The organism is Clostridium sp. CTA-17 (genome assembly GCF_054767895.1).
The window spans coordinates 230,687-342,744 of record NZ_BAAABF010000003.1; the positions used below are offsets into that span (position 1 = coordinate 230,687).

Annotated in this window: 92 protein-coding genes, 5 tRNA genes and 3 other annotated features (1 of these 100 cut by a window edge); of the genes, 20 read left to right on the forward strand and 77 right to left on the reverse strand. The window is 28.9% G+C overall.

Translation table 11 applies throughout. The features are described from left to right. From mraY to rsmH, 6 genes are all read right to left on the reverse strand, one after another. Positions 1 to 76: the start of a phospho-N-acetylmuramoyl-pentapeptide-transferase gene (gene mraY / locus ACYUCG_RS07665; RefSeq protein WP_240298593.1), read on the reverse strand. Its footprint begins 896 nt before the window's first position; 76 of the gene's 972 nt are visible here — the first part of the coding sequence; its start codon is at positions 74 to 76; its stop codon lies beyond the left edge, outside the window. 49 nt (positions 77 to 125) lie between these two features. Further along, a complete protein-coding gene (locus tag ACYUCG_RS07670; protein WP_060795166.1) occupies positions 126 to 1,487 on the reverse strand; it encodes a UDP-N-acetylmuramoyl-tripeptide--D-alanyl-D-alanine ligase in 1,362 nt (453 codons plus the stop codon). Positions 1,488 to 1,499: 12 nt separating this feature from the next. Then, positions 1,500 to 2,954, reverse strand: a complete 1,455-nt coding sequence (locus ACYUCG_RS07675; RefSeq protein WP_240298595.1) for a UDP-N-acetylmuramoyl-L-alanyl-D-glutamate--2,6-diaminopimelate ligase — start codon at positions 2,952 to 2,954, stop codon at positions 1,500 to 1,502. Positions 2,955 to 3,048: 94 nt separating this feature from the next. Beyond that, positions 3,049 to 5,268 carry a stage V sporulation protein D gene (locus ACYUCG_RS07680; RefSeq protein WP_081092148.1) on the reverse strand — a complete coding sequence of 740 codons (2,220 nt, stop codon included), beginning with the start codon at positions 5,266 to 5,268 and terminating at the stop codon, positions 3,049 to 3,051. A 187-nt stretch (positions 5,269 to 5,455) separates the two neighbouring features. Beyond that, positions 5,456 to 5,884, reverse strand: a complete 429-nt coding sequence (ftsL, locus tag ACYUCG_RS07685; RefSeq protein ID WP_060795171.1) for a cell division protein FtsL — start codon at positions 5,882 to 5,884, stop codon at positions 5,456 to 5,458. Between the two features lie 72 nt (positions 5,885 to 5,956). After that, the gene (gene rsmH / locus ACYUCG_RS07690) at positions 5,957 to 6,889 is read right to left on the reverse strand and encodes a 16S rRNA (cytosine(1402)-N(4))-methyltransferase RsmH (protein ID WP_003451137.1); all 933 of its coding nucleotides are present in this window, start codon (positions 6,887 to 6,889) and stop codon (positions 5,957 to 5,959) included. Between the two features lie 357 nt (positions 6,890 to 7,246). Between rsmH and ACYUCG_RS07695 the strand changes: the two genes are divergently transcribed. Continuing rightward, a tRNA-Sec gene (locus ACYUCG_RS07695) sits at positions 7,247 to 7,343 on the forward strand. A 92-nt stretch (positions 7,344 to 7,435) separates the two neighbouring features. On the opposite strand, the gene ychF is transcribed toward ACYUCG_RS07695, so the two are convergent. Further along, complete coding sequence (gene ychF, locus ACYUCG_RS07700; protein WP_003451384.1) at positions 7,436 to 8,533, reverse strand: redox-regulated ATPase YchF; 1,098 nt, start codon at positions 8,531 to 8,533, stop codon at positions 7,436 to 7,438. A gap of 158 nt (positions 8,534 to 8,691) precedes the next feature. Here ychF and pdaA point away from each other — a divergent pair, with 158 nt between their 5' ends. Continuing rightward, positions 8,692 to 9,489 carry a delta-lactam-biosynthetic de-N-acetylase gene (gene pdaA / locus ACYUCG_RS07705; protein WP_460268386.1) on the forward strand — a complete coding sequence of 266 codons (798 nt, stop codon included), beginning with the start codon at positions 8,692 to 8,694 and terminating at the stop codon, positions 9,487 to 9,489. Positions 9,490 to 9,589: 100 nt separating this feature from the next. On the opposite strand, the gene ACYUCG_RS07710 is transcribed toward pdaA, so the two are convergent. The 14 genes from ACYUCG_RS07710 to ACYUCG_RS07775 all read right to left on the reverse strand — a co-directional run bounded on the left by ACYUCG_RS07710 (position 9,590) and on the right by ACYUCG_RS07775 (position 33,260). Then, positions 9,590 to 10,225 (reverse strand): cyclodeaminase/cyclohydrolase family protein, encoded by a 636-nt coding sequence (locus ACYUCG_RS07710; protein ID WP_060795175.1) that lies wholly within the window; start codon positions 10,223 to 10,225, stop codon positions 9,590 to 9,592. A gap of 28 nt (positions 10,226 to 10,253) precedes the next feature. Further along, positions 10,254 to 11,540 carry a glycosyltransferase gene (locus ACYUCG_RS07715; RefSeq protein ID WP_460268387.1) on the reverse strand — a complete coding sequence of 429 codons (1,287 nt, stop codon included), beginning with the start codon at positions 11,538 to 11,540 and terminating at the stop codon, positions 10,254 to 10,256. Beyond that, positions 11,540 to 12,256: a WecB/TagA/CpsF family glycosyltransferase gene (locus ACYUCG_RS07720; RefSeq protein WP_060795179.1), complete on the reverse strand. Its 717-nt coding sequence runs from the start codon at positions 12,254 to 12,256 to the stop codon at positions 11,540 to 11,542. Before ACYUCG_RS07720 ends, ACYUCG_RS07715 begins: the two co-directional genes overlap by 1 nt. A 15-nt stretch (positions 12,257 to 12,271) precedes the next feature. Then, positions 12,272 to 13,369, reverse strand: a complete 1,098-nt coding sequence (locus ACYUCG_RS07725; RefSeq protein WP_003460180.1) for a tetratricopeptide repeat protein — start codon at positions 13,367 to 13,369, stop codon at positions 12,272 to 12,274. Between the two features lie 291 nt (positions 13,370 to 13,660). Continuing rightward, positions 13,661 to 15,388 (reverse strand): phospho-sugar mutase, encoded by a 1,728-nt coding sequence (locus tag ACYUCG_RS07730; RefSeq protein WP_004456713.1) that lies wholly within the window; start codon positions 15,386 to 15,388, stop codon positions 13,661 to 13,663. 155 nt (positions 15,389 to 15,543) lie between these two features. Further along, complete coding sequence (locus ACYUCG_RS07735; RefSeq protein ID WP_060795184.1) at positions 15,544 to 16,155, reverse strand: 50S ribosomal protein L25; 612 nt, start codon at positions 16,153 to 16,155, stop codon at positions 15,544 to 15,546. A 402-nt stretch (positions 16,156 to 16,557) separates the two neighbouring features. Beyond that, a complete protein-coding gene (locus ACYUCG_RS07740; protein ID WP_460268388.1) occupies positions 16,558 to 20,997 on the reverse strand; it encodes a glycosyl hydrolase family 95 catalytic domain-containing protein in 4,440 nt (1,479 codons plus the stop codon). Positions 20,998 to 21,172: 175 nt separating this feature from the next. Further along, positions 21,173 to 23,425, reverse strand: coding sequence for an alpha-L-fucosidase (locus ACYUCG_RS07745; RefSeq protein WP_460268389.1), 2,253 nt, complete (start codon positions 23,423 to 23,425; stop codon positions 21,173 to 21,175). A gap of 222 nt (positions 23,426 to 23,647) precedes the next feature. Beyond that, entirely contained in the window at positions 23,648 to 24,364 is a 717-nt protein-coding gene (locus ACYUCG_RS07750; protein ID WP_460268390.1) for a glycerophosphodiester phosphodiesterase, read from the reverse strand. A 3-nt stretch (positions 24,365 to 24,367) separates the two neighbouring features. After that, a complete protein-coding gene (locus ACYUCG_RS07755; RefSeq protein WP_460268391.1) occupies positions 24,368 to 25,390 on the reverse strand; it encodes an alpha-hydroxy-acid oxidizing protein in 1,023 nt (340 codons plus the stop codon). 13 nt (positions 25,391 to 25,403) lie between these two features. Further along, the gene (locus ACYUCG_RS07760; protein WP_283677914.1) at positions 25,404 to 25,847 is read right to left on the reverse strand and encodes a 2-thiouracil desulfurase family protein; all 444 of its coding nucleotides are present in this window, start codon (positions 25,845 to 25,847) and stop codon (positions 25,404 to 25,406) included. Between the two features lie 238 nt (positions 25,848 to 26,085). Then, a complete protein-coding gene (locus ACYUCG_RS07765; protein ID WP_460268392.1) occupies positions 26,086 to 28,269 on the reverse strand; it encodes a stage V sporulation protein D in 2,184 nt (727 codons plus the stop codon). Between the two features lie 265 nt (positions 28,270 to 28,534). Beyond that, positions 28,535 to 30,895 (reverse strand): endonuclease MutS2, encoded by a 2,361-nt coding sequence (locus ACYUCG_RS07770; protein WP_164803931.1) that lies wholly within the window; start codon positions 30,893 to 30,895, stop codon positions 28,535 to 28,537. Positions 30,896 to 30,908: 13 nt separating this feature from the next. After that, entirely contained in the window at positions 30,909 to 33,260 is a 2,352-nt protein-coding gene (locus tag ACYUCG_RS07775; RefSeq protein WP_460268393.1) for a U32 family peptidase, read from the reverse strand. Between the two features lie 256 nt (positions 33,261 to 33,516). Here ACYUCG_RS07775 and ACYUCG_RS07780 point away from each other — a divergent pair, with 256 nt between their 5' ends. Further along, entirely contained in the window at positions 33,517 to 34,296 is a 780-nt protein-coding gene (locus tag ACYUCG_RS07780; protein WP_460268394.1) for a histidinol phosphate phosphatase, read from the forward strand. 249 nt (positions 34,297 to 34,545) lie between these two features. On the opposite strand, the gene zapA is transcribed toward ACYUCG_RS07780, so the two are convergent. The 10 genes from zapA to ytxC form a co-directional block, all read right to left on the reverse strand. Further along, positions 34,546 to 35,901 carry a cell division protein ZapA gene (gene zapA / locus ACYUCG_RS07785; RefSeq protein ID WP_460268395.1) on the reverse strand — a complete coding sequence of 452 codons (1,356 nt, stop codon included), beginning with the start codon at positions 35,899 to 35,901 and terminating at the stop codon, positions 34,546 to 34,548. Between the two features lie 80 nt (positions 35,902 to 35,981). Further along, positions 35,982 to 38,363, reverse strand: a complete 2,382-nt coding sequence (pheT, locus tag ACYUCG_RS07790; RefSeq protein ID WP_460268396.1) for a phenylalanine--tRNA ligase subunit beta — start codon at positions 38,361 to 38,363, stop codon at positions 35,982 to 35,984. A 23-nt stretch (positions 38,364 to 38,386) separates the two neighbouring features. After that, entirely contained in the window at positions 38,387 to 39,406 is a 1,020-nt protein-coding gene (gene pheS, locus ACYUCG_RS07795) for a phenylalanine--tRNA ligase subunit alpha (RefSeq protein ID WP_003478405.1), read from the reverse strand. A gap of 170 nt (positions 39,407 to 39,576) precedes the next feature. Next, positions 39,577 to 39,804: a binding site (T-box leader), on the reverse strand. Positions 39,805 to 40,018: 214 nt separating this feature from the next. Beyond that, positions 40,019 to 40,792, reverse strand: coding sequence for a TrmH family RNA methyltransferase (locus tag ACYUCG_RS07800; protein WP_003475472.1), 774 nt, complete (start codon positions 40,790 to 40,792; stop codon positions 40,019 to 40,021). A 25-nt stretch (positions 40,793 to 40,817) separates the two neighbouring features. Next, complete coding sequence (locus ACYUCG_RS07805) at positions 40,818 to 41,483, reverse strand: potassium channel family protein (RefSeq protein WP_003451483.1); 666 nt, start codon at positions 41,481 to 41,483, stop codon at positions 40,818 to 40,820. 22 nt (positions 41,484 to 41,505) lie between these two features. Continuing rightward, complete coding sequence (locus tag ACYUCG_RS07810) at positions 41,506 to 42,846, reverse strand: TrkH family potassium uptake protein (protein ID WP_060795205.1); 1,341 nt, start codon at positions 42,844 to 42,846, stop codon at positions 41,506 to 41,508. A 228-nt stretch (positions 42,847 to 43,074) separates the two neighbouring features. Further along, the gene (rplT, locus tag ACYUCG_RS07815) at positions 43,075 to 43,434 is read right to left on the reverse strand and encodes a 50S ribosomal protein L20 (protein WP_003451332.1); all 360 of its coding nucleotides are present in this window, start codon (positions 43,432 to 43,434) and stop codon (positions 43,075 to 43,077) included. A 29-nt stretch (positions 43,435 to 43,463) separates the two neighbouring features. Beyond that, on the reverse strand, positions 43,464 to 43,661 hold the full coding sequence (gene rpmI / locus ACYUCG_RS07820; RefSeq protein WP_003451643.1) for a 50S ribosomal protein L35: 198 nt from the start codon (positions 43,659 to 43,661) through the stop codon (positions 43,464 to 43,466). Between the two features lie 21 nt (positions 43,662 to 43,682). Further along, a complete protein-coding gene (gene infC, locus ACYUCG_RS07825; RefSeq protein ID WP_003451478.1) occupies positions 43,683 to 44,204 on the reverse strand; it encodes a translation initiation factor IF-3 in 522 nt (173 codons plus the stop codon). 29 nt (positions 44,205 to 44,233) lie between these two features. Next, positions 44,234 to 44,353, reverse strand: a sequence feature (ribosomal protein L20 leader region). A 117-nt stretch (positions 44,354 to 44,470) separates the two neighbouring features. After that, a complete protein-coding gene (ytxC, locus tag ACYUCG_RS07830; protein ID WP_333961779.1) occupies positions 44,471 to 45,349 on the reverse strand; it encodes a putative sporulation protein YtxC in 879 nt (292 codons plus the stop codon). Positions 45,350 to 45,483: 134 nt separating this feature from the next. Between ytxC and ACYUCG_RS07835 the strand changes: the two genes are divergently transcribed. Both ACYUCG_RS07835 and ACYUCG_RS07840 read left to right on the forward strand, forming a co-directional pair. Further along, positions 45,484 to 46,179: a DUF6873 family GME fold protein gene (locus ACYUCG_RS07835; protein ID WP_283677921.1), complete on the forward strand. Its 696-nt coding sequence runs from the start codon at positions 45,484 to 45,486 to the stop codon at positions 46,177 to 46,179. A 254-nt stretch (positions 46,180 to 46,433) separates the two neighbouring features. Next, a complete protein-coding gene (locus ACYUCG_RS07840; protein WP_060795211.1) occupies positions 46,434 to 47,414 on the forward strand; it encodes an N-acetylglucosamine kinase in 981 nt (326 codons plus the stop codon). Positions 47,415 to 47,546: 132 nt separating this feature from the next. Here the strand turns inward: ACYUCG_RS07840 and ACYUCG_RS07845 are convergent, their stop codons facing one another. Further along, positions 47,547 to 48,101, reverse strand: coding sequence for an NUDIX hydrolase (locus tag ACYUCG_RS07845; RefSeq protein ID WP_060795213.1), 555 nt, complete (start codon positions 48,099 to 48,101; stop codon positions 47,547 to 47,549). Between the two features lie 163 nt (positions 48,102 to 48,264). Further along, complete coding sequence (locus ACYUCG_RS07850; RefSeq protein WP_283677923.1) at positions 48,265 to 48,819, reverse strand: hypothetical protein; 555 nt, start codon at positions 48,817 to 48,819, stop codon at positions 48,265 to 48,267. Positions 48,820 to 49,121: 302 nt separating this feature from the next. Here ACYUCG_RS07850 and ACYUCG_RS07855 point away from each other — a divergent pair, with 302 nt between their 5' ends. Continuing rightward, positions 49,122 to 49,499 carry a hypothetical protein gene (locus ACYUCG_RS07855; RefSeq protein ID WP_240298618.1) on the forward strand — a complete coding sequence of 126 codons (378 nt, stop codon included), beginning with the start codon at positions 49,122 to 49,124 and terminating at the stop codon, positions 49,497 to 49,499. Between the two features lie 110 nt (positions 49,500 to 49,609). On the opposite strand, the gene ACYUCG_RS07860 is transcribed toward ACYUCG_RS07855, so the two are convergent. The 7 genes from ACYUCG_RS07860 to ACYUCG_RS07890 all read right to left on the reverse strand — a co-directional run bounded on the left by ACYUCG_RS07860 (position 49,610) and on the right by ACYUCG_RS07890 (position 52,019). Then, a tRNA-Cys gene (locus tag ACYUCG_RS07860) sits at positions 49,610 to 49,684 on the reverse strand. Positions 49,685 to 49,689: 5 nt separating this feature from the next. Next, positions 49,690 to 49,763 (reverse strand) — tRNA-Gly (locus ACYUCG_RS07865). Positions 49,764 to 49,766: 3 nt separating this feature from the next. After that, positions 49,767 to 49,841: transfer RNA gene (locus tag ACYUCG_RS07870), tRNA-Gly, on the reverse strand. A 5-nt stretch (positions 49,842 to 49,846) separates the two neighbouring features. Beyond that, positions 49,847 to 49,922, reverse strand: a tRNA-Phe gene (locus ACYUCG_RS07875). A gap of 60 nt (positions 49,923 to 49,982) precedes the next feature. Further along, positions 49,983 to 50,942, reverse strand: a complete 960-nt coding sequence (gene hslO / locus ACYUCG_RS07880) for an Hsp33 family molecular chaperone HslO (RefSeq protein WP_003451067.1) — start codon at positions 50,940 to 50,942, stop codon at positions 49,983 to 49,985. Between the two features lie 15 nt (positions 50,943 to 50,957). Continuing rightward, positions 50,958 to 51,695 carry a class I SAM-dependent DNA methyltransferase gene (locus ACYUCG_RS07885; RefSeq protein ID WP_003481926.1) on the reverse strand — a complete coding sequence of 246 codons (738 nt, stop codon included), beginning with the start codon at positions 51,693 to 51,695 and terminating at the stop codon, positions 50,958 to 50,960. 51 nt (positions 51,696 to 51,746) lie between these two features. Beyond that, the gene (locus tag ACYUCG_RS07890) at positions 51,747 to 52,019 is read right to left on the reverse strand and encodes an alpha/beta-type small acid-soluble spore protein (RefSeq protein WP_003451493.1); all 273 of its coding nucleotides are present in this window, start codon (positions 52,017 to 52,019) and stop codon (positions 51,747 to 51,749) included. Between the two features lie 201 nt (positions 52,020 to 52,220). Between ACYUCG_RS07890 and ACYUCG_RS07895 the strand changes: the two genes are divergently transcribed. The 3 genes from ACYUCG_RS07895 (at position 52,221) to dapB (ending at position 54,935) form a co-directional block, all read left to right on the forward strand. Beyond that, positions 52,221 to 53,198, forward strand: a complete 978-nt coding sequence (locus ACYUCG_RS07895) for an aspartate-semialdehyde dehydrogenase (protein WP_003481927.1) — start codon at positions 52,221 to 52,223, stop codon at positions 53,196 to 53,198. A 24-nt stretch (positions 53,199 to 53,222) separates the two neighbouring features. Further along, on the forward strand, positions 53,223 to 54,098 hold the full coding sequence (dapA, locus tag ACYUCG_RS07900; protein WP_240298619.1) for a 4-hydroxy-tetrahydrodipicolinate synthase: 876 nt from the start codon (positions 53,223 to 53,225) through the stop codon (positions 54,096 to 54,098). A 72-nt stretch (positions 54,099 to 54,170) separates the two neighbouring features. Beyond that, positions 54,171 to 54,935 (forward strand): 4-hydroxy-tetrahydrodipicolinate reductase, encoded by a 765-nt coding sequence (gene dapB / locus ACYUCG_RS07905; RefSeq protein WP_460268398.1) that lies wholly within the window; start codon positions 54,171 to 54,173, stop codon positions 54,933 to 54,935. A gap of 292 nt (positions 54,936 to 55,227) precedes the next feature. Here dapB and ACYUCG_RS07910 read toward each other — a convergent pair whose 3' ends face one another. Together ACYUCG_RS07910 and ACYUCG_RS07915 are read right to left on the reverse strand one after the other, a co-directional pair. Beyond that, on the reverse strand, positions 55,228 to 56,370 hold the full coding sequence (locus ACYUCG_RS07910; protein ID WP_060795987.1) for a pyridoxal phosphate-dependent aminotransferase: 1,143 nt from the start codon (positions 56,368 to 56,370) through the stop codon (positions 55,228 to 55,230). Continuing rightward, complete coding sequence (locus tag ACYUCG_RS07915) at positions 56,370 to 56,906, reverse strand: cob(I)yrinic acid a,c-diamide adenosyltransferase (RefSeq protein ID WP_003481933.1); 537 nt, start codon at positions 56,904 to 56,906, stop codon at positions 56,370 to 56,372. The genes ACYUCG_RS07910 and ACYUCG_RS07915 overlap by 1 nt, the downstream gene beginning before the upstream one ends. Positions 56,907 to 57,099: 193 nt before the next feature. Between ACYUCG_RS07915 and dapD the strand changes: the two genes are divergently transcribed. Then, positions 57,100 to 57,810 (forward strand): 2,3,4,5-tetrahydropyridine-2,6-dicarboxylate N-acetyltransferase, encoded by a 711-nt coding sequence (dapD, locus tag ACYUCG_RS07920; protein WP_011592758.1) that lies wholly within the window; start codon positions 57,100 to 57,102, stop codon positions 57,808 to 57,810. A gap of 50 nt (positions 57,811 to 57,860) precedes the next feature. Here the strand turns inward: dapD and ACYUCG_RS07925 are convergent, their stop codons facing one another. Continuing rightward, complete coding sequence (locus tag ACYUCG_RS07925) at positions 57,861 to 58,517, reverse strand: single-stranded DNA-binding protein (RefSeq protein ID WP_060795985.1); 657 nt, start codon at positions 58,515 to 58,517, stop codon at positions 57,861 to 57,863. A 115-nt stretch (positions 58,518 to 58,632) separates the two neighbouring features. Next, the gene (gene pdaB, locus ACYUCG_RS07930; RefSeq protein ID WP_460268399.1) at positions 58,633 to 59,409 is read right to left on the reverse strand and encodes a polysaccharide deacetylase family sporulation protein PdaB; all 777 of its coding nucleotides are present in this window, start codon (positions 59,407 to 59,409) and stop codon (positions 58,633 to 58,635) included. 107 nt (positions 59,410 to 59,516) lie between these two features. Here pdaB and ACYUCG_RS07935 point away from each other — a divergent pair, with 107 nt between their 5' ends. The 3 genes from ACYUCG_RS07935 to ACYUCG_RS07945 all read left to right on the forward strand — a co-directional run bounded on the left by ACYUCG_RS07935 (position 59,517) and on the right by ACYUCG_RS07945 (position 62,812). Next, the gene (locus ACYUCG_RS07935) at positions 59,517 to 60,047 is read left to right on the forward strand and encodes a DUF4364 family protein (RefSeq protein ID WP_003455102.1); all 531 of its coding nucleotides are present in this window, start codon (positions 59,517 to 59,519) and stop codon (positions 60,045 to 60,047) included. Between the two features lie 65 nt (positions 60,048 to 60,112). Next, positions 60,113 to 61,219, forward strand: a complete 1,107-nt coding sequence (locus ACYUCG_RS07940; RefSeq protein WP_460268400.1) for an AI-2E family transporter — start codon at positions 60,113 to 60,115, stop codon at positions 61,217 to 61,219. Between the two features lie 171 nt (positions 61,220 to 61,390). After that, entirely contained in the window at positions 61,391 to 62,812 is a 1,422-nt protein-coding gene (locus tag ACYUCG_RS07945; protein WP_460268401.1) for an LCP family protein, read from the forward strand. Between the two features lie 56 nt (positions 62,813 to 62,868). On the opposite strand, the gene trhA is transcribed toward ACYUCG_RS07945, so the two are convergent. Next, complete coding sequence (gene trhA, locus ACYUCG_RS07950; protein WP_460268402.1) at positions 62,869 to 63,510, reverse strand: PAQR family membrane homeostasis protein TrhA; 642 nt, start codon at positions 63,508 to 63,510, stop codon at positions 62,869 to 62,871. A gap of 121 nt (positions 63,511 to 63,631) precedes the next feature. On the opposite strand from trhA, the gene ACYUCG_RS07955 reads away from it, so the two are divergent. Beyond that, positions 63,632 to 64,126 carry a cupin domain-containing protein gene (locus ACYUCG_RS07955; protein WP_049039622.1) on the forward strand — a complete coding sequence of 165 codons (495 nt, stop codon included), beginning with the start codon at positions 63,632 to 63,634 and terminating at the stop codon, positions 64,124 to 64,126. 114 nt (positions 64,127 to 64,240) lie between these two features. Here the strand turns inward: ACYUCG_RS07955 and ACYUCG_RS07960 are convergent, their stop codons facing one another. The 3 genes from ACYUCG_RS07960 to ACYUCG_RS07970 form a co-directional block, all read right to left on the reverse strand. Then, on the reverse strand, positions 64,241 to 65,800 hold the full coding sequence (locus tag ACYUCG_RS07960) for a ClC family H(+)/Cl(-) exchange transporter (RefSeq protein ID WP_060795980.1): 1,560 nt from the start codon (positions 65,798 to 65,800) through the stop codon (positions 64,241 to 64,243). Positions 65,801 to 65,910: 110 nt separating this feature from the next. Further along, the gene (locus ACYUCG_RS07965) at positions 65,911 to 67,233 is read right to left on the reverse strand and encodes a bifunctional folylpolyglutamate synthase/dihydrofolate synthase (RefSeq protein ID WP_460268412.1); all 1,323 of its coding nucleotides are present in this window, start codon (positions 67,231 to 67,233) and stop codon (positions 65,911 to 65,913) included. A 218-nt stretch (positions 67,234 to 67,451) separates the two neighbouring features. After that, positions 67,452 to 70,094: a valine--tRNA ligase gene (locus tag ACYUCG_RS07970; RefSeq protein WP_283683483.1), complete on the reverse strand. Its 2,643-nt coding sequence runs from the start codon at positions 70,092 to 70,094 to the stop codon at positions 67,452 to 67,454. Positions 70,095 to 70,322: 228 nt separating this feature from the next. Beyond that, positions 70,323 to 70,536: a binding site (T-box leader), on the reverse strand. A gap of 211 nt (positions 70,537 to 70,747) precedes the next feature. On the opposite strand from ACYUCG_RS07970, the gene ACYUCG_RS07975 reads away from it, so the two are divergent. After that, the gene (locus ACYUCG_RS07975; RefSeq protein ID WP_139933796.1) at positions 70,748 to 71,098 is read left to right on the forward strand and encodes a tetratricopeptide repeat protein; all 351 of its coding nucleotides are present in this window, start codon (positions 70,748 to 70,750) and stop codon (positions 71,096 to 71,098) included. Positions 71,099 to 71,303: 205 nt separating this feature from the next. Here ACYUCG_RS07975 and ACYUCG_RS07980 read toward each other — a convergent pair whose 3' ends face one another. The 3 genes from ACYUCG_RS07980 to ACYUCG_RS07990 are packed head-to-tail and all read right to left on the reverse strand — an operon-like array spanning position 71,304 to position 74,373. After that, positions 71,304 to 72,479 (reverse strand): transglutaminase-like domain-containing protein, encoded by a 1,176-nt coding sequence (locus tag ACYUCG_RS07980; protein WP_283677930.1) that lies wholly within the window; start codon positions 72,477 to 72,479, stop codon positions 71,304 to 71,306. Between the two features lie 5 nt (positions 72,480 to 72,484). Continuing rightward, positions 72,485 to 73,123 carry a recombination regulator RecX gene (recX, locus tag ACYUCG_RS07985; protein ID WP_283677931.1) on the reverse strand — a complete coding sequence of 213 codons (639 nt, stop codon included), beginning with the start codon at positions 73,121 to 73,123 and terminating at the stop codon, positions 72,485 to 72,487. A gap of 5 nt (positions 73,124 to 73,128) precedes the next feature. Further along, complete coding sequence (locus ACYUCG_RS07990; protein WP_283677932.1) at positions 73,129 to 74,373, reverse strand: M16 family metallopeptidase; 1,245 nt, start codon at positions 74,371 to 74,373, stop codon at positions 73,129 to 73,131. Between the two features lie 94 nt (positions 74,374 to 74,467). On the opposite strand from ACYUCG_RS07990, the gene ACYUCG_RS07995 reads away from it, so the two are divergent. After that, complete coding sequence (locus ACYUCG_RS07995) at positions 74,468 to 75,139, forward strand: response regulator transcription factor (RefSeq protein ID WP_139933804.1); 672 nt, start codon at positions 74,468 to 74,470, stop codon at positions 75,137 to 75,139. Continuing rightward, complete coding sequence (locus ACYUCG_RS08000; RefSeq protein WP_283677933.1) at positions 75,139 to 76,662, forward strand: HAMP domain-containing sensor histidine kinase; 1,524 nt, start codon at positions 75,139 to 75,141, stop codon at positions 76,660 to 76,662. Before ACYUCG_RS07995 ends, ACYUCG_RS08000 begins: the two co-directional genes overlap by 1 nt. 123 nt (positions 76,663 to 76,785) lie before the next feature. On the opposite strand, the gene ymfI is transcribed toward ACYUCG_RS08000, so the two are convergent. From ymfI to glyA, 3 genes are all read right to left on the reverse strand, one after another. After that, positions 76,786 to 77,532 carry an elongation factor P 5-aminopentanone reductase gene (gene ymfI / locus ACYUCG_RS08005; protein ID WP_283677934.1) on the reverse strand — a complete coding sequence of 249 codons (747 nt, stop codon included), beginning with the start codon at positions 77,530 to 77,532 and terminating at the stop codon, positions 76,786 to 76,788. Between the two features lie 298 nt (positions 77,533 to 77,830). Beyond that, a complete protein-coding gene (locus ACYUCG_RS08010) occupies positions 77,831 to 78,793 on the reverse strand; it encodes a dipeptidase (RefSeq protein ID WP_283677935.1) in 963 nt (320 codons plus the stop codon). 250 nt (positions 78,794 to 79,043) lie between these two features. Continuing rightward, positions 79,044 to 80,276, reverse strand: coding sequence for a serine hydroxymethyltransferase (gene glyA / locus ACYUCG_RS08015; protein ID WP_240298631.1), 1,233 nt, complete (start codon positions 80,274 to 80,276; stop codon positions 79,044 to 79,046). A gap of 179 nt (positions 80,277 to 80,455) precedes the next feature. Here glyA and ACYUCG_RS08020 point away from each other — a divergent pair, with 179 nt between their 5' ends. Together ACYUCG_RS08020 and ACYUCG_RS08025 are read left to right on the forward strand one after the other, a co-directional pair. After that, a complete protein-coding gene (locus ACYUCG_RS08020; RefSeq protein ID WP_060795969.1) occupies positions 80,456 to 81,226 on the forward strand; it encodes a threonine/serine exporter family protein in 771 nt (256 codons plus the stop codon). Next, entirely contained in the window at positions 81,227 to 81,748 is a 522-nt protein-coding gene (locus tag ACYUCG_RS08025; protein WP_060795968.1) for a threonine/serine exporter family protein, read from the forward strand. Between the two features lie 17 nt (positions 81,749 to 81,765). On the opposite strand, the gene ACYUCG_RS08030 is transcribed toward ACYUCG_RS08025, so the two are convergent. From ACYUCG_RS08030 to ACYUCG_RS08135, 22 genes are all read right to left on the reverse strand, one after another. Then, entirely contained in the window at positions 81,766 to 82,038 is a 273-nt protein-coding gene (locus tag ACYUCG_RS08030; RefSeq protein ID WP_060795967.1) for a metal-sensitive transcriptional regulator, read from the reverse strand. A gap of 286 nt (positions 82,039 to 82,324) precedes the next feature. Continuing rightward, positions 82,325 to 84,118: an aspartate--tRNA ligase gene (aspS, locus tag ACYUCG_RS08035; RefSeq protein WP_003473707.1), complete on the reverse strand. Its 1,794-nt coding sequence runs from the start codon at positions 84,116 to 84,118 to the stop codon at positions 82,325 to 82,327. Between the two features lie 20 nt (positions 84,119 to 84,138). Beyond that, positions 84,139 to 85,386: a histidine--tRNA ligase gene (hisS, locus tag ACYUCG_RS08040; protein WP_131369849.1), complete on the reverse strand. Its 1,248-nt coding sequence runs from the start codon at positions 85,384 to 85,386 to the stop codon at positions 84,139 to 84,141. A 31-nt stretch (positions 85,387 to 85,417) separates the two neighbouring features. Further along, positions 85,418 to 86,860 carry a coproporphyrinogen III oxidase gene (locus ACYUCG_RS08045; protein WP_240298632.1) on the reverse strand — a complete coding sequence of 481 codons (1,443 nt, stop codon included), beginning with the start codon at positions 86,858 to 86,860 and terminating at the stop codon, positions 85,418 to 85,420. Beyond that, entirely contained in the window at positions 86,850 to 87,470 is a 621-nt protein-coding gene (locus tag ACYUCG_RS08050) for an MBL fold metallo-hydrolase (RefSeq protein ID WP_460268404.1), read from the reverse strand. The genes ACYUCG_RS08045 and ACYUCG_RS08050 overlap by 11 nt, the downstream gene beginning before the upstream one ends. Before the next feature lie 159 nt (positions 87,471 to 87,629). Then, positions 87,630 to 88,079 (reverse strand): D-aminoacyl-tRNA deacylase, encoded by a 450-nt coding sequence (dtd, locus tag ACYUCG_RS08055; RefSeq protein ID WP_003451157.1) that lies wholly within the window; start codon positions 88,077 to 88,079, stop codon positions 87,630 to 87,632. A gap of 14 nt (positions 88,080 to 88,093) precedes the next feature. Next, positions 88,094 to 90,274: a RelA/SpoT family protein gene (locus tag ACYUCG_RS08060; protein ID WP_198630703.1), complete on the reverse strand. Its 2,181-nt coding sequence runs from the start codon at positions 90,272 to 90,274 to the stop codon at positions 88,094 to 88,096. A 151-nt stretch (positions 90,275 to 90,425) separates the two neighbouring features. Next, positions 90,426 to 90,944 (reverse strand): adenine phosphoribosyltransferase, encoded by a 519-nt coding sequence (locus ACYUCG_RS08065; protein ID WP_003451591.1) that lies wholly within the window; start codon positions 90,942 to 90,944, stop codon positions 90,426 to 90,428. A 43-nt stretch (positions 90,945 to 90,987) separates the two neighbouring features. After that, complete coding sequence (locus ACYUCG_RS08070) at positions 90,988 to 91,842, reverse strand: DHH family phosphoesterase (RefSeq protein ID WP_003451668.1); 855 nt, start codon at positions 91,840 to 91,842, stop codon at positions 90,988 to 90,990. 200 nt (positions 91,843 to 92,042) lie between these two features. Beyond that, a complete protein-coding gene (gene secF, locus ACYUCG_RS08075; protein ID WP_111744278.1) occupies positions 92,043 to 92,912 on the reverse strand; it encodes a protein translocase subunit SecF in 870 nt (289 codons plus the stop codon). After that, on the reverse strand, positions 92,905 to 94,164 hold the full coding sequence (gene secD / locus ACYUCG_RS08080; protein ID WP_060795963.1) for a protein translocase subunit SecD: 1,260 nt from the start codon (positions 94,162 to 94,164) through the stop codon (positions 92,905 to 92,907). The genes secF and secD overlap by 8 nt, the downstream gene beginning before the upstream one ends. 97 nt (positions 94,165 to 94,261) lie before the next feature. Then, the gene (gene scfB / locus ACYUCG_RS08085) at positions 94,262 to 95,635 is read right to left on the reverse strand and encodes a thioether cross-link-forming SCIFF peptide maturase (protein ID WP_060795962.1); all 1,374 of its coding nucleotides are present in this window, start codon (positions 95,633 to 95,635) and stop codon (positions 94,262 to 94,264) included. A gap of 69 nt (positions 95,636 to 95,704) precedes the next feature. Continuing rightward, the gene (gene scfA, locus ACYUCG_RS08090) at positions 95,705 to 95,845 is read right to left on the reverse strand and encodes a six-cysteine ranthipeptide SCIFF (RefSeq protein WP_003451489.1); all 141 of its coding nucleotides are present in this window, start codon (positions 95,843 to 95,845) and stop codon (positions 95,705 to 95,707) included. A gap of 195 nt (positions 95,846 to 96,040) precedes the next feature. Continuing rightward, positions 96,041 to 96,310, reverse strand: coding sequence for a preprotein translocase subunit YajC (yajC, locus tag ACYUCG_RS08095; RefSeq protein WP_003468785.1), 270 nt, complete (start codon positions 96,308 to 96,310; stop codon positions 96,041 to 96,043). 38 nt (positions 96,311 to 96,348) lie between these two features. Next, entirely contained in the window at positions 96,349 to 97,491 is a 1,143-nt protein-coding gene (gene tgt / locus ACYUCG_RS08100; protein ID WP_003468762.1) for a tRNA guanosine(34) transglycosylase Tgt, read from the reverse strand. 23 nt (positions 97,492 to 97,514) lie between these two features. Beyond that, positions 97,515 to 98,540 carry a tRNA preQ1(34) S-adenosylmethionine ribosyltransferase-isomerase QueA gene (gene queA / locus ACYUCG_RS08105; RefSeq protein ID WP_460268405.1) on the reverse strand — a complete coding sequence of 342 codons (1,026 nt, stop codon included), beginning with the start codon at positions 98,538 to 98,540 and terminating at the stop codon, positions 97,515 to 97,517. 21 nt (positions 98,541 to 98,561) lie between these two features. Next, positions 98,562 to 99,602, reverse strand: coding sequence for a Holliday junction branch migration DNA helicase RuvB (ruvB, locus tag ACYUCG_RS08110; RefSeq protein ID WP_003451099.1), 1,041 nt, complete (start codon positions 99,600 to 99,602; stop codon positions 98,562 to 98,564). Between the two features lie 13 nt (positions 99,603 to 99,615). Next, positions 99,616 to 100,221, reverse strand: a complete 606-nt coding sequence (gene ruvA / locus ACYUCG_RS08115; protein WP_003473697.1) for a Holliday junction branch migration protein RuvA — start codon at positions 100,219 to 100,221, stop codon at positions 99,616 to 99,618. A gap of 227 nt (positions 100,222 to 100,448) precedes the next feature. Beyond that, positions 100,449 to 101,042, reverse strand: coding sequence for a hypothetical protein (locus ACYUCG_RS08120; RefSeq protein ID WP_240298633.1), 594 nt, complete (start codon positions 101,040 to 101,042; stop codon positions 100,449 to 100,451). A 295-nt stretch (positions 101,043 to 101,337) separates the two neighbouring features. After that, complete coding sequence (locus tag ACYUCG_RS08125) at positions 101,338 to 104,847, reverse strand: multifunctional 2',3'-cyclic-nucleotide 2'-phosphodiesterase/3'-nucleotidase/5'-nucleotidase (RefSeq protein ID WP_460268406.1); 3,510 nt, start codon at positions 104,845 to 104,847, stop codon at positions 101,338 to 101,340. A 248-nt stretch (positions 104,848 to 105,095) separates the two neighbouring features. After that, positions 105,096 to 108,782, reverse strand: a complete 3,687-nt coding sequence (locus tag ACYUCG_RS08130) for a multifunctional 2',3'-cyclic-nucleotide 2'-phosphodiesterase/3'-nucleotidase/5'-nucleotidase (protein ID WP_460268407.1) — start codon at positions 108,780 to 108,782, stop codon at positions 105,096 to 105,098. 248 nt (positions 108,783 to 109,030) lie between these two features. After that, entirely contained in the window at positions 109,031 to 110,029 is a 999-nt protein-coding gene (locus tag ACYUCG_RS08135; RefSeq protein ID WP_460268408.1) for a tyrosine-protein phosphatase, read from the reverse strand. Positions 110,030 to 110,943: 914 nt separating this feature from the next. Between ACYUCG_RS08135 and ACYUCG_RS08140 the strand changes: the two genes are divergently transcribed. Continuing rightward, positions 110,944 to 111,462, forward strand: coding sequence for a hypothetical protein (locus tag ACYUCG_RS08140; RefSeq protein WP_460268409.1), 519 nt, complete (start codon positions 110,944 to 110,946; stop codon positions 111,460 to 111,462). Positions 111,463 to 111,905: 443 nt separating this feature from the next. Here the strand turns inward: ACYUCG_RS08140 and ACYUCG_RS08145 are convergent. Then, the coding region (locus ACYUCG_RS08145; protein ID WP_460268413.1) for a YebC/PmpR family DNA-binding transcriptional regulator at positions 111,906 to 112,058 on the reverse strand (153 nt) is incomplete at its 5' end.

Sequence of the window (112,058 nt, forward strand, 5' to 3'; positions counted from 1 at the left end):
ATATTGATGCTACTATAAAACTTATTACTATTGCCATTACTATCTTTGGATCTATCATTGACTTTAAAATTTCCATAAAATTCTGCTACTTAAACTATTAAGCAGCTTCACCTCCTTAGTTCCATTTACTTTTCTAATAATGCTTTAGTTATTTCTTCAAATTTTAAACTTCTAGATGCCTTAACTAATATAATATCGCCCTCACATATAATGTTAAGTAAATCATTTATTAGTTCTTCTTTATTTTTATATACAGTGCATCCTTCTCCATATCCTTCTTTAATATTTTCTGAGAAGTCACCAAAACAAAGTACTTTTTCTATTCCATTTTCCTTTGCATATTTACCTATTTCCTCATGAGCTTCCTCTGATTTATGTCCTAGTTCTCTCATTGTTCCTAAAACTGCTATTCTTCTCTTTCCTTCTATGTTTTTCATAACATCTATAGCTGATTTAACAGCTACTGGACTTGAATTATAGCAATCATTTAAAATTGAAAATCCATCTTTTTTTATAAGCTCTAATCTCATTGAAGTAGCTTCAATATTTTTTAAGCCCCTTTTCATTTCTTCAAAGGAAACACCTAACTCTTTTGCTATGGCAATTCCTAACATAAGATTACTTATATTATGTTCTCCTGGCATATCTAAAGAAAACTCTTCTTCTTTTTCTCCATCATAAACTGTAAATTTAGATGAAAGTTCTTCTAAAGCTATATTTTTAGCTCCTATTTCAAAATTTTCTCCAACTCCAGTTTTAACTATTTTATATTCAGCCTCAGGTAAAGCTCCTAAAAAGTCATCATTTCCACAAACAACAAGGGTATTGTTTTTATCAAAGAAAGTTGCTATTTCCATCTTAGCTTTTAATATGTTTTCTCTAGTTTTTAATATTTCTATGTGAGAAATACCTATATTAGTTATAATACCTAAATCAGGTGATGCTATTTCTGCAAGCTCTCTAATTTGTCCAAGGCCTCTCATTCCCATTTCTAAAATAGCAACATCATATGTGCTATCTAATTCTAATATCATTAGAGGTAATCCTATTTCATTATTAAAATTTCCCTTTGTTTTAAAAACTTTATATTTATCACTTAAAACAGCAGCCACTAAATCCTTAGTAGAAGTCTTTCCAGCTGAACCAGTAATACCAACAACCTTTAATCCTAATTTTTCTCTATAAAATTTAGCTAAATCCATTAAGGCTCTTCCAGTATTCTCAACCTTAATTAAAGCTACATCTTCTTTTAATTCATTTAAGTCACATTTAACTTCATCAACTATAGCAATTTTAGCCCCTTTATTAAAGGCATCTAAAACATAGTTATTTCCATTAAAATTTTCACCTTTTAAGGCAATAAACATAGTTCCTTCTTCTATTTTTCTTGTATCTGTTGATACAGCCTTTATTTCTTTCACATCAGCTTCTTTTAATAAAGCTCCCTTAGTAGCTTTTACAATCTCTTGTAAATTTAACTCTAGCATTTTTTAACACCTCTACTTGCCTTCTAAAATATCATATACAACTTCTCTTTCATCAAAGTGTATTGTTTCATCTTTTAGTATTTGATATGTTTCATGTCCTTTACCAGCTATAACAATAACATCTCCCTCTAAAGCCATATTCATTGCTTTTCTTATAGCTTCTTTTCTATTAACTTCAATAACAAAATTATCATAATTAAGTGGTTTTACTATGTCATTAATTATATCCATTGGCTCTTCACTTCTTGGATTATCTGAAGTAATTATTGCAATATCTGATAATTCACATCCTATTTTACCCATTTGAGGACGCTTAACCTTATCTCTATCTCCTCCACAACCAAATACAGAAATCATTCTATTTTTAGTAAAGGCTTTTACTGTAGTTAAAACATTTTCTAATCCATCTGGTGTGTGTGCATAATCTATTATTATGCTATAAGGTAAATTTTTCTCCTTTGCTACTAACTCACATCTTCCTGGTATAACAACATCACTTAATCCCTCTTTAATTTTATCCATTGGAATATTTAAGTTATGTGCACATATTATACAACCTAATGAGTTATATATATTATATTCTCCAGGAATATTTATATAAAACTCTTCTACACTCTCTAAATTCACCTTAAATTCTGAACCATTTGAGTGACTTTTAATCTCAAAAGCCTTAAAGTCTGACTCTTTTTCAATTGAAAAAGTAGAAACCTTAGTCTTTACTTCTCTTTCTTCTATATCCTTAACTATATTAGCTCCATATGGATCATCTAAGTTTATGATACTATGATTACTTCTTTCAAAAAGCTTAAATTTCGCATTATAATAGTTTTCAAAGGTTTTATGAAAATCTAAATGATCTCTAGTTAAATTAGTGAAAATTCCTTCTTCAAATTGAATTCCATATACTCTATCTAACTCTAGAGAGTGTGATGAAACTTCCATAACGCAATATTCTACTCCAGCATCAACCATATTTTTAAATAGCTCATGAAGCTCGTAAGATTCTGGTGTAGTTCTTACTGCGTCTACTTTTTTATTTCCTATATAATTTGCTATGGTTCCTATTAAACCTGTCATTAATCCAGCTTTTTCTAAGATAGATTTAATAATAAAAGCAGAGGTAGTCTTACCATTAGTTCCTGTTATCCCTATTATTTTAAGCTTATCCTTTGGATTTCCAAAATAATTTGAAGACATTATTGCTAAAGCTTTTCTAGTGTCTCTAACCTTTATTATTGTTATGTCTTCTTGAACACTTACGTCATCTTGAACTATTAATACCTTAGCTCCTTTTTTAACAGCATCAATAACGAAGGAATGTCCATCTACCTTAAATCCCTTTATACAAACAAAGGCATCTCCTTGTTCTATTTTTCTGTTATCATATCTTATATTTTTTACTTTTGACTCTTCATTACCTTTTATAACTTCATAATCTAAGCCCTTTAATAAACTTTTAAGAATCATTTTTCTCACTCCTTAAATACTATGCACTAAACAAGCGTTAAATTCACAAAATACTAGCATGTGAAATTACTCACATGCTAGTTTTTAACTATCATTATTTCTTATCTAACTTAAATTCTATTGTTGTACCACTTTTAACTACATCACCTTGAGATATACTTTGTTCCTTAATAACTCCCTCTCCTGTAAATGTACCTTTCAAACCAATTTTATTTAAAATTTCCTTTGCTTTGTCCGTTGAAAGTCCATTAAAATCTGGTACTACAACATCTTTATTATAATTTGAAGTAGTTTTAGTGTAAAGTTTAATTTCATTTCCTTCTTTGATTGTATATCCTGGTTTAGGATTCATATCAACTACAGAATTTCCGCCATCTTCTACAGAATATTTTATATTATTTTGATCTAAAATAGATTTAGCTTTATCTAAGCTCATGCCCCTAACTTCTGGTACAATCTCTTCTTTCACTTTATTTTTATCTATTTTTGAATTATCTAATTCCATATAGTTAAATATATCACTGAATAAATCATGAGCTAATGGTGCTGCTACTAATCCACCAAAGTATTCTCCCTTTGGATTGTCTACAGATATTAAAACTGAAATTTGTGGATTATTATATGGAGCAAATCCCGCAAAAGATGCCACATATCCTGCACCATATCCCCCACTAGCCTTAACCTTTTCAGCTGTACCAGTTTTACCTGCTATTCCATAGCCTTCTATATAAGCTCTCTTAGGAGATCCAAAGTGAACAGTTCTTTCTAGTGCTTCTGAAACCCTCATAGCTGTTTTCTGATCTATTATATTATCAATCTTTTTAGGCTCAAAAGTTTTATCTACTACCCTTGCCCCACTCTTATCTTCGTGGCTTATTTCCTTCATTATATGAGGTTGTATCCATGTTCCTCCATTGGCAATTGTATTCATAGCTGCCATCATTTGAACTGAACTAGCACTATCAGTTTGACCAAATGATATGGTTGCAAGCTCTACTGGCCCTATTCTATCATTTGGCATTACTATCCCTGTTGTTTCTCCTGGCAAATCTATTCCTGTCTGCTTACCAAATCCAAACTTTTCTATATATTTATTTAATTTTTCTTTTCCAAGTTTTTGACCTATATCCATAAATCCAACGTTGCAAGAGTTTTCTAATATTTGGTCAAAAGTTTCAGTTCCATGACCTTCTGGCTTCCAACATTTTATATAAGTTCCAGATACATTTTTTCCACCTGGACAAAAATAAGTTTCATTTCCACCTGCTATCCCTTCTTGTACTGCAGCTGAAGCTGTTACCATTTTAAATATAGATCCTGGCTCAAAGGTATTTGATACAGCATCATTTTTCCACATATTTTCCATCTTTTCAGTTTTATCTTTACCAGGGAAATTTTCATAACCCTTATAAGGTTCATTAGGATTATAGTCTGGTTTATTAGCCATAGCTAATATTTCTCCATTTTTGGGATTCATAACTATTATACTAACCCCATCTGCTTTATATTCTTTTTTACCTTCTTCTGCAACCTTTTCTGCAAAATACTGTATAGTTTCGTCAACAGTTAATGTAACATCTTTACCATCAACAGGATTTGCAAATTCAGAACTTGAATAAGGTATACCGCTACTATTTCTTGCAACTTCTGATATTCTCATTCCTGGTAATCCTGATAATTCCGCATTATATTCACGCTCTATACCACCTTGACCTATACCATCTGCATCAACTCGTCCTAATACTTGTGCTAAGAAATTATTATCTGGGTAATATCTCTTTGTATCTTGTGAAACTATTACTCCTCTTATCTTTAAATTCTTGACACTATCAGCTTTATCTTTTTCTATCTTTCTGATTAAAGTAACAGATGTCGCTGGCAATCCTGATGGTAAAGTAGTATTTATCTTATCATATACCTCTTCTTTAGGCATGTCTAAAGCAGTACCTAACTCCCCTGCAATTTTATTAAGTTTTTCTTTTTTAGTATCATCTGTATCATCTTTAGTAAATGTATCTTCTCTTAGCGTTTTAAGATCTAAATCTACCCTATAAACATTAGCACTAACAGCTAATTGAGCTCCATTTCTATCTAATATCTCTCCTCTTTTAGCTCCTATTTTTATTTCATGTTTCCATTGTTCTTCTGCCATGGCACCGTATTCTTTGTGCTTAAAAATCATTACATATGATAATCTTAAGGTTAATACTCCTAGTAACCCCCATACTACTATCATAGTCCAATACGTTCTTCCAAATCTAAGTGACTTTGTTATTTTATAATCTTTAAATCCTTTGTTTTTCTTCTTTTTCACCCTTAGCCCTCCGTAGTAAGTTAAATAAAATGAGTTTTATTTTTAAAATTCACTTTATGAAAATTTAAGATTCTACCCAATTTATCATCTTATCTATTTAAAATTAAATTGATAAATTTGTAGTCCCTATAAAAAATTATGGATGTACTCTTAAAATTATAATAAAAGTACATCCTAATTTATTCCCCTATTGCTTACCTTCAGTAGCTTGGCCTTCGCCTAACTTAATCATATTTTCCTTAGTTGGTAATATCATTTTTAATTTATTTTTAGCAATGTCCTCTATTTTATCTAAAGAACTTGCCTTTAATATTTGAACTTTCAAAGCTTCATTTTCTGTTATAACAGAATTTATTTCTTTATTTAATGAGTCCAATTGTTGCTGAGTTTTATAAACTTTTACATCTCTGCTTATTGTTATCCCACCAACAACTAATATTAGAAGTACTATTTGATATACACTTTTTCTTATTTTTTTATCTTTTTGCTTTTTTCTTCTTTGTTGTTCGATTTTTTTCTTTTTCTTGTCATAGGTTTCTTTACTTGGTATAGTTTGTTCTTTTCTTTGTGGTTTAAGTGCTGAACTACCATTATAATCAAACTCTTTTACAATCATCTACAATCCCTCTCCAATTATTTTTTATTCCCCTTACTTAAAAATCTAATAAAGCTTTCTAAATATATCATCTTATAATTTTTCTATTATTCTTAACTTAGCACTTCTACTTCTTGGATTAAATTCTAACTCTTCCTTGCTAGCCTCTATAGGTTTTCTGCTTATAAGCTTAACTTCTGGTTTTCTATTACAAACACATACAGGAAACTCACTTGGGCATGTGCATGGATTAGCTAATTCTTTAAATGTATTTTTAACAATTCTATCTTCTAATGAGTGGAATGTTATTATTGCCATTCTTCCACCTTTATTAAGTTTCTTAACTCCATCTAAAATAGTTTTACTTATAATTTCAAGTTCCTTATTAACTTCTATTCTTATAGCTTGGAATGTTCTTTTAGCTGGATGTGGCCCTTCTCTTCTAGCCTTTGCTGGAATTGCGGCTTTAATTATCTCAACTAGTTCCAGAGTAGTTTCTATATTTTTCTCTTCTCTATTTTTAACTATGAAACTTGCTATTCTTTTTGCAAACTTTTCTTCCCCATATTCCTTGATTATTCTATATAATTCCTCTTCTGAATATGTATTAACTATTTCATATGCTGAGAATTCATTTTCTCTATTCATTCTCATATCTAAAGGAGCATCTTGCATATAACTAAATCCTCTTTCTCCATTATCTAATTGATAAGAAGAAACTCCTAAATCCATAAGGATACCATCTACTCCATCTATGCCTAAATCTGTTAACACATCATATATAGCATAGAAATTACTATGAACATATGTAACATTTTTATAGTCTTTCAATCTTTCTCCAGCAGCTTTTAAAGCATCTTTGTCTTGATCGAATCCTATTAATCTACCATCACTTGATAGTCTTTTTACGATTTCACTTGAATGACCTGCACCACCTAATGTGCAGTCTACATATATACCATCTTCTTTTATATTTAAAGCATTTATGCACTCATCTAGCAAAACCGAAACGTGTTTAAATTCCATATAAATACTCCTTAAATTTTTAATTACTTATCATCATTTGATTTTCTCAATCATATTATATACTGTATAATATAGCTTAATAGCTTTAATTTATCATGCTTAATTTTATTAATAAACATTTTTAAACGTATTTATTATAAACATTATGTAAATTATTATGCCTCTTACTAATTTACACTACAATACAATGATATTGCAACCATTTTCCCATTATATATTATATTTTATTATACATTATTCTATAAAAAATTAAAAATTCCTTTCAATATTCAGGATTTATAAGCTTATATAATTAAAATATCCTTAGAAAAAAATTTGACATTATACTTATTTTGATGTAAAATTTTAAAATATTATGGGAGTAGATAGGGGCTGGTGTCTCTACAGGTCTTCAAAACCTAGTTATGGTGCTAATACCATCATGGGTGGGTTCGATTCCCACATATTCCCGCCATAAAAAAAAGAGCTATCTGAAGAAAACTTCAAATAGCTCTTTTTTTGTCTAAAAATACTGTTTAAATTTGATGATAAATTTTTTCTTTTATATTATACGTTGAATCTGAAGTTAACTATGTCTCCATCTTTCATTACGTATTCTTTACCTTCTAATCTGTAAACACCTTTTTCTTTAGCCGCTGCTTCTGAACCACATTCTACTAAATCGTCATAAGAAACTACCTCTGCTCTTATGAATCCTCTTTCTATATCAGAGTGAATTTTACCTGCTGCTTGTGGAGCTTTAGTTCCTTGTTTTATTGTCCAAGCTCTAACTTCTTGTACCCCTGCAGTTAAGTAACTCATTAATCCTAATAATTTATAACTTGCTTGTATAAGTTTATCAAGACCTGATTCTTCTAATCCATACTCAGATAACATTTCAGCTTTTTCTTCTTCATCTAATCCTGATAATTCCTCTTCAAGTTTAGCGCAAACAACCATGATTCCTGAATTCTCAGTTTCAGCATATGCTCTAACTTTTTGAACATACTCATTATCTAAGTTTCCTTCCATCATATCATCTTCTGATATGTTACAAGCATATAAAACTGGTTTTGAAGTTATTAAGAATAAACTTTTTACGAAAGCTTCTTCATCTTCAGTAGCTTCTAAAGTTCTAGCTGGTTTATTTGCTTCTAAGTGAGCTTTTAATCTTTCCATTACATCATACTCAAACTTAGCAGTTTTATCACCTGATCTTACTAACTTCATAGTCTTTTCCATTCTTCTTTCAAGAACATCTAAGTCTGCAAAGATAAGCTCTAAGTTTATAGTTTCTATATCTCTTATTGGATCTACAGAACCTTCTACGTGAACAACATTCTCATCGTCAAAGCATCTTACAACATGAACGATAGCTGCAACTTCTCTTATGTGTGATAAGAATTTATTTCCTAATCCTTCACCTTTACTAGCACCTTTAACTAATCCTGCTATATCATAAAACTCTATTGCAGTATATACTTTTTTCTTTGTATTATATATTTTTTCTAAAACATCTAATCTCTTATCTGGTACACTTACAACACCTACGTTTGGTTCTATTGTACAGAAAGGATAGTTTGCTGATTCAGCTCCTGCTTTTGTAATAGCATTGAATAATGTACTTTTACCAACGTTTGGTAATCCAACCATTCCTAATTTCATCTATGTACACGTCCCTTTCTTATATTTAATTTCATACTTAATGATTATACTCTAGCTTAATATATATTTCAACAACTGTATTATGTTTCCTAATTATCCACTTAAAAATACAAATTAATCCTAATATATAACACATACTAAATTTGAGGTGATATTTTATGATTAAGAAAGTTTTTTCATTATTATTTTCAATAATGATGATCTTATCTATTACTTTAAACACAAAAGTAAGTGCAAAAGAATTTAATAGCCCTTGTACAAAAGAATTTAACTGGTATTATTCTTTTAATAAAGAGGAAGGTGTTCCTCATGGGCCAAAAGAAACTCCTTATATAAGCAATCATAAAGTTGTATATTGTGGAGACACATCAAAGAAAGAAATTTTTCTTACTTTTGATGAAGGATATGAAAATGGTAATACAGCAAAAATACTTGATATATTAAAAGAAAATCAAGTTCCTGCTGCATTCTTTGTAACAAGACCATATATAAAAGACTATCCAGATCTTATAAAAAGAATGGATGAAGAGGGCCATCTTGTATGTAATCACACTTCTCATCATCCATCTATGGCTAAAATACTTGATAAAGAAAAATTTACAAAAGAATTTACTGAAGTTGAAGAGGAATACTCTAAAGTTACTGGAAAAGAAATGCCTAAATTCTTTAGACCTCCAATGGGTAAATACAGTGAACAATCCTTAGCTTACACTGAAGAACTTGGTTATACCTCTGTTTTTTGGAGTTTTGCTTATAAAGATTGGTTAGTTGATGATCAACCTTCTAAAGAAGCTGCTAAGAAAAAAATATTAGATAAAGTTCATAATGGTGAAGTAGCTCTGCTTCATGCCGTATCAGATACTAATACTGCCATTTTAGATGAAATTTTAAAAGAGTTAAAATCTAATGGTTATGAATTTAAATCTTTAAATGATTTAACTCCTAAGCAAGAATAATACTAAATCAATTATGGGGCCTGTATCAAAATAACTTTTTTTATTACATTTTGATATAGACCCCTTATTATTTATCTAATAATTTTTATTCTATTTTTACTTAATTTTGAAGAAAACCACTTTCTTTTAAAATCTCTTCTTTTAATTTGTTACTTTCATTTCTTATATGTAAAATTTCTTCTTTTACACTCTTAACTAAGTTTTTATCTTTTAAAAATCCTAAGTTTATTTCTACATTAACTATGGAACTATCTATACAAGCACTAAGCATTATAGCACTTACTACAGCATCTGAAATTAAATTTTTATTTCCATACTTAGAAGCAAATTTTACATTATCAAAAAACTTTAAGGCTTTTCTGCTTAATTCTAATGGAACCATCATTGCCCCTAAAGTACATTCATCTATTTTTTCACTTCTTAAGCTTTTCTCTTCACAAGTTTCCTTAGGTAACTTATAGCAATCCATTAATGCAGTAAAAGCTTCCTCATCTTTGTTCATGAAATCTAACATTTCATTATAAGATTTTTTTGCATTTTCAAGATTTTCATCTAATTTCTTTTTATTTTCTTCACTTAATGCCTCGTAAGCTTTTTTACCAACAGTTAAGCTATAAACCATTGATGTTAATGCAACTCCTACTGCTCCAACAATACCTGCTGCTGCCCCACCACCAGGTGCTGATGAATTTGAACCTAAATCTTCTATAAAATCTTTAATCTTTTCGTTTTTCATTGTGTACCCCTCCGTCATGTCTTATTGCCTATTTTAATTTTAGTATATTATTTAGCTTCTTACCTATACTACTCCATTCATATTCTTCATTTGCCTTAAATTTCTTACCTGAATCTATTAAATCCCTACATTTATTTAAGTCATCTATTATAGCATCATAATTATTTTCACTAACTATACACTTTTCTTTATTAGCTACAACATTCTTAATAGGATCATTTTCATCTCCTAATATAACCATAATAAGATTCTTTGTTCCTAAATAATCATATATTTTAGCAGGTATTTGCTTAGAATTTTTGTTTCCTAAAACAAGAAGAACATCTCCATGTATCATATATCTTAAAGCTTCCTTATAGTCAATTCTTCCATTAACACTAACATTAGAAAACTTTTTTAATTCTTCTTTAATATTTTCATCATCTATATTTCCAAAAAATATTATGTTTAATCTATTAAATAACTCCTGGTCTATTTTTTCTAATTCCTTTAAAGCTTTTATAAAAGGTTTTAAATCCCTAATTTTACTGAAAATTTCTCCAGCATAAATTAAGTTTATCTTATTATCCTTTAAAAGTTCTGGCTTTTCTGCCCTTTCAATTTCTTCATATATGGCTTTATTGTACCCCCTAGTTACGATAAACATTTTATCTTCTTTTACATTATATTTTTCCATAAAATCTTTTTTATTCTCTTCAGTTACAAAGATATGTCTATCCCCATTTAATACTACTGATTTTTCTTGTCTACCTTCTATGAATTTTCTTATAAAGCCAATATCCTCTCTTGATGGATCCTTAAGCCAAGGATCACTCCAATATAAAACCCAAGGAATCTCCTTAAAGTGCTTTTTTATTCTTAAAGCACAAAGGTGACTAGATGGTGGCTCATGCATAGAAAATATAACATCAAACTTTTCTTTATCCATAAGTTCTATGCCATACTTTGAAGCTTTAAAACTCCAGTTATAATACATATCAGGAAAAATTATTTTATTTTTAATCTTCCTCATAAGCTTAATTTTACTACTAGATTTCGTGTTAGAAGACTTCTCATCTTCCTTAACCTCTATAGATTTTTTTGGCATAATCTTATTAAATAATTTTCCACCTTCAATAGCATGAACCTTTACTTTACTATCTAAAAGCTTTAATATTTCCTCATCATAGTATATAGAATTTTTAGGAAAGTCTACAGTTAAAAGATGTACGCAATTATTCTCTATATTACATAAATTATTTAAGTACATAAGAGTTTCAATAGATGCTGAATTATTTATCATAGGAGAATAACAGGCTATAAATAAAATTTTCATTATTTTTTACCTCTTTCCTTAAGTGATAAAACTAAGAACTTTGGTATGCTACCTAATCTCTTTATTCTCCAAGGCTCTTTAGCCACTCTATAAAGCCACTCCATACCTATATTAATCATAAATTGTGGTGCTCTATTTACATTTCCAGCAAACACATCAAAACTTCCACCAACACCCATAAAGATCTTGCAACAAAGTTTATCCTTATATTTCTCTATAAAGACTTCTTGTCTAGGCGCTCCCATGGCAACAAAAAGTATATCAGCCTTGCTTTCATTAATTTTTTCTATTAAATCATCACAATTATCTAAATCAAAAAAGCCATTATTACTTCCAACTATATTAATTCCATCATAGTTTTCTTTTATTTTTTCCTTGCATTTAATTAGTGTCTCTTCCTTAGCTCCTAATAAAAACACTTTTAAATTCTTATCTCTAGCTTCCTCTAAAAGCATATTCATAACTTCAATGCCAGCTATTTTTTCTGTAATATCTATTCCATTAATCTTAGCTGCAAGCAAAGTTCCTACTCCATCTGGAATTATTAAAGCATCCTCTTTAGTAAAGCTATTTCTTAAAAATTCATTCTTTATACCATTATATAAAACCTCTGGATTTCCAGATATTATGTTAACTCTTTTTTTATTTTCAATCTCTTTTAAAAGTTCCTCTTTATTATCTGAAAATATTTTATATCCTAATAACTCCTTATACATATTCCGCTCCTAAGGCTATTTAATATTATTATTTTTCATAAATGTTTCTATTTCTTTTACTATTTCATCATCCTTGTTTATAGCCTTTGCTATATCTAAATGCTGCTTTGCCTCTTCTATTTTTCCTGCATTTAAATAACAAACTATTAAGTTAGTACAAACCTCTATATCTCTTGTACTTTCAAAGGCTTTTCTTAAATATTTAACAGCTTCATCATATATTCCTAAAGATGCATAATTTATTCCCATTTCATTTACTGCTTCAACTATACTATCATCAATTGATAAACATTCATTTAAGTAATAAACTGCCTTTTCAAAATTTCCAAGTCTTCTATAAGCTGTTGCAATATAATATCTTAAAATAGCATTATCTTGGAATTTATCTGCTAAAGGAAGAAGTCTTTTTAAAGCATCCTCTGGTTCTTCTATTAAATCTTCTTTTCCTTCTTCATAATCAGCTGAGTCTTTTATCTCATTATATAAAACCTCAACTATTTCATTTCTTTCTCCACCCTTAGCTAAATATTCATTTATATCAACATAAGCTTTATCATATTGTCCCATGTCATTGTAAGCTATTGCTGAATAAAGATATGGAAGAGCTAAATCACTTCTATTTGCTTTACATTTATCACAAATTTCTAGTTGAGTTTCATTATAAGCTTTGTTTCTTTCTCTTAAAGATTCACATATTAAAAGAAGATTTTCATAAACCTCAGTTTCATCTGATATTTCAGTTAATCCCTTTAAAAGCATAAATGCTTCAACCATATTTTCTTCTTTAACCTTATCAGCTACTATCTTTTTAACACATGGAATAGCATCCTCTATTAGTGGAATTAATTTTTTATACTCCTTATTAAATTTAAAATCCTTGTCTCCACCTAAAGCAAAAAACATTCCTTCAACTAAATAGTTTATTGGTAGAGATTCTAGTTTATATCCACTTTTCACATCCTGTGATAAATGTTTTGGATCTATTGGGATATAAACTTCATTTATATTAACCTCTTTTGGATCCTTTCCTAAGCTTTTAACAAATCCATCTCCATCTATTTCTAAAAATAAAAGTTGTGATAATTTTTCTTTTGCAAATGTATTAAAACTCATATATCTATCTCCTTAACTACTTTTACTAACTATTTTAATTCTATCTAAAAATAAAATTTATAAACCTAAATTTTATTATATATCATAAATTTCGAACTTTATTTTATCACAAAATAAAAATTAGTTCATCTTACTATTTAGTTATAACTTATAACACTTATTTTAGTTATATATTATAACACTTTAATTAACTCTTTTGTGCATTAAGCTCTAAAAATATAAAAAGAGCTATATTTATAACTTATAAGTTTTATATAAGTTATATTAACATAGCTCTTTGTTTAACTTAAACTATTTTAATTTAGCATTAATTACTTCCATTATTGCATTTTTAAAGTTTTCAGTTTTTTCTTTTGAATCTTCTAAGCTTGAACCTTTTACTGATAAGTAGATTTTCATCTTAGGCTCTGTACCTGATGGTCTTACAACAAACCAAGAATCATCTTCTAAAACATATTTTAAAACATTTGATTTTGGAAGTTTTATTTCTTTTTCTTCTCCAGTTAAGTTATTTACTTCTTTGCTTAACTTATAATCGAAAGATGTAATAACTTTAACTCCATTCATTTCTTTTAAAGCATCATTTCTTAATCCATCTATGCACTTAGCTATTTGTTCTTGTCCTTCTTTTCCAGCAAGTTCTATTGATACTAAGCTTTCTTTGAAGTAACCATATTTATTATAAAGTTCTATTAAACCATCATAAAGAGTTTTTCCTTGTTCTTTATAATATAAAGTCATTTCAGCTATTAACATTGAAGCTACAACAGCATCCTTATCTCTAGCAAAAGTTCCAGCTAAGTAACCATAGCTTTCTTCAAAACCAAATAAATATTCATTCGAACCTGATTCTTCAAATTCTCTTATCTTTTCACCTATATATTTAAATCCTGTTAATGTATCTATTAAAGTTACCCCATATTCCTCAGTCATTTTTCTTACTGACTCTGTAGTAACTATAGTTTTTATAACTGCACCATTTTCAGGTAATTTGTTCATTTCCTTTAATGAACTTAATATATAATTAGTTAGTAACATTCCTGTTTGGTTACCACTTAATACTTGGTATTCTCCATTATTGTCTTTAACAACAACACCTATTCTATCACAGTCTGGATCTGTTCCAAATATTATATCAGGTTGAATTTCTTTAGCCATATCTAAAGCTAATTTAAATACCTTTGGATCTTCTGGATTTGGATATGGAGCTGTTGGGAAATTTCCATCTGGCATTTCTTGTTCTTTAACAACAAATACATTCTCATATCCTAACTCTTTTAATATTCTTCTTACAGGAACATTTCCTGAACCATGAATTGGAGTATAAATTATTTTTAAATCTTTAGCATGCTTCTTAACTAAATCTTCTCTTATAGTTAAAGTTTTTAAATCATCTATATATTTTTTATCTATTTCTTCACCAATATAAACTAAAAGTCCTTCTTCTAAAGCCTTTTCTTCACTCATTGTCTTTATGTTTGCGTAATCTGTAACTTTGTTAACATATCCAATAACGGCTTTTGCAGGAGCATCTGTTAATTGACATCCATCATCTCCATAAACTTTATATCCATTGTATTGTTTTGGATTATGCGATGCTGTTATAACAATACCACCCTTACAATTTAATTCTCTTACTGCAAAGGATAACATTGGAGTCGGTCTTAAAGATTCGAAAAGATTAACCTTTATTCCATTTGCACAAAGAGTTAAAGCAGCCGCTTTTGCAAACTCCTTAGACATATTTCTTGAGTCATAAGCTATTGCAACAGATTTTTCCCCCGCATAATTATCATTTAAATAATCTGCAAATCCTTGAGTAGCCTTTCCTACAGTATAGATATTCATTCTATTAGTCCCAGCACCAATAACACCTCTTAATCCACCAGTACCAAAATCTAATTCCTTATAAAATCTATCTTCTATTTCCTTATCTTCTTTTACATCTCTTAATTCTGCCTTTATTTCCTCAGAAATAATATCAGAATTTAGCCATTCTTCATATTTTTCTCTATACACTGCACTATCTCCCCTTTAAATCTCTATAAGGATTTTATATTTTATTTTCACAGATATTATACTACAATATTTTGAAATTTGAAAACAAAAAAAAGTAAAAATGGGACTGTAAACAAAATAATCCCATTTTTACTCTAATTTATATTAAACTTATATTAATTTTCCTTTTTAGCTCTATTTTCAGCTACTTCTTGATCAACTACCTCTTGAGTTATTATCTTTTGATCATAACTTACAGAAGCTACTATAGAATTTAAATCATCAATTACTGTTATTTCATTTCCAAATTCTACATCTGAAACTTTAAATTGATCTCCAGGCTTAGCTCTTCCCACATTTAAGCTTACTCCCTTTGGAATATTAGATGGAGAGCACTTTACCTTTATGCTATCTATATTCTTTTGTAACACAGCATCTAATTTATTTATATATTCTTCTCCAACATAATTTATAGGAACCACTGTTTCTATTTCTTCGTTACCTTCAACCTTTTCTAAATCTATATGTAATACCCTTCTAGTTACAGGATCTCTTTGAACTTCTTTTATAAGAGTATTTAAAGAACCCTCTTGTGAATTTATGCTTAAAAGGCCATGTTCACCAGTTACAGAAAGAGCATGATTAAGTTCTAATTCTCCTATTTCAAATAAGAAATTATTAATTCCTTTTCCGTATATAACTCCAGGAACTAATCCCTTTCTTCTGCACTGTCTACTTGAATGTCTAGTCTTTTTTTCTCTTTGATTTACTTGTAAATTTTCCATCATCATCCCTCCTTTTAAGTATTATCTCCAAAATTTATTTTATTATTCATAAACTTCAATGTCTTATATAAATAAAGAGGACTTTCTCAAAATAATTATTTATAAAACTTATAAACAATATGAAGAGAATATCTAGATAAGCTTTAGAATTTAAATTATTATGGAGAAGATATTACGTTTAAAAGCTGAGACTGTTTGAAGCGAAGCAAGTTTCGAAGCTTTAGTAATATCTTCGGAGTAATGATTATTCAAATGACTCCAATGTAACTAAAGTTCCATTGGATAAGTTCAAGATTCCAAATTAAAATTTGGACTTTCACTTAAAATCTAGTAATTCTCGGAATATGTTTGTAAGTTTTATTATATTTTGATAAAGGCCCCTTTAAATTAATTTTATTTCTATTTTTATTTTAGAAGTTCACTAGATACAAAGTTTATTTCATATTCTCCAACTAAACCATCTCCATCTAGATCAAAGTCACTATTATTTGATCCAAAGTATTTTGATACCATAGATAAATCCCCTAAATCTATTTCTCCATTCTTGTTAAAATCTGCTTTTAAAGGATTTTTCACTTTAACATTTAGGTTAATTGTGTAGATACTTTCTGTACCATCTTCTGCTACCACTTTGATTTTGCTAACTCCTGGTAAAATTTCAGCATTTTTAATTTCAATAGTGGCATTTGAATCTTCTGACGTAGCTGTTATTTCTGGGACAATATTTGTTCCTTCTTCTAAATCTATTTCATAGTCAAATACATCCTTTTTAAAACCATCCATAGTTTCACCATTAATATAAATATCACTTAAACTAGAATTGCTACTAGCTACTCTACGCTCTATTGAAGAAATAGTTAAATTATTCATTTTCCCTTTCAATTTATCATTTCCATTAGAATCAGCACCTATAATAAGTGGTAAATCACTAACTTCTAAAGGTGAACTTGGCTTTACTGTCTTATCTAATTCTCCATTTATATAAATAGATGCTTCACCCTTTGAATGTTCAAAAATAACTTTTATATTTGTCCATTCATTTAAAGGAATTGCTTTATTAGATATAAATTGAGTTATTGCCCCTTCAGCATGGAATCTTAATTTTCCTTCAGGAGATACATCTATTAAGAATCCACCCTTTCCTGTCCCATTATTTATTTTTTGAGCTATCTTTTGCCAATAATTAGTGTATTCATCTAAATAAACTTCAGTTTCTATAACTATATTATCATCTAATTTTAATGAATCATTGCTTTCAACCCTTATATATCCATTACCAAAATTAGCAGCTTTTCCATCCTTTGAATCTCCTTGAGTAACTGTACCATTTACTTCTCCATGAAAACTATTTTTAGAACTATCTTCTCCTAAGTTAGAAGAATTTTCAAAGTTATAATAAGCAATTATGCTTTCTTCTACAATTACATATGGATTTATTAAAACTCTGTATTCTTTATGCATAGTTTCATCCTTAGATGTAACTCTTATTACTGCCTCCCCTGGAAGTTCTTCTGGTTTTGTAATTTCAACCTTAGCCTCTGAAGTAAAAGCTTCTGCTTCAATATTTAGATTTTGTAAGTTTTCTCCCTCTTTAAGATCATAAGAATATTCATATTTACTTCCATTAAATTCTTCTAGAGGATTTCCATTAATATTTATGGACTTAAGATCTGCATTACTAGCAGCATGAACTTTTGTTAACTTAGCGTCTCCAAAACTTCCATGGTCTGAGCCTATACTATCTCCCCCATCTTTTACAACTAATTTAAGTGTATTCTTACCAGCTATAGGCACTTTAACATGTTTTTGTGTAGTATCTCCTGTCATTAATCCACTGTCAAAAACTTTCTCATTATCTAAATAAACTTCAAAGGATATAGATGCTACAGTACCAGCCATTTCTTGATCTACCCCAACAAAGGTTTCAAAATAATCATAGTAGTCTAATCCTTCTAAACTATATACTATCTCTGAGTGAGCATGGGTTCCTATTCCTTTATCATAAGAAACCTTCTCTCCATCTTCACCTTTTAAAGTTATTGTATTTCCATCACAACTAGCATCTTTTTGTATTTCTCCATATCCAGTAGATGCACTTTCCCATTCTAATTCACTTAAATAAACACTAGTTTCAACTGCAACCTTTTCTGATTCCTCTCCTAATCCCTCTGAATTCTTTGCCACTACATAATATAAATAACTATAACTATCATTTGAAGGAGCATTTTCATCAATAAACTCTTCTGTTTTTACATCTTCAGCTATTAATTCAAAGTCCCCTTCACCTTTTCTATAAACATCATAACCTTCTGCAAATTTTGTCTTATTCCATTTTAATGAAACAGAGTTATCTCCATTTCTTAAAGCTTTTAATCCATTAACCTTTTCTGGTTTCTCCATAGGCATTCCTTCAACCTTATATTCTCCATTAACTTCTGTTTGGAACTTAACTACATTTTTTGAAACAACCTCTGGAGTTATTTTATTTCCATTAGCATCTGTTATAATAGCTTCTGTTATTCCTGGATATTCTAAATAACAATCATTTCCTGAACCAGATTTTATTTTTAGGAGATTTAATGAATTATTATTCCAGTTAGCTGAAATCTCAAAATTTCCTCTAGCCTTTAATCCATCAAAGCTTCCATCTTCCCATGCTGTTGGTAATGCTGGCAATGGATTTATTGTTCCTAAATGACTTTGTACAAGCATTTCAGCCATTCCAGAAACAGCTCCCATATTCCCATCAATTTGGAAAGGTGGATGAGTATCAAATAAATTTTCTAAAGTACTTGTTGTTAATTGATTTTCTAATAATCTATGGGCTCTATCTCCATCTAATAATCTAGCCCAGAGATTTATTTTATTAGCTTTAGACCATCCTGTTCCTCCATCCCCTCTATGATTCATAGTAACCTTAGCTGCTTCATATAGTTCTTTAGTATCTTTTTGATTTATTTGAGTTCCTGGATAAAGTCCTACAAGATGAGAAATATGTCTATGATTATTATTTGGATCATCTATATCATCTTTCCATTCTTGAACTTGTCCGTGTTTACCTACTTGAGGTTTTAATAATCTCTCCCTCTTATCTTCAAGTTCTGCTCTAAACTCTTCATCTACACCTAAAGTTTCACTAGCTTTTATAGTATCTGTGAACAATTGCCAAATAAGTTCTTGGTCAAAAGTTGTACCTACAGTTCTAGGACCATGTTCTGGAGAATAACTTGGTGAAGAAACTAAATAGGTTTTTCCATCACTATGAGTATATTCAACTAAAAATTGAGTCCAAAACTGTGCAGCCTCTTTCATAATAGGATATATATTTTCTCTTAAATAATCCTTGTCATCAGTAAAATTATAATGCTCCCAAAGATTTTGGCTTATCCAAGCATTAGAAGTAGGAGCCCATCCCCAATCAAATTCCCATCCCATAGCTGTAAAGCCAAAAGGATTATTCATTGTATTTACTGTCCATCCATTTTTATTTTCCATAGCCCCTTCTATTCCACAATGCATTTCTGCTGTCTTTCTTCCTGGTTCTCTTAAACTTTCTACATATTCAACTAATGGAATGGCAGTTTCAGATAAGTTAGCAACCTCTGCTGGCCAATAATTCATCTGTATGTTTACATTAAAATGATAATCTGAACTCCAAGGTGGATTATTAGAATTATTCCAAACACCTTGTAAATTAGCTGGCAAACTTCCTTCCCTTGAAGAGGATATAAGCAAATATCTACCATATTGGAAAAATAAAGTTTCTAAGCTATTAGATTGATTTGTTTTATATTCATTAAGCATTTCATCAGTAGGCTTATCTAACTTAAGTTTCCCTAAATTTAAATTTACTCTATCAAATAAATTTTTATAATCTTCTATGTGCCTACTCTTTAATTCATCATATCCTAAATTTACAGCATTATTAATTCTTTCAGTTACTGCTGAATGTGGGTCTTCTCCTTTATAAGTTGGATATTCATTTATATAATCTGTTCCTGCACTCATTATTATTGTTATTTCATCTGCATTTTCAACACTTATTCTATCTTCTTTATCCTGAATTGATCCTCCAGTATTAATAACCTTAATTTGAGATTCATATTTCATTCCATTATCTTCTATTGCACCACTTAATATCAAAGTATTATTTTCTACAGAAAGATTCTTCCCATTATGGGCACCTTCATTTCTAACATCTACAGTTAGCGAAGAAGCTTTATCAGCCTTTAATTTAATAACCATTACATTATCAGGATAACTACAGAAATATTCTCTCTCATAATTAACACCCTTATAATTATATTTAACTGTAGATAAAGATTCCTCTATATTAAGCTCTCTTCTATAATTAGTTACCTTACTCTCTTCATGAGACTTAAAATCTAAGAATATGTCTCCAAAATTTTGATAAGCTCCATAAGCTCTTTGATCACCACATACTCTTTGATATAAATCATTTGAAGGAGTTCCACCCTCAGCTAATATTTTTCTTATTTCTTGTACAGCTTCCCAAGCACCTTCTTTATTTCCCCCATTATAATCTTCCCATGCTCCTGGTCCACCAGACCATAGAGTTTTTTCATTGTATTGTATTCTTTCACTTGCTACACTTCCAAAAATCATTCCACCCATATAACCATTTCCAATTGGAAGAGCCTCATTTTCCCACTTTGTAGCAGGCTCATCATACCATAAGGCTAATTTATCTAGATCAATATTTTCATTTAAAGTGCTTTTTCCTACTTCATTAAATCTACTAGACTTAGCAAAGGTATAAACTGATTGACCCACTACCATTAAAGAAACTAACAATGCTATTTTCTTCAAGAATTTCCTTTTCATAAATCCTCCCCCTAATATAGTAATAATAATATTTAATAATGTATTTTTGCATTTATTATAAATATATGTAATAAATAAGCTGTATCTTCACCTAAAAATTTAAAAAATGATTAAATTCTTAAATTTTAGGCATAATTAGATACAGCACATAAAAATTATTTTAATATATCATTCATTATTTAATTTGCTCATCATCATTAATGGTAACTGTAGCTCTTGAATTAAATCCTAATATTCCATCTATTGGATCACTTAATTTTAAATAGAATTCCTTAGGCTCTTCTTTTTCCTTATCATCAATAATTGTTATATCAAAAGTTTTTTCTGTTTCTCCTTCATTAAATGCTAAAGTACCAGACCATGTTTGATAATCAACACCATTTAAAGCAGTCCCTGCCAAAGTGTCATAGTTAACTTCAAGCTTACCATTACTTCCTCCTTTTCTTATAACCTTAAAAGTAGCAGTTCCTATATTTTCACTTACTTCGTATCCTGCCTTTTCAAATTCAACCATACCTTTTCCACCATTGTCTAATACATAAGCTCCATCTATATGAGCCGCTACCCCTCTAGAACTTGTATTTTTTCTTCCAGTACATTTAACCGTAACTTCATGCTCTCCATCACTTAAATCTTCACTTTCAAAAACTATCTCTTTAGATTTTCTATTAGGAGAATATAAGTCAACCTCTACTGGATTTTCACCATCTATGGAAATTTCCATTATTCCATGTCCTGAATCCTTTGTTCCTGATAAGAAAAACTTAGTTCCATTAAATTTAATATTAACTGTAGCATTAGTTTTACTTGTATAGTGAGCATCTCCACCTAAATCATTTTCTCCATGGATAGTCTCATATACCCATCCATCACTAAAATTAAATTGTTCTAATTCATTTCCCTTATTATCATCATTTAACACTTTCAATCCAGCTGGTGGTCCTGATGGAAGTTCTATACTAGTAGGCTGTTTATAAACTCCAACATTATTTATAAGTGGCACTTCTAATGAACCAGTTATATTAATTCTTATTTTTTCTCCTTTAGTTGGGGATATTCTAACAAGTCTTTTATATCCTATTGTTTTTCCTTCATAAACCTTATTCCAATTTTCTCCTTGTAACACTTCTATATTAAAACTGGATACTCTTTGACCTAATGGTATATACTCTTGCAAAGAAATAACATCAAATTCTTTACTTCCACCTAGATCTATTTCAATAGTACCTGTTTTACTACTATTATCTGGTGCCCAATAGGTATCATAATCTCCATCTACAATTTTATTTGCACCATATGTCTCATCCCTATTAGCAAAACTATCTACTATTACTTCTTTATTTAAAGCTAAATCATCATTAAATAACTCTTTAATTGTTTCACCAAATTCCTTTAATCTATTAACATCATTTTCATGTAACTTACCTTCTTTATTAGGGGGAACATTTAATAATAAAACTGAATTTCTCCCTATGGATTTAAAATAAATATCCATCATTTTTTCTAAGGATTTAACTTCATTATCTTGAGATTCATGGTAAAACCAACCTGGTCTTATTGATACATCTGATTCTCCAACTACCCAATCTGGTCCACCTTCTTCTCCATTATTCAAATATGTTGGATTTTCCCTTTCTTTCATTTTTTCAATATCTATAGTTGACCAGCAAGGCTCTCCTGCATATCCTTTTTCATTTCCAATCCATCTAATATCTGGACCCTGTGGACTAAATATTAAACATTCTGGTTGTAATTCTTTTATAAGAGCAAACCATTCTTCAAAGTTATATTCTTGCTTAACATTTGATCCCTTTGCTCCATCCATCCAAACTTCAGCTATAGGTCCATAGTTAGTTAATAACTCCCTTAGCTGATTCATGTAAAACTCATTATAATCACCACCATTACCTTCTCCATAATGTTCTGAATTTTGGTCCCATGGTGACAAATAAACTCCAAATTTTATATTATATTTAGCGCAAGCTTCTGAAACCTCTTTAACCACATCTCCCTTTCCATTTTTCCAAGGACTACTAGCTACATCATGCTTTGTATATGCACTATCCCACAAACAAAATCCATCATGATGTTTTGCAGTTAATATAACCCTTCCAAAGCCTGCATCTGCCAAAGTTTTTACCCATTGATCAGCATCTAAATTAGTAGGGTTAAAAATTTCTGGATTTTCTGTTCCATCTCCCCACTCTCTTCCTGTAAAGGTATTCACACCAAAGTGTATAAATGCTGTAAGTTCCTCTTTTTGATAGCTAACCTGTTCTTCTGTTGGAATTGCTCCAAATGCTTCTGTTACATATTTCATATTATTTATAGTATTTGCCTTAGTTAATATAGATCCTTGTCCCATACTAACTAAAAAAGTCATTGCCATTGTAGTTGCTAAAAAACTTTTTATAGCACTAACTTTCATACTTCCTCCTTAACTATATTTATCCTATATATGTTTATTCAGATAACATAATATTTATTACAATAATATTTAAAATTATTAACTTTTTTAATGTTATTTTTTCAAAACAACTTCCATATGAAAAGTAATACTATAAAATAAACCTTATAAATTATTAGTAAAATTTAATAATCTATAAGGTTTATTCTTTAGTATTAACAAATGGCTTTTAAAATTTACTTGTTATTTTAAATACTCTAAAGCCACCTTGGCATTATCTGTAAATATAGCATCTACTCCATAATTTTTAAGCTTATCTATATCCTCTTTTTCATTTACTGTATAAACATTGACTTTTATACCTTCATTATGTGCTTTTTCTACCAGTTCTTCTGAAACAAGAGATTTAGAAGGATGTATTGCATATGCATTTAAACTTTTAGCAATATCAAGAATATTAGGCATTTCTTTTTCATAAAGTACCCCTAATTTAATATCTCCATTTAACTTTTTAGCTTTTTCTAAGGCATTATGATTAAAACTTGAAATAAGTATTTTTCTTTCTAGATTATATTCCTTTATTAAATCTAATACATCCATCTCAATGTTTTCATAATCTATTACATCATTTTTAATTTCTATATTTAAAACTATATCCTTATCTTTTATAAGATTAAAAACATCTTCTAATAAAGATATTTTACAATCACTATTATTTTCAAAGCCTTCTTTATTACACTTAAAGTTTCTAAGTTCTTCAAAAGTATAATCCTTAACTTTTCCCTCTCCTTTAAAAGTTCTTTTTATATCCTCATCATGTATTATTACTAATTTTCCATCTTTACTTTTGTGCACGTCAAGCTCTATTCCATATATATCTAATTTTAAAGCCTCTTTAAATGCTAACAAAGTATTTTCTGGATATTTATAACTAAATCCTCTATGTGCAAAAACTTTCATAAGTTAATTCTCTCCTTTGTAAATAACTCTGTTATCTATATTTTCTATTGAGTTACATCCTGTTAATACCATAGCTGATTTTAATTCACCTTTTAAAGAATTCACATATTCTTCTACCCCTTTAGCTCCATCAGCAAAAGTAGCTGTTATAAAAGGTCTTCCTATTAAAACGCAATCAGCACCTAAGGCTATCATTTTTAATATATCAACGCCAGTTCTTACTCCACCATCAACTAAAATTTTAACTTTACCTTTAACTCTAGCTGCTATTTCTGGTAACACTTCACATGAAGCTGGGGTTTGATCTAAAACTCTTCCTCCATGATTAGATACTACTATGGCATCTACTCCTGCTTCTACTGCTAATTCAGCCTCATCTGGCGTCATTATTCCCTTTAATATAAAAGGTAATTCAGTTGAATTCACTAATTCTTTTATTTCCTCTAAGTTTTTAGGCTCAACTGGCTTTCCATTCATAGCTAAAGTTATAAGACCAGCTGCATCTATGTCCACACCTACAGCAAAGGCTCCTGCTTTTTCTGCCATTTTTATTTTTTCTATTACAACTTCATTTTGCCAAGGTTTTATAAATATTATTCCTTGTCCATTATATTCTTCTATGACTTCTAAATTAGTAGCTAAACATAAGTCTACTGCGGTATCTCCTACCATAGGATATATACCAGCATCTAAGCATCCCTTAACTACTCCCTCAATATATTCTCTTTCACTAACTTTTCCACCCATGTTTAACATAGTTCCTGTTATAGGAGCTGCAAAAAGGGGTAAATCCATATTCTTACCGAAAATTTCAATATTTGTAGTAGGGTTTTTAGCATCATGAATTGTTCTCATATTAAGTTTTATTTCCTCTAATGCCTTTACATTTCTTATAAAGGAATCTCCTGTTCCTTTTCCTCCCATACCAGGAACTTCTCCTGCACATGCTACTCCATTACAAACTTTACATACTCTACAACTTCCATTATAAAGTTCTCTAGCTTTATCTCTCATATCCTTATTCATCTATACATTCCTCCTAAAAATCATTTTCTGTTTTAACTTTAAATCCATTTTGAAGTAGAAGTTCACAAGTTACCCCATTTCCTTCTTTTTTCTCTCCATTAAAATTTCCTGAATATATAACTCCAAGACCACAAGATGGACTTTTTGCTTTTAGAATTACATATTCTGCATTTATGCTCTTTGCTATATTTAAAGTTTCATAAGCCCCTTTAAGAAATTCTTTTGTAACATCAGTTCCATCCTTACCAAGTACTTTTGCCTTTCCTTCTAGTACATCTTTTCCTGTTCCCCCTATTATTTCACTTGGTATTCTTGGAGTTTTTAGTCCTCCTAATTGTTCTGGACATGCAATCACTGCTCGCCCTTCTTTAAGAAGCTTTAATATATTTTTATTTAAATTATTTTCACCATTGTATTTACAATTAACTCCACACAAACACCCACTAATTAAAATCACAAATTTCTCCTCCCTAAAACTTATTAAAATAAATTTACTCCTAGTTTTAAAAAAATTTATCCATTATTTATTAACAAAATTCTATTTTATTATAATCCTTAAAACTTCATAAAAAAAGTATTTATCTTTTAAAGTAAAAAAGAGTTATATCAAAAAGTTAATAATAAATACCATAAACATTAAGAGGTTTATAATATTTATTATATGTTATTTGATATAACTCTTTATTTTTAAAGTTTTATCCTTCTAATTTAAACTTAATCTTATCTCCACTTTTTATTATTTCTCCTGTACTTATGCTCTGTTCCTTAATTTCACCTTCTCCTTCAAATTCTCCCTTTAATCCTAAGGATTTTAAAATTTCTTCTGCCTCTTCCTTATTTAATTTTCTAAAATCAGGAACTACTATTTCCTTTTCATTTCTATCAAATCTACTTCCAGCATACAAGGTTATACTATCACCCTTTTTAACCTTATAGCCTGGTATAGGTTTAACTGAAGTAACAAAGGTTCCGTCTCCCTCAATTACACAATTAATTCCTAATTCATTTAAAGTTTTTTCAGCACTAGTTACCTTATTCCCTCTTAAATCAGGGATTATTACACTTTCATCTTTCGCATCTAATTGCCCTTCATTTAATGAAATATAGTTAAATATATTATTAAATAATTCTCCTGCAAAAGGTGCTGCAACAATTCCTCCAAAATGCTCTCCATTTTTAGGATTATCTATTATTACTATTAAAGATACTTGTGGATTATCATATGGTGCAAATCCAGCAAAGGACGCTATATATCCTGCTCCATAAGTACCTGTTTCAGGATCTACCTTTTCTGCTGTACCAGTTTTTCCTGCTACTTTTATTCCTTCAATACCTGCATCCTTTGAAGATCCATTAGAAACAGTAGATTCTAAGGCCTCTTTAACTCTCATAGTACTTTTTTCATCTACTATATTTTCTTGTATTTTAGGTACAAAAACTTCATCTATAATTTTTGTCCCATTATCATCCTTATGACTTAATTCTTTCATAATATGAGGCTGAATTAAATCTCCTCCATTTGCAACAGCATTTAAAGCTGTCATAAACTGAATACCATTCATTGTATTAGTTTGTCCAAAGGATATAGTTGCTAAATCCACAGCATTTATATCTTCTACATTTTTAACTATTCCTGTAGCTTCTCCAGGTAAATCTACTCCTGATTGAGTTCCAAATCCAAAAAGTTTAATATATTCATTTAATTTTTCTGCTCCTAATTTTGCTCCCATTTCCATAAAAGCAACATTACATGAGTTTTCTAATGTCTGATTAAAATTTTGTACTCCATGTCCACCAGGTTTCCAACACTTTATATTTCTTCCTGCTACATTTAAACTACCATCACAATAATAAACCTCATCTTTTCCTGCTATATTTTCCTCCACAGCTGCCATAGAAGTTATTATTTTAAATATTGAGCCTGGCTCAAAGGCATCTGAAACAATTGTATTTCTCCACATATTTTGAAGTTTTGCTGATTCATCTTTCCCATTAAATGTTTCACTACCCTCATAAGGATTATTAGGATTAAATCCAGGTTTATTTACCATTCCTAAAATTTCTCCATTATTAGGATTCATAACCGCAATGCTTACTGAGTCTGCATTATGTTTCTTCAATGCTTCATCAGCCACTTTTTCAACAAAGTATTGTATATTCTCATCTATTGTCAAAGTCATATCTTTTCCATCTACAGGGGGAGTAAAACTTGTTTCAGAATAAGGATTTGAAGTGCTATTCCCAGAAACTTCACTAACTCTTACTCCTGGGATTCCCATAAGTTCTTCATTGTAATAAAGTTCTAATCCACTTAATCCTTCTCCATCTGCATTAGTTGTTCCTAAAGTATGAGAAAGAAAATCTCCATTAGGATAATATCTTTTTGTATCCTCTGATACTATTACTCCATTTATATCTAGCTCTTTAACCTTATCAGCCTTTTCCTTTTCTATTCTTCTTATTAAGGTAGCAGAGTTTGCTGGATTTCCTGATGGATATGTAAGTTCTATTCTTGATAAAACCTTTTCTTCATCCATTTCTAAGGCTTCTGCTAATAATTTTGCAACTTCAATATTATCAGTATCTTTCTTATCAATATATTTTCTTAAGGTTATTAAGTCTAAATCTACCCTAAATACGTTTGCAGTAACTGCTAGCTCCCTGTTGTTTCTATCTAATATACGTCCCCTTCTAGCATCTATTTGTATTTCATTTGTCCATTGTTCTTCTGCCATAGCCTTATAATCTTTTGATCTAAATATACTTATGTAAAGCAATCTACCTGATAAAGCTAAAAATAATATTACTATGGCTAATAAAAAAGCTAATACTCTGCCTTCATTAAGTTTAATTTTTTTATTTTTCTTTTTTATTTTCACCTAACAACCCCCTCTATACCCAATTTTACATAATTCTCAAAGTTTAAATTGATTATATCATAAATATGCCCATGCTTTTTTTAATAAATTGTATATAAAAAAGAGCTCATCTAAAATTCTTTATAAGCTTTAGTTTATTTAATCCTACTAATAAAAAATTTAGACGAACTCTTAATATTATTTTTTAAATTATTATTGATTTTATAATTAACTTAAATTTATATAAATCAAAATCTAAGTTAGGTCATAATTTAATATTAAAAATCTATTTTAATATTACAACAGTAACTCCTGTTCCACCCTCTCCATACTCACCTAGTCTGTGGGATTTTACATGAGGATGTTTTTTTAGCATATCGTTTATAGCTTTTCTTAAAACACCAGTACCTTTTCCATGAACTAAAGTTACTTCTCCTCTTCCTGCAACATAAGCATCATCTAAATACTTATCTGCAGTGTAACAAGCTTCTTCCGAATCCATACCTCTTAAATCTATTGATGGATCCACCTGTCTTAAGTTTAATCTTGCTTCTCTCTTCTTAATTTTCTTTTCTTCTTTAGTTTCCTTGGCTACTCTTAAATCCTTAGCTTTAACATTTATTTTCATAATTCCAGCTTGAACTTGAACTTCCCCTTTATTGTCTGGCTTAGAAAGAACTATGACTTTTTGGTTTATTGAAGGTAATAAGGCTTCCATTCCAACCTCAATCTTTTTAAGTTCTTCTCCTTTTTGCTCTTCTTTTTTCTTTTGAAGTCTAGCCTCTGCATCACTTATTTTATCTCTAAGCTTTCCTCTTTCAGCCTCAAGCTTTCTTCTTGCATCACTAGAAATACCCATTCTTTCTAGATCTCTCATATTTTTAAGAATAGCATCAGCTTCTTCCTTAGCTGAATCTAAAATTTGCTTTGCTTCTCTTCTAGCATCTGCATAAACATTATCTCTTACACTTTCAATTCTTTCAAATTTCTCTTTATATCTATTCTTATATTTTTCTGCATCATTTCTTAAGATAGCAGCTTCTCTAGCATCATTTTCTGCTTTTATACTCTTTTCTTGAAGTGATTGTATTAAATCTTCAAATTGAAGTGATTCAGTAGAAATAACCTTTTTAGCCTCTTCTATTACATTATCTTTAAGTCCTAATCTTCTTGAAATTTCAAAAGCATTTGATTTCCCAGGAACTCCTATTAAAAGTCTATAAGTTGGTCTTAAGGTTTCAACATTAAACTCAACAGAAGCATTCTCAACATTTTCAGTTTTTAATGCATATCCTTTTAATTCACTATAGTGAGTTGTAGACATTATTCTACATCCTCTTGCTCTTAAGTTTTCTAATATTGAAATAGCAAGTGCAGCTCCCTCTGTAGGGTCTGTTCCAGCTCCAAGTTCGTCAAAAAGTATAAAACTTTTATTATTTGCTTTCTCCATTATTTTAACTATATTAGTCATATGAGAAGAAAAAGTTGATAAGCTTTGCTCTATACTTTGCTCATCTCCTATATCTGCAAATATCTCTTCAAAGAAGCTTATGCTTGAATTTTCACTTGCTGGTATTAAAAGTCCACTTAATCCCATAAGTTCAATAAGCCCTGTAGTCTTTAAGGTTACAGTTTTACCACCAGTATTTGGCCCTGTTATAAGTAATGTTGAAAATTCTCTTCCTAAATAAATATCAGAAGAAACAACTTTATCTTTAGGAATTAGTGGATGTCTCGCATCCATTAAATCTATTACTCCTTCTTCATTTACTATAGGCATTGTTCCACCTAAATCACTACCATATTTAGCCTTTGCAAATATAAAGTCTAATTCAACTATTATATTAAAGTTAACTTTTATAACATCAATATTTTTATATACTAAGGCTGATAATTCTGCTAATATTCTCTCAATCTCAGCTCTTTCCTTTAGCATAAGCTCTTTTATTTCGTTATTTAAGTTTACTAAAGCCGTTGGTTCTATAAAAAGTGTAGCCCCTGTTGAACTTTGATCATGAACAAGTCCTGGAACTTGAGATTTATATTCAGCTTTTACAGGAATAACATATCTATCTCCTCTAACTGTGTATAAGGAATCTTGTAGATATTGAGCATTACTTCTTACTATGGAATTAACTTTATCTCTTATAGAGGAATTCTTTTCTTTTAAACTTCTTCTTATACTATAAAGTTTATCACTTGCAGAATCTGCAATTTCATCTTCACTTACTATGGCCTTTGATATAGCACTTTCTACTCCTCTAAGTACTATAAGTCCTTCTCTCATTCCTTCTAGGATTCTATGCTCTTCTTCCTCTTCTTTTCTAGCTAAAAAGTCAGAAAGTTTTCTTGTTACAGATAACATGTTTCCTATTCTAAGAAGCCCTTCTATACTTAAAACTCCACCTTTTTCAGCCCTTGTTATAGCTTCCTTAACATCATAAAGCCCTTCAAAAGGAGGATTTCCTTTTCTCATTAAAATATCTAAAGCTTCTTTTGTTTCTTCTAAATGTTCTTTTACATCATAAACAGAATCATATGGTTTAAGATCTAAAACCATCTCCTTAGCTGATTTTGTAATGGCATATCCTTTAACCAATTCCTTAATTTTATTAAATTCTAAAACTCTTAAAACTCTATCGTTCATACTTTAATCCCCTTTACTCAACGCCTCTTTTAAAGTGACCTTTAGTATAATCCTTTAATTTTAAAGCTTCTTCCTTATTTAGAGCTTCAATTACCTGTCTAACCTCTTCATACTTTTCATCTACAAAGTCTAATCTAAAAGAATTTACTCCTAAAGATTTTATTTCATCAATTTCCTGAACTAAGTTAACAGGTACTGTATTGTATATGTGCGATCTACAGAATATATCAGTTCTTATAGCAAAATCTTGATTCATTCTATCTCTTAAAGTAAATGTACTACTTACACATTGATTATCACAATTTTTTGAAGTACATTTTCCACCAAAGGTACTTCCTATTGGACAGTATTCACTAACCATAACCTCTGGTCTTCCATAAACAAACATTTGAGCTCCCTTAGAATACTTCTTAAGCATTTTATTTAACTCTTTTTTATTTAATTCTAAACTTAAACAGCTTCCCATCATATGTTCATTATAAAACTTCATACCATAAGAATTAAATATATTAAGTTTATAATCACCTATAATATTTGTTTTATCCTTAAATCTATTTATTATTCCAGTATTAGCTGTAACTAAACCTTTTATTAAGTTAAGATTCTCTTCTATTATATTACTTATTGTTTCAAACTCTTCTTTTATTATTGTAGGTGCTTTTATATAAAGATTAATTCCTTCAACTTTGAATTCTTTTATAGCATTCTTATTAAGTTGCCCTTGATTTTTTCCAAAGATATCTAAAGCAATATTTTTGATTCCACAATCTATTGAAGCTCTTAATTGTTCCTTAGTATTTACAACAACTAAAACCTCTGGCATTTCACCATTCTTTTCATTAAGTTCTATATTACTTTGTTTTTCTATAACTCTTTTGTATTTTTTAATCTCAGAATTTCTTATCTCTTCTAAAACTTCTCTTCTTAAATTATTTATAGAAGAAACTGCTGCAAAACCATCTTCAAAAGTTACGTATTCTATTTCACTTATTTCATAAGGAATATCTCCAGATTTCTTTAAGTTCTTTTCAACTTTTTCCTTATCCATAGGTCTATTTACTGCAACTTGAACCATATCACCAGTCTTTGTAAAGTAATTTCCATTGTACTCCACAGTAAGTTCCATAGGCTCATTAACCTTAAATTTCATATAAGCCTTTAAGTTTATCTTTCTCTCATATGGATTTTCATAAGAGGTCTTTAATTCATTTAAAAGCTTAGTATCTGAAGTTTTATAAAGCTTATCATTAGCTTTATATTTTTTAGGGAATATTTTTACCTTATCTCCCTTTTTAGCTTCAGTAACCTCTTGATTTCCCATAAGTATTTTACTTACAGTAAACCCATCATCATTAGTTCTTATTCCATCTTTTAATGAAAGATCATCTAATAAAAGCACTTCTCCATTTTTTAGAACTTCTCCAAGTAAAACTCCTGTATTTCTTGGAGTTTTAAATGCCATCATATCTTTCCCAACATTTTTATACATGTATGCTGTAGAAAAACCTTCTCTATTAAATAACTTTTTAAGTTTAAGTTTATTTTCCTCTTGAGATTTTTTAATATTTCTATAAGAATTATCTATAGCTTCTCTATAAGATTCTATAACTCCAGCAACATACTCAGGTCTCTTCATTCTTCCTTCAACCTTTAAAGAGCTAGTTCCTGTTTTTATTAAGTCCTCTACATTTTCAATAGTACAAATATCCTTAGGACTTAAAAGGAATCCTTTAGTCTCTTTCTTATCTTTTTCTCTAATTAATGTGTATGGAAGTCTACAACTTTGAGCACATCTTCCCCTATTACCACTTCTTCCTCCTATTAAGCTACTCATTAAACATTGTCCTGAATAGCAAACACATAAAGCTCCATGAACAAATATCTCAGTTTCTATTCCTAAATCCTTTGAAATATATTTAATCTCATCTAAAGTAAGTTCTCTTGATAAAACAATTCTAAAAAATCCATTTTCTCTAAAGAAAAGTGCTCCTTCTCCATTATGTATGCTCATTTGAGTTGAAGCATGTAATTCAAAATCTGGATATAATTCTCTTATTTTTTTAGCCAATCCTACATCTTGGATTATTAAAGCATCAACTCCTATTTTATATAAAACGCCTATGTAATCTACTGCTTCTTGAAACTCATTTTCCTTAATTAAAGTATTTACTGTAACATAAACCTTAACGCCATAAGTATGGGCATAATCCACAGCCTTTTCCATTGTTTCATTATCAAAATTAGAAGCATAAGCTCTTGCTGAAAACTTGCTTCCTCCTAAATATATAGCATCAGCACCTCTGTTTATGGCAGCAATTAAACTTTCCATACTTCCTGCCGGTGCTAGTAATTCTATTCTTTCCATAAAATTCATCTCTCCTAAAATTCAACTAGGTCTTTCCTTAGTTAATTTACTCAATACTTTGTATTATACACAATTACACAATACAATTCTACATTTCATTATTTGTCTTTTAATTCAAGCACTTTATAAAATAAAAATTTGTATTGATATACTTTAAAATAATAACTAAATAAATCTAAAGCTATTTAGTACCCTTAATATTTTTCTAAGTTATGATAAAATTAAATTATACTAATATTTATGCGGAGGTTACAAAATGCTTTATGATTGTCACATACATACAGAATTTTCAGCTGACTCTGAATTAAAAATTAAGGATATATTAGAGAGGGCTAAAAAAAATAATCTAGGAATAATAACTACAGAGCATTTAGATTATAATTTAAAAACTCATCCTCAATTTGCTGAACTTGATATTGAAGGTTATTTAAAGGAATACAGTAAATATAGAGGAGAAAATATGCAACAAGGTGTAGAACTTGGACTTGCAATGAACAATGTAGATGAAAACTTTGCCTTTTATGAAAAATACAAAGATAAATTTGATATGATAATAGGTTCTATTCATTCTATAAATGATGTTACTCTTTCTAGATTTCTAAAACAAGATACAAGACCTAAAGAAGTTGTTTATGGTGAATATCTTGATAATATGCTTAAATGCATAGAATTTTATGATATTTTTGATACCTTAGGACATATAGATTATCCTTGTAGATACAGCGCTTATGATGATAAGGAAATGACTCTTAAGGATTTTAAACTTAAATTCCAAGCTATTTTTAAAACACTAATAGCTAAAAATAAAGTTCTTGAACTTAATACTACTCGTTTAGATGATGAAACTTCCTTTAAAAACATGGTAGAAATCTATTCATACTATAGAAAACTTGGAGGTAAGTATATAACCCTTGGCTCAGATTCTCATAAAATAGAGCATGTAGGTAGAAATTTTGAGAAGCTTTCTAAATTCTTAGAAGAGACAAAATTAACTCCTTGTTATTTTAAGAATAGAAAGTTAATCCCTTGCTTGTAATATCTCACTAACTACTTTATTTAATCAGTTAAAATAAAACTAGCTTTTAATTAATGTTTATCTTTTCAATATCCAGTGTAGTAAATAAAAAGTTTATTTTAAGAACTAAGTTTTAAATTAATATTGACCAGAACTTAAAATTAACTGAGTTTTAGATACTAGTTACACTGAATATTTCTTAAAAAACAAAAAAGACTATAAGGAAATTTATTTTCACATAAATCTCCTTACAGTCTCTAAATACACTTTTTATTTTTTCTTTAAAAGAACATTATTTGATTTTTTTGAAGTAGCAAGCTTAACTTGAGAATCTAGATATTTTTGCTCTAAATCTAAAAGTTTATACTTAGCTGTTTGCCAGTTACGTCTTAACTCTTTATTGTTCTCCATTAAAAGTTCTTTTTCTCTTTTTAACTTTTTAGCTTCCTCTTCTAAAATTTCCATTTCAGCCTTAACTTCTTCAGCTTCTTCCTTTAAGGCTTTCATTTCAATTTCCATATCCTCTGAAATCTTCTTACCTAAAGCATCTTTTTCCTCTAAAGCTAATTGAAGATTTTCTTCTAACTCTAAAATTTGCTTCTTTAAACCACTATTTTGATCTTTGATCCAAATTTTTTCTTTATTTAAAAGCTCTGAAGTTTCCTTAAGTTGTCCATTTTCTTTATTTAAACCTTCAAGTTTTTCTTCTATTTCTTTGCAATTAATCTTTAGATTTTCTCCTTCTAAAGTTAATTTTTCATTTTCTTCTCTTTGAGTCTTATTTCTTTCCTTTAAGCTATTAATCTCTTTATTTAATAGTTCTAAGTTTTTCTTAGCTTCAGTAACTATACTGCTTAAGCTATTATTTTTTTCCTTAAGATCTCTAAGCTCTTTTTCCACATGATTATTTTTGCTTTTTAAATTATTAATCTCATTACTTAAGTTTTTCTCTTTACTTCTTGAGACTTCTATAGTTTTGTTTAACTCAGCATTATTTGATTTAACCTCTTTAAGTTCTTTACTTAATTTTTCAACTTCATATAAGTTTTTATCCTTAGCTGATTTTAAACTATTATTTTCACTTTTTAATTTTTCAATTTCTTTCTTTAAATTAGCTATTTCTTGATTAGAATTATTCATTCTACTATTTGTATTCTTAAGCTCTTCTTTTAAATTAGAATTTTCATTATTTAGCTTATTAAATTTATTATTAAGTTCTTCTCTGCTTTTCTCAATCTCTTCTTTTTTATCTTTTAATTCATTGAAATTCTTTTCTAAGGCTTCTTTCTCTGAAGTAATCTTATCTAGTTTTTCCTTTAAAGAAACACTTTCTCCTTCTAGTTCTTTAAGATCTTCTATTTCTTTTTTGGACTTTTCTAATTCAGATTTTATTTTTTCATAATAATCTATAAGTTGATTATATTCATCGTTTCCTTTAAATAACTCATCAGCTATATTTAATGCAGATAAAGATAAAACTCCAAGTGCACTTAATTTATTATTTTTTGTTGCCATCTCTTGTGTTTTTTCTTCTACGTATTCAGCTACTTTTTTTAAATATTCTCCGTCTTCATGGCCTTTTAAATTATATTCAACTCCATTTATTGTTACCGTAACAGTCGCCATACTTTCTTAAACACCTCTTACTTCCATAATAAAAAATATGTTATGTACATTTTAACATATACATAACATATTTAAAACTATTATTGCTCTCTTAATTGAGCTCCTAGCTTATATTCTAAAGCTCTTAATATCTTATCATGAACTTTATTTATATCTTTATCTTTTAAAGTTTTGCTTGGATCTCTGTAAGCTATAGCATATGCAATACTCTTCTTACCTTCTGGTATTTGAGCACCTTTATAAACGTCAAATAATTCAACTTTTTCAACTACTTGACCACCAGCTTTTCTTATTGCATCTTCTATTTCTTGAACTAGAACTGCATCATCAACAAGTAAAGCTATATCTCTTGTTATTGCTGGATACTTAGGTAATGGTTTGTAAGCTTTCTCTGTTTTTGAGAAGTTATACATAGCATCTAAATCTAATTCAGCAACATAGCAAGGAACATCTACTCCGTAGTTTTCATTAACGTCTGGGTGAATTTCTCCTAAAACACCTAGTGAAGTTCTACCTAATATTAACTCAGCAGTTTTTCCTGGATGATAACTTGGGTTTTCACTCATTCTCTTGAATGATGCGCTCTTAAGACCTAATGAATCTAATAAGTTTTCAACTATTCCTTTTAAATCAAAGTAATCACATTGTCCATAAATACCAATTGTTAATATATTTCTTTCAGTTGGTAATTCATTTTCATCTGAATTTGGAATATAAGTTTTACCTATTTCAAATAATCTAACTATCTCATTGCTTCTTGAATAGTTTCTAGCTAAAGATTCCATCATTGAAGGAAGTGTTGATGTTCTCATAACACTATAATCTTCTCCTAGTGGATTCTTTATTTTAACAACATTTCTAAGGCTGCTATCTTCTGGTACACATATTTTATCGAATACCTTTGGACTTACAAATGAGTAACTTATAGATTGATTTAAGCCTGATGCTAACATTGTATCTATAACTTTTTCATCTAATAATTGTTTCTTGTCCTTAGCTTCTTTTTCTGTACTAGTTGATATTAAAGTAGCTGGAATATTATTATATCCATAGATTCTTGCAACTTCTTCTGCTACATCTTCTCTTATATCAACATCTATTCTAAATGTAGGTACTAATATTTCTAATGTATCTCCATTTATAGTAGTTTTTAAATCTAAGCTATCTAAACATCTCTTCATTTCTTCTGCTTCTAATGAAGTTCCTAAGAATTTGTTTATCCAGCGAACACTTACTTCTAAAGTCTTTTCTTCTTTAACATTATTGTAGACATCTATAGTGCCTTCCATAATCTCTCCACAGCCTAGTTCTTCAACTAAAGCACATGCTCTATCTAAAGCTAAAGCTGCTAAGTTTGGATCTATGTCTTTTTCAAATCTTGATGAACTTTCAGTTCTTAATCCTAAATTCTTAGAATTAACTCTTATATTAGTTCCATCAAAGTTAGCTGATTCAAATACAATCTCTGTTGTGTCATCTTTAACACCTGAGTTTAATCCACCCATTATACCAGCTAACGCAACTATCTCTTCTCCATCTTTTATGCAAAGAACATCTGAATTTAATTCTCTTTCTATTTCATCTAAAGTTACAAATTTATCTCCATCTTTAGCTCTCTCAACTACTATGTTAGAAGATTTTAATTCTCTTCTATCAAAGGCATGCATTGGTTGACCAAGCTCTAACATAACAAAGTTAGTAATATCAACTATGTTATTTATAGGTCTAACCCCAGCATCTAATAATCTTTCTTGCATCCAAGTTGGTGATGGAGCTACCTTTACATTTTTAACTCCTCTAGCCATATATCTATTACAAAGCTTATCATTAACTGAAACTTTTATTTCATCATTTATGTTTTTATCACATTTAACTTCAAACTTAGTACTTGGCATTCTGTAAGTTTTTCTTGTTGTAGCTGCTGTTTCTCTAGCCATACCAACAACACTTAAACAATCAGGTCTATTTGAAGTTATTTCAAAATCTAAAACTTGTTTATTAAGACCTAAATATTCTTTTATACAAACACCAATTGGAGCATTCTCTGGTAAAATCATAAGTCCAATAACTTCTTTTCCGTCAGCAATTCCTAATTCTTCTTCTGAACAGAACATTCCGTTTGAAACTTCTCCTCTTAATTTACCTTTTTTGATTTTGCTTCCATCAGCTAATATTGCACCATGTAAAGCTACTGGAACCTTATCATGTTCTTTCATATTATCTGCAGCTGTTACTATTTGAATCATTTCTGATCCTATGTTTACTTGACAAATTTTAAGCTTTTCAGCATCAGGATGTTGTTCTATTTTATCTATTTGACAAGTAACTATATTTTCTATTTCTGCACCAGCAGTTACGACCTCTTCTACTTTTGATCCTGATAAAGTTAAAGCATCGCCTAACTCTTCTGCTGTCATATCTATATCAACGTAATCTTTAAGCCAATTAAATGGTACTTTCATCTTTTTTACCTCCTATTTTAAAACTAGAATTGATTTAAGAATCTCATATCACTTTCGTATAATAATCTTATGTCATCTATTCCATACTTAAGCATAACCATTCTGTCTACACCAAATCCGAAAGCAAATCCACTATAAACTTCTGGGTCTATTCCACAGTTTCTTAAAACTTGAGGGTGAACCATACCACAACCTAGTATTTCTATCCAACCTTCTCCCTTACATACTTTACATCCTTTTCCGTTACATACAAAGCATGTAGCATCCATTTCAGCTGATGGCTCAGTGAATGGGAAATGATGTGGTCTAAACTTAGTTTTTACTTTATCACCAAACATTTTTTTAGCAAATAATTCTAAAGTTCCCTTAAGATCTGCAAAAGTTATATCCTTATCTATAACAAGACCTTCCATTTGGTAGAATATTGGTGAATGTGTAGCATCAACAGCATCTGATCTAAATACCTTACCAGGTGAGATCATTTTTATTGGTGGTTGTTGTTTTTCCATTACTCTAGCTTGAACTGGAGAAGTTTGAGTTCTTAAAACTACATTATCATTTATGTAGAATGTATCTTGCTCACTTCTAGCTGGATGATTCTTAGGAATGTTTAAGGCTTCAAAGTTATAATAATCTTTCTCAACCTCTGGACCATCTTCTATAGCAAATCCCATTGAAACAAATATTTTTTTCATCTCATCTAAAGTTTGCTCTAATGGATGTTTCTTTCCTATTGTTTGTTTTTTACCAGGCATTGAAATATCTATTACTTCATTTTTAAGCTTTTCTTGTTTTTCAGCTTCTTTAACAGCCTTTGTTATAGCCTCTAATTCAGCTTCTAAAACCTCTCTTACCTCATTAGCTAGCTTACCAACTATTGGTCTCTCCTCTTTAGATAGAGACCCCATTCCTCTTAATATAGTTGTAAGCTCTCCCTTTTTACCAAGATATTTAACTCTTATTGTATCAATAGTAGTACTATCTTTAGCTTCTTTAATTTCTACTAAAGCTAATTCTTTAATTTGATTTAACTTATCTTGCATTTTCATTCTCCTTTCCTGATATATAATTAATATATTAGATTTTATCTTAAAGCTCTTAGAACCCTAATATCTATTTTTTAGTCATTATTTAATCTTAGATTTAATTTTAATGGTATATTTTCATTATTGACACATTTCTATTAAAATAAAATAAACCCCATCCCTCAAAAACAAGGGACGGGGTATTCATATCCGTGGTACCACCCTAATTAGCACTAAAATAAACTTAGTACTCACTTAATTTCAAATAACGACTATGCCGCTAACTACTACTTTATATTTCACAGTTAGAACTCCAGAGTGAACTTCAATATAGTTTTCTAAAAATGCTTTCAGTCCATGGCACTTTTTCCCTGATAAGAAATTGCTATATCTACTCTCTCTATCAATGTTTTTATCTATTCAATTCAAAGTATATTATACATATAATAGTATTTATAATCAAGGCATTTATTATTTTTTCATATTTAATAGAATTTTACTTATAAAAAAATCAAGAGATTATATAAAAAGTTAATAATAAAACTTACAAATAGTATTAAAGAATCTCTAGTAATTCTTAGAATATATTTGTAAGTTTTATTAAAAATCTCTTTTATAAAGCCTCTTGATTTATTTAAATGATTGTCTTATCTTTTCATATATCATTATAGAGGTAGCTACAGCTACATTTAATGATTCAGCTTCACCAGGCATAGGAATTTTAACTTTTATGTCCGCAATATCATATACTTCATCACTGACACCATTTCCTTCATTGCCAACAGCTATCATAACTTTCCCTTGAAGATTTTCTTCAAAGAAATTATTTTTTCCCTGAAGAGAACTTACTACAAGTTTATACCCTTCCTTCTTTAATGATTTTACAAAATCTAAAGAATCATCCTCAACAATTGGAATATAAAATATTGAACCCATTGTTGATCTTAGAGTCTTATCATTATATATGTCAACAGTACCTTTAGTCATTACTATTCCTGCTGCACCCGCTGCATGAGCTGTTCTTATTATTGTTCCCATATTTCCTGGATCTTGAACCTTATCTACTAAAACAACTAACTCTCCACTTTTTAATTCCTTGTTTTGCATATTTATAACTCCAACAATTCCTTGTGGATTTTCCGTTGAACAAAGTTGTTTTAAAAGAGCTTCATTCATTTGTATAAGCTTTATATTTTCATTAATTTTTAAGAATAATTCAGGATTTTTCTCCTTAAAACTTTCTGTAAAAATTATTGAATCTATTGATACCTTACTTTTTATAGCTTCCTCTACAAATCTTAAACCTTCAATAAGATATTTATTACTCTTTATTCTATGCTTTTTTTCTTTTAACTTTTTTATCTCTTTAAATAAGTTATTATTTTTACTTTCGATTTCTAACAAAGCAAATAATCCTTTCTAGAAGATATTAATGTCTAAATATCTTTCCTTCTAATTTTGTTAAATCCTCTGCAGAACCTATAGCAACTACTATGTCATCTTTATTAATAACATCATCTGCATCTGGAGATATATTAACTTCATTGTTTCTCTTAATAGCCATTACGTTTATTCCGTATTTACTTCTTAAGCTTAATTCTTTCATAGACTTTCCATACCACTCTTTTGGACTTTCTATCTCAATTATAGAATAATCTGGTGATAATTCTATATAATCTAAGATACTTGAAGAAACTAAGTTATGAGCTACTCTAACTCCCATATCCTTCTCAGGTAAGATTACTCTGTCTGCTCCTATCTTATATAAAACTTTAGCATGTAAATCACTATTTCCCTTAGCTATTATATATTTTATTCCCATATCTTTTACAAGTAATGTTGCCATAACACTTGCTTGTATGTTAGCTCCTATTGTAACTACAGCCACATCAAAATTTCTTAATCCTAAAGTTCTTAAAGCATTTTCATCTGTTGCATCCATTTGAACTGCATGAGTTACACTATCTGATATTTCTTGAACTAAATCCTCATTAGAATCAATTGCTAAAACATCATGACCTAAAGCATATAAAGTTTTAGCTACTGATGATCCAAATCTTCCTAATCCTATAATAACGAATTGTTTACTTGACATAAGCCTTACACTCCTAACTTATTTATCCTATTAATATTTTATCTTCTGGGTATTTGTATGCACTTGGTTTCTTTCTATTAGCTAAAGCTAGAACAACAGTCATAGGACCCACTCTTCCTAAATACATAGTTATTATTATTATTATTTTTCCTATTGCTGAAAGATATGGAGTTAATCCAAGTGTTAATCCAACTGTAGCAAAAGCTGATGTAACTTCATATAGAATATATTCTAATGAAAATCCTGGTTCTGTTACTGCTAAAATTAATGTTCCAAGTACCACTATACCAAAACCTATAAATAAAACAGCAAAAGCCTTATACACTAATTCTTTTGAAATTCTCTTCTTAAATACTTCAGTATCTTCTCTTCCTCTTATTATAGAAATTAGAGTAAGTACTACTATACCAAAGGTAGCAGTTTTAATTCCCCCTGCTGTTGACCCTGGTGATCCACCTACAAACATTAATAGTATAGTTAAGAATTTCCCAGCTAAAGTCATATCAGCAGTAGAAACAGAGTTAAATCCAGCAGTCCTTGTGGTTGCTGAAGCAAAGAATGCATTAGTTAATTTGTCTCCAAAACTCATATATTTAAGAGTATTAGGATTATTATATTCAAATATAAACATAAGAATAGCTCCCCCAATTAAAAGGATAGCTGTTATCATTATTACAACTTTAGAATGTAAAGATAATTTCTTATATCCCTTATAATTATATAATTCTGACCAAACAGTAAATCCTAAACCACCAATTACTATTAAGGCTGCAATTGTTAATATTACGGTTTTATTGTTAGCATAGCCAACTAAATTATCTCCAAATAAATCAAACCCTGCATTACAAAAAGCTGATATAGAATGCCAAATACTATAGTATATACCTTTTAAGAATCCAAACTTAGGTATAAATTGAGTAGATAATAATAGAGCACCTAACATTTCTACTGAAAATGTAAATGCTAAGATATATCTAATCATTCTAACTAACCCCTGTATTCCAAAGGTATTCATAGCTTCTTGTATAAGAAGTCTTTCTCTTAAGGTTATTTTTTTCTTAACCATTAAGGCAAATAAAGTTGTAAAGGACATGAATCCCAATCCACCTATTTGTATTAAGATTATTATGACAGTTTTCCCAAAATAGTTCCAATGTGCCGCTGTATTTAATGTTATAAGTCCAGTAACACATACAGCTGAAGTTGAAGTAAATAAACTATCTAAAAAAGGAGTAAACTCACCACTTTTAGATGATATTGGAAGACTTAATATTATAGCACCTAATAAAATAACCATAGAAAAACCTAAAGCTAAAATTTGAACGGCACTAAATTTTATCTTTTTTGTCAGTTTAATGTACATAATTAAACCCCCAACTTAAACTAATATTATATTTTTCCTTTAATTTTATTATATCTTATTTTTAATTTATATATGTAAAGTTGTCTTATTTTTAGAATTTAAAAGTAATTTTATTTAATTGTAATTGCAAATAAGTTTAATTTTATTCAGATAAACGTCTGAATAAAATTAAACTTATAAAATATAAATAGTATATAAAAAAAATGCGAGATAAACTCGCATCTGATATTAAGCGTTTAAGTGCTTTTTAGCTAATTCAACTAAATCAGCAAATGCTTTTGGATCATTTATAGCTATCTCTGAAAGCATTTTTCTGTTTATATCAACACCAGCTAATTTCATTCCGTTCATGAATCTTGAATATGAAAGACCGTTCATTCTTGTAGCTGCGTTTATTCTAGCTATCCATAATCTTCTGTAGTCTCTCTTCTTTAATCTTCTTCCAACGTAAGCATTTCTTAATGCTCTTATTACTGATTCGTTAGCAGTTTTGAATAACTTGCTTTTTCCACCATAGTATCCTTTTGCAAGTTTTAAAACTTTTTTATGATTTTTACGAGCATTTACCGCTCTCTTAACTCTTGCCATTTTCTAGACCTCCTACTCCGTGTTTTATCTTATAGATATGGTAATAATTTCTTCATTGCTTTTTCTTGTGCAGTTGAAACATAACCAGTTTTTCTTAAATTTCTTTTTCTCTTAGCACTTTTCTTTGTTAAGATATGGCTAGTGAAAGCGTGAGCTCTCTTTAACTTTCCAGTTCCTGTTTTTTTGAATCTTTTTGCTGCACCTCTATGAGTTTTCATTTTTGGCATTGTAAGTATCCTCCTCTCAAGTTACGCTTTTTTAGGAGCTAAAATCATTATCATGTTTCTACCTTCTAATTTAGCAGGTTTTTCTACTGAACATACTTCTTCTAATTGAGCTAAGAAACTATCTAATATCTTAACACCAACATGTGAATGCTCAGCTTCTCTTCCTCTAAATCTTACAGTTATCTTGACTTTATCTCCAGCTTCTAAGAATTTTTTAGCATTCTTAGCTTTTATTTCTAAGTCATGCTTTTCTATAGTTGGGCTAACTCTTATCTCCTTAACACTGATAACCTTTTGCTTCTTTTTTGCTTCTTTTTCTTTTTTAGATTGCTCGTAAATAAATTTACCGTAATCCATTATTTTGCAAACTGGTGGTTTAGCATTTGGCGAAATCATAACTAAGTCTAACTCAGCCTCATCTGCCATTCTCTGTGCATCTCTTCCAGATACAACACCAAGTTGCTCTCCTGTGCTAGAAATTAATCTAACCTCTTTTTCTCTTATTTCTTGATTGATTGCAAAATTTTTACTAATCTTGTTCACCTCCGATAGAATTTAGCCAACACAAATATATAAATAAAAAAGGACGGTTTTAAGCCGTCCTCTATTACCAAAATCAAATGTAATAAAATTCATGACCAAACTAGCATTAATAGCTGTAAGGTGAGAAACGGCTGTTTCTTCTTGACATCAGTTATCTTATCATTATTCTTTTTTATTGTCAACACAATTCATCAATTTCTTTTAAATAAAATAATAGTTTTATATCTTTAAAACTCATAATCTTAGAATTTTATAATTTTAAAAATTTATTTTTTTAGAATATCATTGTAACTTTTATGTGTTTCTACTCTTTCACAAAAAACACTTTTTATGGTTTGAATAAATTCTTTATTAATACAATGTTCTTCATTATATATTTTTATTTTTTTTGGTGCATTAGTTATTAAACCACTAATAATAATATCTTCTATATTTATTATTCCCTCTTCAGCAATATCTGTAATCTCATTAAAAAACTCTTTAAAGATATCAAGTCCTTTAGAATCTTTAACCTCATATGATCCATTTCTTTGAACTATTATATTTACTTCTTCTAATTTACAATCTTGTATATCTACAAAATATTTTAATAGTTTTATAAATTCATTATATTCTTTTTCAATCATATAATCTTCTACTACTTTATCTATAATACATTCTATAGCCTTTAATAAAGGTTTCATTCTAAATGTTATAAATCCTTCTATGTTTATATAATCATTTTCTAATATAAATTCTTTTATATTCTCTATAATATCATTGACCTTATTTAAACAATAAAAATCTTTATCAGAACAAATCTTTTGTTCTCCTTTTAATATTTTATTTATAGCTAAATCTATTTCTAATATTTCATCATGTTTTAAAAAGAAATAATTTTCATTCATGTAATGAAGCATTTCTTTTTCCCTATAGTGTTCTATTATAACATTATAGATAACATTACTTATATATAACATTATGGTCTCTCTTATCTTTTCATCAAAGTCACTATTTCCATAGTATATTTTAACGAAGTGAGTTCCACATGAGATACTTTCTGACACACCAATTATAATTCCTTTGCTCTTTAAAACACTTTTTATACTCTGTATGTCCTCTATTAAATTTTTTTCGTCCTCACAACATAATGTCATTAGAAGCATTTTTCTCACTCCTTTCTCTACTTTTAGTATGTATTAATTCATATCTAATATTCAAAAATATAAATTCATTAATCGACAATTTCTTTATTTTTTTAGTAAAATGAAATTATAAAATTTTGAATGAGGAGATTATTATGAGAACTTGTTTTGTTGATTATAGAATTTCAGAATTAGAAGAAAAAAAACTAAATGATTTAAATATTAATATAATTAAAGTGCCAAAACATCCTAGACTATATGATGCTATAGATGGTCATCCAGATATACAAATAAATATACTTAATGAAAACACTCTTTTATTAGCTAAAGATTCATCTGAAGAATTATTTAACTCTATACCAAAGGATTTAAATATTATAAAAAGTTCTTATAACTTAGAAGATAAGTATCCTGGAAATGTAATTTTAAATGCTGTAAACTTAAAAAATGATTTTATACATAATCTAAAATTTACTGATCCTAAGCTAATTGAATCAGTAAAGGGAAAAAATTTAATAAACATAAAGCAAGGCTATTCTAAGTGTTCTATTGCTATAGTTTCTGAAAAAGCTTTAATAACTTCTGATAAAGGAATTTATAAAGCCTTAAAACCTTATGGTTTTGATATATTATTAATTCCTAGTGGTGATATTTCTCTTCCTGGTTTGGATTATGGCTTTATAGGTGGAAGCTGCGGATTAATTTCAAAAAATCAAATGGCTTTCTTTGGCAACTTAGAAAATCATTCCTATGGAAATGATATTAAAAACTTTTTATTAAAATATGATGTTGAACCAATTTATCTTTCTAATGGTAAATTAATAGATAGAGGTAGTATATTAACTATTTAACAATCACTATATTTTACTCAATATAGTAATAAATGTTGATAAAATAGCATATAAATATTATTTTTTATATTTATCACATTTACTGTTACAACTTAAATATATCTTTTTCAAATAATAAGTGGATAAATTTAATATTTACTGAATTATTCTTTAATTCAATTCATACTTTTCCATTCCCATTGATTATACAATTAGTAATATAGTAAAATAAATTTAAGTGGTAATTACAACTATGTATTAAGAGGGGGAAAAGTATGTTTTATTTAGGTATTGATGCAGGTGGAACAAAAACATCATTTATGCTTATAAACCACTTAGGAGAGGTTTTGTCAACTCATACTAGTGGTACATGTCATATACATCAAGTAGGATTTGATGGTTTTAGAAAAGGTATTCAAGAAGGTATTGATAAGATTTGTAGTGAAATTAATATATGCAGAGATGATCTTAGTTACTCATTTTTAGGTTTACCTGCTTATGGTGAAAATGAAAGTGAAAAATTAAAAATGAATTCTATAATAGCTGAAATCTTAGGAGAAAATAAATTTTCTTGTGGAAACGATGTAGAAGTTGCCTTAGCTGGTTCATTGGCTGGTAAACCTGGAATATGTATAATTCTAGGAACAGGAGCTATTGCATCTGGTATAACTAATGATTTAAAAACAGCAAGGACTAGCGGATGGGGATATATATGTGGTGATGAAGGATCTGGATATTGGATTGCTAAAAAAGGTGTTGAAATCTTTGGAAAACAATCTGATCATAGATTAGAAAGAACTGCCCTTTATGATATATTTAAAAATGAATTAAAACTAGAAAATGATTTTGATTTAATATTCCTTATAAAGGATGAATATAAACAAGATAGAACTAAAGTTGCTAATCTTGCAATGTTAGTTTACAAAGCTGCTCTTAAAGGAGATAAATATGCTTTGGATATATATAGACAAGCTGCTAAAGAATGTCTTCTAATGGTAAATGGATTAACTAATCAACTTGAATTTACAGGAGTATTAAACATCTCTTACTCTGGTAGTGTATTCAACTCAAAAGAATTTATCTTGGACCCATTAAGAAATTATCTTCAAGATAATTATACTGCATTTAATTTAACAGCACCTATACTTCCACCAATTAAGGGAGCTGCATTAAATGCCTTAAAACTTCACAAAGGAGAAATTCCAGAGGGTGTAGTTGATAATTTAGCTAAAGAACCAAAAGAAATTTTAGTATAATAATATATTTTAAAAGGAGCATTATGAAAATAACTCACTAATAAAGTTTATAAACAATATTAAGAAAAACTCTTAACACATTTATAAATTTTATCTTGAAGTTTCATAAAGCTCCTTTAATTTACTTATAATCTACATAAACCTTAAAACCAATGCAGTTTTTATTGATACATTATTTTCTTCAACAAAATTTTTAGCCTCTTTTCTAGGCACTTTAATAACTTCTATCTCTTCATTTTCTTCTAAATTTTCTGTTGAAATATTTCCATAAACCTTCATCTTAACCACAGCAACAGACTCATCAGACATACCTACTGAAGTATAGCTAGGCTTTATTAAATATTCACTTTCACTAGCTAAAAGTCCAGTTTCTTCAAAAAGCTCTCTTGTAGCAGCCTTTATTGCATCTTCTCCATTGTCTATAAGTCCAGCTGGGAATTCATATATATAATCATTTATAGCAGGTCTAAATTGCTTTAACAAAACAAACTCATCATTTTCTGTTATTGGAATTATCATAACTCCATCTGCCTTATCATGTTTATTCACAACGCAGCTTAAATCTTTTTCTGTTCTTCTACTTGCTATAAAATATTCTTTAGAATTTCCAACCTTATTCTCAATATCTAATTTATATAAGTTTAAAAACTTGCAATCAGTTAATTTTTTTATATCCTTTATTTTCATCTTAATACTCCTCTCATATTTTCACTTTTAATTAGGCTTTAAATTAATATAAATTAAACTAGCTATATTTTTAACTATTCTACTTTAATTTTACACATAAAAAGGATAAATATAAAGTTTCCTTTACATCTATCCTAAAAATCTAATTAATTTTTCTTTAAACTTAAGATTCATTTTTTAATGTATTATTTTCCTCATCTTTATTAAAAATTATTTTATCTTCTTTGCTAATTTTCATAATTATATGTCCACTTGAAAATTTTATATTAAATGCACTTTCCAGTGGGCTTATAAATTCCTCTTCCCAAAACCATATATATTTCCCAATAGTACTTCTTATTGTATTATATAATTCTAACTTTATTATCTCATTATTTTTAAAAGAAACACTACCTTTATTTTTTTCTACCTTTTTATCCCCTACTAAAAATTTTATATATATTAATTCATTTTTACTTTTTATATAAAATCCTTCACTATTACAATCTATAAAAGTAACTTTTTCATCTATTAATCTTACAGTATTCTTGATTAATTCCTTTAACCTCATCTTTTCTAAATCAATTCTACTTTCAAAGGAACTTATTCTTAAACTTAAATATGGAGTTACCTTCCATCCCCTATTTATGTTTAATTTATTTTTATTACTTTCTTTATTATTCTTTAAAATTAAATACGTTAAACATAAAGATAAACCAATTATAATAGCTAAAAACATTCTTACTCCTCCTATTAAGTTTATTTATATATTATATCTATTTAAAATATAATTAATACATTATGTATCCTAATTTTCAACATATTTACAAATCAATTATCTTAATATTAAAATGATTATTTATACTAATATTAAATTCTCAAAATATTAATGTACTTTTCTTATAAAATAAAACATATTATATTGTAAGTCGTAATTTAATATATTATATGCTTTTGAATGCACTTTATTGATACTTTATTTCGTCATTTGTAAACCTTTACTATCAATTTATAATTTTGTTTATAGGGGGTATTTTTATTATGAAAAAAGTTGTCAAACTCCAAAAAGAAGTTACTAATGATTTTGGAGATAAAAAAAAATTAGATTTGTTAATAGCTATTGATAATGTAAAGTTAATTCAATACACTTGTCCTTCAAATGAATTTTATTCAGTATCTCATAAAGATTTAATTATATATAAAGAAGATAATTCCCTTAAGATTTCTGAAAAGCCTATAAATAAAGATATAATTGCCGTTTTAACTTGGTTTAAATATAGAGATACTCAAGTAATCAAACTTTTCATAAAAGATTCTTCTGTTGATAATGAAGAACTTTACAATATTACATTAAGAAAGGTATTTAAAGAAACAAATTTCTCTAATTTCGGTGAAAAATTAATAAAATCCTTAATTTAAAAATGCTCTCTTTTAAATAATATTAATTCCTAGTTATATATTAATAAATTAACACTATTTTAAAAGAGCATAAAAAAACATCTATAAGAAATCTTATAGATGTTTTTTTATGGAGGCGCCACCCGGATTTGAACCGGGGAATAAAGGTTTTGCAGACCTCTGCCTTACCACTTGGCTATAGCGCCATATATGGAGCGGGTACCGGGAATCGAACCCGGGTATCCAGCTTGGAAGGCTGGTGTTCTACCATTGAACTACACCCGCATCTGGAGCGGAAGACGAGACTCGAACTCGCAACTTTCACCTTGGCAAGGTGACACTCTACCATTGAGTCACTCCCGCAATAATGGTGGCTCGAGCAGGAATCGAACCAGCGACACGAGGATTTTCAGTCCTCTGCTCTACCGACTGAGCTATCGAGCCAAATGTCTTGATCTCTTCAAGACATTTATTATTATATTAACTTAAAATTAATTTGTCAACTTATTTTTTATTTTTTTCTTCTTTTTCTTTCTCTTCTGCTTTTTTCATTTCTTCTGAAACTTCATCAGCAATAGATTTTTCTTTTTCTTCTAATAATTTTCCTATATCTTCTTTTGTAAATTTATATGCTTTATTACAGAAGTGGCATTTTAATTCCTCTTCTTTACCTTCATCATATAATTCTTTTAAATCTTTATATCCTATGCTTAATAATGCTCTCTCTACTTTCTCTCTTGAGCAATCACATTTATATTTTGGAGTTTCTTCTTCTAATATTTTTAAATCCATTCCATCAAAAATGAATTCTATAACTTCTTCTATTGTTTTTCCTTCTGATAGCATTGTAGTTAATGAAGGAATCTCATCTAGTCTATATGTTAATAAGTCTCCTAAAAGTTCATCAGCTCCTGGTAATAATTGAATTATAAATCCGCCAGCTTTTTTTATTGAATGATCTCTATCTACTAATACTCCTAGAGCAACTGCTGAAGGTATTTGCTCTGAAGCTGTAAAATAATATGCTAAATCCTCAGCTATTTCTCCACTATATATAGGAACTTGTCCTACATATGGATCTTTTAATCCTAAATCTTTAATTACTGTTAATCCACCATTTTTACCAATAGCTTCTCCAACATTTAATTTACCATTCTCTGTGTTTAAAGGTAAATCAACATGTGGATTTCCTATGTATCCTTTAACACTACAATCTGAGTAAGCAGTTACAGTAACCCCTTTAGCCATTCCTCCACCATTTATTTGTAAAGTTACAACTTCTTTATCTGATTTTAACATTGCTCCCATCATAGTTCCTGCTGTTAACATTCTTCCTAAGGCAGCAGCAGCTGTAGGTGTACAATCATGTATTTTTGAAGCCTCATTAACTAACTCTGTAGTTTCTGTTGCAAATATTCTTATCATACCATCTTTAGCTATGGCTCTTATTAATTTATCACTCATAATTTAATCCCTCCGTTATTTTTTTACTATATAAACTATTCTTTCAGTATCTGGTGTTACTTCATCTTCTGTATAACCATTATGCTTTTCTACTATTTTAAAACCTATTACATCAAGAATATATTCTATTTCACTTTCCTTATAAGCTCTTTCTTCATGAACCTCTGTAAATCTTTCATACTTTTCTCCATCTTTCACAAAGAAATTTAAATTCATCTCTACTATTTCATCCTCAAAAATATTTTCCCAAGCATAAAATAATTCTTCACTATCATATGTGTAAACATTGTTGCCTAATACTTCTGATATTTTATAGTATGAATTTATATCAAATACAAATAAACCATCCTCTTTTAAATGATTATATACCCCTCTTAAATAATTTTCTACACTTTCATCATCTAAAATATAATTTGTTGAATCTAAAACACATGTTATTAAATCAAACTTTCTATTTAACTCTAACTCACACATGTCTTGGCAAACTATCTTACCTCTAACTCTATGTTCTCTAAGCTTTTTATCTGCTTCTATAAGCATATCTTGTGAAAGATCAACAAAATAATTTTCTTTGAAGGATTTTCCTACATGAACACCAACATTTCCTGTTCCACAGGCTAAATCTAAATACATTTCTTTATTAATATTATACTTATCACATTTTGATAAGGCATATTCTGCTATGTTCTCATAGTTTACATCTTCATATATAAGTTCATCATACACTTTTGCCATCATCTTATAACTCTTCATAATAATTTAAATCCCCCATATATTATTCTACCTAAAAATTATATACTTTTTTTACTTTTCGTCAACGTGAGGTTTTTTCCTACCTAATATTTCATCATTGCTAGGTAATTTAAGTTCTTTTTTTCTCTTAGTCATTAACCCACCAATTCTTCCTGTTTCCTCAGCAGTTAATCCCCCCCATCCAAATTTATCAACCTTATCACTTAATCCTAATTCCCCAGCTATTTCATATTTCATCTTTTCTCTTAATTTTTCTGCTGGTGTTAATTCCTTATTAGATTTTATTTTTCCTTTTATAATTTTTTTTAATGGTGTCTTGCTCATATTCTTCCCCTACCTTAAATTTATTTTTAAAACTATTATTCCCCCTATAAGCTTAAATATTCATATTTAGTCAAATATGAAAGTTAACTTACTCAAATCCTTCAAATTAATCATAAAATATACTTGATAAAGTGTTTATCATTGAACTATATTTAATATATAGAAATAGAATATATTAAGATTATATTTAGGAGGGATATTGTGTACAATGTAGCAATAGTTGGGGCAACAGGAAATGTTGGAAGAAAATTCCTTGAAATCCTAGAAGAAAGAAATTTCCCCGTTAAAGAATTATATTTATTCGCATCAAAAAGATCAGCAGGAAAAACTTTAAAATTTAAAGGTGAAGATGTATTAGTTGAAGAATTATGCGAAGCTAATATTGAAAACAAGAAAATAGATTTTGCATTATTCTCAGCAGGCGGAAGTGTAAGCTTAGAGTTTGCTCCTATTTTCGCAAAACATGGAGCAGTGGTTATAGATAACAGTAGTGCTTGGAGAATGGATAAAGAAGTTCCTTTAGTAGTGCCAGAAGTAAATCCAGAGGATGTAAAATGGCATAAAGGTATTATTGCTAATCCAAACTGTTCTACAATCCAAGCTATGGTAGCTTTAAAGCCACTATATGATAAATATGGTATAAAAAGAATAGTTTACTCAACTTACCAAGCAGTTTCAGGCGCTGGAATTCAAGGTATATTAGATTTACAAGAAGGAACTACAAAAAAATTCCCGTATCCTATATTAGGTAATGTAATTCCTCATATAGATGTATTCTTAGATAATGGATATACAAAAGAAGAAATTAAAATGATTGAAGAAACAAAGAAAATACTTCATGATGATACTTTAAGAATAACTGCTACTACAGTTAGAGTACCAGTTTTAAATGCTCATAGTGAAAGTATAAATGTAGAACTTAATTCTGAATTTGAACTTGAAAATATTGTAGATTTATTTAATAGTTCAAAAGGAATAATAGTTCATGATGATGTAGAAAACTTAAAATACCCTACTCCACTTGAACTTAGTGGAAAAGACGAGGTCTTTGTTGGAAGAATAAGACGTGATTTCAGCTTAGATAATGGTCTTAACCTTTGGGTTGTGGCTGATAATATAAGAAAAGGGGCAGCTCTTAATGCAATTCAAATTGCTGAAATACTTATAAATGAAAAATAATTTATTTTTTTGGAGGTAATACGTATGTTTAAAGGGTCTTGTGTAGCTTTAATAACACCATTTACTGAAGATGGCGTTAATTATGAAGAGCTAAGAAAATTATTAGAATGGCACATTAAAAATCATACTGACGCTATTTTAGTTTGTGGAACTACAGGAGAAGGTTCTACTATGACTTTAGAAGAAAAGAAAGAAGTTATAAAATTCTCTGTGGAAGTTGTAAATAAAAGAGTTCCTGTAATAGCTGGAACTGGAACAAATAATACTAAGGCTTCAATAGAATTAAGCCAATATGCTGAAAAAGTTGGTGCTGATATGGTATTAATAATAACTCCATATTATAATAAAACTTCTCAAAAAGGATTATATGCTCATTTCAGTGCTATAAATGATGCAATAAATATTCCTATTATGCTTTATAATGTTCCATCAAGAACTGGAATGAATATAACTCCATTAATGCTTGATAAACTTGCAGATTTAAATAATGTAGTTGCTATAAAAGAAGCTAGCGGAGATCTTTCACAAGTAGCTAAAATGGCTGAATTATGTGGTGATAGAATTGCTATCTATTCAGGTAATGATGATCAAATAGTTCCAATTTTATCGCTAGGCGGAGCTGGTGTGGTTTCAGTTTTAGCAAATATTCTTCCTGAAGAAACTCACAATATATGTGAAAAATATTTCTTAGGCGAAGTTATTGAATCACGTAACCTTCAACTTAAATATCTTTCATTAGCAAATTCTTTATTTATAGAAACAAATCCAATCCCAGTTAAAACAGCTATGAATTTAATGAATTTTAACTGTGGACCATTAAGATTACCATTATGTGAAATGGAAGATTCTAATTTAGTAATATTAGAAGAAAACTTAAAAGCTAATGGTTTAATAAAATAATCTATTATATAATAAGCATAATCGCCTTTAGGTGGTTATGCTTATTTAAAACTAATATCGGAGGTACCAATTATGGTTAAAGTTATATTAAATGGTTGTTCAGGAAAAATGGGTAGCGTAATTTCAAACTTAGCTGAAACAAAATTTCCTAATGTTCAAATAGTTGCTGGTATAGATAATAACACTACGGCTCAAAGATCTTACCCAATCTTTGCAAAACCAGAAGATTGCAATGTTGAATATGATGTATTATTAGATTTTTCAAGAGCTGATGCTTTAAAAAGCTTAGTAGAATTTTCAAAGAAAACTAAAAAACCACTTATACTATGTTCAACAGGATACACTGCTGAAGACTTAAAATTTATAGAAGAATCTTCAAAAGAAATTCCTCTATTTAGATCTGCTAACATGAGCATAGGTATTAATTTAGTAAATAATTTATTAAAGAAAGTAGCTCCTGTTCTTTATGAAAACTTTGATATAGAACTTGTAGAAAGACATCACAATCAAAAAGTTGATGCTCCAAGTGGAACTGCCCTTTTATTAGCTCATACTATTCAAGATTCTCTTAATGAAGAAACAAAATTACTTTACGGAAGAGAAGGAATTGCTAAAAGAGAAAAAAATGAAATCTGTGTAAATACAGTAAGAGGTGGCGGAATAATAGGAGACCACGAAGTTATTTTTGCTGGTGATGGTGAAGTTATAGAAATAAATCACAAAGCTATTTCAAGAGATGTTTTTGCTATAGGCGCTTTAAAGGCATGTGAATACATGGCTGATAAAACTAAAGCTGGAAAATACTCAATGGATGATGTTTTACAACTAAACTTCTAATAAAATTTTTATAAAATACTGAAACACCTTGTTTTAAAGTATCATTAATTTCTATGTACGAATTTAAAGATCTAAAAGAAGATTTTAAAAGAGTATATACTCTTTTAGAACCTTTCAATTTAAATTATTCATAAGAAATAAAAATATTTAAAACAAAGTAAAATAATAAAACTTATAAATATATTTTGAGAATTATTTTCTTCTCTTAATACTATTTATAAGTTTTATTTTTAATTTTATATAACTTATTTCATTTTTGCCTTTTTAAATTATCTTTTATTTAAGACATAGTTTACTTTTTTAAAGTTTTTACAAAAGCCTCTAATTTATCTAAAGCTCTTTCAAGTTCATCTTTACTATAACAGTAAGATATTCTAATATACCCTTCTCCACCTTTTCCAAAGGCATCTCCTGGTACACAAGCAACTTTGCCTTCTTCAAGTAATCTATGACAAAATTCTTCTGATGTTAATCCAAACTTACTTATATTAGGATAAATATAAAAAGCTCCTTTAGGTTTTTCCACTTCTAAGCCCATATCTATTAATCTTTTATAAGTAAAATTCATTCTTTCTTTAAAAGATTCCTTCATATTTTCAACATCATCCATACAAGATTTTAATCCTTCTAAGGCTCCCCATTGAGAAATAGATGTTGCACATGAAGAATTATATTGATGAACCTTTATAATTTGATCATATATTTTCTTAGGGCATGCTACATATCCAATTCTAAGCCCTGTCATTGAAAACATCTTAGAGAATCCACTTACATATATTAATTTTTCTTTTATCTCTCTACATTGAGCTACAGAATAATACTCCTCCTCAAAACAAAGGGATGAATAAATTTCATCAGTTAATACCAATATATCATTCTCTTCTATAATCTCTACTAACTCATCTCTACTTTTTTTACTAAGTAATGCCCCTGTAGGATTACATGGATAAGAAAGTACTAAAAGTTTTCCCCCTTGTTTTATTCCTTCTTTTAAACTTTCTATGTTAACTGAAAAATCTTCATTTAAATCGTAATTTATAACTTCACATCCTATTATTTTGCTTATGCTTTCATAAGCTGGATATGCAATTGATGGAACTAAAACCTTCTCTCCTGGATTTAAAATGGCTGTCATAGCTGCATATAACCCTTCACTTCCACCTACAGTTATAATTATTTCATCCTTACTAAAATCAATATCAAAAGTGTTCTTTAGTAATCCTGATATTTCTTCCCTCAATTCAACTATACCAGCATTGGCTGTATATGTTGTTTTTCCTTCTTCAATAGCCCTTATCATAGCTTCTTTAACCTTTTCTGGAACAGGAAAATCTGGCTGTCCTAAAGTTAATGATATAGCTTCTGGGAATTTTACTACTTCATTATAGAATTTTCTTATTCCTGATATTTCTACCCCAATAACATTTTTATTCATTAAAATTCTATCCCCTCTCTAGCTGGAACTCCTTTTTTATAATAATGCTTAATTTCTCTCATCTCTGTTATTAAATCAGCTTTTTCCATTATTTTTTCTGGTACATTTCTTCCTGTAAGAATTAATTCCATATCTTTAGGTTTCTTTTCAATTAATTCTACAATTTCATCTTCTCCTATGAATCCTCCAGAAATTGAAGCCATTACCTCATCTAAAATTAATATATCACATCCTCTATTTTCAACTAGTCCTTTTACAAAATCAAATCCTACTCTAACCTCTGATTTTAATTGAGCTAATTGTTCCTCATTTAATTCCCAAGTAAATCCTTTAACTTTTTCAAATCTTAATATCTCTAAATTATCAAATCTCTTAGCAGATTCTAATTCACCTGTTTTCCATGATTTAAGGAATTGAACCACCTTTACTTCCATTCCATCACCTGCAGCTCTAAAGGCTAATCCCATTGCTGCTGTAGTTTTTCCTTTTCCATTTCCAGTATATACTTGAACATATCCTTCTTTAAGTCTTGCCATATTTTATCACTCCTTTAAATTATATTTTATAATATATTTGATTTTTTAAACAATCTATTTATTAAATAATATAAATTTTACGTTTTTCTCTTTTATTGATAATCATTTTTGTTTATAATAATTTATATTGTATGTTATATTTTAATAAATATATAAACAAAATGCATTATAAATAGAAAGGATGTAATTTAATATGAGTTATAACTTTACAGATCCATATGAAATTGCTAGATTCATAAAGGAAGTAAAAAAATCAACTCCTGTTAAAGTTTATCTTAAAGGTAACTTAGAAGGTGTAGAATTAGGTTCAATAGAATGTTATGGAAATAATGATTTCTATGTATTATTTGGAGAAAGTGATGAAGTTGCTACTTTCTTAACAGAAAATAAAGATAAAATAGTAAGCTTTAGACTTGAAAATGATAGAAGAAACTCAGCTATTCCAATGTTAGAACTTTTAAACATAAACGCTAGAATCGAACCTGGCGCAATAATAAGAGACAGAGTATCAATCGGAGATAACGCTGTTATAATGATGGGTGCTGTCATAAACATAGGAGCTGAAATAGGCGAAAGTACAATGGTAGATATGAACGCTGTTATCGGTGCTAGAGGAAAACTTGGAAAAAGAGTTCACTTAGGCGCTGGAGCTGTTGTTGCTGGTGTTTTAGAACCACCTAGCAAAACTCCATGTATAATAGAAGACGATGTTTTAATAGGAGCTAATGCAGTTATCCTTGAAGGTGTTAAAATTGGAAAAGGCTCAGTTGTAGCTGCTGGCTCAGTTGTAGTTGAAGATGTACCAGCTGGCGTAGTTGTAGCTGGAACTCCTGCTAAAATAATTAAATCTGTTGATGAAAAAACTAAAGATAAAACAGAAATATTAGATGATTTAAGAAAATAATAAAAAATAGCCATGAGAATTTATTCCCATGGCCTTTTTTATTAAGATTATTAAGAAATTTCTTCACCTGATTCATTTTGTTCTGATTCAACAGCTACTTTTTCCATTTTAGAAATTGAAACCTCATATGCTATTTTCTTAACAACTTCAGTTTCAGATATTTTCTTTTGATATTCTCTACTTTGAAGTCTTCCCCAAATTCTTATATTGTCCCCTACTTCTAATGTCTTGCAGAATCTTGAGTTTCTTCCCCATGCTATAGTTGGAATATAATCTGATTTATTATAAGATCTATTTACAGCTAATAATAAGTCAGCAATTTCTCTTCCAAATGGAGTTGTTCTATAAATCGGCTCTTTACAAATAAATCCATCTAAGAAAATTTCATTAGGATTTTTGCTTCTTTCTTCACAGTATTCTATATTTCTTGCAAAAACTGTTAAGATAAGCTTATTATTTCCATCTATGAATTTATTGTAACTTCTTAATTGTCCTTCAACTACTATTTCAGTTCCAATTTTTAAATCCATAGTCGTTATTAATCTTTCTGATACAGTAATATTTAATAAGTCCTTTGAATCACTTAATCTCATAACCTCTAAGTTAAATGTATAGAAACCCTCTCCATACATTTCGTGGCTGAACTCTAATTCTGAAACTACAGTTCCTTCTAAATAAATTTTGTTGTTTAACATTAAATTATCCATTTTAACCTAAACCCCTCTCCCCATTAGTGTTTAATCATATAAGTTTAATATGTTTTTTATATTTATCTGTATATCCAATAACTATTTCCATTATAATACATTTTGTTCAACGATTTCAACTATTATTTTGTTTCGTTTTAATTAACAATTGTTTTCCATTGTCATCTATTTCGTAACTATTTTCATATATTATGTCGCTTATTTTAACAAATTCATATCCTTCTGATTTTAGTTTTGGAATTATTTCCTTAAGATTCTCTACAGTATATTTACCATTATTATGATATAAAAGTATTGAACCACCTTTTACATTATTAACTACCTTTTTATACTCCTTCTCTTTACTCTCTCCTTTCCAATCCACACTATCAACATCCCATTGGATACTTTTATATTCTAATCCCTCAATAGCACTTAAGCTTTCTTTGCTATATGAACCACTAGGAAATCTAAATAAATTAGTCTTTACTCCAACTTCCTTTTCTATTATTTCTTCTGTTTTTTTAACCTCTTCAATTATTCTCTCTTTTCCTATATTCTTAAAATCAGGATGTACATAACTATGATTTCCTATTTCGTGTCCTCTCTTATGAATTTCTACTAACTTTTCTCTATTACCTTCAGGATATATTACCCACTTACCTATTATAAAAAATGTAGCTTTTATATTATTTTCATCTAGTAAATCTAAAATTTCATATAAATAATCATTTTCTGCCCAATTCACATCAAAAGTAAGAGAAATTTTTTTATCATCCCTATCTACACAATGAATTGGCTTATTATCTTTTGCAAAAACATTAATAGGCAATGTAAATATGGCAATAATAACAACTAAAGCAATGGTAGTAATAAAATATTTAAAAGAAAAAAAATTATTATTATTTTTCAAAGTATTCACTCCTTAATATTTAATATTAATCAAATAACTTTATTATCTTAAAACATATATGGTATAATAGGATTATTATTTCAAAACAGTTATGGAGGAAAACATAAATGTATGATAGCACATTAGAATTAGCTGAGAACAAATTACTTCTTTTATATATAATAAAGTCAATAAAATATCCTATATCTAACACTCAATTAACAGATATAGTTTTAGAAAATAGTTTTATAAATTATTTTATGTTACAACAATATGTATCTGAATTAATTTCTTCTGAGTTCTTAGAATATAAAACTCAAGATGATGATAAAGAAATCATAGTACTTACGGAAAAGGGAGATAAGGTACTATTCTTCTTTAAAGATAGAATATCTCCAAACAAATTAAAGCTTATAGATGAATATGTACGCAAGCATGTTGAAAAAATAAAAAAAGAATTAAGTATATCTGCTGATTATACTGTTGGAGAAGACAGTTCTTTCATAGTAAATCTTAAAGCAATAGAAAATAATACTATTCTAATTGATTTAAATGTAAGCGTTCCTTCCAAAACTGAAGCAAAATCTATTTGCAATAAATGGGAAAACAATTCTTCCGATATATATAACAAAATAATTCATGCTCTTATAGAAGATTAATAATCCTGCTATTATTATTAGCAAAAATCGTTATAAAATTTATATAATTTAGGGGGAAAACATAATTGTTTAAAAAACATAATTTTCACTTTAATTGGCTCCCACTAATATTGATATCAACAGTTTCAATCATGTTAATTTTTAATATTAGGAGCATTTTAAGTGAAGGTATTAGACCATTTTTATCAGTTTTAACACCATTTTTTTGGGCTTTTGGTATAGCTTATTTGATAAATCCTCTCATGATGCTTATAGAAAAGAAGTTTAAACTTAAGAGAGCTTTTTCATTAATGATAAGCTATATTTTAGTTATAATATGTGTTTACATATTAATTGCAATTATTGTTCCTACAATATTTGATAGTTTGTCAGAATTATTTAGTAATCTTAGTGAATATGCATCCTCTGCTGAAAGTTGGATTAATAACACCTTAGCAAGTATGAATGTTCCTTTAGATTTAAATCACTTAAATACTTCTGCTACGGAATTTATTTCTAAGACATCAACTTTACTATCTAATATAGTAGGTAGTTTATTAACTCAAACTATAAAAATAACTTCATCTGTTGTTAAATTTGTATTTGGATTTATTATTTCAATATACATGTTAATGGATAAGGAAACTCTAATTAAAGGATGTAAAAAAATTATAGTTGCAGTTATGCCATCTAAAAAATCTTCAGAACTTTTTATTAGTTTCATGGCAGAAGCTCACAATATTTTTAGTAGATTTATAATAGGTAAAATTATAGATTCACTTATAATAGGAGTGCTTTGTTATATAGGTTTATTATTAATGGGTACTCAATATGCGGTGCTTATTTCTTTCATAGTTGGATTAACAAATATGATTCCATATTTCGGTCCATTTATAGGAATGATTCCTGCATTTTTATTAACACTTATTGTTCAACCATCTATGGCAATATGGGTTCTTTTATTCATATTCATCCTTCAACAATTTGATGGTTGGTACTTAGGTCCAAAAATATTAGGAGATCAAGTTGGTGTTTCTCCACTATTCATAATATTCGCCGTTACAGTTGGTGGCGGAATATTTGGTGTTTTAGGAATGTTCTTAAGTGTTCCTATAATAGCCTTAATAAAAATATACACAGAAAAATTCATTGAATACAGATTAGAAAATAAAAAACAGAATTTGAGTGAATAATAATAAAGAGGATATAAAAATATCCTCTTTATTTTTTTATATTTATTATTTAACTAATTGTTAATAATCATTAAAATATGATGTTAATGTATAAATATTATGTTATTATTAACTAATTAAGTTTTAGATATTCATTAAAACGTTTAAATAAATTAATAAAAAGGAGTACTTATGGATAAAAAGAAACAATTTAATTTTAGTAAAAAACAAAAAATAACTATATTTTCTTTAATAGCTATCCTTATATTAATTGCATCTATAGTAGGCTTTTTTGTTTTTAGATTTTACAATCACTCCTACGAAGGAAATACGGCCCCTGCTAAAGTTAATACTGTAGATGAAGATATTAAGTTTAAAGAAGTTCCCGGAATAACAAATATTCTTTTGCTTAGTAGTGATGCTAGACCTGGAGAAGATGTATCTAGATCAGATTCCATAATGATCTTAACAATAGATAATATCAATAAAAAGTTAAAAGTAACTTCTTTAATGAGAGATATGTTAGTAAAAATCGATGGTCATGGTGAAGAAAAATTAAACCATGCCTTTGCTTATGGTGGTCCTACTAAAACAATTGAAACTATTCAAAATAATTTTGGTATAAAATTAAATAACTATATAATCGTAGATTTTAGTGCTTTTGTTAAGGTTATAGATGCTATAAACGGAGTTGAAGTAACAATTAAAGATTATGAACTTGATGAACTTAATAAATATATTTTAGATGGTGGCGGTTCTGAAAAAGATTTACTTCCTTCACCTGGAACTTATAATCTTAATGGTTATCAAGCATTATCTTATGCTAGAATTAGAAAAGTTGGAAATGGTGAATATGAAAGGACTGAAAGACAGAGAGCTGTTCTTCAAATCGCTTTAGAAAAAGTTAAAGATATGTCAAAAGTTAAACTCGTTTCTCTACTTAATGAATTATTCCCATATGTTAAAACTAATATTTCTTTAGGAAATGCTATGGATTATGGATTTACAGCCTTAAATGTGGGTAAAAATTGCAACTTTGAAATAGAGCAATTTAGAGTCCCTATAGATAGTATTTCAAAAGGTGGAATTATTGATAATAAAGGTTGGGTATTTGTTATAGATAAGGTCGAAACATCAAAGGCTCTTCAAGCGTTCATATTTAACGATAATAAAAATTATGAACCTGATACTAGTAACTTCGACTCTATAATAGAACAATACTTTAATCACTATGATATTAAAGATGATACTAATCATCCTGATTATGAATATGTACCTAGTATAAATACTAATGGAAACTTTGAAAAACCTAAAAATAATTCAAATAATAGTAATAACTATAATTCTAATAATAAAGTAGAAAAACCATCTAACCAAGGAAGCAATGAAAATTCTTCTAATAAACCAAGTAGTGGAAACAACTCTACTGGTAATAATTCTACAGAAAAACCTAATACTTCAGAAAAGCCAAATAGTCCTCAAGAAACTCCAATACAACCACCATCTGAAGATAATGGAGCTAGTGGAAGTGGGGAATCCTCTAACACTCCATCTACTGATGGAAATGCTTCTTCTGAAAATAATAATAATCAAAATAATACTGAAGTAAATTAATAAAAAGCTATATAGAATCTAATAAACTTAGATTCTATATAGCTTCTTCTTTGTTATTATAAATATAATATTACAGAAAAAAAGTGACTTATGCTTCCTCCCATTACAAATAAATGCCAGATAGCATGATTGTATGGCATTCTATCTAAAACAAAAAATATACATCCTAATGTATAAAACAATCCACCTATAAGAAGCCAAAAGACGGCCATATGAGGTACTCTTTGCCATACATCCTTAACTACAAAGATAACCGCCCACCCCATAAATATATATAATAAGGTGGATAGATTCTCAAACTTATTTATACAGATAAATTTAAATACTATTCCTAATATGGTTAATACCCAAATCATAATAAATATTACCATAGCTTTTTTATTATCTCTTAAACAAACTAATACATAAGGTGTATAAGTTCCTGCTATTAAAAGATAAATTGATGAATGATCAATTATCCTTAAAAACTTCTTTACTTTTTTATTAGGAATACTATGGTATAATGTTGATCCTAAATACAGTAAAAATAAAGTTATTCCAAATATAGTGAAACTTATTATCTTATAAACATCTCCACTTAAAGATGCGAAAACTATAAGTAAAACAGCTCCTACTATGGCTAATACCACTCCAATTCCGTGCGTTATGGCATTAGCAATTTCCTCTCCTCTAGTATAAAAATTTAATTCTTCACTCACAATTACCGTCCCCCTTTCTCATGTTATTATATGCATATTTTTAATTTATATTTGTAATTATAACACTTATGATTTATGATTAAACATGTTTAGAAAAATTATTTGAAAGGTGGTTTTTAATATGAATCATTCAGCTGAATATTTTATAAAATCATTAAATATGACAGCACATCCTGAAGGTGGATATTTTAAAGAATCCTTTATTTCTCCTAGCAAACTTGCTCCAAATACTTTACATATAAATGAAGAGCGTTTACTTTGGACTAGCATATATTTCTTATTAAGAACTGGAGAAGTTTCAAATTTTCATAGATTAAAATCTGATGAAATGTGGTATTTCCACGCTGGAGAATCCTTAACTATTTATATGATAAGCCCTGATGGTGAACTTATAGAAAAACAACTAGGATTAAATATAGAAAAAGGAGAAACTCCTCAAGTTTTAGTTCCTAAGGATTATATATTTGGTTCTGCCATGAATAATGAAGGCTTTTCCTTAGTTGGTTGTATGGTAGCACCTGGCTTTGATTTTAAAGACTTTGAACTATTTGAAAGAAAAGATTTGCTTGAAAAATATCCAAACTATAGAGAAGTAATAGAAAAATTAACTAGATAGAAAAACTTTTATAAAAATAAAAAACTTACAAATCCACTTAAAGAGTTACCATATTTCTTTAAGAATTGTTTGTAAGTTTTTTATTAGTTTTTAATATAATCTATTTTATATCAATCAAATTTTACAATATGTTTTTTCAGATATTTCATCATAATACTGAGCTTGTTTTTCTTTGCTAAATATTATTTCCAAAACATCCCCAGCCTGAATTTTAATCTCTCCATTTGGTATTATTTCCTCTGCTCCTCTAAAGATAGTTATTATTAAACTATCCTCAGGCCATTTCACATCTTTTATAAGTTTTCCTTCTAATTCAGAACCAATCTTTACTTCAAAGTCAAAAATCTCTTTTTTCTTTATACCAGTATTAAACTTAATATTCATTCTTTCTAATAATCTCTCTAATAAACTTTCATAAATAGGCTTATTATTAAGCATATCAGAAACTAAATACGCCACAGTAACTGTTATAGCCACTGGTAATAAGTGTTTAAAAGTTCCTGTCATCTCTGTTATAAGCATTAATCCAGTAATAGGTGCCTTAACTATTGATGCAAATTGTGCTGCCATAGCTAACACTATAAAGTTAACTATTAAAGAATCACTTATTCCTAAATACTTGTTTAAAAACAATCCAAATATGGCTCCTACTAAAGCACCTATAGCTAATAAAGGAAAGAATATTCCTCCTGGCACTCCTGATGAATAACTAAAGAATGTAAATATAAATTTTATTACTAAAATTACTATTAAAAGTTTTATCGCAATATTATTTCCTATTACACTTTCAATTAAAGAATCTCCTCCATCAATTGCTTGAGGAATTGTTAAAGCTAAAATTCCAACCATAACAAAAGGTATTATTGTTTTAAATTGAATAGGAATTTTTTTTAAAGTCTTCACATAAAAATCCTGTGTTTTTAAAAGTCCTTTATTAAAAATCCATCCTGTTACTCCTAATATTGCTCCTAATATTAATAATGTCCAATAATATTGTATTGGCAATGAATTTGTAGGTGGTATTTTTATGCAAAAATCATTTCCTAAAATAAGATTATCCACAAAAACTCCTGTAAGAGAAGCTGACAGTGCAGCTAACATAACTGGCAGTGAAAAACTTCTATGTACTTCTTCAAGAGCAAATATAGCTCCTGATAAAGGGGCATTAAATATTACAGCAAGACCTGAACTTGCTCCCCCTGTTATTAATAATCTCTTTTCAAAGTCACTTCTTTTAAATATTTTAGCAAAGCCTTCTCCTATTGAAGCTCCAATTTGAACTGAAGGACCCTCTTTACCTAATGAAAGACCAGATGCCATACATATTATTCCACCAATAAACTTATCTCGGAATACTCTTAGCCAGTTTACGCTTATTTTTCCACTTAACTCCCCTTCGACCTGCGGAATACCACTTCCACCTATCATAGGATTCTTTTTAACTATAATTCCAACTATAAATCCTAAAAATATAAGAACTAAAAATAAAGGAATTATAAGCTTTGGATTTTCTCTTGTATATGAATATACCTTGTTAAAGCCTTCCATTCCAAATCCTATTATGGTCTTATAAATCATTATTACAATTCCAACAATTATGCCCACTAATATTCCTTGTACTATTATTTTAAACTCTAAATTATTTAATCCACTTATCTCTTTATCCTTATCCATATTAATCACATCCATAATATTTTATGAATAAATTATATACCTTTTGTTAACAATAGTTCAATTTTTAATTTTCTCATTTATCCAGTTAAATACAATTTATCTACTTAAGCCTAATACTTTATACTTCTTAAGGATGTATTCTCATTATTTCTTATGGCCTTTCTCATGTCTCCAACCATGTATAGAGAACCACAAATTAATAATAAGTCATCCTCATTAGTAAGAGAATATGCCTTATTATAGGCCTCTTTATAATCCTTAAATTTAAAAACTTCTTTTACATATTTTTTTACTTTAATATATAAATCTTCAATATCCTCTGCTCTATCACTATGAGGTTCAACTATAACTAACTTATCTACACCTCTAGTTATTTCTTCCACCATTTCATCTACTTGTTTATCACCTAGAACCCCTAATATTAATGTTATATTTTTAAAATTAAAATATTTATCTATACTATTTCTCAAATTTCTTATTCCATCAATATTGTGAGCTCCATCTATAACAACTAAAGGAGTCTCATTTAATACTTCCATTCTTCCAATCCATCTTACCTTTTTAAATCCTTGCTTAATAGATTCATTGCTTATGTTTACCCCATTATTTCTTAACCTACTTAGGGTTTTTAATGCTACTAAGAAATTCTTTACTTGATGATCTCCAAGTAAACCTAAATCTATTTTTAAAATTTCATCTCCTACTGAAACTTCTATTTTCTGAACATGATTTTCTTTATCTATAATTATGTTTTTTATGTCTTCAGTATTAACAACCTCTAAATAGCAATCTAATTCATTACATCTCTCTTTTATTACGTTCAATGCTTTTTCTTCTTGTGGATAAGATATTACAGGTACACCACCCTTTATTATTCCACACTTTTCTTTTGCAATTTCTTCTATGGTATTTCCTAAAACATTCATATGATCTAAACTTATTGAAGTAAGTACAACTATCTCAGGAAGAACCACATTAGTTGCATCTAATCTTCCCCCTAAACCAACTTCTAAGACAGCATAATCAACTTTCTTTTTAGAAAAATAATAAAACATTAAAGCAGTTATTATTTCAAACTGAGTTGGACTTTCATAGCCAAGCTCCATAACTTTATCTATAGCATTTTTAACATCTCCCATAAGAATTGCTAAATCATCTTTATTTATATTCTCACCATTAATCTGTATTCTCTCTTCAAACTCCTCTAAATAAGGTGATGTATACATTCCAACCTTAAAGCCAGCTTCCTTTAAAACTGAACTTATCATAGCAGTAGTTGAGCCCTTGCCATTTGTTCCCCCAATATGTATAAACTTAGTGTCCTTATGCGGATTCCCTAAAAACTCCAAAACCTTTTCTATTCTATCTAATCCTAAATTCATTCCAAACCTTGATGCAGTAACAATATACTCCATAGCTTCAGCATAATTCATCATTCCTATAGCCCTCCTAAATATAATAATAGAGTGTGTATCAAACTAACATAATAAAGTTAATTATCAACACACTCTCTAAATTTAGCAAATTTTTATTTTTTAACTAGAACGTAAAGAATATCTTAATGAGTAACTATTATTCTGGAATCGATAATAGAAATACTTTACGAAATTAAGTAATTCTTGGAGTCTAGTAAAAAATAATACGCTAAATATTATTGTAAAGCTTCTATTCTTTCTAGAACAGCCTCTAACATTTCTTTGTATTTAACACCTTTTGCTCTTTCTTCATTAACAACAGCCTCTGGTGCTTTACTTACGAATCTTTCATTAGAAAGTTTCTTCTCAACTCTTAAGATTTCTCCCTCAAGTTTAGTTTTCTCTTTATTTAATCTTTCTAACTCTTTTTCTCTATCAACTAAGTCAAGTAATGGTAAGAATAATTCTCCACCCTTAACAACTACTGATACTAAGTTATTATCTAAGTTATCCTTATTATCTAAGAAAGTAACTTCTGATGCAGATGCAAGCTTTTCTAAGTAAGCTCCACCATTTATGAATGCATCTTTAGCCTCCTCTGAAGCATAAGCCATAACCTTAGCTTTTCTTGAAGGTGGTACATTCATTTCAGCTCTTAAGTTTCTTAATGATCTTATAGCTTCCATTATGAATGTCATGTCCTTCTCAGCTTTTTCGTTATTTAAAGCTTCATCATATGTTGGCCACTCAGCTATTGTAATTGACTCAGTTTCTGTGCTTAAGTGAGTATATATTTCCTCAGTTATGAAAGGCATTACTGGGTGTAATAATTTTAATCCTGTATTTAATACAGTGTAAAGTACGTTAAATACTACTCCCTTAGCTTTTTCATCATCACCATATAATACTGGTTTAACTAATTCTATATAGTAATCACAGAACTCTGTCCATAAGAAATCATGTACTTTTTGAAGAGCTATTCCTAACTCATATTTTTCCATGTTTTCTGTAACTTCTTTGATTAATGAGTTCATTCTTGATAATATCCATTGATCTGCTAAGCTATACTCTTTACAGTCTTTGTATTTATCCATAAGCTCTCTATCTAAGTTCATCATAACGAATCTTGAAGCATTCCAAATCTTATTAGCAAAGTTTCTTGCAGCTTCAACTCTTTCAGGAATATATCTTATATCATTTCCTGGAGCATTTCCTGTTACTAACATGAATCTTAATGCATCAGCACCATATTCATCTATAACTTCTAATGGATCAACACCATTTCCTAAAGATTTACTCATTTTTCTTCCTTGAGCATCTCTTATGATACCGTGAATTAATACTGTATCAAATGGAGTTTCTCCCATGTTGTGAATACCTGAGAATATCATTCTAGCAACCCAGAAGAATATTATATCGTATCCTGTAACTAATGTTGATGTTGGATAGAAGAACTCTAAATCGTCAGTTCTATCAGGCCATCCTAAAGTTGAGAAAGGCCATAAAGCTGAACTGAACCAAGTATCTAGAACGTCTTTATCTTGTTCTATGTTCTCTGATCCACACTTACAGCACTTAGTTGGATCCTCTAATTCAACCATGATTTCTCCACAATCTTGGCAGTAGAATACTGGTATTCTGTGTCCCCACCATAATTGTCTTGAAATACACCAATCTTGAATGTTTTCCATCCAGTTAAAGTAAGTCTTTTCAAATCTTTCTGGAACGAATTTAGTTCCTTTGTTTCTAACAACCTCTATAGCAGGATCTGCTAATGATTGCATTTTTACATACCATTGTTTTGATATGATTGGCTCTACAACTGTACCACATCTATCATGAGTACCAACATTGTGAGTATGAGGTTTTATTTTAACTAATAATCCTAACTCTTCTAAGTCAGCAACCATTTGTTTTCTAGCCTCATATCTATCTAAGCCCTTATATTTTCCACCTAGGTGGTTTATTACACCGCTATCATCCATAACTCTTATTTGTGGTAAGTTATGTCTCTTACCAACTTCAAAGTCATTAGGATCGTGAGCTGGAGTTATTTTAACTGCTCCTGTTCCAAATTCTACGTCAACATAGTCATCAGCGATTACAGGTATTTCTCTATCAGTTAAAGGTAATTTTAACATTTTACCTACTAAGTGAGCATATCTTTCATCACTTGGGTTAACTGCTACAGCACTATCTCCAAGTAAAGTTTCAGGTCTAGTTGTAGCTATTTCTAAGAATTCATCTGAACCAACTACTGGGTATTTAATGTGCCAGAAGTTTCCTTCTTTTTCTTCATACTCTATCTCAGCATCTGATAAAGCAGTTTGACATTTAGGACACCAGTTAGTTATTCTGTTTCCTTGGTATATTAAACCTTCTTTATATAATTTAACGAATACGTGTCTTACTGCCTTACTTAAGTTTTCATCCATTGTGAAAGCTTCTCTTGTAAAGTCAGCTGAGCATCCCATTTTCTTAAGTTGCTCTCTTATTCTTTCTCTATATTCATCTGTCCATTCCCAAACTTTTTCTAAGAAAGCTTCTCTTCCCATTTCTTTCTTATAAAGACCTTCTTTTAAAAGTTCATTTTCAACTTTAACCTCAGTTGCTATACTAGCATGGTCTTGTCCTGGTAACCATAAAGTGCAATATCCTTGCATTCTCTTAAATCTTATAAGCATATCTTGAAGTGTGTTATCAAGTGCATGACCTAAGTGTAATTTACCAGTTATATTTGGTGGTGGCATTATTATAGTGTAAGGTTTTTTACTCTTATCTATTACAGGAGTAAAATACTTCTTTTCTTGCCAATTGCTATAAAGTCTTTCTTCAAACTCTTTAGGATTATACGTTGTAGAAATATTCTTATTATCCATTAGACTAACCTCCTTAAAACTTAAACACAATTTTATGTATTTATATAAAACATTCCAAAAACTATCTTGAAATGCCTTTTAACAATTATTTTTTTATTTATGGTCTATTTTAAATGAATATTTATTTTAGCTAGCCATTTATATTTATGTTCTATCTAAAAACAAAGACTGATTTAAAACATTCTTTATTTAAAAGTAATTTTAGGCAATAAAAAAAGCCCTCATCCATAAAAGGACGAAAACTCGCGGTACCACCTTTTTTCCCTCACAAAAAGGGCTCTCTAAAATTAACGACTGAAATTGCCGTCTTTGATTACTTCAATAATTTCACCAAAGAAACTCAAAAGCTACCTTCAAGATATCAAACTTAGAAATCTTACACCCAAGGATTTCCTCTCTTAAAGTTCTTCCTATCTTTACTCCTCTTTATCACTGTTTATATCATCATTTAAATTATAGATATATCTTATACCATTATTTTAACCTATGTCAAGTAACTCTAATCAAATATGATATAAATTTATAATATTTTTAGTCTTTAAATATTCTTCTATAAATTTATTACTTAATGAAATTACACAATATTTTCAACCCATGAATATAATCCCAAAATAAGTTAATAATTAAAATAGATATTATTTAGGAGGTCAAAAATGAGTAACTTTTCTAAAGGTAATGAATTATACAATACTAGAAATTATTCTGATGCTATAAATTATTATAAAAAGGCTTTAGATAATGATGAGTGTAAGTGCCATAGTTATTATAATGCTGGTGTTTGCTACATAAAACTAAAGCAATATGAAAAAGCTATTGAAATGATAACTAAAGCTTTAGAGCTATACCAAGACTCAAAATATTTTTTTAACTTAGCCTATTGTTATTCAATGACAAATAATAATTCTAAAGCTTTGAGATATTTTAACTTAGCTTGGGCATTAGATAATGCAGATATTGATTGTGAAAAAGCTATAAGTTTAATTTTATCAAAAATCTCAAAATAAATCATAATACATATAGCCTACTTAACTCTCAATACCTATTCTAATTTATAATTAAAATTACATAAGCAAAATTTCATTAAAAGAAATATAAAAAAACCTAATTCTCCCTAAAAGCTAAATAAAACTTACAAATAGTATTAGAAGAAATTTTATTTTCTCCAAAATATATTTGTAAGTTTTATTGTATTTCATATAACTTATTATCTTACCATTCGCCTACTATTTTTCCATCTCTGTGTGATTCACTATTTTTTTTGCTATCAAAATAGTTTCCTGCTTTACCAAAGGTAGGATCAACAGTTATCCACTGATTTTTTTCTGGTAAATAAACCTCATTCCAAGAATGTGGTCCCCATTCCTTCCCATTGAATCCTTCTCCAGTTACAATTCTAACTTTAAGCCCAGCTTCTCTTGCCATAGCAACATAAAGACAAGAATAATCAAAGCATATTCCTTTTCTAGTTTCAAAGGCTTCAATAGCTCCAGACTTATACTCAGAAGTTTTCTCGCTTATATTTTCAGCTTTATTATCATCATAATTAATATTTTCACTTATCCAAGTATATATTCTTTTAGCTTTTTCTCTACTATTTTTTGCATTTTTAGTAAGTTCCTTAGCTTTTTTATTAATATCTTCATTTGATTTTATACCTTGTTCTAAAGTTACACCATTATAAAGATTTATAACATTTCTATTACTTTCAACCACTTTTTCACTTATTGGCTCTTTATTACTTTCATTCGCAGAATTTATATTGTTACTAATAACGTCTTTATATTCATTATGAAAAGCTTCATACTCTTTATTTAAAGCAGCATAGTACTTATTACTATTTATAACCTCATAAGCCTTTGAAGCTAAAGTCATGCCTTCCATTTTCTCTCCTAAGAAACCATTGCTTCCTAGAATAACTATTACTAAAGCAATTACAGCCATATAAAAAAGAGACTTTGGTATATTTATTATTAAAGCCGCAACTTTACCAAATCCCTTTCCCCTTCTAGACTCCGCTTTCTTTAACCATCTAAGTATGGGATTTATAATAATAAAACTAAATATTTTAAGTATAATTTTTACTATAAAATAAATTACAAGTGTAAGAGCTAATACTATGAATATTATTATAACCTGTGGTGAAATATTAAAGTTAGATATAATGTTATTGAATTCAACAACTACAATTGAAAACATCCTCTCTATTATATCTATCTTTTTTATAGCTATAAAACTTAAGTATAAAGCAAGAAAAAAGGATATATATCCTCCTAATTCCTCTATACTATTCTTTATTTTAATAATATTAAACTTTCTTTTGTAAGCAACTACTAATGGCAGTATAAAAGAACAAACTATAATTATATCTACTAAGTTAAAATTCATTTTATCTACTCCATATATTCATTATTTGTTAATCTTCTAACTATGCTATTACAGCAGTCATAATCATACCCTTTAGATAAAAGAAATCTAAATAATTTTTGAGATAATTTATATTTATCACTTTCTTTTTTCTTTAGTATATTATATTTCTTTTCTGCTAACTTAAAGGCAGTATCATTTTCATCTTCTGAATCAATATTAGATAATTTATCTAAAAGTATATCTTCACTAATGCCCTTTCTTATAAGAGCATATTTTATTTTATTTCTTCCCTGACTTCTAAGCCTATCCTTTATATACATCTCTGCATATTTTTCATCATTTAAAAGATTGTACTCCTTTAAAAATTCTATGGTTCTTTTAATTGTATCCTCTTCAAAACCTTTTTCAGCAAGTTTATCTCTTAATTCCTTTTCTGTTTTATAGGTTTTCTCAACTGTTCTTAATGCAGAATTTTTACATTTTATAAATTCATCTTCTTTTACAATTTCCTTGATTGCTTCAACATCTATTATAGAATCCTTTTGTATTCCTTGCTTATATATAAGTTCAGCATCACAAGCAAAGGTAAAAGCTTCATCCACATAAACATTTACTCTATTTACATTTCTCTTTTGAACTTCTATACTCGTTATTTTTCCCATTTTATCTACTCCATTGGCTTTAATATGTGTATAGTAGGATTATTCAAATATTTATTACAAACTCTATAGATATCCTCCCCAGTTAAAGTCTCTAGTTCTTCCATGCTATTTATAAACTCAGTTATATCTTTTCCTGCTAAACTTTGAACTAATACATAACTGCATAAACTGCTACAATCTTCTAAGGTAGAAACTACTCCTGTCTTATGAGTCTTTTTCATCATACAAAGCATATCTTCATCAAAGTTTATATTCTTATTTTTTATGTCTAATATAGCTTTGTCTATTACTTCTATTACCTCATCTATGGATTCTTCTCTAACTGATGTAAAAATATTCATTGTATTTACATTTTCGTCTAAATCCATTTGACTATATACATCATAAGCTAATCCACGTTCTTCTCTAAGCTCTCTAAATAATATTGAGTTTGAACTTTCAGCTAACTTATAACTTAATATCTTTAATGGAAGTTTATCCTTTTCGCAAACCTCTTTAAAAGCATAAAGATAAGTAACAGTTCCTTGCTCTATTTGAGATTTGTAAGTTGTTTTTATTAACTCTTTATTTTCTTCTTTTATTATTTCAGCTTTTTTATGGGATTTTCCTTCCCATTTTCCAAATAAGTCTGTTATTATTTTTTGCATTTGTTCATGACTAAAGGCACTTACAGTTACAATAACACAATTGTCAGGAGTATAATATTTTTTATAAAAATCATAAACCTGCTTTCTTTTAAATCCCTTAACATGTTCTTCAGTTCCTGCAATAGAATTTTTAAGTGCTGATTTATCAAAAGCATATTCATGAGTTCTGCTAATACTTAAATCTTCAATATCATCCTTATCACTTTTTATCTCTGATAAAACAACGCCCTTTTCTTTTTTCATTTCTTTTTCATCAAAGGAAGAATTTAAAACCATATCACTTAAAAGTTCTATTCCCTTTTCAAATTCCTCATCTAGACAAGTAATGCTATATACTGTTGAAATATAATCTGTATATGCATTATAATCTCCACCTAAAAATTCTAATTCTCTATTTAATTGTTCATTACTTCTATTCTTTGTTCCTTTAAAAAGCATGTGCTCAACAAAGTGGCTCATGCCTAATTCTTTTTCATCTTCATATAAAGATCCTATATTAACACCAATATTTATAGATGCTAATCTTGTATCTTTTTTTATTGTTATAACTTTTAGCCCATTGGGTAAAATTATGGTATTTTCATCAAATGTCCATCTTTTCATTAAAAACTCCCCTAAAATTATTTATATAAACCTTAGTTTTCATTGTATAATATTAAGTAAGTTAAAACAATATTTTTTAAAGGTTGGTGGTTATATGAATAAAACGGTACTTATTGTAGAAGATGAAATACGTATAAGATTTCTTGTAAGAGATTACTTCAAGAAAGAGGGATTTAATGTGTTAGAAGCTTCTGATGGTGAGGAAGCTCTTAGGATATTTTCTGAAAATATAGTTGATTTAGCAATATTAGATATAATGATGCCAAAATTAGATGGACTTGCTGTTTGTAGAAATATAAGGGAAGTTTCCAATACTCCTATAATATTATTAACAGCTAAAAGCCAAGAAGAAGATAAACTTTTAGGTTATGAGCTTGGAGCTGATGACTATATGACTAAACCGTTTAGTCCTAAGGTTTTATTAGCAAAGGCTAAAGCATTATTAAGAAGAACAGGTACATTAAATGATAAAAATATTTTAGATTTTAATGGATTAACAATAAACAAGTTATCCCACGAAGTAAAACTAAATGGAGAAGAAATTTTACTATCCCCTAAGGAATATGATTTACTTATTTACCTTTCTTCAAATGAAGGTATAGCTTTATCCAGAGATAGAATTTTAGATAATGTTTGGGGTTATGATTATTTTGGTGATATAAGAACAGTTGACACTAATATAAAAAGACTTAGAGAAAAATTACTTGATAAAGCTAATTACATAGCTACTGTTAGGGGAAGTGGCTATAAATTTGAGGTGAAATAGTGAAAAAAAGTATTTCAAAAAGATTATTTATAATAACTTTTAGTATAATAATATTCTTAACCCTATTCACCATGATATTCCAAATGACATTTTTTCAAGAATTTTATTATAAAAGAAAAACTAATGATTTAAGCAATGCAGTTTTAAAATTTAGAGCTCTATATTCTTATGATATAAAGAATACTGACTCTTTATTTAAGGCTTTAAGCTTTTTTGAACTTGAAAACAATGCTAAAATAGGTATTTATTCTATAGATAGTACTCCAAAATATATTCCTGATCCAGCCAATAAAAATTCAGAGGCTGTGGATTTATTAAATGATATTTTTACTGAATTATATAGTGACCCGGATTTTGCAAAAACCTTAATAAATTCAAACTCTGGGGTAACTACAGAATTTAAGAGCAGAAAATACTCAACAAAATATATTGTTTATATGGTTCCATTTTCTCTTAATTCTAAGAATGATTCTATTATTATAGCAATAACATCATTCCAACCAATTGAAGAAGCAAGCGCATTGATAAAAGATTTTTATAAATACATAATTCTTATAGTCATAGTAATTGGATTAATTTTATCTTATGTATTTTCAAACTTAATTTCTAAGCCTCTAGTGAAATTAAATAAATCTGCAAAGAAAATGAGTGCTATGGATTTCTCTGAAAAGTGTAATATAGAACGTGAAGATGAAATAGGAAATCTAGCTAAAACTTTAAACTTTTTATCTAAAAATCTATCTAACGCCTTAGATGATTTAAAAATAAAAAATAAAAAGTTAGAAGAAGATATAGAAAAGGAAAGAGAATTGGAAAAGCTTAGAAAAGACTTTATTGCTGGAGCATCTCATGAACTTAAAACTCCTATTGGTATAATATCTGGATATGCTGAAGGAATAAAAGACGGTATAGTTGATTATAAAGATCAAGAAGTTTATTTAGATATAATAATTGATGAAGCAGAAAAAATGAACAAATTAGTTATGGATATGCTTGAACTTTCAAAGCTTGAGGCAGGTAAAATTGATTTACACATAATAGATTTTTCACTTACCGAACTTATTGATGAAGTTCTAGTAAAAAATTCCGTTGATATTAACAAAAATAATTTAACTATAATAAAAAATTACTCTCCTGATGAAGATTTATATGTTCAAGGAGATGACTTTAAAATAGAACAGGTACTAACTAATTTTGTTACCAATGCTATAAAATATTCTGAACCTAACAACCAAATAATAATAGATATAAACTCAGTTGAGGAAGATAAAATCTACTTTTCAATTGAAAACACCGGTGCCCATATTCCTGATTCAGATATAAATAAAATTTGGAATCAATTCTATAGAGGTGATACTTCAAGAAATAGGTGTGCTAGAAGTACAGGTCTTGGATTATCTATAGTTAAAAATCTTCTTCAAGCTCATGGAAGTGACTTTGGAGTTATGAATACAGAAAATGGTGTTAAGTTCTACTTTACCCTAAAAAAATCTAAAGAAATAGATACAACAGAAGAAATCTAAGCTAAAAGGCATATATCAAATAACTTTTAATAAAGCTTACAAACAATATTAAGATAATATATAGTAATTCTAGGAATATGTTTGTAAGCTTTATTATATTTTTATACAGAACCTTTTAGTTTTTTAAAGCATTCCACCGTCTACAGTTATTATTTGTCCTGTTAAGTATGAAGATTCATCTGAAGCTAAAAATTTTGCTACCCTTCCAATCTCTTCAACTTCTCCAAATCTATTCATAGGAATTTCTTCCTCTAACCCTTCTTTTTCTTCCTTACTAAGCCATGAATTCATCTCTGTATTTATTACACCTGGAGCTATACAATTTACTCTTATTCCCCAAGGAGCTATTTCTTTTGCTAATGCCTTAGTAAATAAATTCATTCCTCCCTTAGTAGTTGAATATAAAACTTCGCAGGAAGCACCTACATTCCCCCATATAGATGATATATTTATAATTGATGAATTACTTCCTTCTCTTAATAAATCCATAGAATCTCTTGTAAGCTTAATAGCACCTATTAGATTGATATTCATAATAGAATCTATCTCTTCATCACTAGCATCCATAAACAATCCTATTTTTGATATTCCGGCATTATTTACTAATACATCAAGTTTCCCAAATTTATTTTTAATGGAACTTATTATATTATTTCTCTCATCCTTATTGGCTACATTTCCACCTAAAATTTCTCCTGAACCCCCTAGTTCCTTAATCATATTTAAGGTTTCATTAGCCCCTTCTAAATCACTATTATATCCAACTAAAACAAAAGCTCCAGCCTTTCCAAATTCCCTTGCTATTCCTCTTCCAATTCCCTTTGAAGCTCCAGTTATATATACTATCTTTCCTAATAATTTTTTCTCCATTAATCCTTCATCCTTTTCTGCATAACATTAAAATTCTTAAAAGTTGTATCAAAATAACTTATTAAAACTTATAAATAGTATGAAGAGAATATCTTTATAAGCTTTAGAATTTAAGCTATTATGTAGAAGATTTTACGTTTATAAGCTAAGCTGTTTGACCGAAGGGAGTTCTGAGCTTTAGTAAAATCTTTGGAGTAATAGCTATAAATTCTTAGTGAAATCCAGTAATTCTCTCAATATATTTATAAGTTTTATTAAAAGTTATTTTCATAAACCATTATATAACTAAGTTATAAGACTATCTTAAAACATCTCTTATTATTCTCTTTGCATTCTTATAATATATTTTCTCTATTTCCTCCTCTTTAAAGCCTTCCATCTCCAAAGCACTTAATAATAAATTCATCTTACTTGAATCTTTAATTTCAACTTCATTTTCTATACCATCAAAATCAGATCCTAAGGAAATAACATCTATTCCCCCAATATTTCTTATGTGTTTTATATGTCTAACCATATTTCTTATGGAAGCTAAATTTAAATCCTCTTCCCACTCTTCTTTTAAGAAAGCATTGCAAAAATTTATTCCTGTTACCCCACCACTATTAGCTAACTCTTTAATCATATGGTCAGTTAAATTTCTACTATGATTAGTCTTTGTTCTACTATTAGAATGAGATGCTATAATTGGACTCTTTGAATATTTTATTGCATCATAGAATCCTCCATCAGAAAGATGAGAAACATCTATTAACATTCCTAGACTATTCATTTCTTCCACAACTTCTATCCCCTTTTTAGTAAGACCCTTATCCTTATATTTAAACTCATAATTTGGATATCCCAAGTCATTTATATAATTCCAAGTTAATGTTATTAAAGAAACACCCTCTTCTTTAAACTCCCTTAACTTTTCAATGTCACCCTTAATAGCATCGCCCTCTTCAATAGTTATAAAAGCTCCTATTTTATCCTCTTTTTCTGCCTTTTCTAGGTCACTTATATTTCTACATAATACTATATCTCTTGAATTCTCATTTATTTCTTTCTTAAAATTCTGTAGCATTTCTTTGCAATAAGAATAAGTATCCTCATTACATTCTTTATTTATAAACAGAGCAAAAAATTGAGCTAAAGCCTCTCCTTCTCTTAATTTATTTATATCAACCTTAAAATCATTTCTAAAAAGCTTTTTATTTTCTTGAAGCATACGTGATGCTGTATCACAATGAAAATCTATAAATTTCATAAAAATCTTCATAGGTAAATTCCTATGAACGTTCACCTCTTTCATCTACTAATATGAATATTTTCACAATATAAACTATATCAAAAATTTTTCTCTTTTTAAATTATTCTCTTGTAATACTATTATTATCAAAAAATTAAAGCCATGTTACAAATTTAAATTGCAACATGACTTTAATTCTTTATTCAGTATTTCTTAAAGAGAATAATAAATTCACTAAAACAAAATTTTAATACTCCCTTTAAAAACTATTTTTTAATTATTAATATAAAGGATACTTAGCACATAAAGCTTTAACTCTTGCTTTTAATGGTTCTAAATCTCCATCTTTTTCTTTAATAGCATCATTTATTATAGAAGCTATTTCTTTCATTTCTTCTTCTTTAAATCCTCTAGTTGTTATAGCTGGAGTTCCTATTCTAACACCACTAGTAACAAATGGGCTTCTTGTTTCATTTGGTACAGTATTTTTGTTTAAAGTTATTCCTATGCTATCTAAAAGTATTTCTGCATCTTTACCAGTTATATCTTTATTAGTTAAATCAACAAGTATTAAGTGATTATCAGTTCCATTTGAAACTAATTTAAATCCATAAGATTCTAAAGCTTCTGCTAAAACCTGTGCATTCTTAACAACTTGCTCCATATATGTTTTAAAACTTGGTTCTAATGCTTCTTTAAAACAAACAGCCTTTGCAGCTATTATATGCATTAAAGGACCACCTTGTATTCCTGGGAAGATATTTTTATCTAATGCTTTTGCAAATTTTTCTTTACAAAGTATTAATCCTCCTCTTGGTCCTCTTAAAGTTTTATGAGTTGTTGATGTAACAAAGTCAGCATAAGGAACTGGTGATGGATGTAATCCTGTAGCTACAAGCCCTGCAATATGAGCTATATCAATCATTAAATATGCTCCTACCTCATCTGCTATCTCTCTTAAAGTTTTAAAATCTATAATTCTTGAATATGCACTAGCTCCTGCAACTATTAACTTAGGTTTATGCTTAAGAGCTAATTCTCTTACATTTTCATAATTTATTGTTTCTGTCTCTGGGTCTACACCATATGATACGAAATTAAATAGTCTACCTGAGAAATTAACGGGTGAACCATGAGTTAAGTGTCCTCCATGACTTAAATCCATTCCTAATACAGTATCACCTGGCTCTAATATTGAAAAATAAACAGCCATATTAGCTTGTGATCCTGAATGTGGTTGTACATTAGCATGCTCAGCCCCAAATAATTTTTTTACTCTTTCTCTTGCTAAATCTTCAACCTCATCTACTACGTGACACCCACCATAATATCTTTTTGAAGGATATCCCTCAGCATATTTATTTGTTAAATATGATCCCATAGCTTCCATAACAGCTTTGCTAACAAAGTTTTCTGATGCTATAAGCTCGATACTATTTTCTTGTCTTTCCTTTTCCTTTTGAACAAGATGTGCAATTTGCTCATCTTCTCTTTCTAAGTTTTCAAAATTCATTTTCTTCACCCCAAACGTAAAATGTATATTACTTATTATAAATTTATTAATTATTTTTAGCAATAGAAAATAATTTGTTTATATTTTGATTAAACTAATATGAGTTTGTATAGCTTATTTTAACTTTTCATATGTTATAATTACTATATTGGTTATAAATTTACATAGGGGCGAATAATATGGATTTTGACAAAGTATTACATATTGCAACTTTTGCAGGTAGAATAATACTAGAAAGTGGCGGAGAAACTTATAGAGTTGAGGAAACTATTTGTAGGATCTGCGCAGCTTACGGTATTAGATATGCTGAAAGTTTTGTTACCCCAACTGGAATTATGGTTTCTGTGTATGATGAGAATAATTATACAACTACTTTAGTAAAAAGAGTTACTAATAGAACTGTTGATTTACAGAAAATCCACTTGGTTAATGAACTTTCAAGAAAACTTTATACTGAAAAATATTCTCTTGATGAGGTTTTAGAAAAATTAATAGATATAAATGAAAATTGTCCTAAATATGATTTTAAAACAAATCTAATCTTTTCAGCTATAGGTGCTGCCGGATTTACCACCATATTAGGAGGTACTATAGAAGACTGTGTAGTATCATTTTTTGTTGGAATGTTTGTAAAACTAGCCACTTTTAAAGCTGGTGAATTAGGAATAAACGCCTTTTTTATAAACACTTTAGGAGGAGCCATAGCTGCCCTTTTATCATTAACAGCCTATAGCTTAGGTGTTGGAAGTAATCTAGATACAATGATAATAGGTAGTATAATGCTATTAGTTCCTGGTTTATCTATTACAAATGCTATTAGAGATACAATTGCTGGAGATTTAATATCAGGTCTAATAAGGGCAGCTGAGGCCTTCTTGGTAGCTATCTCCATAGCTGTTGGAACTGGTATGGTTATGAGTATTTGGATCTACTTTGGAGGTGGTATATAATTGGTTTTAATTAAAGAAGTTCTAGCTACCTTCATAGCTACTATAGCTTTTGGAGTATTATTTAATATTCATGGAAAGAATTTATTCTTTGCTGGAATAGGCGGAGCCTTAGGGTGGCTAGTTTATAAGATAGGATTATATTGTGGACTAAGTGTCATATTATCAATGTTCTTCTCAGCAATTGCCTTTAGTGCATATTCTGAAATATATGCAAGAATTTTAAAAACCCCAGTAACAACAATAGTTGTTTGTGCCTTAATACCTTTAGTTCCTGGAGGCGGTATGTATAATACTATGTACGAAGCTATTCAAGGAGATGCTATGTCAACTTGGAATCAAGCCATAATGACAATTTCATCCTCAGGAGCATTGGCTTTAGGAGTTTTATTTGTATCTACAATTACTCGTTTAATAAACAATAAGAAAAAACAATATACTCATGGATCATTGAATCCTAAAAATATATTATTATTTAAAAAGTTAAAAAATAAAAGTAATATAGATTTTCATACAAAAAAATAGACCACTTTTGTGGTCTATTATTTTACAAAACTATTTAATGTTTTTATTAATTGTTCTAAACCTTCTAATTCCTTTTTATCTTCTTCTCCTATCCCCATACAGTTTCTAGCATAGTTTTCTATAAGAAGTACTCCAACTTTATTTATGGCAGCTCTTATGGCAGATATTTGAGTTAATACATCCCTGCAACAAACATCTTTATCTACCATTCCTTGAATTCCTTTTACTTGCCCCTCTATTTTTCTTAATCTTACAAGTATATCTTTTCTTAAAGCTTCATTATCATTCAAAATTTACACCTCATACCATCATTGTAATCTAATATATAATATTTTTAATTGATATTATTATTTCATATTAATTACTTAATATACCTTAATTCCTCATTGAAAGTCAATAAAATAGCAATCTATAATTAAGATTTACTTTTTAACCAGTAAAGTAATAAAAACTCTTATTTTCTAAAATATAAGCTTTTTTTACTTACCACCTATATAAACTGACTAAAATTAGCGTGAGTACAAAACCCACGCTAATTAAGTTTACTTTAGTATCTCAATTTAGATTGCTCAAAAATTATTCTGCCGTATCTTCTTTCTTTATTGTTTCAATTCCTAATTCTTTTAATTGTTCTTCATCTACTATATTAGGTGCTTCAGTTAAATAACAGAATGCATTTTGGTTTTTAGGGAATGTTATAACGTCCTTGATATTTTCAGTTCCTGCTAAGAACATTATCATTCTATCTAAACCGAAAGCTAATCCGCCGTGTGGTGGTGGTCCAAATTTAAATGCTTCTAATAAGAATCCAAATCTTTCCCAAGCTGATTCTTGAGTAAATCCTAATACTTCAAACATTTTTTCTTGAAGTTTAGTATCATGTATTCTTATAGATCCTCCACCTAACTCTTCTCCATTTAATACTAAGTCATAAGCCTTAGCTCTAACTCTTCCTGGATCAGTATCTAAGTACTTTATATCCTCATCCATTGGCATTGTAAATGGATGGTGAGCTGCAAAGTATCTTCCTTCTTCTTCATCGTACTCAAGAAGATCAAACTCTGTTATCCATGTGAAGTTAAACTCACTCTTATCTTTGACTAAATCAAATTTTCTTGAAAGCTCTAATCTTAATTCTCCTAAAGCTTTTAAAACTACTGAGTTTTTATCAGCAACTATAAGAATTAAATCTCCTGTTTTAGCTCCCATAGTTTCAATTATTTTGTTTAATTCCTCTTCTTGGAAGAATTTAGCTATTGGTGATTTAACACCTTCTTCTTTTAATTGAATCCATGCTAATCCTTTAGCTTTGAAAGTTTTAACGAACTCTCCTAATCTATCAATGTCTTTTCTTCCCATAGAAGCTCCGCCTTCTAAGCATAAACCTCTAACAGAACCTCCATTAGCTACAGCGTCTGTGAATACTTTAAATCCACATTCTTTAACAACATCACTTAAGTTTGTAATTTCCATTCCAAATCTTAAGTCTGGTTTATCTGAACCGTATTTTTCCATAGCATCTTTAAATGTCATTCTCTTTATTGGAGTTTTTACATCTACTCCTAAAACTTCTTTAAATACATGTTTTATTAAACCTTCATTTAAAGCCATAACATCATCTTGCTCAACAAATGACATTTCTAAGTCAACTTGAGTAAACTCTGGTTGTCTATTAGCTCTTAAGTCCTCATCTCTGAAACACTTAACTATTTGGAAGTATCTATCAAAACCTGATACCATTAATAATTGTTTAAATAATTGTGGTGATTGAGGTAATGCATAGAACATTCCTGGATAGTTTCTTGATGGAACAAGATAATCCCTAGCTCCTTCTGGAGTTGACTTTGTAAGTATTGGTGTCTCCATTTCTAAGAAACCATTTTGATCTAAATAATCTCTTATTGCTTTAGTTGTCTTATGTCTTATTTTGAAGATATTTTGCATATCTGGTCTTCTTAAATCTAAGTATCTATACTTTAATCTAATACTTTCAGCAGCATCTAAATCTTCTTTTATATATATTGGAGGAGTATCTGACTCAGATAAAATCTTTAATTCCTCAGCTTTTAACTCAACCATACCTGTTGGCATGTTTGGATTTACTGATTCTCTCTTAACTATTTCACCTGTTACAGCAATACAATATTCAGGTCTTATTGATTTTGCTTTTTCTAGGATTTCTTCTCCTAAATCATCATTAAATACAACCTGTAAAATTCCTTCTCTATCTCTTAAGTCTATAAATTGAAGACCTCCAAGATTTCTATTTCTTTGAACCCAACCCATTACGGTTACTTTTTGTCCAATATGGCTTTCTCTAGCGTCGCCACACATTATGTTACGCTTTAATCCATTTAAAGCTTCACCCATTTTAATTCTCCTCCTGTCTACTACTTAACTATATTTACTATTTCATTTATATCTAAGCTGATTTCGAATTGTTCTCCATCGCTCATTCTCTTAATTTTAATTTTGTTTTCTTCTATTTCAGAGTCACCTATAACAAAAGTATATTTAGCTCCTATTTTATTAGCATACTTCATTTGAGCTTTAACACTCTTTCCTAAGTGATCTATTTCAGCCTTAATACCAGCCTTTCTAAGATTAAATGCTAATTTCATAGCTTCAAGCTTAGCATTATCTCCCATTGAACCAATATAAACTTCACATCTAACAGGTTCAGGAATTTCTATTCCTTCTTCATCTAGAACTAAAAGAAGTCTTTCTAAACCTAATGCAAATCCCATAGCTGGAGTTTTAGGTCCATCTATTTCTTCTACTAGATAATCATATCTTCCTCCACCACATACTGTTAATCCATCTTTTATAACTTCAAAAACAGTTTTACTATAGTAATCTAATCCTCTTACTATTTGTGGATCTATGTTATACTCTATTCCCATAACATCTAAGTAAGCTTTTAACTTGCTAAAGTGATCACTACACTCTTCGCAGATGTAATCTAGTATTGAAGGAGCTTCCTTAACTATTTCCTTACATCTCTTTTCTTTACAGTCTATGATTCTCATAGGATTCTTTTCAAATCTTGTTTTACAAGTTTCACAAAGATTATCATAGTTCTCTTTTAAGTATTGTTTTAAAGCTTCATTGAATTTTGCTCTACATTTTGGACATCCTAAGCTATTTATATTTAAGCTTAATCCTTTTATTCCAAAATCCTCTGTTAATGCTCTCATAACTAAAGATAAGATTTCTGCATCAATAGAAGCTTCTTGTGAACCAAAAACTTCTATTCCATATTGATGGAATTCTCTTAATCTTCCTTTTTGCATTTTTTCATATCTAAAGCATGGAGTAAAATAGAACATTTTTGTTGGCTGAGCATCAGCATATAAACTATTTTCAATAAATGCTCTAACAGCTGGAGCTGTCCCCTCTGGTTTAAGAGTTATACTTCTTCCACCTTTGTCTTCAAAAGTATACATTTCCTTTTGAACCACGTCAGTAGTTTCTCCAACTCCTCTTTTGAAAAGTTCAGTTGCCTCAAACATAGGAGTTCTGATCTCTCTAATTCCATATTCAGCTGATATTTTTCTTAACTTTTCTTCTATATAATGCCATTTATAAGCGTCATTAGGTAACATATCTTTTGTACCCTTTTGAGCTTGTATCGCCATAAATAACTCCTCCTACATAATATTAAATTTTTTATTTATATAAAGTATCAAGTAATTCTATCTTACCTTCAACCATTTCCTCTATTCTTTTTACATATTCCTTTACATCTTTAACATTTGCAAATCTTTCTATACGATTTTTATCTTCTTCTAAAAATACTACCTTAGAAACTGCATCTGCTCCTAATGCAATTATAGTCTGCTTATCTTCAATCATTTGAATATTGTAGATACATTCCTTGTTATCTTTTGAATATCCTACATTCTCCATGTTACCAACCATATTTTTTTGTCTATACATATAATATGGATGCATATTTAGTTCTCTACCTAAAACTTTACTCATTTCATACATCTTATTAAGATTTTTTTGCTCTGCAATAGTTATAGTATTATGTAAAACTAAATTTTCATGAAGCCTTGATGCTCTTTTAATAGACATACCATGAATAGTTAAACTATCTGGATTAAGCTCCTTTATCATAGAGCATGTTTTAGAAACCTCTGAAATATCTTCATTTGGAAGACCTATTATAATATCCATATTTATGTTATCAAAGTCTAGGCTTCTTGCCAAATTGAATTTATCCACTACATCCTCTGTTAAATGCCCTCTACCTATTGATTTCAAGGTTTTATCGTTCATACTTTGAGGATTTATAGATATTCTAGATACTTCATATCTTTTCATAGTTTTTAATTTTTCTTCAGTTATAGAATCAGGTCTTCCACATTCAACAGTGAACTCCTTTATTCCTTTATTATTAACGAAACTATCATATATATGTTTCATTAATACTTCAAACTGTTCATTATTTACTGAGGTTGGAGTACCTCCACCAAAATAAACAGTTTCTATCTTTAAGCCTTTCTTTGATACATAATCACTTATAGCTGAAATTTCTTTGCTTAAAGCTTCTAAATAAGGCTCAACATCTTTCTTGCATCCAGCTATAGGATTTGCTGCAAAAGAACAATAAAGGCATCTTGTAGGGCAAAAAGGCATACCAACATATATACTTATGTTTTTTTCCTCTTTATTTACAAAACTTTCTTCTCTTTCTGCAACTTCTATGCAAAGTTTAGCCTTTTCTTCCCTAGCCATATAATTATCTTCAAAATATTTTATTATCTCTTCGTCAGATTTTCCTTCTCTTATTAGAGATAAGGCTATTTTACTTGGTCTTATTCCAACTAATGTTCCCCAAGGATATTCATCCTTAAGAGTTTCAGATAAAAATTTGAATATTCCCTTTTTAAGTTCTGTTTTAAATCCGTATCCTTCTTTGAACTCATAAGAAAAACTATTATCTCTCTCTGAAATATTAACCATATTTTCAGATATAAAGACATCGTAGTCTCTCTCTTCATCTTCATTTACAAACTTTAATTCCTTAAAAGTATAGAATATATTAAACATTTGATAAACGTCATATCTATACTTTAAGTCATTAAGATATATTTTAATATACATAAAAATCTCCTGCTAAAAATGGGTTTCTTTGTCTTTCGTGTTTAATAGTTGAACTTGGCCCATGTCCTGGATATACTTCTATGTCATCACCTAATGGTACCAGTTTATCATTTATACTCTTAAGAAGAGTGGCATGATTACCCCCTTCAAAATCACTTCTTCCAATTGATTCTCTAAATAGAGTATCTCCTGTAAAAAGACAATTATCTATTAAGAAGCATAATCCTCCTGGAGTATGTCCTGGTGTCTCTAGGCATTTTATTTCATAATTATCTGAGAACTTAAGAGTATCTCCATCTTTTAAATATCCATCTGCCTTTGGAAGTTTTCCAAAAACATCCACATTTCTTTCTATCATATCTTCATCTTTTTTATCTATATAAAAAGGTATTTTATATTTTTCTGAAAGTTTTTGTACAGCTCCCACATGATCAAAATGTCCATGAGTTAATAATATCATTTTTGGTTTTGCATCTAAAGATTCTATTACACTTTCAATTCTTGATGCTTCTTCACCTGGATCTACTATTATACAATCCTTAGTTTCTTCATCTATAACAACATAACAATTAGCTTGATACATTCCTACTGGAATTGTTTTTATTAACATATCAATCCCTCCTAAAAAATGAAGTTTAATTTATATTTTTAACCGAATTTATAGGAGTCTAACTTGTTAAGCTAAACTCCTATAAAAACTTTCAATGTTTAACTTTTCTAAAAGCCTATATTTATTATAATGCTTTATACACAAAATAGTAATATTTGTTTAGAAATTCTTTTTGCTATCTAAAATTAAAGTTACAGGCCCATCATTTTCTATGTCAACTACCATATGGGCACCAAAGACTCCAGTTTCAACTTTTATGCCCTCTTCTCTACACATGCTTACAAACTCATCAAAAAGTTTCTTAGCTTCATCTCCTCCAAGAGCATTCATGAAGTTTGGTCTTCTTCCCTTTCTACAGTCTCCATAAAGGGTAAATTGTGATATAAGAAGTAGTTCTCCACAAACATCCTTTAAAGATAAATTCATTTTATCCTCTTCATCTTCAAAAACTCTTAAATTTAAAACTTTATCTTTCATATATTTTAAGTCTTCAATAGTATCCTCTTTACCAATTCCAACTAATACATTAAAGCCTTTATTTATACTTCCAACTATCTCATTATCCACTTTAACAGAGGATTTATTTACTCTTTGAACTACAACTCTCACGGTTATGCCCCCTTTTATTTATTTACTCTATAAACGTCTAATATTCCTTGTAGTCTTCTTATTTTCTTCATTAATTCTTTTAATTGTTCTATATTATCAATTTTTACTTGAATATTTATATTTGCTACTCCATTTTTACCTGATTTAGCATTTAAAGAAAGTAGGCTAAGGTTAGAGTCAGTTATAACTAACATAACATCAGATAATAAACACATTCTATCTTCTGCTTTAACTTCAAGTTCAGCCACATATGCAGCTCCCTTTTCAGTTCCCCAACTAACATCTACAACTTTCTCTCCCTGTTTTTCTACTATAGCCTTAAAATTAGAACAGTCCTTTCTATGTACAGAAACTCCTCTTCCTTTAGTTATATATCCAGCTATATCATCTCCAGGTACAGGATTACAACATCTTGCAAATCTAACCATTATATTGTTTAATCCCTTAACAGTTACTCCATAGCTTTGTTTTTTCTTTGTTTGTCTTTCAGTTTTAGCTATTTGCTCTTCAATATTTTTATTTAATTCTTCTTCGCTAACCTGTTTTACAACATTCTCTTTAAGCTTAGATATTACAGTAGATGAAAGTAGTTCTCCTTCTCCTACAGCTACATATATTTCTTCAACATTATTTAAATGATATCTCTTTAATAATTTATCATATAATGGCCCTTTGCAAAGATCTGAAAATACTAAGGATTGCTTCTTACATTCCTTTTCAAGCATTTCCTTTCCTCTTTCTAAGTTCTCTTCTCTTCTTGCTTTTCTAAGCCATTGTTTTATTTTACTTCTAGCTTGATTACTATTAGCTATATTTAACCAATCTATATTAGGCCCTCTAGATGATGAAGATGTTAATATCTCTACTATTTCCCCAGTTTTAAGCTTGTAATCTAAAGTTACTATCTTTCCGTTAACTTTGGCTCCTACACACTTATTTCCTATATCTGTATGAATCTTATATGCAAAGTCTATAGGAGTTGCTCCCGCTGGTAAATTTATAACTACCCCCTTAGGAGTAAATACAAATATTTCATCTGAGAATAAGTCAAGTTTGAATCCTTCCATAAATTCAGTTGCATCAACAGCTTCCTTTTGCCACTCAAGTATATCTCTAAGCCATGTTAACTTGTTTTCAAAAGTCATATCTTTTGAATCAGTTCCAGTAACACCACTCTTATATTTCCAGTGAGCTGCTATTCCGTATTCAGCCGTTCTATGCATTTCAAAAGTTCTTATTTGAATTTCAAAAGTCTTTCCTTCACTTCCTATTACTGTTGTATGTAAGGATTGATACATATTAGGTTTTGGCATTGCTATGTAATCTTTAAATCTACCTGGTATTGGCTTATAAATCGTGTGTACTATACCTAGTACTGCATAGCAATCTTTAACTGTATTAACTAAAATCCTTATGGCTGTTAAATCAAAGATTTGTTCTATGCTCTTATGTTTATTTACCATTTTTCTATATATACTGTAGAAATGTTTTGGTCTTCCTTCTATATCGCTATCTATATTAGCTTTATCTAAATTCTCTTTTAGCTCTTCAATTATACGAGAAATAAATTTTTCTCTTTCCACCCTTTTTTCAGCTATCATATTTACTAAATCATAATATTCTTCTGGGTGAATATATCTTAAACATAAATCTTCTAATTCCCACTTTATTTTAGATATACCTAATCTATGAGCTAAAGGTGCAAATATATCTAAAGTTTCTTGAGCTTTTTTCTTCTGTTTTTCAGGCTTCATATATTTAAGTGTTCTCATATTATGAAGTCTATCTGCTAGTTTTATTATTATAACCCTTATGTCTTTAGCCATTGCTAAAAGCATTTTTCTTACATTATCAGCTTGTTGTTCTTCTTTGCTTTTATATTTTATCTTCCCAAGTTTAGTAACGCCATCAACTAAGTTAGCTACTTCAACATTAAAAATATTACTTATATCTTCATAAGTATAATCCGTATCTTCTATGACATCATGAAGAAGTCCTGCAACTATAGTATTGGTGTCCATGCCCATATCAGCTAATATCATAGCTACGCTAATAGGATGAATTATGTATGGCTCTCCTGATTCTCTTTTTTGTTCTTTATGTGCTTCAAAAGCTAAATCATATGCTTTTTTAACTAAATCTATATCAACATTGTTCCCATTAGCTTTTATTTTAGAAATTAGTTCTTCTAACATACTGGATTATTCTCCCCTACTTAAAATTTCTTTTAATATATTATATTATTATATAACAAAAAAATAAAATAAACCAATAATAAAATTAATGGCTGGTCAATAAACCAGCCATCTTAAACTCTATTATAATTTTTTACAAAATTAAAGAATTCTAAACATCATAATCAACTAATGATGTTACTTCGTATCCTTTTAATTTATCTCTTCCTTTTAATTCTGTTAACTCAATAGTAAATGCTAATCCAGCAACTTCTCCACCAGCTTGTTCTACTAATTTAGCAACAGCAGCTATTGTACCACCAGTAGCTAAAAGATCGTCAACTATAGCAACTCTCATACCTGGTTTTATAGCATCTTTGTGTATTTCTAAAGCATCTTTTCCATACTCTAAATCATATTCTACTCTAACTGTATCTCCTGGAAGTTTACCTGGCTTTCTTACCGGAATGAATCCAACACCTAAAGCATATGCTACAGGAACTCCAAATATAAATCCTCTAGCTTCTGGTCCAACTACAACGTCAATATTCTTATCTTTGAAGAATTCTGCCATTTGGTCAACTGAATCTCTTAAGCCTTCTCCATCTGCTATTAAAGTAGTTATGTCTTTAAAACTTATTCCCTTCTTAGGAAAATCTTCTATAACTCTTATTTTATCCTTTAAACTCATTACTTTGCCTCCAAAATCAATAAATATATATAAATTTTAATTACTACCTTATTTTTTCATTATAAATATATTTAGTTATTTGCTCCGCTCTGTCCTTATCATTTGTAGTTAATAACTCCACAATTATCTTTGCGTTATCTTTTTTGCTAATGGCACCTTCTCTTGGAGTTATCTCATTAACTATTTTATTAATACTATCTATATTTATATCACTAATATTAAAGAAACTCTTAATAGCATTCAATCCTATACTATTAGTATATCTTAAATATTGAATGCCTTCCTTTAATATTATTCCATTTTCCCCTTTATTTTTAACGTTCTTTGAAACACTACCTATAAGTATTAAATCTAAATACTTATTTATTCTTTTCATGTTATAATATATAGCAATAGCTTGCATTAACTTAAAAGTTAACCCCGAATTAGTCAAATCTTTATATCTATATGAACACTTTTCTTCACTTGGGTTTATATATGTTGAATCATATATGCATTTTGTACGTTTATTTTCCATTATTATTAAATCTATATTAAATCTATTACAGAGATTCTCCACCTCTTTATTTTTAAGTCCACAACCTACTGTTATTAAAAGTTCTGCACCTAAAAAAGCTATATCTTCTCTTAAAGTATATTCATCTATATCATAGTTCTTCTCTTCATGTTCTGAACTTACACAATATTCAACATCAGCATTTAAATACTTTAGTATAAGCATTAAAGATGATATTGCACATATGGAATCTAAATCACATCCACCATATATAACTATCTTTTCTCTATTGTTAATTGCAGATGCTAGTCTTTCTATTGCTTTATTCATATTTTTAATGTTAAAAGGGCTATACCCAGATATGTAATTAGTGCAATATATGTTTTTCCAAGCCTTCTGCATAATTTAACTCCTCCATAAAATTAAGAAAACAAGTATATTATAATTTAAAATTACCTTTTTGACAAATACTTTTCAAATAAATACGTATACATTAGTCATTTTTATTATTTTCCACTTATTTTTCTTTAAAAACAGCAAAATTTCTAATTAAAATAAAAAAAAATGCTAAAAGTTATAAAACTTTTAGCATTTTTATACTATTACTTATTTCTTGCCTTTTTATTTTTTTGTCTATTAGTTATTATACACCAAATTGGACTTGCTATAAATATTGAAGAACAAGCTCCTGATGCTATACCAACTATTAATGGGAAAGCAAAATCTCTAACTGTAGGAACAAAGATATAAACACAAACTATAGTGATTAAAGTTGTAAGTGTTGTATTTATAGATCTTGACATTGTTTGAGTTATACTTATGTCAGCAATCTCTTCCACAGATTTGCCTCTAAGTTTTTTTCTATTTTCTCTTATTCTATCAAATATAACTATTGTGTCATTTATAGAATAACCTACTATTGTAAGTATAGCTGCTATAAATGGAGTGTTTATTGTTATTCCTAATACAGCATAAACACTTATAGTTATTAACACATCGTGTAAAAGGGCTATTATTGCTGAAATACCATAAGAAAATTCAAATCTTATGACTACGTATATAAGCATACCTATTACAGCTATTACAAGTGCTACTATTGCATTTGTTGTTAAATCTCTTCCTACTGAAGCTCCAATCTCGTTTTGTGATACTAATGCATCATCTTTTAAATCGTATTTTTCTTTAAGAGCTTTAAAGATATCATTAACTTGAGAACTATTTAACTCTTTTGCTTTTATTTGAAGTTCAGTACCATTAACTTGATTCGTAACTGCATCTTTTGAATATTCATCTACAATTTTATCAACATCAGTTTTATTAAATTCTGTTCCCATATTTATTACAACTTGGGTACCACCTCTAAAGTCGATTCCAAAATTCATACCTTTAGTAAACATAAATCCAAAACCTATAACAATTATAAGAATTGATATAGTAAACCATATTTTCTTCTTCTCTACAATTTTAAGCATTATGTCTACCTCCTTTTATACGACCAAACATTGAAGGCTTATTTAATATTCCCATGTTGAATCCTAAATTCATAAAGAATCTTGTCATTATTATAGCGGTAAACATACTTATTGCAATACCTATTAATAATGTTAAAGCAAATCCTTTAACTGGTCCTGATCCAAAGAAGTATAATACTAAACCAGCAATAAAAGTTGTTATATTAGAATCCATTATTGATCTTAAAGCATTGCTAAAACCTATTTTCATAGCTGATGTTATACTTCTACCATTTCCAAGTTCTTCTTTGATTCTTTCAAATATAAGTACGTTAGCATCTACTGCCATACCTACTGTTAATAAGAAAGCTGCTATACCTGGTAAAGTAAGAGTTACTCCTACTAATGCAAATATATAAAGCACTACTAATATATAAACACTTAGTGACATACATGCAATGAATCCTGGAACTCTATAGTATAGTATCATAAATAAGAATATTATAGCTACACCTATTGCTCCTGCTTTCATGGCATTTGGAAGAGCATTTGCACCTAATTGAGCACCTACAGTCTCAACTGAAACTGCCTTAACTGGAACTGGTAATGCACCAGCATTTATTATTCCAGATACCTTTTCTGCTTCTTCCATTGATCTATTTCCTGAAATAATAGCTTCACCATTAGAAATTATGTCATTTACTACTGGATCTGTTAATGTTTCATTATCCATTTTTATAGCTATTTTTTGACCTTTATATTTCTTTGTTGCCTCAGCAAACTTTTGCTTCCCCTCTTCGTTAAGCTCTAATTTTATAACTGGCTTACCTGTTTGAGGGTCTATATATACACTTGACTTTTCAACATCTTTTCCTGTTAAAATAACATCATTCTCAGGACCTACAAATGTTAACTCTCCTGTTTGTTGAAGAGAATCTACTATAGTTTTTGAATCGTATTGTCCTGGAATATCAATTCTTATTCTATTATTTCCCTCTGTTGTTACTACAGTTTCTGAAACTCCAACCTTGTTAACCCTTAAAGATAAAAGTTCCTTTGTTGTGTTTAATTGATCTACTGTTACATCATCGCTTTGGATTTCCATAAGAACAGAAACTCCACCTTGTAAATCCAATCCTTTAGTTATAACCTCATTAAACGTTTTAAATTGATAGTCCCCTAAGGTAAATCCTTTGAACCCTGCTAGAGCTAAAAAACTTATCACTGCTATGGAGATAAAAAATAATATGAAGCTACCTAATTTTGATTTCATGGTTATCCCCCTCTGTAAAAATTTCTCTGATAAACTAAATTATATTAATATGTTGCCACATAGTCAATATATGGCAACAATTATTAATATTATATTTTTATTCAGCGTCCATAGTCTTTGACTTTAATGCAATAGCACACTCAATTCTTTTCTTTTGCATTTCACATCCAACTTCATAAGGAACATGAATATCGCCATTAAAGTTAAAGTTATTAGCTTGACATCCACCACTACAGTAGAATCTTGCCCAACATTCTTTACATTTTGGTTTATTATATATGTGAGCTTGTTTAAATTCTGTTGAAAGATCTTTTCTGATTTCTCCATCATAGATATTTCCTAGTAAGAAATCAGTGTTTCCAACGAATTGGTGACATGGATATATTTCGCCATCTGGAGTTACAGCAATATACTCATGACCTGCTCCACATCCTGCTATTCTCTTATAAACACAAGGACCACCATTTAAATCAATGTTAAAGTGATAGAATTTGAATATGTTATCTCCCTCTTCTAATCTTCTCACCATTTCATTGTATAATTTATCATACTCTCCAAAGATAGTTGGTAAATCTTCTCTTCTTAAAGATAATTCATGTTCATCTGGAAGAACAACTGGCTCTATTGAAATCTCAGTAAATCCTTCATTAGCAAGAGCCATTACATCTTGGAAGAAGTCAGTATTATTTCTTGTAAATGTTCCTCTAGCATAATATTGTTTGCTTGGATCTCTCTTTTCAACCATTTTCTTTATGTTTGGAAGTATTCTATCATAACTTCCTGAACCATCAACTCTTATTCTAACAGCATCGTTAACTTCTTTTCTTCCATCTATTGAAAGAATTATATTTCCGATGTTTTTATCTATATAATCAATTCTTTCATCATTTAAAAGAGTTGCATTAGTAGTCATAGTAAATCTTACATTTTTGCCTACTTCTTCTCCTCTTTTCTTACCATAATCTATTATTTCTTTTATAGTATCAAATACCATTAGTGGTTCCCCACCAAATAAATCAACTTCTATATTCTTTATTCCACCTGAATTTGCTAATACAAAATCAATAGCTTTTTTACCAACTTCAGCACTCATTGGTTTTCTACATCCTTTGTATTCTCCCTCATCAGCGAAACAATATTTACATCTTAAATTACAGTCATGTACAACATTTAAGCATAATGCTTTTATGTATGAAGGTGCCTTGTCACTTTCTTTAGCAACCTCTTCATATAAATCTCCTGAGTATAAAGCGTCTTCTTCTACTAATTGAAGTAAATCTTCATAAGCCTCTTCAATTTCCTCAACTGGATATTTATCTTTTAACTTTTCAATTAAAGATTCCTTACTACTTAATTTGTTATCATTATCTATCATATTGTAAATAAGGTCATCAACAATATGAACACTTCCTGAGTTTACGTCTACTACGTAATACTCTCCACCTTGCATAAATTTATGAATTAATGCCACAATATTTCCTCCTAACTAAGAACTATGGCAGCAACTTTAAAAGTTACTGCCACTTAAGAATTTTTATAATTAATTTTCACAAGCTAAGTTTGCTACTGTAGCTGATGTTTTACAAGCTGATTGGCATGAGTTAGCACACTCTCTGCAATCTGCTGGTTTACATAAGCTCTTTTTTAAGCTTGACTTGTTTACTGTTTTTATACGCTTCATTTACTCTTCCTCCAATCAAAACTATCTTTAATATTATACCATGTTAAGGTTTAATTTTAAAGCTCTTTTTAAAAAGCTAATTTGATTTACCACCCTTATTCTTTCACATTATAATGTAAAATTCAATACCTAAAATGAAAAAATAGCTATTTTAATGCATAAAATACATTAAAATAACTATTTCTTTAAATTATACTAATCAATTTTTGAACTTATGCCTTGTTTTGAAAACTCGATCTTTGTTCTATCTTGAGTAGTCTCTATTATAACGCTATCATCTTTTAATTTTACTATTCTACCTATGATTCCGCCTCTAGTTATGATCTTATCATTAACTTTTAGCTCATCTATCATAGCATCATATTTTTTCTTTCTTTTCTTTTCTGGTAAGATAAGTAAGAAATAAAATACACCAAACATTAAAACAAAAGGTAATACCATTGTTGCTATTTGTTGAAAATTCATACTAGCCACTCCCTTCTTATTATGTAAATTTTATATTATTAAGCTCTTCCATTCCATTCTTCTAACTTTTTAGCTTTGAATTCTGCAAAGTATCCGCCATCTATAGCATCTCTTATATCCTCCATAAGCTTATTATAGAAGTATAGATTGTGAAGAACACATAATCTCATAGCTAACATTTCTTTAGCCTTAAATAAGTGTCTTATATATGCTCTTGTGTAATTTTTACATGCAGGACATTGACATCCTTCATCTATTGGTCTAGCATCTAATTCAAACTTAGCATTCATTAAGTTTATTTTACCTTCTTTAGTGAAAACATGACCATGTCTTCCATTTCTAGCAGGTAAAACACAATCAAAGAAGTCTACTCCTCTTTCTACTGCCTCTAATATATTTGATGGAAGACCAACCCCCATTAAATATATTGGTTTATCCTCTGGTAAATGAGGAACTACAGCATCTATAACTCTATACATTTCTTCATGAGTTTCTCCAACCGCTAATCCTCCAATAGCATATCCATCTAAATCCATTTCTCTTATAGTTTTAGCATGTTCTATTCTTATATCTTCATAAACTCCACCTTGGTTAATACCAAAAAGCATTTGCTCTTTATTAACAGTGTCATCTAATGAATTTAATCTATCCATTTCTTTTTTACATCTTTCAAGCCATCTTGTTGTTCTTGCAACTGACTTTTCTACATATTCTCTAGTTGATGGATTTGGAATACATTCATCAAAAGCCATAGCTATTGTTGAACCTAAATTACTTTGTATTTGCATACTTTCTTCTGGTCCCATGAATATTTTTCTACCATCTATGTGTGAGTTAAAATAAACTCCCTCTTCTTTTATCTTTCTCATTCCTGCTAATGAGAAAACTTGGAATCCACCTGAATCTGTTAAGATTGGTCTATCCCAATTCATAAAGTTATGTAAGCCTCCCATTTGCTTTACAACCTTATCTCCTGGTCTTAAATGTAAATGGTATGTATTAGAAAGCTCTACTTGACATCCTATTTCTTTTAAATCCATTGAAGAAACAGCACCTTTTATAGCCGCTAAAGTTCCTACATTCATAAAAACAGGAGTTTGAATTGTACCGTGAGGAGTTACAAACTCACCTCTTCTAGCTTTTCCGTCTTTTTTTAAAAGAGTATATCTTTTTTTAGTCATGAAAAAAGTCCTTCCTTTGCTTTTTATTTTATAAACATTGAATCTCCAAATGAGAAGAATCTATACTTTTCTTTTACTGCAGTATTATAAGCATTCATTATATTATCTTTGCCAGCTAAAGCTGAAACAAGCATTATTAAAGTTGATTCAGGTAAATGGAAGTTTGTAATTAAATTATCAACTATTTTAAACTTATATCCTGGATATATGAATATATCTGTCCATCCACTTTGTTCTCTAACTCTTCCATTTTCATCTCCAATAGTTTCTAAAGTTCTTGAAGATGTTGTTCCTACAGCAATTACTCTCTTTCCAGCTTCCTTAGTTTTATTTATAAGCTCTGCATTTTCTTTATCTAAATGATAATATTCTGAATGCATAACATGATTATTTACATCATCAACCTTTACTGGTCTAAATGTACCAAGTCCTACATGTAAAGTTAAATATGCTATATTAACACCTTTATCTTTAATTTCTTTTAATAATTCCTCAGTAAAATGTAATCCAGCTGTTGGTGCTGCTGCTGATCCCTTTTCTTTAGAATAAACTGTTTGATATCTTTCTTTGTCTTCTAATTTTTCATGTATATAAGGTGGAAGTGGCATTTGTCCTAATTCATCTAAAACTTGTTCAAATATACCATCATACTTAAACTCTATTATTCTATTTCCTTCTTCACCAATTTCTCTGACTATGGCTTTAAGTTTACCTTCTCCAAAAGTGAAAACTGTACCTACTTTAGCCTTTCTTCCTGGCTTAGCTAAACACTCCCACTTATCTCCTTCTATTCTCTTTAAAAGAAGAAATTCTATTTTACCACCAGTTTCTTCTTTTTCTCCTATAAGTCTAGCAGGTAATACTCTAGTATTATTTAAAACTAAAGTATCTCCTTCATTTAAATACTCTAATATATCATGGAATTTTCTATGTTCAATCTCTCCAGTTTTTTTATCTAAAACCATTAATCTTGAAGAATCTCTCTTTTCAAGTGGATATTGAGCTATAAGTTCCTCTGGTAGCTCAAAATAAAAATCACTTACTTTCATTTTAATTACACCTTCTCTATTTTATTTTTCAAATAACGTACACTGTTTAGAATCTATCTTAGATTCATTAAATCTAACTCTTCCTAAGTGTTTATATGCTTTATCTGTTGCCATTCTTCCCCTTGGAGTTCTAACTATAAACCCTTTTTGTAGAAGATATGGCTCATAAACATCTTCTATAGTATCTAATTCCTCTCCAACGAAGTAAGCTAAGGTTTCTATCCCTACTGGTCCTCCATTGAAGTTATCTATTATGGCTTCTAGAATTTTATTGTCAATTCTATCAAACCCTTCTCCATCAACTTCTAAAATCTCTAAGGATTTTTTTGCAGCCTCTTCTGTAATTTCATTATCATATAAAACTTCTGCAAAATCTCTTACTCTCTTTAAAAGTCTATTTGCTATTCTAGGAGTACCCCTTGACCTTTTAGCAATTTCAAAGGCTCCTTCTTCAGTTATATGGCATCCTAAAATTTCAGCACTTCTAATTATTATTTCCTTTAATTGCTCATCAGTATAATATTCCATAGAACATAAAACCCCAAATCTATCTCTTAAAGGTGAACTAAGCATACCAATTCTAGTTGTGGCACCTATTAGAGTAAATTTAGGTAAATCGAGTCTTATGGATTTACTAGCAGCCCCTTTACCAATAATTATATCTAAAACATAATCCTCCATGGCAGGATATAGGATTTCCTCTACACTTCTATTTAATCTATGTATCTCATCAATAAACAGAACATCATTAGTGTTTAAGGTTGTTAATATTGCCGCTAAGTCTCCTGCTCTTTCAATAGCAGGCCCTGATGTTATTTTAAGATTTCCACCCATTTCATTTGCTATTATATTAGCTAATGTTGTCTTTCCAAGACCTGGTGGCCCATATAAAATTACATGGTCTAAGGCTTCCTCTCTTCTTTGAGCAGCTTTTATGAATATGTTTAGTCTTTCTTTAACTTTGTCTTGACCTATATATTCATTTATTTTCTCTGGTCTCAAACTGTATTCATTAGTTGAATCTATTCCAATCTCATTAGAGGTAACTAATCTTTCACTCATTTAATTACACCTCCTAACGCATTAAAAGTTTTAAAGACTCCTTTATCATATTTTCTATAGATAATGTCTTATCAACTTTTTCTAAAGCTTTTTGAGCTTCCTTCTCTGTATATCCTAATGCCATTAAGGCACTTAATGTTTCATTTATATTGAAACTATAATCAGAATTATCATTAATTCCTTCTATTAATTGTCCCTCTTCAGAAGTAAGTTCATCTGGTTTTAACTTATCCTTAAGCTCTAGAATAATTCTTTGAGCCGTTTTCTTTCCTATTCCAGGTGCCCTTGTTATGTGCTTTTCATCTCCCATCATTATTGCGTACTTTAAATTATTAACAGTACTAATTGATAGAAGTGATAAAGCCGCTTTTGCTCCTACTCCATTTATGGATAATAAAAGCTTAAACATTTCTAATTCTTCTCTTGTTGTAAATCCATACAGACCTATGAAATCTTCCCTAACGATCTGCTCTAGATATAGAAGAACTTCCTCTCCTACTTTTGGCATATTAGACATTGTATTTCCAGATGTGAAAATTTTATATCCTATATTATTTAATTCTATTACAACATAATCCTTACTTATCCCTTGAAATTGGCCTCTTATATATTCGTACATATTTAATGCTCCTATGTATAATAAGTTCTTTAAATCTATATAATACTTTAACATGAAGAGGGAATATTATCAATGAATTACACAAAATTTACTATTCATTAAAAACACTCTAAACTCTCTATTTTCCTAGGTCATACTTTCATTTAAGTAATAAAAAAAGCCATATCTTAATAAGACATAGCTATTGATTATATATATTTTTTCAAATGATAAATTTACTAATATTTTTAACTTATATAATTTGTTATATTTTCTTCACACTCTTCTCTTGTATCATATTTCTTTTCAAAATTACTTATTTTACTTCTATCAACCTCTGGCAAATCATCTATTTTCTTTGTACTAACATCCTCTGGCTTTTCAATAAATGGTCTTCCATCTTCACCAGCCTTAAACATTGCTATGTATCCATCTTTTTCACCTATATAATACTTACCAGCTTCTAATATTCCCATATCATTTAAGAAAATTATTTCTCCTGAAGTTGATGAAACTAATTCATACCCATCTTTTTCTACAGCAGAAATTAACTCATCCATATTTTCTCCCTTGATTTCATCATTTTTAACCATTTCTCCAATAGTAGTTTTATAATCAACTACGACATGGTCATCTAAAGTTCTTCTTGTAAATATTACATCCATATCCTCAGCTAAAACAATTTCACCTTTTTTCTCTGTAACCTTCATATTAGTTTGTTGAATCTTTTTACTATTATAAAAGTAAGTTATCATATAACTGCTTACAAATATAAATATGCCTAAAAGAATAAATATTAAGTTTTTGATTTTATCATTATTTTTTATATTATTAAAATTCATATCATCACCTCATTGGTGATTATTAACATATTTTCTCTTTTTATACACACATTTTATGTTTTTTTATTTTCAAACACTTTTAATATTAATATTCTATCTAAATCTCCCTAGCTTTTTTAATAACCTTCCTATAGTAATTAAATCCTTACTATCTTATCTAAAGTAAAAATCAAATATAAATATTCATGGTTAAACTAAAAAATCTCTATTTTTATATCTAAGATCAAAATTATGTTAAAGTATATAATAAAATAAAAAGGGAGTGATTAAAATTCACTCCCAAAATAATTAATTACTATGCAGCATTATTCTTTTTCTTTCTTAATACAGCTAGTCCACCAATTGTTAATACTGTACCCATAGCAGCTACTGCTCCAGTTCCAAATGGCATACCTGTGTTAGGTAAATTTTCACCATTATCAGGATTTTCTGGATTTTCTGGTTTTTCTGAATCAACAGTTGTATCTTCACCAGCTTCTAATAAAGTAGATAAATCAGTTATAGGATCTATACCATTTTCTTTCCAATAATTTGCCATTTCATCTCTTATAACTAAGTTTGTATCCACTACATTTTTAGCAGCTGAGAAATCATAAGAATCTCCGCCTACAGCCATAAAGTCATTAGTAACTACTGTATAATACTTGTCATTTTCTAATTTAGTTCCATCAGCTAATCTAACTGAAGTTATCTTTTCTCCTCTTTCAGCTCCTGGAGTGTACCAAAGTTTAACACCAGCATGTTGTCCCCATCCAAAGTTATCTGGTTCTATTCCATGCTCTAAAACTTTTATTATATCTGAACCTTTCATTTCCATTGTAACTAAAGTATTATCAAATGGAAGTATTGTGTACATATCTCCAACAGTAACTGTTCCAGCCATTAATGGGGCTCTTACTCCTCCACCATTAGTTATTGCTATATCAGCATCAACTATTCTTCTCATAGTTTCAGCTACAGTAGCCCCCATAGGACTTACTCCAGTATCTCTATCATGTGGTAAATCTACTGATAAATCAGCAACTTTTTCATTCATTATAGGAGCTAAATCAGCTTCAAATTTTGCTAATATATCTTCCATATTCTTATCAACTGGAAGAGTATCTTTTCTCTTAGAAATATCGTCAAGTTTAGTTGTAACTACTAATTCATCTTTATAGTCAAATTTTAAGTTAACATATCCTAAATTTCTACCATTTTTATACGCTTGTATAACTGGTACTCCATTAACTTTTCCTTCAACTTTTTGGTGACTATGAGCTGATATTATAGCATCAACTCCTGGTACTTCAGCAACTTCAACAATCTCACCAGTTATTTCTCCAGTCTCTCTATTTTGTTCACTTCCTAAATGACTTAAAACAACAACGGCATCTACATTTTCTTTATTTTCTAAATAATCTACCCAAGTCTTAGTTGCTTCTACAGGATCTTTAAATTCTAAATGAGCAACGTTATCTGGTTTTGTCTTGTATGCAGTTTCAGGAGTAGCAAGTCCTATAAATCCAACTTTCTTTCCTTCTCTTTCAACAACGCCATAAGGCTTAGCCCATTCAACTGGTTCTCCAGTTTCTTTTTCATATATATTTGATGCTAAGAAATCAAATTCTCCAGCTTTAGCCCAATCTGGTATATATTCATATCCCCAGTCAAACTCATGGTTACCAACTGCTGAAAATTCTAAGCCCATTTCCTTAAGCATAGCAGTAACTGGCTCACCTTTTAAAAGATTTGACATAGCACTTCCTTGATATATATCTCCACCTGTAACAACTACAGTATTTGGATTTTCTTCTTTTACTCTCTTTATTTCTCCAACTAACTTAGCTGCTCCAACATCACTCTTAGATTCTGCTAAAGATCCATGGAAATCGTTGAAAGTAACTATTGGTATTTCAACTTCCTTAGTTCCTAAAGCTTCTAAAACATCATTCCAAGTTACAGCTTTTACATTTGGAGTTCTTCCATCTTCTGATACAGGTATTTTTATTTTACCTTCATTTACAAGTTTAACAGCTAATTCTCTTTGTTCTGCATCCCAGTCATTACCTGTTATCTTCCAGTTATTATCAACATTTTTAGTGATTTTTCCACCTTTTACATTTTGAATATAATCAACTATTAAATCTCTCATATCTGATATTTGATCATTATTTGTATCATATATTTTCTCATGCTCACCTTGGTCCATTATTCCAGCAGCTAATCCAGAATTATATCTATAATCATTTACTGTTAAGTAAACTACATCTGAGTCTTCAACTGGCTTACCATCTTTTTCAAACTTTAAGTTTTCAATTCTTTGACCTGGCTCTTTAGATATATTTATTTCATAACTTATTCCATCAAACATGTCATATAAATACATTCTAACATCTTCATTGAAAGATACTGTTAAATCCCCATCTTTATAAGTATTATAATACTCAGCATTTTTTTCCATATACTTTTTAAGTTGCTTTCCATTTGTTTTTATAGTATATAATTTGTTATCATATCTATAAATATTTGAAATATCTGCTTTGCTTATATTTCCTTCATATAAGTTTGATGAAGCACTAAATAAAGCTGCTCCAGAAACCATATAAACCTCATCTGGATTTATATTCTTTGATTCTAAATGCTTTCTACTATTATATAATTGAACTTCATTTATAAAATCAGTTATACCTTGATCTTCAACTAATGATTGTGGAATTTCTTTTATTTCATTTTTATCAGCAAGATTTCCTCCAACCATTTCGCCAACAGGTGCTGTTGCATCAGCAATTGCTGTGTTATGAAAATCAGCAAGTAAATCATTTATTTTTTGATCCTCTGCTACACCTTTTGTGCTTAATAATTTAGACTTTTTATCTACAACTTCTACTTTTTCTCCATTTTTTCTAACAGTTAATTCTATTTTAGAAACCATTTGACCATTACTTGTAGGTTGGCTTATAACTGCATTGTTTATTTTTTCTTCTGGTACATTAGTATGACTATGTCCTGCAACTATGGCAGATACCTCTGGGTTCATTTCAGCTATGGCTCTAGCACTATCTCCATTACCATATTCACTTTCTAATCCCACATGTGAAACTACTGCATAAACATCAGCGCCACCCTCAGGTCTATTTTCTATTTCATCTATTACAAATCCAACTTCTTCTGCAGGATTTTTAGCCTCATATCCTTTTAGATTTTCTGAATCCCATTTCATTATATGAGGACTTACAACTCCAATTAGAGCAACTTCAACGCCTTCTATTTCCCTAGTTGTATATCCTTCATAAACCCTCTTACCATCTTTATAAAGATTTGCACATAATACATCTAAATTATCATTAGCTTGACTTACAACATCATTAAGATTGTCCATTCCATAGTTAAATTCATGATTTCCTAAAGAGAAAACATCATACCCTATAGCATTCATTCCCATAACCATAGGATTAGGACCATTTTTAAATAAGTGATTGAAATTTCCTTGTATAGTATCTCCATTATCAACCACTATTGTATTAGGATTTTCCTTTCTAGCTTCATTAACTAATGTTGATATCTGATTTAATCCACCATCAGATTTTTGATTACGAGCATACTCATAATTCATAAATCTACCATGAAGGTCTGATGTACCTAAAATCTGAATAGTTACATCTCCTTCTTTTTCTAAAGTAGCCTCTTCTCCTTTTTTCTCTAGGTTTTCCGGTGCTAAATTTTCAGTAGCCTTTACAGTAGTTAACGGTGTTGCAATTCCAAAGATCATTGAAGTAGCAACTGCTAATGCTGTAAATTTCTTATCCCTTACTTTTTTAAGCATATTTTTCCCCCTCATTTAGTTTACTATTGTTATAAAAGTAAATTTTATACATATGTATTGTACATTATTTGGCGAATATTTTTCAATCTTTTATTGTTAAATATTCGTTAACTTTAATTAACTTTTTATTTTTTTAATTCCTAGTAAATTCTATGCTTAAATAAATTTAAAATTAATAATAAATTAATCTTCTTAAATAATAAAAGCAGTAAAGAAATTTTCTTTACTGCTTTTTTAGTCATTTTAAATTAAGCTGCATCATTATGTTTCTTTTTTAGAATTATGCTACCGCCTATAGTAGCTAAAACTCCCATTGCTGCAAAAACTTCAGCTCCAAAAGGATTTCCTGTGTTAGGTAATTTAATTAAATCATCCTTTTTATTTTCTTCATTATTTGAATTATTATCTGGATTAGATATTTCAGGCTTATCTGTATTAATATCATCTATAGTTGGATCCATTGGCTTATTTACTTCTATAGATGGTTTTTCTGGTTCTACCGGCTTATTTGTATCTATAGTTGGTTTCTCTTGTTCTACCGGTTTATTAGAATCTACAGATGGATTTTCTGGTTCTACTGGTTTAACAGCTTCTTCCTTATCTTCTCCAGGTTCAATAAGTGTTGCTAAGTTAGTTATAGGATTTATACCATGATTTTTCCAATAATCACTTATGCCTTCTCTTAAAACTTTATTAGTATCTTTAATATTCTTAGCTGCTGAGAAATCATATCCATCTCCACCAGCTGCCATAAAATCATTAGTCGCTAATTTATAATATTTATTTGGATCTAGCTTACTTCCATCTAATAATCTTACAGAAGTTATTCTATTTCCAGGTTCAGCATCTGGATTATACCAGAATTTAAGACCAGCATGTTGGCCCCATCCAAAATCTTTAGGAGCAATTCCATGTTCTAATACTTTAATAATATCTGAACCTTTCATATCCATTGTTACTATAGTATTATCAAAAGGAAGTATAGTATACATATCTCCTACTGTTATTACGCCTTTCTTTAATGGAGCTCTTACTCCACCACCATTATTTATAGCTATATCTGCATCTACTATTTTTCTCATAGTTTCTGTAACAGTTGCTCCCATTGGGCTTACACCTGCATCTCTATTGTGTGGAAGATCCTCACTTAAATCAGCCACCTTAACATCTAAGATAGGTGATAATTCTTTTTCATATTTTCCTAATGTTTCTTCCATTTCTTTATCTACAGGTAAATCTTTAATATTTTTAGAAATATCCATACGTTGAGCTTCAACAGATAATTTTCCATCTTTATCAAATTTTAAATCTATAAGGCCAATAGCACGTCCATTTTTATAAGCTTGTACTATTGGAACTCCATTAACAGTTCCCTTAACAGGCATATGGCTATGAGCTGATACAATTGCATCTAAGCCTGGAACTTTTGTAAGATTAACTACTTCACCTGTTATTTCTCCAGTCTCTCTATCTTGTTGACTTCCAATGTGTGTTAAAGCAATTACTGCATCAACTTTTTCAACTTCTCTTAAATGTTTAACCCACTTTTCTGCTTCAGTATTAGGATCTCTAAATTCTAAATCTTTTACATTATCAGGATTTGTTTTATATGCTGTTTCAGGTGTTGCAAGGCCTATAAATCCTATTTTCTTTCCGCCTTTTTCAACAATACCATAAGGTTTAGCCCATTTTACAGGTTCTCCTGTAGCTTTTTCATATATGTTAGAAGCTAAGAATTCAAATCCACCATCTTTAGCCCATCCTGGAATTAAATCATAACCCCAGTCAAATTCATGATTTCCTACAGATGAGAATTGAACACCTAAAGCTTTATTCATATCACTAACTGGCTTTCCTTTTAAAAGGTTAGATAATGCACTTCCTTGATACATATCTCCACCACTTACTACTATTGTGTTAGGATTTTTTTCTTTTACTCTCTTTAATTCCCCAACAAATTTAGCAGCTCCAGGATTTCCTCCTGATTCTTTTAAAGAACCATGAAAATCATTGAATGTTAAAATAGGAATTTCAACTTCTTTCTTTTCTTCTGGTAAAGCCTCTGCAAATTTTGATACTTCATCCCAAGTAACAGATTTAACATTTGGAGTTCTTCCATTTGATGAAGTTGGTAGATTTATTTTTCCTTCATTAATAAGTTTAACTGCTAAAGCTCTTTGTTCTGGATTCCAATTGTTACCTGTTATTTCCCAGTTTCCATCTACATTTCTATTTATTACTCCATGTTTAACATTAATTATATAATCACTTATTAAATCTCTTATCGCTGATATATCATCATTTACTGTATCATATATTTTTTCATGTTCACCTGGATCCATTATTCCTGCAGCTAACCCTGAATTATATCTATAATCATTTACTGATAAATATACTACATCTGAATCCTCAACTGGTTTACCATCTTTAGAGAATTTTAAGTTTTCTATTCTTTCACCTGGATCTTTAGCTATATTTATTTCATAATTAACGCCTTCAAACATATCATACTTATACATTCTTACATTTTCATCAAAAGATATAGTTAAATCTCCATCTTTATATTTATTAAAGAACTTAGAGTTTTCTTCCATGTATTTCTTTAATTGTTTTCCATTAGTTTTTATAACATATAATTTATTATCAAATTTATATATATTTGAAACATCAGCCTTGCTTATAGGACCTTCTTTAAGATTAGCCTTAGGACTAAATAAAGCTGCTGATGAAACCATGTACACATTATTAGGATCTATCCCTTTAGTTTGTAAAAACTTTTTACTATTATATAATTGTACTTCATTTATAAAATCAGTAACCCCTTGGTCTTCAACTATTGATTGTGGAATACCTTTTACTTCATCAGGTTTTGCTAAATCTCCACCTTTTAATTCTCCAATCTTAGCTGTTGCATCATTTATAGCAGCTTCATGGAAAGGCTTAAGTTTCTCAGTTAATTCTGGATCTCCTTGTACCCCTTTAAGACTTATAAGATCTGCGTTCTTATCAAGAACTTTTATTCCACTTTCATCTTTTTCAACAGTTAAATTAAATTTAGAAACATATTTTGCTCTACTTGCTGGTTCACTAATTATAGCGTTTCCTCTTAATTCTGATTTAACTGTATCATGACTATGTCCAGCAACTACTACACTTACTTCTGGATTTGCTTCAGCTATTCCAGCAGCACTATCTCCATCACCATATTCTCCATTTAAACTTGCATGAGAAGTTACTACATAGACATCAGCGCCTCCATTTGCCTTTATTTCTCCTATTATTTTCTTTACTTCTTCTGTTGGATTCTTAGCTTCATAACCTTTTAAGTTTTGAGAATCCCATTGCATTATATGTGGAGTAACTACTCCTATTATTGCAACCTTTATTCCATCTACATCTTTAATTGTATAAGGATTAAAAACTCTCTCTCCATTTCTGTAAAGGTTTCCACATAAGACATGAAGATTTGGGTTTGCTTGACCAATAATATTATGAAGTTTGTCCATTCCAAAATTAAATTCATGATTTCCTAAAGAAAAAACATCATATCCTATTGTGTTCATAGCAAGTATCATAGGATTTTCTTTATTCATAAATAAGTGATTGTAATTTCCTTGAATAGTATCACCATTATCTAACACTAAGGTATTAGGATTTTCCTTTTTAGCTTCTTTAACCACAGTAGCTATTTGATTTAATCCACCAACGGATTCCTCTCCCTGTGCATAATCATAATCCATAAACTTACCATGCAAATCGGAAGTGGCAAGTATTTGGATATTGACAGTTTTTTTATCTGTCTTTTCTGTTACATTTGAATTTTTTGTTTCAGAAATTTCAGCAGCTTTAACTGGTATTGGTAGTATAAAGCTAAAGACCATTGCTAATACAACCATTAAAGCAGTAATTTTTTTGTTACTAAACTTCTTTAACATAAATTATCCCCCTTGAATTTTATTTGTTATAAAAGTTAATTTTATACATACTAATTGTAACATATATTAATATATTTTCAATATTTTGTTATAAAAATTCAAAGAAAGTATATAACTAATAAAATAGGATTTATTATGAAAGATTTTTTAAACTCCATCATAACAAATCCTATTCTCTTTAAAATTACTCTAAATATTATTTCACATTATATTCAATAAAGGTCTTAAGATTTCTTAAATTTATTTAACTAATATAAATATTCATTTCTTAAAAGCTCTATTTTTTCCTTAGTTAATCCATATTCTTTTAGAAAATATGTTTCATAGCTACCATAAGTATTTTTTATATTATTTAAACTAAGTTCTATAAATTTCTTTTTTACTCCTAAAATATCATCTATCAATTCCTTTATAGTTTCATTTGATACATGCTTTTCATAAATTTGAAGTATTCTATGATTTTCTACTTTTCTATATTCATTACTTAACATATAATCTTCTATTACCTTTTCCTCTGGTACACCTAATAACAATAATATTAAAGCTGATCCTAAACCAGTTCTATCTTTCCCTGATGTACAGTGCTGTAATACAGCTAGGTTTTTAGGATTTTCTATTGTCTTTATAAGCTCCTTGAAAGCTAAATTATTTAATGGCATCTCAATATATCCATCCATAAGTATCTTTTCAGGTGGTTCTTGATTGCTATTCTTTGATAAGATTCCTTTTAAATATGATTCCATATTTAGATTTTGATTATCTAAATTTCTCATTGCAGATATATTTATATTTTTTGTCCCTTCAACATTTCTATCTGGGCTTAATTTAACTTCTTCTAAGGATCTATAATCAAAAATATACTTAATTCCTAGGGTTTTAAAATATTCTAAATCTTCTCCTTTTAATTTATTTAAAGCTTCTGAGCGATAAAATAATCCCCATTTCACCTTTCTTCCATCCTTTGTTTCATATCCACCTAAATCTCTAAAATTGCAAAATCTTTTAAGTGGCACAAGTCTCTCTGCTAAAATCAACTCTTCATTTTCGCATTTTATAAAATAAAAGGTTCTATTCTTAGGCTCTGGATCCTTAAATTCAAATTCGTTTTCTTTTTCTATATGTTTAATAAACTTTAATTCTCCATTAAGTTTCTCAGAGTAATATAAAGTTCCAGTAACTTCTTTATTTAATGTTATTTTTAATATCTCTCCAGAGATTCTTATTAAATTTCCATTTAAATTTCTCATAAAATATCATCTCCTACTATAACCCAAATTCTTTTTTTAATTATACTACTTATTTTTATAAATTGTTAACTTTTCTTAAACTTTTATATATTTTCTCTTTACCACAAACTTCTTAAATCTCTTAAGTTTAAAGAATTTTTTTCAAAGAATTAATATTTTTCCATATTATGTATGATAAGATATTATTATAAGATGTAAACATTATTATTTATATATTTTCAGATATAACAAGATTTATTTTTCTATAGTAATAAACAAACTGAACTTTTAACTATCTTTAAATCTATTTTATTTATGCTTAAGGAGGTCCCATGGAATTATTATTTATATTGCTTTTTTTAATAATGCTTATAACTGCATTTTCAACCTCACTAAGAGAAACTAAAAAATAATTATATTAAAATTTATTTTACATTTAATGAAAACACAAAATAACGGCAGTAATATTTAATATGGTAAAAATAAACCATTAAATATTACTGCTTTTAACTGAATTGATTTTTTAGAATATTACTTAATTATTAATCTATTATATTTTTATAAAAATCTTATCTTTTAGTTTTTTAAACTCTAATTTTCCCCAGTCTTTCTACTTACATAGGAGAATTAGGAATAAACTCTATAATATAGAAAGTTTTTATAATAGTAAAAGACTACATTCATCACTTGCTTATAATCCTCCTAATGAAATGAAATTTAAAGCTTTGAATGCAGCCTAAATAAGTTCGAATTTTTGTGTCCAAGGTATTCACACAAATCCAGTTTAGAAATTTATTACACTTTGTTTTTAATTTGTATCTTAAAATTGTATTTAATTACATATACAATTTAAATGATAAATATTTAGGCCTTTATTAAATATAAATTTCAATAATGAATTAATTCAAAAGAGTTTTAGGATATATGGAGGATTAATGATTAAAGCAAAGAAAATAGTAATTTTATTGGGTATTATATTTATAGGAGTAACAACAGTGGCAATAACATATAATTGGATAAAAGATAATACTCCGAATAAATCAGTAGAAATTATAGAAGAAAGCGAATTAAATGAAATAGCTATAGAAAATCAAAAAGAGAAAAATATTAATAATACATTACCAAATGAAAATAAACAAAAAGAACAATCTAAAAAGAATGAAGATTTAAAGAAAGATAAAGAGATACAAAATAATATAAAAGATAATAAAGATACAGCACCTCAAGAAAACACAAAAAATGAGCAAGAAAAAACACCACAAGTAGGTGATGTTGTATGTAAAGCAGGATGCATATATGGAAGTGAACATATAAAAGGATGTRATAAATATACCGGAAATGAACAAATTGAGCAAGAAAAAACACCACAAGTAGGTGATRTTGTATGTAAAGCAGGATGCGTATATGGGAGTGAACATATAAAAGGATGCGATAAATATACTGAAAATAAATAAATTGAAAAAAGAGCGTGTAAAATACTTTGTGTAATTTACACGCTCTTCAATCAAGAAAATATGATAGATATATAGCTTATACCTCTAATTGTATATCTATTAGCAAATTAATTTTTACTGTTATATTTTCATTTCAATAAATCTTTCCTAAACCCACTTAATTTCTTTGTTATATTTATATAAAATAAAATATTTATCAACTTATTAAGCAAATCAAGTCAATGTTCTTTTGCTATAATTTCTTATTTCTAATTCTAATAAAAACTCTTCTAATACATCTTTTAATAAAAAAAGGTTATCTCCTATACTATAAAGCTAGAAAATAACCTTTTCTAATATATACACCATTATAGAGACCATAATTAATGTACACCGTAGTAAATATTCAAAATTAATAATATATAAGAACCTATCAAACCATTGATATTAATTAGTTTATCCTCTTACTCATCCCATCCTTCAGGGAATTCAGCATTGTGATAAACCTCTTGAACATCGTCGTCATCTTCAAGTAAGTCTAACATCTTTTGGAACTTCTTAGCATCGTCTTCGTTTATAGCAGTTTCAGTATCTGGTATCATTTTAACTGCTGCTTC

Excerpts from the sequence above, each read along its gene's own strand:
- ACYUCG_RS07845 (WP_060795213.1), bottom strand. The coding sequence starts at position 48,101 with ATGAAAATAAAGGATATAAAAAAATTAACTGATTGCAAGTTTTTAAAC.
- hslO (WP_003451067.1), bottom strand. The coding sequence starts at position 50,942 with ATGAGTGATAAATTAATAAGAGCCATAGCTAAAGATGGTATGATAAGA.
- ACYUCG_RS07675 (WP_240298595.1), bottom strand. The coding sequence starts at position 2,954 with ATGATTCTTAAAAGTTTATTAAAGGGCTTAGATTATGAAGTTATAAAA.
- ACYUCG_RS07890 (WP_003451493.1), bottom strand. The coding sequence starts at position 52,019 with ATGAGCAAGACACCATTAAAAAAAATTATAAAAGGAAAAATAAAATCT.
- ACYUCG_RS07850 (WP_283677923.1), bottom strand. The coding sequence starts at position 48,819 with ATGTTTTTAGCTATTATAATTGGTTTATCTTTATGTTTAACGTATTTA.
- ACYUCG_RS07980 (WP_283677930.1), bottom strand. The coding sequence starts at position 72,479 with ATGAATTTTAACTTAGTAGATATAATTATAGTTTGTTCTTTTATACTG.
- ACYUCG_RS07775 (WP_460268393.1), bottom strand. The coding sequence starts at position 33,260 with ATGGAAAGAATAGAATTACTAGCACCGGCAGGAAGTATGGAAAGTTTA.
- ACYUCG_RS07935 (WP_003455102.1), top strand. The coding sequence starts at position 59,517 with ATGTATGATAGCACATTAGAATTAGCTGAGAACAAATTACTTCTTTTA.
- ymfI (WP_283677934.1), bottom strand. The coding sequence starts at position 77,532 with ATGGAGAAAAAATTATTAGGAAAGATAGTATATATAACTGGAGCTTCA.
- ychF (WP_003451384.1), bottom strand. The coding sequence starts at position 8,533 with ATGAAATTAGGAATGGTTGGATTACCAAACGTTGGTAAAAGTACATTA.
- ACYUCG_RS07925 (WP_060795985.1), bottom strand. The coding sequence starts at position 58,517 with ATGGATAATTTAATGTTAAACAACAAAATTTATTTAGAAGGAACTGTA.
- rsmH (WP_003451137.1), bottom strand. The coding sequence starts at position 6,889 with ATGGAATTTAAACACGTTTCGGTTTTGCTAGATGAGTGCATAAATGCT.
- ACYUCG_RS08050 (WP_460268404.1), bottom strand. The coding sequence starts at position 87,470 with ATGTTAATAAAAACAATTCCAGTAGGAATGTATCAAGCTAATTGTTAT.
- ACYUCG_RS07855 (WP_240298618.1), top strand. The coding sequence starts at position 49,122 with ATGAAAAAAGTTGTCAAACTCCAAAAAGAAGTTACTAATGATTTTGGA.
- ruvA (WP_003473697.1), bottom strand. The coding sequence starts at position 100,221 with ATGTACGAATATATAAGAGGCCAATTTCAAGGGATAAGTAAGGATTAT.
- ACYUCG_RS07710 (WP_060795175.1), bottom strand. The coding sequence starts at position 10,225 with ATGAAAAACGAAAAGATTAAAGATTTTATAGAAGATTTAGGTTCAAAT.
- ACYUCG_RS07745 (WP_460268389.1), bottom strand. The coding sequence starts at position 23,425 with ATGAAAGTTAGTGCTATAAAAAGTTTTTTAGCAACTACAATGGCAATG.
- pdaA (WP_460268386.1), top strand. The coding sequence starts at position 8,692 with ATGATTAAGAAAGTTTTTTCATTATTATTTTCAATAATGATGATCTTA.
- ACYUCG_RS07720 (WP_060795179.1), bottom strand. The coding sequence starts at position 12,256 with ATGTATAAGGAGTTATTAGGATATAAAATATTTTCAGATAATAAAGAG.
- ACYUCG_RS07755 (WP_460268391.1), bottom strand. The coding sequence starts at position 25,390 with ATGAATAAGGATATGAGAGATAAAGCTAGAGAACTTTATAATGGAAGT.
- ACYUCG_RS08060 (WP_198630703.1), bottom strand. The coding sequence starts at position 90,274 with ATGTTAGAAGAACTAATTTCTAAAATAAAAGCTAATGGGAACAATGTT.
- dapA (WP_240298619.1), top strand. The coding sequence starts at position 53,223 with ATGTTTAAAGGGTCTTGTGTAGCTTTAATAACACCATTTACTGAAGAT.
- ACYUCG_RS08070 (WP_003451668.1), bottom strand. The coding sequence starts at position 91,842 with ATGCAGAAGGCTTGGAAAAACATATATTGCACTAATTACATATCTGGG.
- ACYUCG_RS07975 (WP_139933796.1), top strand. The coding sequence starts at position 70,748 with ATGAGTAACTTTTCTAAAGGTAATGAATTATACAATACTAGAAATTAT.
- ACYUCG_RS07835 (WP_283677921.1), top strand. The coding sequence starts at position 45,484 with ATGAGAACTTGTTTTGTTGATTATAGAATTTCAGAATTAGAAGAAAAA.
- dapB (WP_460268398.1), top strand. The coding sequence starts at position 54,171 with ATGGTTAAAGTTATATTAAATGGTTGTTCAGGAAAAATGGGTAGCGTA.
- yajC (WP_003468785.1), bottom strand. The coding sequence starts at position 96,310 with ATGAATTTTCAACAAATAGCAACAATGGTATTACCTTTTGTTTTAATG.
- secD (WP_060795963.1), bottom strand. The coding sequence starts at position 94,164 with ATGAAATCAAAATTAGGTAGCTTCATATTATTTTTTATCTCCATAGCA.
- ACYUCG_RS07945 (WP_460268401.1), top strand. The coding sequence starts at position 61,391 with ATGGATAAAAAGAAACAATTTAATTTTAGTAAAAAACAAAAAATAACT.
- ACYUCG_RS07955 (WP_049039622.1), top strand. The coding sequence starts at position 63,632 with ATGAATCATTCAGCTGAATATTTTATAAAATCATTAAATATGACAGCA.
- tgt (WP_003468762.1), bottom strand. The coding sequence starts at position 97,491 with ATGACTAAAAAAAGATATACTCTTTTAAAAAAAGACGGAAAAGCTAGA.
- zapA (WP_460268395.1), bottom strand. The coding sequence starts at position 35,901 with ATGGCGACTGTTACGGTAACAATAAATGGAGTTGAATATAATTTAAAA.
- ACYUCG_RS07970 (WP_283683483.1), bottom strand. The coding sequence starts at position 70,094 with ATGGATAATAAGAATATTTCTACAACGTATAATCCTAAAGAGTTTGAA.
- ACYUCG_RS07750 (WP_460268390.1), bottom strand. The coding sequence starts at position 24,364 with ATGAAAGTTTTTGCACATAGAGGATTTAGTTATAAATATCCAGAAAAT.
- ACYUCG_RS07885 (WP_003481926.1), bottom strand. The coding sequence starts at position 51,695 with ATGAAGAGTTATAAGATGATGGCAAAAGTGTATGATGAACTTATATAT.
- ACYUCG_RS07840 (WP_060795211.1), top strand. The coding sequence starts at position 46,434 with ATGTTTTATTTAGGTATTGATGCAGGTGGAACAAAAACATCATTTATG.
- ACYUCG_RS07715 (WP_460268387.1), bottom strand. The coding sequence starts at position 11,540 with ATGAAAATTTTATTTATAGCCTGTTATTCTCCTATGATAAATAATTCA.
- aspS (WP_003473707.1), bottom strand. The coding sequence starts at position 84,118 with ATGGGTGAAGCTTTAAATGGATTAAAGCGTAACATAATGTGTGGCGAC.
- ACYUCG_RS08130 (WP_460268407.1), bottom strand. The coding sequence starts at position 108,782 with ATGTTAAAGAAGTTTAGTAACAAAAAAATTACTGCTTTAATGGTTGTA.
- pheT (WP_460268396.1), bottom strand. The coding sequence starts at position 38,363 with ATGAAAGTACCATTTAATTGGCTTAAAGATTACGTTGATATAGATATG.
- ACYUCG_RS08045 (WP_240298632.1), bottom strand. The coding sequence starts at position 86,860 with ATGTATATTAAAATATATCTTAATGACTTAAAGTATAGATATGACGTT.
- ACYUCG_RS08010 (WP_283677935.1), bottom strand. The coding sequence starts at position 78,793 with ATGAAGATTTTTATGAAATTTATAGATTTTCATTGTGATACAGCATCA.
- rpmI (WP_003451643.1), bottom strand. The coding sequence starts at position 43,661 with ATGCCAAAAATGAAAACTCATAGAGGTGCAGCAAAAAGATTCAAAAAA.
- ACYUCG_RS07805 (WP_003451483.1), bottom strand. The coding sequence starts at position 41,483 with ATGTCAAGTAAACAATTCGTTATTATAGGATTAGGAAGATTTGGATCA.
- rplT (WP_003451332.1), bottom strand. The coding sequence starts at position 43,434 with ATGGCAAGAGTTAAGAGAGCGGTAAATGCTCGTAAAAATCATAAAAAA.
- ACYUCG_RS07770 (WP_164803931.1), bottom strand. The coding sequence starts at position 30,895 with ATGAACGATAGAGTTTTAAGAGTTTTAGAATTTAATAAAATTAAGGAA.
- ftsL (WP_060795171.1), bottom strand. The coding sequence starts at position 5,884 with ATGATTGTAAAAGAGTTTGATTATAATGGTAGTTCAGCACTTAAACCA.
- ACYUCG_RS08120 (WP_240298633.1), bottom strand. The coding sequence starts at position 101,042 with ATGAATTTTAATAATATAAAAAATAATGATAAAATCAAAAACTTAATA.
- ACYUCG_RS08065 (WP_003451591.1), bottom strand. The coding sequence starts at position 90,944 with ATGAGTTTAAAGGATAAAATAAGAGTTATAGAAGATTTTCCTAAGAAG.
- dapD (WP_011592758.1), top strand. The coding sequence starts at position 57,100 with ATGAGTTATAACTTTACAGATCCATATGAAATTGCTAGATTCATAAAG.
- ACYUCG_RS07990 (WP_283677932.1), bottom strand. The coding sequence starts at position 74,373 with ATGAAAAGATGGACATTTGATGAAAATACCATAATTTTACCCAATGGG.
- ytxC (WP_333961779.1), bottom strand. The coding sequence starts at position 45,349 with ATGCTTCTAATGACATTATGTTGTGAGGACGAAAAAAATTTAATAGAG.
- ACYUCG_RS08135 (WP_460268408.1), bottom strand. The coding sequence starts at position 110,029 with ATGAGAAATTTAAATGGAAATTTAATAAGAATCTCTGGAGAGATATTA.
- ruvB (WP_003451099.1), bottom strand. The coding sequence starts at position 99,602 with ATGAGTGAAAGATTAGTTACCTCTAATGAGATTGGAATAGATTCAACT.
- pheS (WP_003478405.1), bottom strand. The coding sequence starts at position 39,406 with ATGCAAGATAAGTTAAATCAAATTAAAGAATTAGCTTTAGTAGAAATT.
- ACYUCG_RS08020 (WP_060795969.1), top strand. The coding sequence starts at position 80,456 with ATGGATTTTGACAAAGTATTACATATTGCAACTTTTGCAGGTAGAATA.
- ACYUCG_RS07915 (WP_003481933.1), bottom strand. The coding sequence starts at position 56,906 with ATGGCAAGACTTAAAGAAGGATATGTTCAAGTATATACTGGAAATGGA.
- glyA (WP_240298631.1), bottom strand. The coding sequence starts at position 80,276 with ATGAATTTTGAAAACTTAGAAAGAGAAGATGAGCAAATTGCACATCTT.
- ACYUCG_RS07740 (WP_460268388.1), bottom strand. The coding sequence starts at position 20,997 with ATGAAAAGGAAATTCTTGAAGAAAATAGCATTGTTAGTTTCTTTAATG.
- ACYUCG_RS07780 (WP_460268394.1), top strand. The coding sequence starts at position 33,517 with ATGCTTTATGATTGTCACATACATACAGAATTTTCAGCTGACTCTGAA.
- ACYUCG_RS07965 (WP_460268412.1), bottom strand. The coding sequence starts at position 67,233 with ATGAATTATGCTGAAGCTATGGAGTATATTGTTACTGCATCAAGGTTT.
- ACYUCG_RS07960 (WP_060795980.1), bottom strand. The coding sequence starts at position 65,800 with ATGGATAAGGATAAAGAGATAAGTGGATTAAATAATTTAGAGTTTAAA.
- ACYUCG_RS07735 (WP_060795184.1), bottom strand. The coding sequence starts at position 16,155 with ATGATGGAAAATTTACAAGTAAATCAAAGAGAAAAAAAGACTAGACAT.
- ACYUCG_RS07670 (WP_060795166.1), bottom strand. The coding sequence starts at position 1,487 with ATGCTAGAGTTAAATTTACAAGAGATTGTAAAAGCTACTAAGGGAGCT.
- ACYUCG_RS07995 (WP_139933804.1), top strand. The coding sequence starts at position 74,468 with ATGAATAAAACGGTACTTATTGTAGAAGATGAAATACGTATAAGATTT.
- ACYUCG_RS07810 (WP_060795205.1), bottom strand. The coding sequence starts at position 42,846 with ATGTACATTAAACTGACAAAAAAGATAAAATTTAGTGCCGTTCAAATT.
- hisS (WP_131369849.1), bottom strand. The coding sequence starts at position 85,386 with ATGGCGATACAAGCTCAAAAGGGTACAAAAGATATGTTACCTAATGAC.
- secF (WP_111744278.1), bottom strand. The coding sequence starts at position 92,912 with ATGCTTAAAATTGTAGAGAAGAAGAAAATATGGTTTACTATATCAATT.
- ACYUCG_RS07725 (WP_003460180.1), bottom strand. The coding sequence starts at position 13,369 with ATGAGTTTTAATACATTTGCAAAAGAAAAATTATCACAACTTTTATTT.
- recX (WP_283677931.1), bottom strand. The coding sequence starts at position 73,123 with ATGGGAAAAATAACGAGTATAGAAGTTCAAAAGAGAAATGTAAATAGA.
- ACYUCG_RS07910 (WP_060795987.1), bottom strand. The coding sequence starts at position 56,370 with ATGAATAAAAATGTTATTGGGGTAGAAATATCAGGAATAAGAAAATTC.
- ACYUCG_RS08125 (WP_460268406.1), bottom strand. The coding sequence starts at position 104,847 with ATGCTTAAAAAAGTAAGGGATAAGAAATTTACAGCATTAGCAGTTGCT.
- scfA (WP_003451489.1), bottom strand. The coding sequence starts at position 95,845 with ATGAAGCGTATAAAAACAGTAAACAAGTCAAGCTTAAAAAAGAGCTTA.
- queA (WP_460268405.1), bottom strand. The coding sequence starts at position 98,540 with ATGAAAGTAAGTGATTTTTATTTTGAGCTACCAGAGGAACTTATAGCT.